Source organism: Marinifilum flexuosum (genome assembly GCF_003610555.1).
Lineage (GTDB): Bacteria > Bacteroidota > Bacteroidia > Bacteroidales > Marinifilaceae > Marinifilum > Marinifilum flexuosum.
Window position 1 is genome coordinate 173,015 of sequence record NZ_RAPQ01000008.1, and the last position, 115,343, is coordinate 288,357.

98 protein-coding genes and 2 tRNA genes (2 of these 100 running past the window's edge) are annotated in these 115,343 nt (G+C 36.1%); 53 read left to right on the top strand and 47 right to left on the bottom strand.

What is annotated here, in order from left to right; translation table 11 throughout:
• The 3 genes from BXY64_RS00800 to BXY64_RS00810 form a co-directional block, all read right to left on the bottom strand.
• Positions 1-722, bottom strand: the 5' portion of a protein-coding gene (locus tag BXY64_RS00800) for a sensor histidine kinase (protein ID WP_120238098.1). Its footprint begins 532 nt before the window's first position; only the first 722 of its 1,254 coding nucleotides appear in the window; it begins with the start codon at positions 720-722; the stop codon falls past the left edge of the window.
• Positions 723-724: 2 nt separating this feature from the next.
• Positions 725-1,408 carry a response regulator transcription factor gene (locus BXY64_RS00805; RefSeq protein WP_120238099.1) on the bottom strand — a complete coding sequence of 228 codons (684 nt, stop codon included), beginning with the start codon at positions 1,406-1,408 and terminating at the stop codon, positions 725-727.
• A gap of 66 nt (positions 1,409-1,474) precedes the next feature.
• Entirely contained in the window at positions 1,475-2,557 is a 1,083-nt protein-coding gene (locus tag BXY64_RS00810) for a serine hydrolase domain-containing protein (protein WP_120238100.1), read from the bottom strand.
• Positions 2,558-2,701: 144 nt separating this feature from the next.
• Between BXY64_RS00810 and BXY64_RS00815 the strand changes: the two genes are divergently transcribed.
• Both BXY64_RS00815 and BXY64_RS00820 read left to right on the top strand, forming a co-directional pair.
• Entirely contained in the window at positions 2,702-4,039 is a 1,338-nt protein-coding gene (locus BXY64_RS00815) for a YihY/virulence factor BrkB family protein (RefSeq protein WP_120238101.1), read from the top strand.
• 187 nt (positions 4,040-4,226) lie between these two features.
• The gene (locus BXY64_RS00820) at positions 4,227-4,460 is read left to right on the top strand and encodes a zinc-ribbon domain-containing protein (protein WP_120238102.1); all 234 of its coding nucleotides are present in this window, start codon (positions 4,227-4,229) and stop codon (positions 4,458-4,460) included.
• A 49-nt stretch (positions 4,461-4,509) separates the two neighbouring features.
• Here BXY64_RS00820 and BXY64_RS00825 read toward each other — a convergent pair whose 3' ends face one another.
• Complete coding sequence (locus tag BXY64_RS00825) at positions 4,510-5,223, bottom strand: hypothetical protein (RefSeq protein ID WP_120238103.1); 714 nt, start codon at positions 5,221-5,223, stop codon at positions 4,510-4,512.
• A gap of 153 nt (positions 5,224-5,376) precedes the next feature.
• Here BXY64_RS00825 and BXY64_RS00830 point away from each other — a divergent pair, with 153 nt between their 5' ends.
• The 3 genes from BXY64_RS00830 to BXY64_RS00840 all read left to right on the top strand — a co-directional run bounded on the left by BXY64_RS00830 (position 5,377) and on the right by BXY64_RS00840 (position 9,239).
• A complete protein-coding gene (locus tag BXY64_RS00830) occupies positions 5,377-6,729 on the top strand; it encodes a sensor histidine kinase (protein ID WP_120238104.1) in 1,353 nt (450 codons plus the stop codon).
• Positions 6,730-6,731: 2 nt separating this feature from the next.
• On the top strand, positions 6,732-7,412 hold the full coding sequence (locus tag BXY64_RS00835; RefSeq protein WP_120238105.1) for a response regulator transcription factor: 681 nt from the start codon (positions 6,732-6,734) through the stop codon (positions 7,410-7,412).
• A gap of 267 nt (positions 7,413-7,679) precedes the next feature.
• Positions 7,680-9,239, top strand: coding sequence for a M81 family metallopeptidase (locus tag BXY64_RS00840; RefSeq protein ID WP_120238106.1), 1,560 nt, complete (start codon positions 7,680-7,682; stop codon positions 9,237-9,239).
• Positions 9,240-9,391: 152 nt separating this feature from the next.
• Here the strand turns inward: BXY64_RS00840 and BXY64_RS00845 are convergent, their stop codons facing one another.
• Both BXY64_RS00845 and BXY64_RS00850 read right to left on the bottom strand, forming a co-directional pair.
• Positions 9,392-9,766, bottom strand: a complete 375-nt coding sequence (locus BXY64_RS00845) for a DUF7670 domain-containing protein (RefSeq protein WP_120238107.1) — start codon at positions 9,764-9,766, stop codon at positions 9,392-9,394.
• Between the two features lie 124 nt (positions 9,767-9,890).
• On the bottom strand, positions 9,891-10,319 hold the full coding sequence (locus BXY64_RS00850; RefSeq protein ID WP_170150542.1) for a DUF4440 domain-containing protein: 429 nt from the start codon (positions 10,317-10,319) through the stop codon (positions 9,891-9,893).
• A gap of 999 nt (positions 10,320-11,318) precedes the next feature.
• Between BXY64_RS00850 and BXY64_RS00855 the strand changes: the two genes are divergently transcribed.
• From BXY64_RS00855 to BXY64_RS00905, 11 genes are all read left to right on the top strand, one after another.
• Positions 11,319-12,227, top strand: coding sequence for a carboxypeptidase-like regulatory domain-containing protein (locus BXY64_RS00855; RefSeq protein ID WP_147375840.1), 909 nt, complete (start codon positions 11,319-11,321; stop codon positions 12,225-12,227).
• Positions 12,228-12,379: 152 nt separating this feature from the next.
• Entirely contained in the window at positions 12,380-13,474 is a 1,095-nt protein-coding gene (locus BXY64_RS00860; RefSeq protein WP_120238110.1) for a TraB/GumN family protein, read from the top strand.
• 303 nt (positions 13,475-13,777) lie between these two features.
• Entirely contained in the window at positions 13,778-14,623 is an 846-nt protein-coding gene (locus BXY64_RS00865; protein ID WP_120238111.1) for a DUF4349 domain-containing protein, read from the top strand.
• 203 nt (positions 14,624-14,826) lie between these two features.
• Positions 14,827-15,618 carry an alpha/beta hydrolase gene (locus BXY64_RS00870; protein WP_120238112.1) on the top strand — a complete coding sequence of 264 codons (792 nt, stop codon included), beginning with the start codon at positions 14,827-14,829 and terminating at the stop codon, positions 15,616-15,618.
• Positions 15,619-15,728: 110 nt separating this feature from the next.
• Complete coding sequence (locus BXY64_RS00875; RefSeq protein ID WP_120238113.1) at positions 15,729-16,838, top strand: helix-turn-helix domain-containing protein; 1,110 nt, start codon at positions 15,729-15,731, stop codon at positions 16,836-16,838.
• A gap of 1,068 nt (positions 16,839-17,906) precedes the next feature.
• Entirely contained in the window at positions 17,907-20,237 is a 2,331-nt protein-coding gene (locus tag BXY64_RS00880) for a TonB-dependent receptor (RefSeq protein WP_120238114.1), read from the top strand.
• 130 nt (positions 20,238-20,367) lie between these two features.
• On the top strand, positions 20,368-20,790 hold the full coding sequence (locus BXY64_RS00885; RefSeq protein ID WP_120238115.1) for a hypothetical protein: 423 nt from the start codon (positions 20,368-20,370) through the stop codon (positions 20,788-20,790).
• A 476-nt stretch (positions 20,791-21,266) separates the two neighbouring features.
• Positions 21,267-22,058: a helix-turn-helix domain-containing protein gene (locus tag BXY64_RS00890; protein WP_120238116.1), complete on the top strand. Its 792-nt coding sequence runs from the start codon at positions 21,267-21,269 to the stop codon at positions 22,056-22,058.
• An 81-nt stretch (positions 22,059-22,139) separates the two neighbouring features.
• Entirely contained in the window at positions 22,140-22,529 is a 390-nt protein-coding gene (locus BXY64_RS00895) for a VOC family protein (protein ID WP_120238117.1), read from the top strand.
• Positions 22,530-22,703: 174 nt separating this feature from the next.
• On the top strand, positions 22,704-23,459 hold the full coding sequence (locus BXY64_RS00900) for a formylglycine-generating enzyme family protein (RefSeq protein ID WP_147375841.1): 756 nt from the start codon (positions 22,704-22,706) through the stop codon (positions 23,457-23,459).
• Positions 23,460-23,630: 171 nt separating this feature from the next.
• Positions 23,631-24,128, top strand: coding sequence for a TlpA family protein disulfide reductase (locus BXY64_RS00905; protein WP_120238119.1), 498 nt, complete (start codon positions 23,631-23,633; stop codon positions 24,126-24,128).
• A gap of 157 nt (positions 24,129-24,285) precedes the next feature.
• Here the strand turns inward: BXY64_RS00905 and BXY64_RS00910 are convergent, their stop codons facing one another.
• Positions 24,286-25,563, bottom strand: a complete 1,278-nt coding sequence (locus tag BXY64_RS00910) for a KamA family radical SAM protein (protein WP_120238120.1) — start codon at positions 25,561-25,563, stop codon at positions 24,286-24,288.
• A gap of 485 nt (positions 25,564-26,048) precedes the next feature.
• Here BXY64_RS00910 and BXY64_RS00915 point away from each other — a divergent pair, with 485 nt between their 5' ends.
• The 4 genes from BXY64_RS00915 (at position 26,049) to BXY64_RS00930 (ending at position 29,886) form a co-directional block, all read left to right on the top strand.
• Entirely contained in the window at positions 26,049-27,305 is a 1,257-nt protein-coding gene (locus BXY64_RS00915; protein WP_120238121.1) for a peptidase U32 family protein, read from the top strand.
• Between the two features lie 154 nt (positions 27,306-27,459).
• The gene (locus BXY64_RS00920) at positions 27,460-27,963 is read left to right on the top strand and encodes a peroxiredoxin family protein (protein WP_120238122.1); all 504 of its coding nucleotides are present in this window, start codon (positions 27,460-27,462) and stop codon (positions 27,961-27,963) included.
• Positions 27,964-27,966: 3 nt separating this feature from the next.
• The gene (locus tag BXY64_RS00925; RefSeq protein WP_120238123.1) at positions 27,967-28,761 is read left to right on the top strand and encodes a DUF2797 domain-containing protein; all 795 of its coding nucleotides are present in this window, start codon (positions 27,967-27,969) and stop codon (positions 28,759-28,761) included.
• A 108-nt stretch (positions 28,762-28,869) separates the two neighbouring features.
• On the top strand, positions 28,870-29,886 hold the full coding sequence (locus BXY64_RS00930; protein ID WP_120238124.1) for a branched-chain amino acid aminotransferase: 1,017 nt from the start codon (positions 28,870-28,872) through the stop codon (positions 29,884-29,886).
• Between the two features lie 94 nt (positions 29,887-29,980).
• Here BXY64_RS00930 and ahpF read toward each other — a convergent pair whose 3' ends face one another.
• The 4 genes from ahpF to BXY64_RS00950 all read right to left on the bottom strand — a co-directional run bounded on the left by ahpF (position 29,981) and on the right by BXY64_RS00950 (position 35,359).
• Entirely contained in the window at positions 29,981-31,540 is a 1,560-nt protein-coding gene (ahpF, locus tag BXY64_RS00935) for an alkyl hydroperoxide reductase subunit F (RefSeq protein WP_120238125.1), read from the bottom strand.
• Between the two features lie 96 nt (positions 31,541-31,636).
• Complete coding sequence (gene ahpC / locus BXY64_RS00940; protein WP_120238126.1) at positions 31,637-32,200, bottom strand: alkyl hydroperoxide reductase subunit C; 564 nt, start codon at positions 32,198-32,200, stop codon at positions 31,637-31,639.
• 310 nt (positions 32,201-32,510) lie between these two features.
• Positions 32,511-33,734 carry an aminotransferase-like domain-containing protein gene (locus tag BXY64_RS00945; protein ID WP_120238127.1) on the bottom strand — a complete coding sequence of 408 codons (1,224 nt, stop codon included), beginning with the start codon at positions 33,732-33,734 and terminating at the stop codon, positions 32,511-32,513.
• Positions 33,735-33,898: 164 nt separating this feature from the next.
• Positions 33,899-35,359, bottom strand: coding sequence for an adenylate/guanylate cyclase domain-containing protein (locus BXY64_RS00950; protein ID WP_120238128.1), 1,461 nt, complete (start codon positions 35,357-35,359; stop codon positions 33,899-33,901).
• Positions 35,360-35,597: 238 nt separating this feature from the next.
• Here BXY64_RS00950 and BXY64_RS00955 point away from each other — a divergent pair, with 238 nt between their 5' ends.
• The 5 genes from BXY64_RS00955 to BXY64_RS00975 all read left to right on the top strand — a co-directional run bounded on the left by BXY64_RS00955 (position 35,598) and on the right by BXY64_RS00975 (position 40,229).
• Positions 35,598-36,425: a universal stress protein gene (locus tag BXY64_RS00955; RefSeq protein WP_120238129.1), complete on the top strand. Its 828-nt coding sequence runs from the start codon at positions 35,598-35,600 to the stop codon at positions 36,423-36,425.
• Between the two features lie 80 nt (positions 36,426-36,505).
• Entirely contained in the window at positions 36,506-37,087 is a 582-nt protein-coding gene (locus BXY64_RS00960; protein ID WP_120239718.1) for a non-canonical purine NTP diphosphatase, read from the top strand.
• Positions 37,088-37,096: 9 nt separating this feature from the next.
• Entirely contained in the window at positions 37,097-39,352 is a 2,256-nt protein-coding gene (gene porZ / locus BXY64_RS00965; protein WP_120238130.1) for a type IX secretion system anionic LPS delivery protein PorZ, read from the top strand.
• 6 nt (positions 39,353-39,358) lie between these two features.
• Entirely contained in the window at positions 39,359-40,090 is a 732-nt protein-coding gene (recO, locus tag BXY64_RS00970; protein WP_120238131.1) for a DNA repair protein RecO, read from the top strand.
• Positions 40,091-40,157: 67 nt separating this feature from the next.
• Positions 40,158-40,229, top strand: a tRNA-Arg gene (locus BXY64_RS00975).
• A 157-nt stretch (positions 40,230-40,386) separates the two neighbouring features.
• Here the strand turns inward: BXY64_RS00975 and BXY64_RS00980 are convergent.
• Positions 40,387-40,752: a winged helix-turn-helix transcriptional regulator gene (locus tag BXY64_RS00980; RefSeq protein ID WP_120238132.1), complete on the bottom strand. Its 366-nt coding sequence runs from the start codon at positions 40,750-40,752 to the stop codon at positions 40,387-40,389.
• Positions 40,753-40,928: 176 nt separating this feature from the next.
• On the opposite strand from BXY64_RS00980, the gene BXY64_RS00985 reads away from it, so the two are divergent.
• Complete coding sequence (locus BXY64_RS00985) at positions 40,929-41,492, top strand: (2Fe-2S)-binding protein (protein WP_120238133.1); 564 nt, start codon at positions 40,929-40,931, stop codon at positions 41,490-41,492.
• A gap of 233 nt (positions 41,493-41,725) precedes the next feature.
• Here the strand turns inward: BXY64_RS00985 and BXY64_RS00990 are convergent, their stop codons facing one another.
• The 3 genes from BXY64_RS00990 to BXY64_RS01000 all read right to left on the bottom strand — a co-directional run bounded on the left by BXY64_RS00990 (position 41,726) and on the right by BXY64_RS01000 (position 43,124).
• On the bottom strand, positions 41,726-42,031 hold the full coding sequence (locus tag BXY64_RS00990; RefSeq protein WP_120238134.1) for a monooxygenase: 306 nt from the start codon (positions 42,029-42,031) through the stop codon (positions 41,726-41,728).
• 36 nt (positions 42,032-42,067) lie between these two features.
• The gene (locus BXY64_RS00995) at positions 42,068-42,658 is read right to left on the bottom strand and encodes a nitroreductase family protein (protein WP_120238135.1); all 591 of its coding nucleotides are present in this window, start codon (positions 42,656-42,658) and stop codon (positions 42,068-42,070) included.
• 79 nt (positions 42,659-42,737) lie between these two features.
• The gene (locus BXY64_RS01000; RefSeq protein WP_211334383.1) at positions 42,738-43,124 is read right to left on the bottom strand and encodes a hypothetical protein; all 387 of its coding nucleotides are present in this window, start codon (positions 43,122-43,124) and stop codon (positions 42,738-42,740) included.
• A gap of 117 nt (positions 43,125-43,241) precedes the next feature.
• Between BXY64_RS01000 and BXY64_RS01005 the strand changes: the two genes are divergently transcribed.
• From BXY64_RS01005 to BXY64_RS01015, 3 genes are all read left to right on the top strand, one after another.
• The gene (locus BXY64_RS01005) at positions 43,242-43,598 is read left to right on the top strand and encodes a winged helix-turn-helix transcriptional regulator (protein ID WP_120239720.1); all 357 of its coding nucleotides are present in this window, start codon (positions 43,242-43,244) and stop codon (positions 43,596-43,598) included.
• Between the two features lie 25 nt (positions 43,599-43,623).
• Positions 43,624-44,814, top strand: coding sequence for a winged helix-turn-helix domain-containing protein (locus tag BXY64_RS01010; RefSeq protein ID WP_120238136.1), 1,191 nt, complete (start codon positions 43,624-43,626; stop codon positions 44,812-44,814).
• A 92-nt stretch (positions 44,815-44,906) separates the two neighbouring features.
• Positions 44,907-45,515, top strand: a complete 609-nt coding sequence (locus BXY64_RS01015) for a phosphoadenosine phosphosulfate reductase domain-containing protein (RefSeq protein ID WP_120238137.1) — start codon at positions 44,907-44,909, stop codon at positions 45,513-45,515.
• Positions 45,516-45,729: 214 nt separating this feature from the next.
• Here BXY64_RS01015 and BXY64_RS01020 read toward each other — a convergent pair whose 3' ends face one another.
• A complete protein-coding gene (locus tag BXY64_RS01020; RefSeq protein WP_120238138.1) occupies positions 45,730-46,953 on the bottom strand; it encodes a hypothetical protein in 1,224 nt (407 codons plus the stop codon).
• A 261-nt stretch (positions 46,954-47,214) separates the two neighbouring features.
• Between BXY64_RS01020 and BXY64_RS01025 the strand changes: the two genes are divergently transcribed.
• Positions 47,215-48,159: an NAD(P)-dependent oxidoreductase gene (locus BXY64_RS01025; RefSeq protein ID WP_120238139.1), complete on the top strand. Its 945-nt coding sequence runs from the start codon at positions 47,215-47,217 to the stop codon at positions 48,157-48,159.
• A 65-nt stretch (positions 48,160-48,224) separates the two neighbouring features.
• Here BXY64_RS01025 and BXY64_RS01030 read toward each other — a convergent pair whose 3' ends face one another.
• The gene (locus BXY64_RS01030; RefSeq protein ID WP_147375842.1) at positions 48,225-48,920 is read right to left on the bottom strand and encodes a TapB family protein; all 696 of its coding nucleotides are present in this window, start codon (positions 48,918-48,920) and stop codon (positions 48,225-48,227) included.
• 366 nt (positions 48,921-49,286) lie between these two features.
• On the opposite strand from BXY64_RS01030, the gene BXY64_RS01035 reads away from it, so the two are divergent.
• Positions 49,287-49,718 carry a globin domain-containing protein gene (locus BXY64_RS01035; protein WP_110362588.1) on the top strand — a complete coding sequence of 144 codons (432 nt, stop codon included), beginning with the start codon at positions 49,287-49,289 and terminating at the stop codon, positions 49,716-49,718.
• 43 nt (positions 49,719-49,761) lie between these two features.
• Here the strand turns inward: BXY64_RS01035 and BXY64_RS01040 are convergent, their stop codons facing one another.
• The 6 genes from BXY64_RS01040 to BXY64_RS01065 form a co-directional block, all read right to left on the bottom strand.
• Complete coding sequence (locus BXY64_RS01040) at positions 49,762-49,986, bottom strand: TM2 domain-containing protein (RefSeq protein ID WP_110362590.1); 225 nt, start codon at positions 49,984-49,986, stop codon at positions 49,762-49,764.
• A 127-nt stretch (positions 49,987-50,113) separates the two neighbouring features.
• Complete coding sequence (gene queA, locus BXY64_RS01045; RefSeq protein WP_120238141.1) at positions 50,114-51,163, bottom strand: tRNA preQ1(34) S-adenosylmethionine ribosyltransferase-isomerase QueA; 1,050 nt, start codon at positions 51,161-51,163, stop codon at positions 50,114-50,116.
• A gap of 81 nt (positions 51,164-51,244) precedes the next feature.
• Complete coding sequence (truB, locus tag BXY64_RS01050) at positions 51,245-51,949, bottom strand: tRNA pseudouridine(55) synthase TruB (protein WP_120238142.1); 705 nt, start codon at positions 51,947-51,949, stop codon at positions 51,245-51,247.
• A 25-nt stretch (positions 51,950-51,974) separates the two neighbouring features.
• Entirely contained in the window at positions 51,975-52,763 is a 789-nt protein-coding gene (locus BXY64_RS01055; RefSeq protein WP_120238143.1) for an undecaprenyl-diphosphate phosphatase, read from the bottom strand.
• 55 nt (positions 52,764-52,818) lie between these two features.
• Complete coding sequence (locus BXY64_RS01060) at positions 52,819-53,064, bottom strand: DUF3098 domain-containing protein (protein ID WP_110362598.1); 246 nt, start codon at positions 53,062-53,064, stop codon at positions 52,819-52,821.
• Between the two features lie 101 nt (positions 53,065-53,165).
• Positions 53,166-54,038 (bottom strand): cell division protein FtsX, encoded by an 873-nt coding sequence (locus tag BXY64_RS01065; RefSeq protein ID WP_120238144.1) that lies wholly within the window; start codon positions 54,036-54,038, stop codon positions 53,166-53,168.
• Between the two features lie 231 nt (positions 54,039-54,269).
• On the opposite strand from BXY64_RS01065, the gene BXY64_RS01070 reads away from it, so the two are divergent.
• Positions 54,270-55,742: an oligosaccharide flippase family protein gene (locus tag BXY64_RS01070; protein ID WP_170150543.1), complete on the top strand. Its 1,473-nt coding sequence runs from the start codon at positions 54,270-54,272 to the stop codon at positions 55,740-55,742.
• Here BXY64_RS01070 and BXY64_RS01075 read toward each other — a convergent pair.
• The gene (locus tag BXY64_RS01075) at positions 55,739-56,620 is read right to left on the bottom strand and encodes a lysophospholipid acyltransferase family protein (RefSeq protein WP_120238146.1); all 882 of its coding nucleotides are present in this window, start codon (positions 56,618-56,620) and stop codon (positions 55,739-55,741) included. The two genes, BXY64_RS01070 and BXY64_RS01075, sit on opposite strands and share 4 nt — an antisense overlap.
• Positions 56,621-56,789: 169 nt before the next feature.
• Between BXY64_RS01075 and BXY64_RS01080 the strand changes: the two genes are divergently transcribed.
• A complete protein-coding gene (locus BXY64_RS01080) occupies positions 56,790-58,370 on the top strand; it encodes a formylglycine-generating enzyme family protein (RefSeq protein ID WP_211334384.1) in 1,581 nt (526 codons plus the stop codon).
• A 49-nt stretch (positions 58,371-58,419) separates the two neighbouring features.
• Here the strand turns inward: BXY64_RS01080 and BXY64_RS01085 are convergent, their stop codons facing one another.
• The 14 genes from BXY64_RS01085 to BXY64_RS01150 form a co-directional block, all read right to left on the bottom strand.
• Positions 58,420-59,385: a polysaccharide pyruvyl transferase family protein gene (locus BXY64_RS01085; protein WP_120238147.1), complete on the bottom strand. Its 966-nt coding sequence runs from the start codon at positions 59,383-59,385 to the stop codon at positions 58,420-58,422.
• 24 nt (positions 59,386-59,409) lie between these two features.
• Complete coding sequence (locus BXY64_RS01090; RefSeq protein WP_120238148.1) at positions 59,410-60,789, bottom strand: bifunctional cytidylyltransferase/SDR family oxidoreductase; 1,380 nt, start codon at positions 60,787-60,789, stop codon at positions 59,410-59,412.
• 125 nt (positions 60,790-60,914) lie between these two features.
• Positions 60,915-62,135: a CDP-glycerol glycerophosphotransferase family protein gene (locus BXY64_RS01095; RefSeq protein ID WP_120238149.1), complete on the bottom strand. Its 1,221-nt coding sequence runs from the start codon at positions 62,133-62,135 to the stop codon at positions 60,915-60,917.
• The gene (locus BXY64_RS01100) at positions 62,136-63,356 is read right to left on the bottom strand and encodes a CDP-glycerol glycerophosphotransferase family protein (protein WP_120238150.1); all 1,221 of its coding nucleotides are present in this window, start codon (positions 63,354-63,356) and stop codon (positions 62,136-62,138) included. It lies immediately after the preceding gene.
• The gene (locus tag BXY64_RS01105) at positions 63,349-65,958 is read right to left on the bottom strand and encodes a YfhO family protein (protein ID WP_120238151.1); all 2,610 of its coding nucleotides are present in this window, start codon (positions 65,956-65,958) and stop codon (positions 63,349-63,351) included. The genes BXY64_RS01100 and BXY64_RS01105 overlap by 8 nt, the downstream gene beginning before the upstream one ends.
• A gap of 170 nt (positions 65,959-66,128) precedes the next feature.
• Positions 66,129-67,361, bottom strand: a complete 1,233-nt coding sequence (locus BXY64_RS01110) for a carcinine hydrolase/isopenicillin-N N-acyltransferase family protein (protein ID WP_120238152.1) — start codon at positions 67,359-67,361, stop codon at positions 66,129-66,131.
• A gap of 51 nt (positions 67,362-67,412) precedes the next feature.
• Positions 67,413-68,213: a carbon-nitrogen hydrolase family protein gene (locus tag BXY64_RS01115; RefSeq protein ID WP_120238153.1), complete on the bottom strand. Its 801-nt coding sequence runs from the start codon at positions 68,211-68,213 to the stop codon at positions 67,413-67,415.
• 273 nt (positions 68,214-68,486) lie between these two features.
• On the bottom strand, positions 68,487-70,040 hold the full coding sequence (locus tag BXY64_RS01120; RefSeq protein ID WP_120238154.1) for a glycine--tRNA ligase: 1,554 nt from the start codon (positions 70,038-70,040) through the stop codon (positions 68,487-68,489).
• Between the two features lie 164 nt (positions 70,041-70,204).
• Positions 70,205-70,450, bottom strand: coding sequence for a DUF4834 family protein (locus BXY64_RS01125; RefSeq protein ID WP_120238155.1), 246 nt, complete (start codon positions 70,448-70,450; stop codon positions 70,205-70,207).
• Positions 70,451-70,963: 513 nt separating this feature from the next.
• Positions 70,964-72,436, bottom strand: coding sequence for a DUF5723 family protein (locus tag BXY64_RS01130; protein ID WP_147375843.1), 1,473 nt, complete (start codon positions 72,434-72,436; stop codon positions 70,964-70,966).
• Between the two features lie 25 nt (positions 72,437-72,461).
• On the bottom strand, positions 72,462-74,111 hold the full coding sequence (locus BXY64_RS01135; RefSeq protein WP_147375844.1) for a hypothetical protein: 1,650 nt from the start codon (positions 74,109-74,111) through the stop codon (positions 72,462-72,464).
• 156 nt (positions 74,112-74,267) lie between these two features.
• Entirely contained in the window at positions 74,268-77,018 is a 2,751-nt protein-coding gene (locus tag BXY64_RS01140) for a DUF3352 domain-containing protein (RefSeq protein ID WP_120238158.1), read from the bottom strand.
• A gap of 200 nt (positions 77,019-77,218) precedes the next feature.
• Positions 77,219-78,778, bottom strand: a complete 1,560-nt coding sequence (gene amaB / locus BXY64_RS01145; protein WP_120238159.1) for an L-piperidine-6-carboxylate dehydrogenase — start codon at positions 78,776-78,778, stop codon at positions 77,219-77,221.
• A 290-nt stretch (positions 78,779-79,068) separates the two neighbouring features.
• Positions 79,069-80,064: a dihydroorotate dehydrogenase-like protein gene (locus tag BXY64_RS01150; RefSeq protein ID WP_120238160.1), complete on the bottom strand. Its 996-nt coding sequence runs from the start codon at positions 80,062-80,064 to the stop codon at positions 79,069-79,071.
• Positions 80,065-80,364: 300 nt separating this feature from the next.
• On the opposite strand from BXY64_RS01150, the gene BXY64_RS01155 reads away from it, so the two are divergent.
• On the top strand, positions 80,365-81,903 hold the full coding sequence (locus tag BXY64_RS01155) for an AbgT family transporter (protein WP_120238161.1): 1,539 nt from the start codon (positions 80,365-80,367) through the stop codon (positions 81,901-81,903).
• Between the two features lie 187 nt (positions 81,904-82,090).
• Positions 82,091-82,172 (top strand) — tRNA-Leu (locus tag BXY64_RS01160).
• A gap of 129 nt (positions 82,173-82,301) precedes the next feature.
• On the opposite strand, the gene BXY64_RS01165 is transcribed toward BXY64_RS01160, so the two are convergent.
• Positions 82,302-83,015: a hypothetical protein gene (locus BXY64_RS01165; protein ID WP_120238162.1), complete on the bottom strand. Its 714-nt coding sequence runs from the start codon at positions 83,013-83,015 to the stop codon at positions 82,302-82,304.
• Positions 83,016-83,196: 181 nt separating this feature from the next.
• Entirely contained in the window at positions 83,197-83,592 is a 396-nt protein-coding gene (locus BXY64_RS01170; RefSeq protein ID WP_120238163.1) for a hypothetical protein, read from the bottom strand.
• A 344-nt stretch (positions 83,593-83,936) separates the two neighbouring features.
• Here BXY64_RS01170 and BXY64_RS01175 point away from each other — a divergent pair, with 344 nt between their 5' ends.
• Together BXY64_RS01175 and BXY64_RS01180 are read left to right on the top strand one after the other, a co-directional pair.
• Positions 83,937-84,689: a hypothetical protein gene (locus BXY64_RS01175; protein WP_211334385.1), complete on the top strand. Its 753-nt coding sequence runs from the start codon at positions 83,937-83,939 to the stop codon at positions 84,687-84,689.
• Between the two features lie 503 nt (positions 84,690-85,192).
• Positions 85,193-85,639, top strand: a complete 447-nt coding sequence (locus BXY64_RS01180) for a hypothetical protein (RefSeq protein ID WP_120238164.1) — start codon at positions 85,193-85,195, stop codon at positions 85,637-85,639.
• A gap of 54 nt (positions 85,640-85,693) precedes the next feature.
• On the opposite strand, the gene BXY64_RS01185 is transcribed toward BXY64_RS01180, so the two are convergent.
• Together BXY64_RS01185 and BXY64_RS01190 are read right to left on the bottom strand one after the other, a co-directional pair.
• A complete protein-coding gene (locus BXY64_RS01185) occupies positions 85,694-87,280 on the bottom strand; it encodes a PorP/SprF family type IX secretion system membrane protein (RefSeq protein ID WP_120238165.1) in 1,587 nt (528 codons plus the stop codon).
• A 12-nt stretch (positions 87,281-87,292) separates the two neighbouring features.
• Positions 87,293-91,198, bottom strand: coding sequence for a gliding motility-associated C-terminal domain-containing protein (locus BXY64_RS01190; RefSeq protein WP_120238166.1), 3,906 nt, complete (start codon positions 91,196-91,198; stop codon positions 87,293-87,295).
• Between the two features lie 431 nt (positions 91,199-91,629).
• Between BXY64_RS01190 and BXY64_RS01195 the strand changes: the two genes are divergently transcribed.
• From BXY64_RS01195 to BXY64_RS01205, 3 genes are all read left to right on the top strand, one after another.
• Entirely contained in the window at positions 91,630-92,079 is a 450-nt protein-coding gene (locus BXY64_RS01195) for a dCMP deaminase family protein (RefSeq protein ID WP_245996567.1), read from the top strand.
• A 16-nt stretch (positions 92,080-92,095) separates the two neighbouring features.
• A complete protein-coding gene (locus tag BXY64_RS01200) occupies positions 92,096-93,697 on the top strand; it encodes a S41 family peptidase (protein WP_120238167.1) in 1,602 nt (533 codons plus the stop codon).
• Positions 93,698-94,200: 503 nt separating this feature from the next.
• The gene (locus BXY64_RS01205; RefSeq protein WP_120238168.1) at positions 94,201-95,061 is read left to right on the top strand and encodes a Spy/CpxP family protein refolding chaperone; all 861 of its coding nucleotides are present in this window, start codon (positions 94,201-94,203) and stop codon (positions 95,059-95,061) included.
• Between the two features lie 142 nt (positions 95,062-95,203).
• On the opposite strand, the gene hemN is transcribed toward BXY64_RS01205, so the two are convergent.
• On the bottom strand, positions 95,204-96,592 hold the full coding sequence (gene hemN / locus BXY64_RS01210; protein WP_245996569.1) for an oxygen-independent coproporphyrinogen III oxidase: 1,389 nt from the start codon (positions 96,590-96,592) through the stop codon (positions 95,204-95,206).
• Between the two features lie 107 nt (positions 96,593-96,699).
• Between hemN and BXY64_RS01215 the strand changes: the two genes are divergently transcribed.
• Genes BXY64_RS01215 through BXY64_RS01225 form a run of 3 tightly spaced genes read left to right on the top strand, consistent with a single transcriptional unit; the run spans position 96,700 to position 99,034 of the window.
• Positions 96,700-97,428, top strand: coding sequence for a DUF169 domain-containing protein (locus BXY64_RS01215; protein ID WP_120238169.1), 729 nt, complete (start codon positions 96,700-96,702; stop codon positions 97,426-97,428).
• Positions 97,429-97,438: 10 nt separating this feature from the next.
• Positions 97,439-98,512, top strand: a complete 1,074-nt coding sequence (gene buk / locus BXY64_RS01220) for a butyrate kinase (RefSeq protein WP_120238170.1) — start codon at positions 97,439-97,441, stop codon at positions 98,510-98,512.
• Between the two features lie 24 nt (positions 98,513-98,536).
• Positions 98,537-99,034, top strand: a complete 498-nt coding sequence (locus BXY64_RS01225) for a YqiA/YcfP family alpha/beta fold hydrolase (RefSeq protein WP_120238171.1) — start codon at positions 98,537-98,539, stop codon at positions 99,032-99,034.
• A 49-nt stretch (positions 99,035-99,083) separates the two neighbouring features.
• Here the strand turns inward: BXY64_RS01225 and trpS are convergent, their stop codons facing one another.
• Complete coding sequence (trpS, locus tag BXY64_RS01230) at positions 99,084-100,073, bottom strand: tryptophan--tRNA ligase (RefSeq protein WP_120238172.1); 990 nt, start codon at positions 100,071-100,073, stop codon at positions 99,084-99,086.
• 156 nt (positions 100,074-100,229) lie between these two features.
• Positions 100,230-100,673: a YqaA family protein gene (locus BXY64_RS01235; RefSeq protein WP_120238173.1), complete on the bottom strand. Its 444-nt coding sequence runs from the start codon at positions 100,671-100,673 to the stop codon at positions 100,230-100,232.
• 157 nt (positions 100,674-100,830) lie between these two features.
• On the opposite strand from BXY64_RS01235, the gene rbfA reads away from it, so the two are divergent.
• From rbfA to BXY64_RS01255, 4 genes are all read left to right on the top strand, one after another.
• Entirely contained in the window at positions 100,831-101,166 is a 336-nt protein-coding gene (gene rbfA, locus BXY64_RS01240) for a 30S ribosome-binding factor RbfA (RefSeq protein WP_054715409.1), read from the top strand.
• 15 nt (positions 101,167-101,181) lie between these two features.
• The gene (locus BXY64_RS01245) at positions 101,182-102,396 is read left to right on the top strand and encodes an ABC transporter permease (protein WP_211334386.1); all 1,215 of its coding nucleotides are present in this window, start codon (positions 101,182-101,184) and stop codon (positions 102,394-102,396) included.
• Between the two features lie 78 nt (positions 102,397-102,474).
• The gene (locus BXY64_RS01250) at positions 102,475-103,149 is read left to right on the top strand and encodes a hypothetical protein (protein WP_147375845.1); all 675 of its coding nucleotides are present in this window, start codon (positions 102,475-102,477) and stop codon (positions 103,147-103,149) included.
• Positions 103,149-103,802, top strand: a complete 654-nt coding sequence (locus tag BXY64_RS01255; RefSeq protein WP_120238176.1) for a hypothetical protein — start codon at positions 103,149-103,151, stop codon at positions 103,800-103,802. The genes BXY64_RS01250 and BXY64_RS01255 overlap by 1 nt, the downstream gene beginning before the upstream one ends.
• A 90-nt stretch (positions 103,803-103,892) precedes the next feature.
• Here the strand turns inward: BXY64_RS01255 and dusB are convergent, their stop codons facing one another.
• Positions 103,893-104,888: a tRNA dihydrouridine synthase DusB gene (gene dusB, locus BXY64_RS01260; protein WP_120238177.1), complete on the bottom strand. Its 996-nt coding sequence runs from the start codon at positions 104,886-104,888 to the stop codon at positions 103,893-103,895.
• Between the two features lie 187 nt (positions 104,889-105,075).
• Between dusB and BXY64_RS01265 the strand changes: the two genes are divergently transcribed.
• Complete coding sequence (locus BXY64_RS01265; protein WP_120238178.1) at positions 105,076-105,996, top strand: CPBP family intramembrane glutamic endopeptidase; 921 nt, start codon at positions 105,076-105,078, stop codon at positions 105,994-105,996.
• Here the strand turns inward: BXY64_RS01265 and BXY64_RS01270 are convergent.
• Positions 105,958-106,722, bottom strand: a complete 765-nt coding sequence (locus tag BXY64_RS01270; RefSeq protein WP_120238179.1) for a hypothetical protein — start codon at positions 106,720-106,722, stop codon at positions 105,958-105,960. The genes BXY64_RS01265 and BXY64_RS01270 overlap by 39 nt on opposite strands.
• 1,152 nt (positions 106,723-107,874) lie before the next feature.
• Between BXY64_RS01270 and BXY64_RS01275 the strand changes: the two genes are divergently transcribed.
• From BXY64_RS01275 to BXY64_RS01295, 5 genes are all read left to right on the top strand, one after another.
• Positions 107,875-108,828 (top strand): formyltransferase family protein, encoded by a 954-nt coding sequence (locus BXY64_RS01275; protein ID WP_120238180.1) that lies wholly within the window; start codon positions 107,875-107,877, stop codon positions 108,826-108,828.
• A gap of 11 nt (positions 108,829-108,839) precedes the next feature.
• The gene (locus BXY64_RS01280; protein ID WP_211334387.1) at positions 108,840-109,385 is read left to right on the top strand and encodes a phage tail protein; all 546 of its coding nucleotides are present in this window, start codon (positions 108,840-108,842) and stop codon (positions 109,383-109,385) included.
• 59 nt (positions 109,386-109,444) lie between these two features.
• The gene (locus BXY64_RS01285; RefSeq protein ID WP_120238182.1) at positions 109,445-109,990 is read left to right on the top strand and encodes a phage tail protein; all 546 of its coding nucleotides are present in this window, start codon (positions 109,445-109,447) and stop codon (positions 109,988-109,990) included.
• Between the two features lie 92 nt (positions 109,991-110,082).
• A complete protein-coding gene (locus tag BXY64_RS01290; RefSeq protein ID WP_120238183.1) occupies positions 110,083-110,628 on the top strand; it encodes a phage tail protein in 546 nt (181 codons plus the stop codon).
• A gap of 124 nt (positions 110,629-110,752) precedes the next feature.
• Positions 110,753-115,343, top strand: the 5' portion of a protein-coding gene (locus tag BXY64_RS01295) for a cadherin domain-containing protein (protein WP_120238184.1). It continues 3,221 nt past the right edge of the window; 4,591 of the gene's 7,812 nt are visible here — the first part of the coding sequence; it begins with the start codon at positions 110,753-110,755; its stop codon lies off the right edge, out of view.

Consider the following 115,343-nt stretch of genomic DNA (forward strand, 5'->3'; position numbering starts at 1 on the left):
TCATTTAAATCCTGATAAGAAAACAAATCCTCACACTTATTTCTAATTATAGAGAGAGGGGTTTGTAATTCATGTGCTGCATTGGCCGAAAACTCTTTGGATGCTAAGTAATCTTTTTCCAATCGATCAGACATTTTCTTGAGCACTTGATTTAAATCATCGAACTCATCAATACCAGTATTGTCTAACTTCAATTGATTATTGGAACTGAAGGAATGTTCTTTTAATAAATCAACATTTTTATTAAAAGTTCCCCAAAGGATGGTATTCATTTTTTGTGTAAAAAGAAGAACGAGCACAAAAATTAAACCCAGAACCGTAGAAATTAATGCCGTGTAAAGAGAAAAAATATCATCAAATTCCATTAGCATTTGGCGGGTGATAATTTGGTAATGCTTTCCGTTAATTGATTTGAAAGTGCTTAATTCCCTGTATGGAACAAGATCATCATGTTTTGAATCATATATTACTGTATCTTTTGTTGTTTCTTTGCTAATTTCAGAGTAGGAAATTTCTTCAACAATGTCAGTCGGGTAAACACTTAGAAAATTACCTTTCTGTTCAACGGTTTCGGCAATTAACTCAGCTTCTAGCAATAGTTGCTGATCTATCTCTTCCTTTAGAATGAAATTACTCATCAGAATAATTACCACATCTGCAATTAAAAATACAAGGATACCATACCTAAAATAGGTGCGGTTAATTTTGCTTAGAAGCTTCATGTTTAATGAATTTCAAGTTTATAGCCAAAGCCATGAACGGTTTTGATATAGTTCTCGCCAGTATGCTGTTTAAGTTTTTTCCTGAGACGGTTGATATGAGTATATATGAAATCAGAGTTGTCCATGAAAACAGAATTTTCTCCCCATACATGCTCAAACAAACTTTCCTTAGTCAAAACTCTGGTTTTGTTCTCAATAAAGTATAGCAAAAGATTATACTCTTTTTTACTAAAGCTCACCACCTGCCCAGATATTTTTACTTCGTTATTAAGGGGATTGATTTCAATATCTTCAAACTGAATAGAACAAGAGTTTGCATGAAAATTTCTCCTTAGAAGTGCATTGATACGAGCATATAATTCCGATAAATGAAATGGTTTTACCAAATAATCATCAGCCCCAAGGTTTAATCCATCCACACGATCTTCCAGTTTATCACGTGCCGAAATGATGATAACACCAGTTTCATTCCAAATGGACTTGATAAATGGAATACAATCCAAGCCATCGCCATCAGGCAAACCCAAATCGAGTAAAACGATAGGGTAAAACTTCTTATCGAAAAGTTGTTTTCCTTCTTTTATGCTTGTGGCACAAATACATTTAAAACCTGATGAGTTTAAAAAGTCAGCAACGGTCTTTTGCAGGCTTAAATCATCTTCAATCAGTAAAATATCTTTATTCATGGGGGCTGAAATTAAGAAATGGGGTCGTTATACTGCAAATAAACGTGAATTTGCTCGAAATCTTGCCTATTTCATAAACAGATTGGCAATTTCATGACTGAAGCTAAGGAACCTTACATTTGAAAGATTGGTTAAAACCACTACACAAACTTCTTCTTTAGGATAAATGATCATGTGTGTAGTTGCTCCAATCGATCCCCCTGAATGACCATAGTAATAATGCCCTTTATGATCTGTTCCGCTCGCCCAGCCAATTCCATACTCGGTTAGGTTTCCTTTTGTTGTTTTCTGGGAACGGGTCAACTCATCAATCTGCTTTTGACTTAGGTATCCTGTTTTGCAATGCGCTTTGGCAAATCGCATGATATCTTCCGATGTAGACAAAAAGCCTCCACCTGCCCATTTAATGCTATTGTCAACAAAAGGTCCATTTACGATTCGATTATCCCTGGTTCTTTGATAAAATCCTGTACGATTGACAATGATACTATCAGTATGATCGGCTATCGTATTGTTCATTTCCAATGGATTAAAAACATGCTTTTGCATGTAGGTAAGAAACTCTTCTCCCGAAGCTTTCTCAACAATTCGACTTAACAAGTTCCAGCCATAACTTGAATAGTGGAACTCTTTACCAGGATAAGAGATCAAAGAATCATTCTTGAAGATTTCAAGTGCATCATCAATATTGTTATAGTGTTTGGCACTTAAAAACTCATTTCCCTTGTAATGACGAATACCTGCCAAATGACCAGCTACCATTCTGCTGGTAATTTTAGCTTGTTTCTTTGGAAAGTCAGGCAAATAGTATTGAATGGATGAATCCAATTGTAGTTTGTTTTGATCCCACAATTGAATGAGAGCATCGGCACTAACAGGCTTTGAAATACTACCAATGCGAAACTTTGTTATAGCAGGATCAACTTTAGCCTGAGATTCCAGGTTTCCATACCCAAATCCTTTGGAAAGAACATTTTTACCTTTAACCGAAACGGTAATGGCTAAGCCAGGAATTTGATTCTTCGCGATAAAGTCATTGGTCAATTCAATGGCTTGCTCAATAGACTTATCATACTTTGATTTTTGACTCTGACATGATAATGATAAAAGAACAAAAAGACATGCCAGTAAAGATTTTGTGAAATTCATAAGTGTTGTTTTGATGGATGATGATTTAAAATTATAAAATAATTCAAATATGATTGTATTGATTAAGCCATGTTTAGCATTTGTCAAATCATATGCTTTTGATTAATTTGCGAACTATAAAATCTATTATAAAAAGCTTTGTTGATGAGTAAAATTCGCGAATATTTTGACCTGACAATGAACTTCCTGAGTAGAGGAGTATGGAACATGCGTTTGAAAGATTTATCGGGACACCGTTATTTCCTGATCAGGCAATTGCGAATTTACCTGTTGGCAGTGAAAGGATTTTATGAAGACAAATGCCAGTTGAGAGCTTCTGCGCTTACATTTTACTCATTGCTTTCGGTAGTTCCGGTTTTGGCAATGGGATTTGGTATTGCAAAAGGATTTAATCTGGAAGCGAAGCTTGAGGCAGAGCTAAAAGCCAATTTAGCTGGTCAGCAAGAAGTATTGACTTGGTTGATAGAATTTGCCAATAAAATGCTGGAAAATACCAAGGGATCATTAATTGCAGGATTGGGATTTGTGATCTTGTTTTGGTCGGTGGTAAAGGTTTTAAGCAATATCGAGGAATCGTTTAATGATGTTTGGCGCATTAAAAAGCCAAGAACCTGGGGACGAAAGTTTAGCGATTATACTGCTTTGATGATATTTGCCCCGATTCTTTTGATCGGATCCAGTGGAGTAACCGTGGTACTAAAAACCATGATTGAACAAATCACTCAAGGAAGCGGCCTAATGGAAACTGTAGGTCCATTTCTTACCTTCCTGATCAATTTGGCACCTTTCTTCCTGGTGTGGGTATTGTTTACGCTGCTTTATACATTCATGCCAAACACGCATGTGAAGTTTAAATCGGGATTGATTGCCGGTATTATAGCAGGAACCATCTATCAGTTGTTCCAGGTGTTGTACATCGAGTTTCAGGGAATGGTAACAACCTATAATGCAGTCTACGGTAGTTTTGCTGCCTTGCCTTTGTTCCTAATGTGGTTGCAACTAAGTTGGTTGGTGGTGTTGTTCGGAGCGGAAATTTCCTTTGCAGAGCAAAATGTGGAGAACTACGAGTATGAAGCTGAAACCACAGAGATATCTTACGATTACAAAAGACTATTGAGTTTGTATGTTTTGAATCTCATTGTTCAAAACTTTAAACAAGATAACAAGCCATTGTGTTCTCAGGAAATATCACATCAGCTGGAAATGCCAATAAGATTGGTACGGGAGATTCTTTTTAATTTGCTAAGTGCAGGACTTATTTCGGAGTTAACCACTGACAAGGACAAACAAATGGCTTATCAACCAGCCTTTGATATTAATGAGATGACGGTTAGTAAGGTGATTGATTTATTGGAAAAGTCTGGATCTGATAATATCCCGGTTTTGGAAACAGAAGTCTATGCCGACCTTAAACTCATTGTGGCAGAGTACAGGAAATCATTCTCGGTAGAGGGAAGGGAAATTCTACTGAAAGACATTTAGACAGTGAACAGTGAACAGTGAACAATGATCAATGAACAGTTATCAATTAACAATTAGGAGGTATGAGTTTCCAATTTATAATGAAGTAGATTTGTTGTTCTCTCCCTTTCAGGGGAGATCCCGACAGGGAGAGGGGTGTTGTGGAAAACAATTAACAATATTTGATATTTAAAATTCTAGCAAAAATATGATCTTCATCTTCGGAGCCAACGATAAAGTAGTTGAAAAACAACAGCAGTACGCACAAGAGCATTGCTACAATTGTAATAATACGTCTAATTGGATATTGGAAAAGAATGCCACTTATGCCAGTTTGTTCTTTATTTCGGTTTTTCCAATTAAAACCAGGTACATCTACTATTGTCCGATTTGCAGGAATGGAAGGCAGTTGGAGAAAGAGGAATATGAAAGAATGAGATAACAAATAAGCTTAAAGGTCGATTTTCAAAAAATCGACCTGCATGTAATTCCTATTTGAATATTCTGTATTCACCTTGCTTTAAGGGAGGCAGACCTATTTCTTTTCTGGCTTTATTGGTTTCTTTAATGTTTTCAATCATCGGAGGAAGAAGCATTTTGCTTTTAGGATCGAATTGCTGATTTGTACCATAAAGCTGAGGTTCTCTCAAGATTTTCGCTTGCATGTTGTCATAAAAGTTTGCGAAATCTTTAGCAGGCATACGACCTACCTTTATTTCATGTAAAAACAGCTTTGAATAAGTTTTTTGATACAATCTTACATCCCAATCTTTCGGAGGGTGAAGCAATAGTAGTACTTGTATATAGTGTTTTTCCTTTAATATTGATTTGGGTAAATAGCCATATGTATTAAGCATTCCACGCAGTAAAAGATGATTTTCGAAATCCAATTGATGTTGCAATTGCCATAACGAATCACTTACTTGCTTATCAAGTGATAAGTTTAGAGATGACCTGTAGGATAATCCTTCTTGCATTCCATGCTTGTCAAAAACGGAATCGATTTTAGCAATGATTTGATCATCCAATGTCTTATTCGCTATGTAGTTTCTGTACTTCTGATCGTTGCATGCTATTTTTTCAGAAAGCTCCTGAAGGTAGGCAATTTCATCATTGCTTAAATCTGTTTCTTTAATTAATGTTTGGCCTATAACCGAAAAACTTTGGATTACAAGTAGAATGACAATTAGATAAATTCGTTCCATAATGAGTTGATTTTGTTGTTATATCTCAAAGGAACAAAGAGTGTATAAACACTTTTGATATCGATATATTAAAGTGTTTAAACAAAAACTTAAATAACTTAATGAAAACTTAAGAAGGGATAAATAAGTCTTAAATATTTCTATTTTTGATAAATGATTCCTTCTAAAAAGTACTATTTGGTTCTAAGTTCAATTGCCTTGGCAATAATGATTCTTCTCATCGTTATTCAGGTAAATTGGTTTACTTCAACTGTTGATTATCAAAAGAAAGAAACGCATCAAAAGCTGAAGGAGTTGGCTCCCCTTGTAGCTATGGAGGTAAATGGTATTGATCACAATTTATTTCATGGACAGAATATTATTGTTGATGATTTACCCGGAGAGAAGATTACAAATAAAATCGATTCGATTTTAAAGCTTAATGGTTTTCATGGAGCAGTATACTTTGCGATATACCAAAATCAACCAGATGGGATATTTTTAAGCAATACCAATAAGTATAAGACAGAGCTCTTATCATCAGATATAAAATCATGTATAAGTGATATTGTTTCTTTTTCTGTAGTTAAAGATGGAACAAGCAAAGGGGAAGGAGAGTCTAAAGAAGAGTTTCAGTCAAGGATATATAGAGAGTCAAGTTTTCAATACTTTAGTCCTGTTAAAGGATTGAACCAATCAGATGAGAATGATTTATGGATTTCTTTATATCAGGAAGAAAAGTTATCTGATGTCATGATCACATTGATGTGGCAATTTAGTTTAAGTCTTGCTTTATTGATTATTCTGTTTGGGCTATTAATTTATTTATTAAGATCCTTAGCAAAGCACAAGAAAATGAGTCAAATAAAAACAGATTTTTTTAATAATCTGTCTCATGAATTTAAGGTGCCTATTGGATCAATACGTTTGGCTTCAAAGGTTTTAAGGCAATCAAATAATCCGGAGAAGAATAAATCTTACCACAAGATTATAGAGGACGAAAGTGAACTGTTAGAAAAGCAAGTAGATAAACTGCTTCGAATTTCGATGTTTGAAAGTGAGTTTTCACAAATTAAGTATCAAGAACTGGATCTTCATGAAATCATTGAAAGTATTCCTGAGAAACTGAAGATATTAATTGAGAGAAATGCAGCCAAGATTGAATTTAACTTAGGCTCTAATCAATCCTTAATTTATGGAGACAAAGATATGCTCACAAGTGGTTTTGTGAATATCGTGGAGAATAGTTTGAAGTATTCTCAAGAAGGGGTTTGCGTTCTTATTACAACAATGGATGATGGGCAACAAAGGACGATTAGAATTAAAGACGATGGTCCGGGAATAGATCCTAGATATGAAGACCAAATCTTCGATCGTTTTTTTAGGGCAAATCAAGGAAATCAATACAAGGGCAAAGGATTTGGCATTGGATTGAGTTATGTGAAAAGTATAGTTGAAGGACACAAAGGAAATATTGAACTGGTAAATCATTATCCAAATGGTTGTGAGTTTGTTATTAAGCTATAAGAATGAAAAGAATTTTACTATTAGAAGATGATCAAAGTTTTGGATACATACTATCTGAGTATCTAACAATGCAGGAATTTCATGTGGTATGGGTCAAGACAGCTGAAGAAGTATTGAACTTATTAGAGAATGAAAATTTTAATTTGGCACTTTTAGATATCATGCTTCCTGGTATTGATGGATTTGAATTGGCGAAAGTTATGATGAAAAAACATGATGACCTTCCATTCATATTTCTTAGTGCTAAATCGTTGAAGATCGATAAACTAAAAGGCTTTAAATTAGGAGCGATTGATTATATTACCAAACCGGTTGATGAAGAATTGTTGGTTGCTAAGATTAATGCAATTCTGAGCCAAAACAAAAATAGTGAAAGCGAAAATGATAGTATTGAAATAGGTACTTATGAATTTAAACCTAAACTATTCCAATTAAAATATCAGGATGAACTTATAAAGCTAACAAGCAGAGAGGCTGAATTGCTTTTCATGTTATGTGAGCATAAAAATAACTTGCTTTCAAGGAAGAAAGCCTTGAATGAGATTTGGGGACTAAATGATGAATTTAGCAGGAAGAGTATGGATGTTTTTATTTCAAAATTGAGAAAGTATTTGGCTAAAGATCCTAGCATAAGCATTGACAATATTCATGGAAAGGGATTTATTTTTACAATTAGCCATTAACAATGATCAATTAAAAGGTATCAGTTTCCAATAAACAAACCAGTAAATTTGTTGTTTTCTCCCTTTCAGAGCCTGTCCCGACAAAATCGGGAGGAGATCCCGACAGGGAGAGGGGTGTTTTAAGAATGAACCATGATCAATCAAGAAAGTGCACCTTAATAATTAACTGATTTCATCCATCGAATCGCATTAATCACTATTTTTACCAAAGTTTGCATTGACTAAGGTATCCCAAAAGCCAAATCTGAGTACCTAAATTTCAAATTAATGAACAACAAGTCTGTTATCGCGATCTTTGCATTGTGCATGCTTTTAATCTCATCATGTGCGAAGAAAGAGAAAAAAGATCTGCCTAAAATTGCCATTGCAGGATTCTGGATTGAGTCGAGTACCTTTTCGCCTGCCAAAAGCGATGTGAACTCCTTTAAGCAATTAAGAGGAGATGAGATATTCAATTACTATCCATTCTTTGGTGTGGATTCTACCTTAAGAAAGCAAGCCAAATGGGTTCCAACCCTAAGAGCTCGCGCCATTCCTGGTGGGGTAGTTACCAAGGAAACCTACGAAACTTTCGTAAGCGAAATATTGGAAAAACTAAAGGTAAACGGTCCTTTCGATGCCATGTTTTTAGATGTTCACGGAGCGAGTAGTGTGGAAGGAATGGATGATCCCGAAGGTGATTTAATCACACGCATTAGAAAAGTGGTTGGAACGGACTGTATGATTTCTACCAGCATGGATTTACACGGAAATGTAACTCCTGAATTGGTGAAGCATTCCGATTTAATTACCTGTTTCCGTTTGGCTCCACACGAGGATGCCATGGAGACTAGAAGAAGAGCCGTGAAGAACCTTTTGGATCGTTTAGAGAGCGGAAAAGGGAAACCAAAATACAAAGCATGGATTCCGGTTCCGGTTTTATTGCCGGGAGAGAAAACCAGTACCCGTATTGAGCCGGGAAAAAGCCTGTATGCTAAAATCGATCCTTTAACCAAGCAGGAAGGTGTAATTGATGCTGCCATTTGGGTAGGTTATGCATGGGGCGATGCACCAAGAAACACTGCTACGGTTACCGCTTATGGCGACAGCAAGGAAGAGGTTGCCAAAGCAGCCGAATACCTGGCAAAAAGTTTCTGGGATGTAAGAAAAGAATTCGAGTTTGTAGCACCGGTAGCCAGTTTGGATGAAAGTTTAAAGGCAGCCATTAAAAGCGATAAGAAACCTTTTATCATTAGTGATATGGGTGATAATCCAACTGCAGGTGGTGCGGGTGATGTAACCTGGACTTTGGCAGAGCTTTTAAAGAGACCAGAATTTAAAAAGGCAGGCGGACCATCTTTGATTTACGCATCGATTCCTGGACCGAAATTCGTTGAAAAGGCTGTGAAGTTAGGAGAGGGAGCCATGATTGAGGCAGAAGCCGGGGCAAATGTAGATTCACGCTACTCGGGACCTGTAAAACTGAAAGGAAAGATTGAAAAGATTAGACATGGCGACAAGCATGCCGAAACCGAAGTGGTAGTGAAGGTAGGAAGCATGCATGTAATTGTAACCAAAATCCGTAAACCATACCACCACGAGGCTGATTTTACCAATTTGGGATTGAATCCTAGAGAATCGGATATTGTGATGGTGAAGATAGGTTACCTGGTGCCTGAATTGTACAACATGCGTGGCGATTGGCTAATGGCTCTTACGCCAGGAGGAGTTGATCAGGATTTGATCCGTTTGGGACACAAACGCATTAAACGACCAATGTTCCCATTCGATGCCGATATGGAAAATCCAGATCTATCAGCTCGAATGATTCCTTTATCGAACGAATAAACACAATTAAAAAATATACAGTAGAGACGTACGGCCGTACGTCTCTTTTTTTTACCACGAACAGATCCCTACGTGATTTGGTTATGACCCAGATTGAAATGATGATTAGGATGAACCCAGATAGGGCATCACTGACAACGGATAACCAACAACTATTTCTTCTTTTTAAAATGGCTAATTACAAAAAGCACACCCACAAGAATAAAAGGAAAAGTGATCATTGCAATCACCGTTAAACTCATCACAACCGAGTGATTCATGTTATAGTTGTGCATAAATATGATGGGAGAAAAAACTATCCCAATCATTCCCAAAATAATTCCTCCAATCAATTCCCATTTCCAGGCTATGATCAAGAGTGCAGTTAACACAAATGAGGGAAGCATATGCATTAAAAAGTCAAGGATTTGCTTGCCAATGGGCAAAGCAGGATTGAATGCATCAAGAGCAAACAGGCTAATAAATAAGATTGCCAATATGCAGATTACTCTTGGAGTCCAGTGCAGAAGTTTTAACGAGCCAGTCATGGTTTCTTATATCATTAAAATTAAAAATGATTGAGATATAATGCCGATAGATATTTAAAGATCAATAACAAATAGCTTGTTCCGATTTTTTTCGGGGAAGTGATGTTATCGATCATTTTAAATACTAATCGGTATTAGGGATTGGTGTAGAATGACCCAAAATAAGCTTCCATTCTCCGTTTATCTTGTGAAAAATGAGACTTTCCCGCCAATGGATAGGAAAAGTTGTGTCGGAAGAACTTACCATGGCATTGTTTTCGTAATACATCCAGGCCATGGAGGCATTCACTTCGGTTTTAATCAGGTTAAACTTATAACGAACATCGAAATCAGCCCATTTGTTATCCATGGCGTGTATGAGACTGTCGTTGGTCCAGTGCAATCCATCTTCAACAAGAATGAAGTTACTGGTAGAACAACTTTTCAATAGGTCCCAATTCCTGGTTTCAAGTGCCGTAAAGAAATCTTGCATCACTTGGTGTACTGCTTCTTTTTCTTTGGCGATATCGGGTTTGTTCTCTTGAGGCTGGCAGGCACAAAGAGCCAGCAGCATTAAAAGTATTAGGCTTGTTGTTTTCATGGTGGATTGATGTTTAAGGGTATAAAGTTTTTTTATAGATAGAAGAGGATAGAAGCGCCGATAGATAGGATTAATACAAAGTTAGGGCATTGGCTTGTGAAAGGCCAGAAAACTTCTTGTAAACGGCTTATACCGATTATTAATTTGTATAAGCCATTAGTACGCTTCTCTACTAATGGCTAACAAATTATAGATCGGCATTATACCTAAGCTATTCGAGAGCTTAAAATAGCTCTCTATTTGTTTATCTATGGTATTAAAAGGCATTGCGAGGAGCTTTGTAATGTCTGCATATAACACAAAGCTTTGCCGGAATGGAATGAAAAGAATAGGAATGTAGCTTTGTAGGTTTAAGAATAGACCGCAAACAGGTTTGGGAGAAGCCATAAGCTTCTGGAAAATACTACTGCTTCGTTGTAGACTAAAGGAGAGAATTGAGAAACAAAGTCAAGGGATTAAGAGAAGAATCATGAGCCCAAAGAAATGCCTTTAGAGAAAAATGAAATTATTTATAAAGCATTAAAAAACTTATTGTTACCTTAGTAATTGCATGTAAGCAAAGAAAAAATGCCATTAGGCCTTTTGTTTTTCGATTTGGCCATGATGGAAATGATGGTTTCGAACTTAGAAATAATGTATGAAGAGAAATAAACAAGCTTAAGGCCTACAGAAATTAATCAGAAGAGAAACGAGAAGGCATAGCTTTAAAACGAGTAGGTAAAGGAGAATAACGCGGAGGTAAACTGTTGCAGTGCGAATGTCTTTGTGCATGGCGCGAAAGGATGGCTTTTAAAAGCAGGAGTCTATGATTTAAAAGCGAAATCCTATGTGTGCTGAGCGAATGTTGATGATTTGCTTGCGCAAGCAAGGTGTTGAAGAGTAAGGGGTGATGATTGGTGTGCTTGTGTAAGTGTGCGAAAAGAAGAAGCAATACATCAAGTCAAAATAAACCCAGATACTCAAATAAACACCATGGACAAAGCCCAATACCGAATATTCAAACAAGCTGTACTTTTGCAACATTTTGGAGCAGAAAGCTCAGTCTTACAAAACGATTCATTCTATCAGAAAGCTCACCAAAAACTCTTACATCTGGTAACTCAACTCGAAGAGCTAAATATAAATCAGGACCGAAGCAAGAGTAAAATAGCTTACAAGAAACAGGATAGCCGTGAACAATTGGAATCTCATTGTTTTCAGGTGGCCAGTTTATTGAAAAGCTATGGTAACTTTCATGAATTCATTCCTTTTGCTTCCTTAAAAGGCTTTGGCAAGAACCAGCTTTACAAATACTCAGGAATAAATTTATTAATAAATTCAGAGAAACTAAAGGGAATTCTTGATGAATATCCTGATGAAAGTATAAAGGCCAAAGTTGGGAGTGCATTGAAAGAAGCCTTGATGAACAGCATTGCCTTGTTCGATGATTTGTTGGAGGATCCGAAAAGGAACAAGAAAAAATTAAAGAATACTGGTAAGAAAATACAGGAAAGTCTAAAAGAATACCAAAACTTGCTGAATGATGTGATCATTCCCTATGTAAAGGGGAAGTATGCTGGTGAAAATCCCAAGTTGGTTTCTAGAATGGAAAGTGTATTGAAGTACAATAAGATTCCTAGGAGGAAGATTAGTCTGGCAGGAACAATAAAGGATGAGGAAGGCCGTCCAATACATCGGCCAAGACTTTCTGTAGACCAAAAAAAGCCAATGGTGAAACGAGGTACAAAGGGCAATTATTTCATCAAGAATCTAACGAGTGGACAGCATAGCCTGATCTTTACTTGCAAGAACTATAAAACGGTTAAAAAGGCAGTGATGATTACAAACGATTCTGTGTATAGGTTAGATGTAGTAATGATAGCGGTGAAGAGTGAACAATGATCAGTTATCAGGGAGGGGTTGTAAGGATAATGAAATATTATATTTTATAAATGAGTGATGAGTTGAATATAATTTTGTAGGTTTGGGATACTATAGAGTTTACAAAAACGGAGTTTAATCTGAATCATTAGTAGAAGACCAATAACAAAAAAATGAAGACATTATTAACCCTATCACTTGCTTTGTTATCAATTGCAATCAAAGCACAAAACCCATATGTAGATTTTTTGAAACAGAGTAGTTCGTCACCAATAGATTACCTGGAATCTTTGTTTCAAGAGAAAGATCTGGTAATGATTTGTGAAAGAGATCATCGTGAAATTACTCAGTATGATTTGTTGTATGATATTGTTTCTCAAGATTGGTTTTCTGAAGAAGTGGGAAATATCATTTTTGAAAGTCCATCGGTAAGTATTCAAAATGAATTGGATGATTTGCTGTTGGCAAATGATTTAACGGATGATCAAATTGAGGCAAAAACAAAGCATATCTATCAGAACTTAAGTTTCGATGTATTATGGGAAAAAACAAATCTCTATTCATTTATTATGAGAGTTGCTCAATTGAATGGAAATCGTAGCCTTGAAAAGAAAATTAGGATTATAGGTGCTAATATGAAGTTTTCGTGGAAGGATATTAAAACGAAGGATGATTATCAGAATTTTAAAGCAACATTAAATGATAGAGATCGGGTTATGGCTAAGAACATTAGCAATTGGTATCTATCACACAAAAATAGCAAGGCATTAATAATTATGAATTATAGACATGCCTACGGGAACATATACTGGAAGAAGAACAGGAAAACAGACAATGTAGGAAGGTATTTGAAAGAAGAGTTTCAAGATGAATTAACAAATGTATTTTTAAATAGTTATACCGAACGACGTTATACTGGCAAAGGTAAATTTCATGCACATAAAAAATGGGATCTGGCATTTGAAGCAAATGATGATAAACCTGTAGCCTTTTCATTGAAAGATTCGCCATTTGGAAATGATCGTTTTGATGATTATCCGTACATCAGAATCAAATTGAAATGGCATGAGGTTTTTGATCATTTTATTTTTTACAATCCTTTATCTGAACATATGATTTCATGGGGTATGGACAACATTATTGATTCGGAATTTCGAAAAGAATTGGAAAGAAGGTATCTGATTATTGGTAAGGAGTTGACGCAGGGACGTATCAACTCTATGAATAAAACAATAGTTTACCATGATAAAAATACTCCAAGTTTATAGTGATTTATGAAGTGAATTTCTTTTTCTGAATAAATCTAGTGAGGTTCGTAATTAATGCGAATCAAGGATTGAAAAGATAGATTAAAAATAATGGAAAGGTTTATTTAGGAATTCTTCCCTTCCAGGGAAGATGGCGAAAGCCAGAAGGGTGTATTTTTGATTATATTGTTCTTATTTCACCCTTTTCCCTGCCGGGATTTTCCCTAAGAGGGAAAAACTCAACTTGAAAAAGCGATGAGATTCATTCTTGTCTAATCAATACAGTTATTTTAACCATAATCAACCAATCAAAAACAAAACACAATGAAGAAATCGATATTCTTATTCTTGCTTTTTGCTTCGATGATTACTTCCTGTCATCAAGCTGATAAGTCAAATGGAATTTCAGCTTTTTCTGAAATGGCCGATGAGGAAATGATCCCTATCACACGACAGCAAGGTGGTGCACCGCTAATGCCTATAGACAACAAGGAAGTCGTAAAAAAGAAAATCATAAAAGATGGAAGAATCGGTCTAAAGGTTACAAATGTTGATGCTGCCAAGGCAAGAGTCGATTCTATTGTGAAATTATACGGTGCGTATTATTCCAATGAAAACTTGAATAATACAGATTGGGAAACCACTTATAGCTTAACAGTTAGAATTCCTTCTGTGCATTTTGAAAGTTTTATAAGTGCAATTGAACAGGGTAAGGGAGAGGTTTTGTATAAAGAAATTGATGCCAGAGATGTAACGGAACAGTTTATTGATTTGGAAACAAGACTTCAGAACAAACGAGCGTATGCGAAGAAATATAAGGACCTGTTAAAAAGGGCAAAAACTGTAAAGGAAATACTGGAAATAGAAGAGAAAATTCGTCGCATAGAAGAGGAAATTGAAAGCACATCGGGTCGATTGAAGTATTTAGGTGATTTGGTTGATTACAGTACACTTACCCTAAACATTCACAAGAAAAAAGACTTTAAATACAATCCAGCTAAACGTGACAAATTCTCAGAAAGAATCAAGCAATCCTTATCGAAAGGATGGTATGGATTTGTTGAGTTCCTATTAGACCTGGTAATGATTTGGCCATTCTGGATTATAGTTGTCTTGATTATCTATTTCTTTAAAAAACTGAGAAGAAAGAAAAAACAAAATAAAGAGTAGTTCAACAAGTTGCTAAGCATTTTCTAAATGCTTAGCAACGTCTTTATATTTACAAGAAATCAGCCCTAATCATAAAGCATCATAATGATCTGCGTCTAAATCATTCCTCATAACAGCTAATTGCCAATTCAAAATAAAATTCATTTTCAGATAGGGTATTCTTTCATTTAATCATCATACTAATACACACAAAACACAAAAAGATGAAGAGACTACCTATTATTCTGATCTTTCTGGGGGTATTTATGGTATCCTGTCAGCAAAAGACTACAAAAAATGATGCATCTCAAGTATCTGAAACTGAAAAGAAAGTTGAGTATCCGAAAGTAGTGAAATTTCCATCTTTGGATTCTTTGATGATTACAGCTCATTTGTATCAGATTGATAAAACATCACCTTTCATTCTGCTTTGTCACCAAGCCAGGTTCAACAAGTTCGAGTATTCGGGAATTGCTGAGAAGCTGAACGAAATGGGCTTTAATTGCATGGCAATTGATCAGCGTTCGGGTGGACCTATTGGTAAAACACAAAACGAAACCTATTTGCGTGCCCTTGCAAAAGACTTGGGCATTGATTATGTGGATGCAGAGCCGGATATCCGAGCAGCCATTAAATATGTGAGCCAGAATTATTCGGATAAGGTAATTCTTTGGGGATCTTCCTATTCTTCCACCTTAGCGCTTTATTTGGGTGTAGAACTAGATGAAGTATCAGCAGTGATCTCTTTTAGTCCGGGAAATTACATGGCGGATCACAAAGGATCTCTTATAGATAAGCTGGAAGGATTTGAAAAGCCAATGTTTATTACCAGTTCGAATTATGAAGCCAAATACATAAAAGAATTGTTGGAGAAGCATAAAATGGTAGAGAAGCAGGTGCATTTTATTCCAGAAGGTCCGGGGCATCATGGTTCGCGTGCGCTTTGGATCAATCAGCAAGGAGGAGAGGAGTATTGGACTGCAATTACCGCATTTTTAAGTGATATAAAGAATTAGTTAGGGTTAGTGGTTTATTAAACACAGACTTGATTGGGAATGGCATTATGCTGTTCCCTTTTTGTTTTCAATAGCAATAGTTTATCGATTAATAATTACATTTGTTTTTAATGGAACATGTACTAGCCCCACTTAATTCGTTCATTATTATTGTAATTGTAGGATCGATATTTTTGTTATCCTTTTTACTGTTAGGGAATCTTTTAAAGGTAAACCGAAAAGCCAATATTTTACTGGCTCTCTTTTTATTGATTTGGGCTAGCTTTTGGATGGATGAGTTATTGGGAATGATAGGAATAAAAACTTATTCACCTACTTTAATTGAAACTCTAGGCGTAATACAAACATTTGCAGCAATCTTGTTTTATTTCAGTGTTTTGTATTATACGAATCCATATCGGAAACTAAGAAAAAAAGATTCTCTCCATTTGATTATTCCGATACTTGTGGCTGTTGTTACCCTTTTCGATATTGAAATAGGTGAGCGATTTGATTCATATCGATGGTTTGTGCTGGTGTTGCTCATTCAGGCTGCTTTTTATATTCTGACTTCTTTACTGTTATTGCAAAAGCACGAAAAAAGAATTGAACTCTTTAATTCGAATCGTGAGTTGGTTGATTTGAAGTGGATCAAGCAAATTATCTTTTCGCTCATAGCAATCAGTATTTTTATCATTGTTTACAACCTGATTATTTCAGAAGGGAATTTAAACATATTCGGAAATGTATTTTCTCTGATCATTTTGCTGTTTTTGGCCTACAATACATTAAAGCAAAAAGAGATTTTTCTGATTAGTGAAGAGGAGTTGGAAAAGGTTTTAGAGGAGAAGAGCCTGGAACAGAAAGGCAAGCAAAAACTTTTGTCTGATGAGGAGATTATTGTTTTAAGGGATAAGCTTGAATCGCTAATGAAAGGGAAAAGACCATATTTGGAAGGGGATTTAAGTCTCTCGAAATTGGCAGAATTCATCGAAATAACACCGCATCATTTGTCTTATCTTTTAAATGAGGGTTTCAATAAGAACTTCTTTCAGTATGTAAATCATTATCGGGTAGAGGAAGCCAAAAAGCTTCTCCTGAGTGAAGAATACAAGCACATTTCAATCATTGGAATTGCGTATGATTCTGGATTTAACTCCAAGACGGCCTTTAATACGGTGTTTAAAAAAGAAACCGGGCTGACGCCTTCTTTGTTTAAGAAAAATTCGGGTAGTTTGTAATGGCAATTGGGTAAGGATATATCATTGTTTTAAAAATACTGCGCTGCTCTGCAGCTTGATTCCAATTGTTCGGATGTTGCTATAAATGCTGCGCCACTCTGTGGCTTGAGATTGGTGGAAAAGGAGTAAAGGTGCATAGCACCGAAGTCTTTATAGCAAATGATTGAGAACAAGTATTCAGGTACGTAGTACCGTGGTATCCGAATAAGGTATCATTGATTGTTGTTGTATTAGGTTAGAAATAATACCGCGCTGCTCTGCAGCTTATTCTAAATATATGGCATTGTGCTATAAATGCTACGCCACTCTGTGGCTTGGGATTGGTGGAAAGGAGCAAAGGTGTATCGCACCGAGGTTTCTATATCAAATGGTTGTGTACAAGCCTTAAAGTGCATGGTGCCGTGGTGTAAGAATGGGGTCTGCGATTAATGTATTATTTGTTTAGAAAAATACCGCGCTGCTCTGCAGCTTGATTCCAATTGTTCGGATGTTGCTATAAATGCTGCGCCACTCTGTGGCTTGAGATTGGTGGAAAAGGAGTAAAGGTGCATAGCACCGAAGTCTTTATAGCAAATGATTGAGAACAAGTATTCAGGTACGTAGTACCGTGGTATCCGAATAAGGTATCATTGATTGTTGTTGTATTAGGTTAGAAATAATACCGCGCTGCTCTGCAGCTTATTCTAAATATATGGCATTGTGCTATAAATGCTGCGCCACTCTGTGGCTTGGGATTGGTGGAAAGGAGCAAAGGTGCATAGCACCGAAGTCTTTATAGCAAAAGATTAAGCACGGACCTTAAGGTACATCGTACCGTGGGATATAACAGGTAATCAGATTCGAATAATTATTAAAAAATGTTCGCATTGATAAATGCGAACCTGTTTAGGCGTTCTACTTTATAAAAAACACCCGTTTAAATATGAAAGTATTGTTGGTTTGCAACAAAACGGCAATGCTTATGAACGTTCTAAAGTGTTTTCTACTTATCATGTTTTACCTGATAAGAATGCTTAGCCTCGTATTTCGAGTGTTGCTGTTTTGTTACAAACAAAAACGGTAATAGGTATGAAGATTTTAAAGACTTTCCTTTTGGTGTTGATTTGTGTAAATCTGCAAGCACAAGACCTAAGACAAACCATAAAGGGGAAAATCGTAAGTAAGGAAACAGAAGAACCCTTGGCTTTTGCCAATATTCATGTGAAGGATACGGATCCTATCATTGGTGCAACAAGTGATTTCGATGGAAATTTTGAGCTTAAAAATGTTCCTGTAGGGAGGGTAAACATAGAGGTTTCATATATTGGGTATGAATCCTTACAAATTCTGGATGTGCTCGTGAATTCAGCCAAAGAAGTGCAGCTAAATATTCGATTAAACCCTTCTTTTTCTACATTAGGAGAAGTTGTTGTGGCACCCAAAATTAACAAACAGGAACCTGTCAATACGATTACATCAGTAAGTGCCCGAATGCTTAGTATTGAGGAAGCCAGTAGGTATGCAGGAGGTTTTGATGATCCGGCCAGGCTGGCATCCTCATTTGCAGGTGTGGCAAGTAGTAATGGAGAGGATAATTCCATTATTGTTCGTGGTAATGCCCCTAAATTCTTGCAATGGAAGATTGAAGGGGTAGAGATTCCCAACCCGAATCACTTTGCCAACTTAAACAGCTTTGGAGGAGGTGGATTAACCGCATTAAGTTCTAATGTTCTGGCCAATTCCGATTTTATGACCGGAGCTTTTCCATCGGAGTACAACAATGCGCTGGCAGGGGTGTTTGATATTAAAATGAGAACAGGCAATACCAGCAATTACCAGCATAGTTTCGAAGCTGGATTAATTGGAATCGATTTTGCTTCGGAAGGTCCGCTGACAAAGAACAACGGATCGTACCTGGTAAATTACAGGTATTCAACCTTGGCACTAATTCCTTCCATGTTGCCAGAAGATGCTGATGGAACCAAGTACCAGGATTTATCCTTTAAGCTAAACTTTCCAAGTCAGAAGTTGGGTACATTTTCACTTTGGGGAATCGGTTTAATCGATGAATCGGATACCAGCCCAGAGAAAGATCCGAATGAGAGGGAGTATTATCAAGATATAGAAGATCAGGAAGTAAAACAATACATGGGAGCCATTGGTTTGAATCACAAATTACGATTTAAAAATTCGGCTTATTTGAATTCAACGCTGGCCTTTACTTCCGAAGGTATCGACATGCTAACCGATAGACTGGATGAAAATGAAGTGTTGCAAGCAGAAAATCTGGTAAAAAACACCAAGTACAACATTGAGTTTAAATCCTATTACAACAGAAGGTTCTCGGAGCGATTATCGAACAGAACAGGAGTTTCATTAAGAGGAATGGGCTATGATTTGGATATTCGTGAAGCAGATGAAAGCAAAACATTGCAGAATATAAGCAATGAGAATGGATTTAGTTTATTGGCATCGGCTTATACCAACTTTAGCATTACAGGGAAAAAGTTAAAGTTCAATTTTGGTTTGAACTCTCAAGTATTTACATTGAATAATAACTATACGATTGAACCTCGTTTGGGAATCAAGTTCCAACTTAATGACAGAAACAGTTTTAGTTTTGGTTACGGTTTGCACAGTAGGTTGGAGCCTTTGCAAATGTATTTTTCCAAACCAATCAACGATGATGGTAGCATAAGCAATAAAGACCTCGATTTTATTAAGGCGCATCATTTGGTATTGTCTTACGATTGGAATATCAGCGAGAAACTACATGTTAAAATAGAACCTTACTATCAGGAATTGTATGATGTGCCAATTGCGGATAACAGTAATGAATCACTATTGAATTTGCAAGGCGATTGGTTTGTAAACGATACCTATGCCAATACAGGTAAAGGTAGAAATTACGGTGTTGATTTAACTTTAGAGCAATACATGCACAAAGGATTTTACTATCTATTAACTGGATCTCTATTTAAATCGCAATACAAAACTTCTGATTCAGATTGGTTCAGTACCCGATACAATAAAAAATACCTGGTTAATGCTTTGTTTGGAAAAGAGTTTTTGCTTGGCGATAGAAAACAAAACTCCTTGGGATTGAACCTGAGACTATCGATACAGGGAGGTGAAAGATTCTCAAGAATAGATGAAAATGCTTCTGCATTAGCTCGAGATGTGGAGTACGACCAGACTGCTCCTTTCAATATGAAAACAAAAGCTTCAACGATAGTGCATACAACTATTAATTACACCTGGAATAAACAGAAAACGAGTCACAGATTGTCTCTTAAGATATTAAACCTAACGGGTTACGAAGGCTTTCACGGACATAAATACAATATAAAAACAGACAAAGTGGATGAGGATAGAGAGGCATTAATGATACCAAACTTGAGTTATAGAATTTCGTTTTAATTGGTTGTGTTGAATTATTTAGGGGTATGATATTGAGCTGTTCCGTATTCTTTGAAAAGCTTATCAGAATATTTGTATGGTTTATGATAAAGTATTACTTTCATGGAAATTAAATTAAATAAAAATGATAATGAAAAAGCTTTTACTAATCACATCACTTATTGGAATTTTCTTTGTAGGCACTGCTCAAACTAAAAATTGGACTGCAAGCTATTATCACAAAAATGAATTAGGGATTGCATTGTTTACGCAAGGACAATTTTATCCCGAGTTAAGAATTCAGGCTGAGAATGAACACTTTGATAATACAGAAGTATCATTGTTTATTCGTAATGATTTATCTGTTGAATTAGCTTCTGATGTAAACCTTTCTTGGGGAGTTGGTGCATCTGTAATAGATGGAGAATTTGGAAACTTTAGAGTACCCCTATACATTGTTAAAAAGGATGTTTTAGCAGAAAATATAAATCTAATGTTAGGATTGGAGTTGAATTCTGATTTTGAAGATAAAACCAAACTACTTCCTAAATTTGGAATTAGTTTAAACTTTTAATTTTAGGATATAGATTTCTATGTAATACTTATAGCTGTGATATTCATTATTTCGAAGCAAGGTAGTGAAGCTATAAGCTAAGATTAGTAATTTATATGATACAAAATTTATAGGGAATGGCACTGTGCTGTTCCCTTTTATTTTTAGCTACTTTTTAACGCAGATGTGAAATAACATTATTGAGATTCTTAATCGTTGAAACAACCACAAAGGTACACAGGGGAACACAGAGGATTATTATTTCTTTGTGTTCCCCTGTGTTTAGAATTGAATTAGACAATCTTAAATAAATTAAGAATGAAATTGCATCAGGACAAGTACATCTTTCTTAAGCGAAGAAGAGAATTTGTTTAATCTGAAAGACATGCACAGAGCCCATAGGGTCAAGTATGTCTAAATTCTCTGTGTTCCTCTGTGTACTCTGTGGTTTACCTAATTACAATTGTTTTGTGAAAATCAAGTTATATTTGTAAGCGATGTTGGATATCAGAACATATCAGCCCAAACAGTATTCCGATTTGATAGAACGAATTTGGGTACTTGAGTCTGGCAATGAAGCAACTGATGTGCTGATACCACCAAGTCAGTACATGCAATTACTGGTTCCATTGGAAGGCTGTGAATACAATTGGAATGGCAGGCCCAATGGTAAGAATGTGCTTGAAGGCATTAGTTTGCAGACCCATTGTGTGCATTATCCTGCAGGAACAAAACTTTTGGGCATTCGCTTTTATCCATTTGGAGCATTTCCTTTTCTGCAATGCGAAGGAAAGGATTTACTGAATCAAATGATGGAAGTAACTCTTCCGGGAAAACCGGGACTTGAAGCCGTGAATGATGAGGAACTGTTGAATGAAGTCTATCATATGCTACATGTGCTTTACGATGAGTTTTCCTATCAAAGAATTAAACCCCTAAAAGATTATTACCAGACTGTTCGATGGAGTGAGGACTCCATGTCGATTGAAGAATATTGCAAATTGAATGGTACGAACTACACGACCTTAAACCGGAAGTTTTCCATAATTACAGGCTTAAGTACCAAAAAGTTTGAACGTCTTGTAAAGTTTCGAAAATCGCTATGCAATTTAATTGACAGTAGTGACAAACTAACCGAGATAGGTGCTGATGCAGGTTATTTTGATCAGGCCCATTTTATACGTGAATTCAAATTGTTTCTTCATTGTACCCCGTCTACCTACCAATCCTTGATCCAATCGGCTGATAAGGATACACAAATCATCAATTACAACTTCAGATTATTTTAAGTGCTTAAAATATACAATTCTGCTTGCTGGAAGCAGTATAGCTTTGTCTTTTGAAGTTTAAATGGTGTAAAATCAAAAGACATGAGAATAGAACATTTGGCAATTTGGACACTTGATTTAGAATCTATGAGATCCTTCTATATGAAGTATTTTAAGATGATTAGCAGCAAAAAGTACCACAACGAAAAGAAAGGATTTACTTCTTATTTTTTATCCTTTGAAGGGGAAAAAAGCAGGATTGAGTTGATGTATAGGGATGATATTACTAAAGAAAGTAAGGATAGGGAAAGTTGTTTGGGATTTACTCATTTCGCGATTTCGGTGGGAGGTAAAGAAAAGGTTGATGAATTGACTGAACTTATGAGAGCAGATCAATGCAGAATAGTTGGAGAACCGAGAACAACAGGTGATGGCTACTATGAAAGTGTTGTGTTGGATTGTGAAGGAAATCGTGTGGAAATAACGGAATAATCAAAAAAATGATTTTATCCCGAACAAGACCTAATTGAGTTGTTGTTTAAATCTAAATTAATATATTTGAATTGTTCATAATTAGTCGATTGACATCTTTTGATTATAGTGAAATAAATATGTGTTTCAGAGAAATAATATGTGATAAAATATAAGTTGAAAACTGTAAGAAAAATGAAATTTAAAAATTTGATCTCAATATTACTTTTAAATATGGTGATAATGGGGTGTTCTAAAGATGAAGATACTTTGACAATTAGCAATGATTTTAAAGGTATAGATATGGTAGTTGTTAAAGGTGGAACATTTTTAATGGGAAGTAATGATGGTGATAGATATGAAAAGCCTGTTCACTCTGTAAGCTTAAGTAGTTTTGAGATTGGTAAATATGAAGTTATACAAGCTCAATGGGTAGCGATAATGGGAGACAACCCATCTTATTTTAAAGGAGATAGTTTACCAGTGGAGAATGTAAGTTGGAATGATATCCAAATATTTATTGCAAAATTGAATGAACAAACGAATAAGACATATCGCTTACCAACAGAAGCTGAATGGGAATATGCAGCTAGTGGTGGTTTAGAGGCTTTGCCAACAATTTATTCAGGAAGTAATAGTATTGTTGATGTTGCCTGGAGTGCTGAAGACAAAGAGTATACTACCCAAAAAATTGGGAGAAAACAAGCGAATGAACTTGGGCTTTATGACATGAGTGGAAATGTTTCGGAGTGGTGTAGTAATTGGTATGGGATTTATTATGAGGATTCTGTAACGAATCCAAAGGGACCATCCACTGGATCTAAACGTATCAGCCGTGGGGGAAGTTGGAGTAGCAATGATTTTTTTACTCGCATTACCATTCGAAACTTTAATGAACCAGAGCATAAGACCTATTTAAAGGGATTTCGACTTGCTCGCAGTTTGCAATAGTTTCTCTAAAAACTTCTTACCACATGTGTGTGGGAAGACAATTCATAATCAATTTTAGCAATCAAGCTGTAAGGTGTAGTTTGTAAAGTTGCTTAGCAACTAATCAATTCAAAAAAAACTTTCTAAAACTCAAACACAAATTGTAACTTAAAGTATCTTAATCGCAATAATATGAGGTGCTTATTTGTTGTTACATTACTTCTGCTTTTATTTTCCTGCAGCCATCCTGTTGATAAGAAAAGAATTATCGATTCAAAGAAGTTAGATGAGATTATCTCAAAAAAGGACAAAACACTGGTATACATTTGGACTACATGGTGTAGTGGCTGCAGGAAGAGTCTGGAGAAAACATTGCCTAAGTTGATACAAGACATCAATGAGGAAGAGTACCAATTGTTGCTGATTGCAGTAAGTAAAAACAGGGCAGAGGTGGACTCCTTGGTAGAGGCAAGTGGTTTAAACAACAATTCCTTTTTCCTGGACTTTATCGGACCTGATAAAGGCAAATTTCAATCCATTGGCATCAGGCAGTTTCTTAAATCCAATTTCCCCAACGAAAAGATCTACACGGGAGGAATTCCAGTATTTGTTCTTGTAAGCAGAGATAAGGAGGTTTTGGTTAAAAAGCTTCCTCATACTTATGATGGAGTTATGGAGATTCTGAAATAAAACTCCAAGCTTCAAATCTCTGGCAATAGCTTCAAATTTTGGATCAATTAGAACAAAGGGGTAATCGACTGCTTCGCTTTTCGACGATCAGACTTTCAACAACAAAAAAAGACCCATCAGAAAACTGACAGGTCTTGAAGTAAAATATCTTGATGGACTAAGCCTCTTCGTAGAAGAATTTATCAGCGAAAGCTGGTTTCAAATCATCCAACCAAAGTGCTTTAGGGTCATATTTTGCAAAGAAAGGGCGTCCAACCCAATCGGAATCTCTTCCCTGAATAAAGTTTAGAACGTAAACTTTTTCACCATTAACTTCGGTAACTCCAGCAACTTGAACTTTTCCAGGATTAGCCGACATGCTTGGTCCTCGAACCGTACGACAAACTCCGCTAACCTGAGCATAAGCCTTACGGAAGATATCCCAAGCTTCTTCAAGTGTAACAGCAAAATATTCTTGAGCACCAGTTTCACGAGCAATAAACATGTAGTAAGGAATCATTCCCCAGTCTACCTGCTTTCTCCACATGCGAGCCCACATATCAGCATCAAAGTTCAAATGCTTCATTAATGGCGATTGAGTGCGAATTACTGCACCTGTAGCGCGAATATTTTTTACAGCTTGTTCTACAGCTTCAGTGCTCATTTCATTAATGTGGTTGAAGTGAGCCATAATAGATAGGTTCAAACCACTATCTTGAATCTTTTTGAATACATCCAACAATTGTTGAGCATCATTATCTTTGGTGTAACGATATGGCCAGTAACCTAATGTTTTGGTTCCAATACGAATTGTCTTTAGGTTTGGAATCTCAGCAGCAATAATGGCATCGATATATTGTTCGAATACTTTCGATTTCATTACCATTGGATCACCACCTGTAAACAACAAGTCGGTAATTGATGGATTCTGACGCAAGTACTCAATGATTAGATCAACCTGCTTCATAGCAAATTTCAACTCATCGATACCTGTAAACTGAGGCCAACGGAAACAGAAAGTACAGTATGCATGGCATGTTTGTCCCTGCGATGGGAAAAACAACATTGTTTCGTCGTATTTGTGCTGAATACCAACCAATTTTTCACCGTTTAGCTCAGGAACATTGTGTACTTGTCCTGCCGGATTTGGATTCAGTTCCATTCTAATTTGGTTGGCTGCTTTGGTGATTTCAGGTCTTGAAGCACCACTTTTAATCAACTCAGCCATTCTGTCGTAATGCTTGGCTGAAAGCATATCTTTTTGAGGGAAAGTCAGGATAAAAATCGGATCATTTTCGAAATTGTCCCAATCGATCAACTCATCAACTACGTAATTATTTGCTTTAAAAGGAAGGACCTCTCCAACAACTTCAATATCAAAAATCTGCTCTTCACTCAGTTTACTAATCTGAGGAATATTCTTAAAGGTCTTCAGTGTGTAAGCTCTATACTTCATAGGCTAATATCTGGTTTTGATGTTTTAACAAGTAAGCGCGCGCGTAAACGCGATTACTCCCCCTGGTTGTAATTATTTACTCAAAATCAAGCTATTAGGATATGGTAGCGCAGATGTATGTGTGTAACTCATCAGAGTTATTGGCTACAAATGAGATTCCCCATTTTCAAGTTAGGGAAAAATTGGGACATTTTCCACATAAACTGTTCACTGTCAGCTGTAAAGGAAGACTAATATCCCAGCGTATCAAATAGCTGTGGCACAAATGTATAATATTTAAAAATTTTAAACAAGCTTGTTGGTGAGTTAAGTATTTGTATTAGTGATAGATTTAACTTTACTCACTCACTAATTTATATTGCAGGAATGAGTGATAAAGATTACTTTTGCTGAGGATCAGGAAGAAGGCATAATTAGGCTAAATAAATAATTTAACAGCTTACATATGCATTCTAAATAAGTATTTTTTGCATATCAGTAATTTAATGAAGAGAAGAGATATAGAATTAATGGCACCAGTAGGTTCATACGAATCTTTAATGGCTGCCATTCAAGGGGGAGCTAACTCGATATACTTTGGTATTGAGCAATTGAACATGCGTTCAAGGTCAGCAAATAACTTTGGATTTGAAGACCTAAAAAAAATTGCCAATATCTGTAAAGAGAACAATGTGAAATCTTACCTTACCGTTAACACGGTATTGTTCGATCATGATATTAAGTTGATGTATAAAATTGTTGATGCTGCCAAAGAAAGTGGTGTTACTGCAATTATTGCATCGGATGTTTCGGCAATTATGTACGCACGATCGGTTGATGTTGAGGTACATATATCTACTCAATGTAATATCACTAATATTGAGGCAGTAAAATTTTACGCTCAGTTTGCCGATGTTGTGGTTTTGGCTCGTGAGTTGGATTTGAACCAGGTAAAAGCCATTTACGATCAGATTGTTGAACAGGATATCAGAGGTCCTAAAGGTGAATTGGTGCAGATCGAGATGTTTGCGCATGGAGCTTTGTGTATGGCAGTTTCGGGTAAGTGTTACCTGAGTCTGCATGAGAAGAACTCATCTGCTAATCGTGGGGCATGCATGCAAACCTGCAGAAAAGCTTATACAGTAACGGAAAAAGAATCGGGTAACGAGTTGGAAATTGACAATGAATACATCATGTCGCCAAAAGACTTGTGTACCATTGGATTTTTAAATAAAATGATTGATGCAGGCGTTCGAGTTTTGAAATTCGAAGGTCGTGCACGTTCTCCGGAATATGTAAAAACTGTGGTTGGTTGTTACAACGAAGCAGTTGATTCTTACCTTGATGAATCTTACAATAAAGAAAAGATTGATGCTTGGATGGAGCGTTTGTCTACAGTATTCAACCGTGGATTTTGGAATGGATATTACCTGGGACAAAAACTGGGTGAGTGGAGCAATGAATACGGAAACCGTGCTACCAAGCGTAAAATGCTTGTTGGTAAAGGAACCAACTATTTTACCAAGATTAAGGTTGCGGAATTTTTGTTGGAATCCAACGAACTTACAGTTGGGGATAACATCTTGATTACAGGACCTACAACTGGAGTGGTTGAAACCACAATCAAAGAAATTAGGGTAGACCTTAAACCAGTAGAAAAAGCGGTGAAAGGAGATAGTTTCTCTATTGCTTTGGATACTATGATCCGTCGATCGGACAAATTGTATAAGATTGTTGAGGTAACCAATGATTTGATACAGTAGAAAAGTCTAGAAGTCTAAAAGTCAAAATGTCCAAAAGTCTCCCTTTTAGGGGAGTCCCGAAAGTTTTCGGGATAAAGGGGTGTTAAGAAAAGAATAAAAAAGCTGTCAGCTGAATGCTGATAGCTGTTTGCTTAAAAATTAAACCAAAATAAACATGAACAAGATCGTTCTAACATTTATTACTTTGTTCGCTGCGCTATCCCTTAATGCAAGCGACTTTAAAGGTTCATTATTAAAAAATGGAGATAAAGTACCAGAGTTTACTGTTACCACTTTAGATGGGAAAGAAGTTTCGATAAAGGATTTGAAAGGAAAAGTGGTTCTGATCAATTTTTTTGCTACATGGTGTGGACCTTGTATGAAAGAGTTGCCAGAAGTTCAAAAACAATTGTGGCCGAAATTTAAGGATGAAAATTTTGCAATGGTTTCAATTGGTCGTGAACATACAAAGGATGAGTTAACTAAGTGGAATCAGAAGAAAGGTTTTACCTTCCCAATTGCACCGGATCCGAAGCGTGAAGTTTATTCAAAATTTGCCAGTCAGTACATTCCTCGTAACTTTATTGTCGATAAAACAGGAAAGGTCATTTGGCAAGGGGTTGGATTCGATCAAAAAGAGTTGGATCAAATGATAAAAGCCATTCAGGAAAACTTATAATCCATGCAAGGAAATATCAGAAAAATGCGCACCGATTTAGGGGAGCAAGTACAGTATCAATTGCCAATTGGTGATGATTTAACTGAAATGAACTCACTAATTGGTAAGAAGATCAGTTTGAAATTTATGGATCAAATCAATTGCATCCATTGTGGAAAGAAAACCAAAACATCCTTTTCGCAAGGATATTGTTATTCATGCTTTACCACTTTGCCTCAAACCGATCCCAGCATTGTTCGTCCTGAGTTAGATTTATCTTATTTGGGGATTTCCCGTGATATGGAATGGGCAAAAGAAAATTCCCTTACACCGCATTACGTTTATTTGGCTTATTCTGGCAATTTAAAAGTTGGTGTTACCCGCGAATCGCAAGTTCCAACACGTTGGATCGATCAGGGAGCTAGTAAGGCAATAAAGCTTGCCAAAACTCCAAACAGACATATAGCTGGTGTTATGGAGGTGGCTTTAAAGGAGCATTTTTCTGATAAGACTAACTGGCGCGAAATGCTAAAACAGGATGGCACTATGGATATTGACCTATTAGAGGAGAAAAAGAAAGCTGCTGATAAGCTTCATCCAGAATTGAAACAATATTTAAGTGATGAGGATGAAATTTACAGCATTAATTATCCTGTAGATGAGTTGCCTAAAAAAATTACCAGCTTTGGTTTTGATAAAATAAAAGAGTTCGAAGGAGTTTTGAAAGGGATAAAAGGTCAATACTTGATTTTCGAAGAAGGAAAAGTTATAAATATTCGAAAACATAACGGATATCTTATCGAATTGAAAGTTATTTGATAAAAAAAGTAAGAAACTGTAGGTAAAAAGAACAAATTTCTTAATACATTTGTGTAGACTTGAAAAACTTAAAGAAACAAAACACTAATCGCTAAATTCATATCTGAAATGGAAAGCATTAACTGGAAAGAATTTGGTTTTGGTTATACTAAAACTGATTACAATGTTCGTTGTCACTATCGTGATGGAAAATGGGGAGAATTAGAAGTATCTTCTTCTGATCAAATCAATGTTCACATTGCATCAACTGGTTTGCACTACGGACAACAAGCATTCGAAGGCTTAAAAGCATTTAAAGGTCCTGATGGAAAAGTTAGAGTTTTCCGTATTGACGAAAATGGTAAACGTCTACAAAGCTCATCTCACGGTATTATGATGGCTGAAATGCCTTTGGATTTATTCCGTGAAGCTGTAATCAAAGCTATCAAATTGAATGAAAGATGGATTCCTCCTTATGAATCAGGAGCTTCTTTATACATTCGTCCGGTATTATTTGGTAATGGTGCTCAGGTTGGAGTGAAGGCTTCAGATGAATATACTTTCGCAGTATTTGTAATGCCTGTTGGACCATATTTTAAAGAAGGATTCAAGCCAACTGACTATGTGATCTATCGCGAGTATGATCGTGCTGCTCCTCAAGGAACAGGTATCTATAAAGTTGGTGGTAACTATGCAGCTTCGTTAAGAGGTGGAACAAGAGCTCACGATGAAGGTTTCTCTGCTGTATTATTCTTAGATGCTAAAGAGAAGAAATATATTGATGAGTGTGGTCCTGCTAACTTCTTCGGAATTAAAGATAACACCTACGTAACTCCAAAATCAAACACCATTCTTCCATCTATTACAAACAAAAGTTTGTGTCAAATTGCTGAAGATTTAGGTATGAATGTAGAGCGTCGTCCAATCACTGTTGAAGAATTGGCAGATTTCTCAGAAGCTGGAGCATGTGGTACAGCAGCTGTTATTTCTCCAATCCGTAAAATTGTTGATGCAGATAATAAGATTGACTATATGTATGGTGAAGAGGCAGGAGAGCGTAGCTTTAAGCTATACGAAACTCTTCGAGGCATTCAGTACGGAACTGTTGAAGACAAACACAACTGGAATACAATCATCGAGTTTTAATCGATAACTTTAATTCCTTTTAAAATATAAAGAGCATCGGGTTTTCCTGATGCTCTTTTTCGTTTGTTGTAAGTAATTTCGTAATTAATCCGGATTAATTTACCAGAAGCAATCCTTTTATTCGATCGTCAAAAGCCGAAAGTGCAGCTTTTGAACCTTCTCCCATGGCAATCACAATTTGTTTGTAAGGAACGATAGAAACGTCACCAGCAGCATAAATACCAGCTTGGTTGGTTCTACAGTGTGAATCAATTTCAATTTCGCCAACTTGGTTGGTTTTAACTGTATCGGCAAACACTTTGCTGTTGGCATTTAAACCAATCTGAACAAAAACGCCATCGGTTGTTAAAACTTCTTCCTTTTCGGATATTCGATCCTTATATTTTAAAGAGTGTACCTTATTGCCATCACCATCAATACTTAATGTTTGAGCATTGGTGGTAATGCTTACATTCGATAATTCTTTAATTTTATCTTGCAAAACCTGGTCGCCTTTTAATTCATCCATAAATTCTAGTACATGAACTTCTGAAGCGATTGAAGACAAGTCAATTGCAGCTTCTAGTCCAGAGTTTCCTCCACCGATTACAACCACTTTCTTGCCTTTGTAGAAAGGACCATCGCAGTGAGTACAGAAAGCCACTCCTGAACCAATATAATCGCTTTCTCCGGGAACATTTAATTTTTTCCAGCTAGCTCCAGTAGCAATGATAAGTGCAGGTGTAGTGATTGTTTCATTCAGTGAAGTGGTAATGGTTTTAATTCCATCAACAACATCCAGGTTTTCAATCACACGATTTTCCAGGATATCAATAGGATAATCATGAAGGTGTTTCATTAAGTTACCTGATAATTCAGCTCCACTTGTTTTGGGAACGGAAATCATATTCTCAATGGATACCGTTTCGGTTACCTGACCGCCTATTTTTTCGGCAACAATGGCTACCGAGAAACCTTTACGTGCTGAATATACTGCGGCAGAAACTCCAGCAGGGCCACCACCAGCTACAATAACATCATACTCTTTCTTTTGCTGCAATTCAGGTGTGTACTCAGTTCCCAATTGTTCTTCCAGCTTACTTAGCAATTCACCTAGTGATGAACGACCAACATGCAATTGTTTGTCATTTGCATAAACTGTTGGAACAGCTTGAATGTTTAAATTTTCTACTTCTTCCTGATTAATGGCTCCATCAATAATTTCGTGTGAAATATTTGGATTCAGAAAGGCAAAAATGTTTAATGCTTGAACAACATCAGGACAATTGGTACATGATAGGGAGATGAAGCTTTTGAGTTCAACTTTATCTGAAATCGCTTGAATTCTTTTTGTAAGCATTTCATCTGGCAAGTTTTTTCCAATTCCATCAAGGTTTAAAACTGCCAATAGCAAGGTTGTAAATTCATGACCATTAGGTACAGCTTTAAAAGTGACATTGGTTTCTGCTCCATTTTTTAGAATGGTAAATGCCAATCCATCTGCTTCTGATATTTCTAGGTTTACCTTATCGCTACATGATGCAACATCCTCTAAAAGAGAGATTAATTCTTGCTTGTTAGAGTGTGATGATGATACTTGTATTTGAAATGTATATTGGTTTTTAAGCGATGAAAATAAATCAATTACCTGATTTTTTATTGTTTGTTCCAGCATGTTTTTTTGATTTTGGGAAAATCTGCCTTAAGGTAGTTTAACTTTAATCGGATCTTTTTTAAAGATTACTTCAAGGCAGACTCGGGTATTTTTTTCTTAAATTTTGCCTACTAAGTCGATGCTAGGCTGTAAAGTTTCATTTCCTTCTTTCCATTTGGCAGGACAAACTTCTGATGGATTTTTAGCAACAAACTGTAATGCTTTTAATCTTCGTAGTAATTCATCGGCATTTCTACCTACATTACCTGCAACTACTTCGTATGCTACAATTTCTCCCTCTGGATTTACAATGAAAGTTCCACGTTCAGCCAAACCTACTTCTTCAATCATTACGTCAAAACCACGAGATAAAACTCCCGTTGGATCTGCTAACATTGGGTATTGAATCTTCTTAATGGTATCTGAAGTATCGTGCCAAGCTTTGTGTACGAAGTGTGTATCGGTTGATACAGAGTAAATTTCGCAATCTGTAGCTTTAAATTCAGGATATAGGTTTGCAAGATCTTCCAATTCAGTTGGACACACGAAGGTGAAATCGGCAGGATAGAAGAAAAAGACAGACCATTTACCCAATAAATCTGATTTTTTTACTGTTTTAAAATTGTTGTTTGCAAATGCTTGTACTTCAAAATCTACTACTTGTTTTCCAATTTGTGACATACTTTGTTTTTTTATGTGATTATTTTTATTCTTTTGTTTTTATCTGTTACAAATCTAATTCTAGATTCAATATAAATCAAATAGATAATAATTCTAAAAGTATAGATATAATCAATAATGTTGAGTCAAGGCATTTGTTATTAGTGGATTGTGTGATTGTAAGAGTGATGGAGTAATGGTAAAAAATAAACGAGCACAAACTGAATTGCACTCGTTTTTCTCATTGTAAGGTGAGATTTAGGATTTATAATCTATTAAATGTTTGGTTCAATTTGAACTCAAACGATGTTACTAAATTAATGAATTGCTTTTAAATTTCAACTCGATTGTTCATTAATGCTTTAATCGAATCTGCCAATCGCTGAACACCAATTCTGTTTTGTTCTTCATCCATGAACGAAAAATTAATTCTCATGGTGTTTTTACCACTTCCATCGCAGTGGAATACAGAACCAAGAACAAAAGCTACATTTTTTTCTATCGCAATCTTAAAAAGATCTTCTGCATCCATGTCTTCAGGCAGCCTTAAGAATAGGAATAATCCACCTTCAGGTTTTGTCCAACTTACACCTTCAGGCATAAAATCTTCAAAAGCTTTTAGCATTACATCTCTTTTTCGGTGATACATTTCGATAATTTTCTTCAAGTTCTTATCGAATAAACCTTCTTCAAGGTATTTAGCAGCAATCTTTTGAACAAAAGGAGCTGTGCATAAATCTGTTGATTGCTTCGCTTTAACAAACTTGTCAATAATTGCCTCGTGGGCAACGATCCATCCAATTCTAAAACCAGGCACAAAGATTTTGGAAAAAGTTCCCAGGCTCATTACTTGTCCAGTGTTGTCCAGTTCAAACATCATTTTTTGTGCTTCCCCTTCGAATCTTAATTCTCTGTAAGGGCTATCCTCAATGATTAAAATATTGTATTTTTTTGCTATTTCTATGATTTCTCGTCGGCGAAATTCTGGCATTGTGATTCCGGCAGGGTTCTGAAAGTCGGGAATAACATAGATGAACTTAGGCATTTCGTCTTGTTCCTGCATTTTTTCTAAAGTTTCTTCCAATAAGTCAGATCGCATTCCGTGCTCATCAAATTTAATTCCTATTGGAACACCACCATAACTTGAAAAGGCACCTAAACCGCCTAAGTAACTTGGTAATCCACAAATGTATTTATCGCCACGGTTTAAAAAAATCTTACCAGCCAAATCTAACCCTTGTTGCGATGATGTAAGGATTACTAGGTTGTCTGTCGTAATTTGCAAACCCTGATCTAGATAACGTTTGGTGAGGATTTCACGAAGTTTGCGATCACCTTCGGTCGCACCATACTGAAGGGCTGAACTTCCTTCCTGATCAAGAATCTTACAGGATATTTTCTTTAAATCATCAATAGGAAAAGAGCTTGGTGCAGGCAAGCCACCTGCAAACGAAATGATATCATCTCGCTGGGTTAATTTTAACAATTCTCTGATTACCGACCGCTTCATTCCTTTTGCACTGTCGGAAAGAATACTTTCTAAGTTAGTTATCATTTTGATCCCTTTTTTGATTAGTTTATGTTGTGATTTTTTGAAAATCAGGCATTTTGACTACTAATAAATTTACGTTTTTATAGTGGTAAAACCATAGAATCATAAACAAATGGGATTTCAGAATGACAATTTATAATAAATATGCATTCAAAACTTTAAAACAATCAAATCAGCTCTCTGAGCTTTTCAAGTTGTTTGTACTTGTTAACATTCCGCATACTTCTGGCGGTTTTTGTAAAATACTGATGATTCTCGATGAACCGGATTTGTAATCGGTTCCATTCATCAATACTTTTAATTTTGCCGTATTCTTTAAGCTCTCGGTATAAATTTCCCGAAACAGGAATGAAATCTGTTCTTCCAAGGTAATCCAAATCTGCATCGCACATGATCATTTCCAGTAAGGATTCTGGTTGTGGTGGATGCTTGGTGTGCATAATCAGATTGGAAACTTCATCAATTTGTTTTTCAGTGTATTTGTATTTGGGAAGGATATGTTTGGCAAGTTTTACGCCAAACTCTTCATGATCGTTATAAGAAAGAATAAAACCGGTATCGTGGAAAAGGGCTGCAGTTTTAATGATTAGCATTTCTGCTTCTGTAATTCCTTCTTTTCGGCCAATAATCTCCACTTCTGTAATTACATCTATGGTATGTTTCAGATTGTGATAATATAAGTTCTTGGGAAGTTCATTTTCCATTTTTGTAAGAATGGTCTCTTCCAAGTCATCGTAACGAAGCATTTGAAAGCTGGTTAGGAAATAATCGTTAGGAAGTAAACCTTTCAAATCTGCTGACATATTTGGTAAGAATCCTTTCACAAAGTACATGTCGATGTTTCCTTTGTATTTTACAGGCATTCTTCCGCGATATTCACAAATGAAAAAATCTTTTACCAGCATGTATGTCATTCCCGAGATGTTAATTTCTCCGACCGAACCGGAAGACTCCATTCGACTTGCTGTATTTACTGTATCGCCCCAAATGTCGTAACTGACTTTTTTTGTTCCTACTACACCAGCAATAACAGGTCCGGTATGAATTCCGATTCTCAATCCCCAAATGGCTTTTTTTCCATCTTTCGAATTGATTTTCATCTTATTCATGTATTGCTGAATTTCCAATGCCGCAAGAATCACCTCAATGGGGTTGGTTCTGTTTTTATTTGGGATACCACCGGCACACATATAAGCATCACCCACGGTTTTTATTTTTTCGATATTGTATTTCTCAACAACAGAATCGAAATGCATGAAGAATTTATCCAGTTCATCAATCAGATCTTCGGGATTCATTTGTTCTACAATTTTTGTAAACCCATGAATATCTGAAAATAGAACCGTGACCATTCTAAATCTTCGGGAACTCACTTTTCCTTTGGATTGTAATTCTTCAGCGGTTTGTTTGGGTAGAAGGTTAGCTAGCAGTTTTTCTGCTTTTTCTTTCTTAAAAATTAACTCTTGATTCTTATTGTAAAATTCTTTTTCTAACTCGCTTCTTTGTCGTCGAAGTTCAATTCTGAACCACAAAAAAAGAAACACAACAATAATTGGAAGAAGTAAGCCAAACAGGATGAGATTCTGCGAAAATAAACCAATTTCTACTTGCCCCAATATGTGCAACATCATATTAGATTTTACAAGAAGTATACAGAGAGTGTAATGAGTCATTTTAGATCTATTATTAATCAAAAATAAGCGATGAGACTAAAAATAGGTAAGAATTTTTAATTATTGGACTGAAACAGAAAATAATCAACAAACTTTAACTGGTGGAATAAATTTGTTGTTTTAACAAAAAATACCTAAATTGAATCCAGTTATGTTAATACATGTTTTTACTGTCTCCCTTTTAAACTAAACTATGGAAAGTACAAAAAGATCTTTACTTGTAGCATGGGATTTTTCAACCGTTGCTGAATATGCACTTGATCATGCAAGTATTTTTGCGGAAAATGTTGAAGCTGAGGTAATTTTGGTTCATATTGTTAAGAAAGAATCACAACTTGAGGAAGCCAAAGTTAAAATGGCGGAAGCTGTTGAGAAAATCTACAAGGAGAAGAACATTCGACCTGAATTCATTGTTCGTGATGGAAGTATTTTTACTACAATAAATGATGTTGCCAAAGAAATGAATGCTATGTTGGTTCTTATGGGGACTCATGGAATTAAAGGCATGCAGAAACTTACAGGAAGTTGGGCCCTTAAAGTAATTGTAGGATCCAGAGTGCCATTTGTTGTGGTTCAGGCTCCTCCGGTTCAGAAAAAATATTCTTCGGTTGTTTTACCAGTAGACTTTAAGAAAGAGAACAAGGAGAAATTGAGTTGGGCAGAATTTTTAGGGAAGTTCTTTAAAGCCAAAATGCGAATTATTACGCCTAAAATGCCTGAAGGACAGATGTTACAAAGAACAAAAGCCAATTTGGTTTTTGCTAAGAAATATCTGGAGAGCAGAGGGATTGATTATGAGATTGATACTGCTGATGGGGGCAATGATTTTGCGATGGAGACAGTTGAATTTGCAAAGAAGATTGATGCTGATATCATATTGATTATGACTACAAAGAACATCTCTTTCCAGGACTATATGCTTGGTGCACACGAGCAGTTTGTGATAGCCAATTCGGCTCATATACCGGTAATGTGTGTAAACCCAAGAACCGATTTATCTAAATACGGTAGTTTTTACTAAAGCTTATCTTATTAATATCTATATTTGAACAACGGTTTTTTAGCCGTTGTTTTTTGTTTGATGTAAATGGTAAAAGAAAGATGAAATTAATATTTGCAACCAATAACTTAAATAAATTAAAGGAGTTACAGCAGTTACTTGGTGAGAAAGTTGAGCTGTTAAGTTTGAAGGATATCAATTGTAATGATGAAATTCCGGAAGACTATGAAACCCTTGAAGAGAATGCAACTCAAAAGGCAGAATACATATACAAAAAGTACAATGTGAATTGTTTTGCCGATGATACAGGTTTGGAGATAAAATCTCTTAACAACGAGCCTGGTGTTTACTCTGCTCGTTATGCAGGAGTAGATAAGGATGCCAAAGCCAACATGAAAAAGGTATTGACGAAACTTGAAGGAATCGAAGATCGTTCAGCAAGATTTAGAACGGTAATTTCTTTGTTTTTAAATGATAAAGAGTATCAGTTTGAAGGAATAGTTGATGGTAATATTCTTGAATCTGAGAGAGGGAAAGATGGATTCGGTTATGATCCGATATTTGAACCTAAGGGCTACAAGGTATCATTTGCTGAAATGGAAATGAGCGAAAAAAATAAAATTAGCCACAGAGGTTTGGCTGTTCAGAAATTAGTCCAGTTTTTATTGGATTACAAAAATTAATAAGTTGCTATGAGAAAGATTGCTATCCTTTTTGTTTTGATTTTTTACATTTGCTCAATTCAAGCACAAAATTTTGTGGGATGGAGTGAGCATTTGCCATATCGTAAAGCCAAACAACTGGTAGCATCTTCTGATCATATTTTCTGTCTTACAGAATCGGGTGTGTTTTCTTATTCTTTAATTGATAATGAAATAAAGTCATTTGGTAAAACAAATACTTTATCAGATTCTGATGTGTCATCGATAGCCTGGTCCGAAGAAAATGAGACTCTTGTTTTGGGCTATGAAAATGGAAATGTTGATTTAGTAAGAAAGAGTGAGCTTGTAAATATCGCTGATATTAAGAATTTTGGAGGTTTTGCCGATAAACAAATCCGATCGATACATGTAAAAAATGATATTGCTTACTTGGGAACGAGTTTTGGAATTGTTGCTCTTAATTTAAGTAAACAAGAAGTTGCTGATACTTATTTGATCGGTGAAAATGGATCTCAAATTCAAGTAAATGATATAATTACTGATGAAACGAGTATTTGGGCAGCAACAGAAAATGGAATTTTTAAAGCCAATTTAAACTCAAGTAACTTAGTCGATTTTAACAATTGGGCACGAATTACTAATATTCCAAATCATACAAGAGAATGTGTTGATCTTAGTGTTCTAGATGGAAAAATGTATGTTCTGAGAAATTCAATAGGATTGGCTAGTGAGATATATCAATACAGTAATGAAAATTGGGATGAATTTTACTCAAGTGCAGAGTTAATTTATTCAATGTCAACTTTTGATGATGAGTTGTATGTTGTTTTAAATGAAGAAATAAAGAAATTTGATTCTTCTGGTAATGAAATGGCCAATATTTCAAGTGCTGAAGCAAGTAATTTTAGGGATATTTTAGTTGGGAATGATCGAGTTTTTATTGCTGACCATGAGAAATCACTTTTAGAACAAACTGGTGGTGAATTCATACAAATCAAGCCTGATGGGCCATTAAGATTGGATATAACATCGGTTTATTCTAGGGGAAAGCAAACATGGGCAAGTGCCGGCCTGACAAATAAGGATTTACCTGCAGAATTGTATTTGTTTACAGATTCGGAATGGAAGAACTTTACTGATAGCAATGTTGAGGAATTAAGGGATAAAAAGAATATCACAAGCATTGCTGGAAATCAGAAAAATGAAACGAGAATTTATGCTGGAACCAGCGGAGATGGCATATTTGAATTCGAAAATGAAGAATTAAAAAATTACTATCACTCTTCTAACTCGCCTCTGAGCAATAATGGAATTATTGCGATGGATTCTGATGATGAAGGTACATTATGGGTTTTAGATGCTAATTCAGGAAAGAGTATAAAAGCTTTAAGCTACAATAATGAATGGATTTCTTTGTCGTATAGCAGTATAGATAATCGTTCGGATTTACGAAAAATTATTGTCCTTCAGAATGGCGATAAATGGATTTTAAGAGGATTGGGAAGTTCATTGTTTGCATTTAATGTAAATGGTACAATTGCCAATAATGATGACGATGTGAAGAGCAATTTCTTTGTGCGGGATGAAAATAATTCCAATATCAGTACGCAAATTCATGATATTACAGAAGATCAAAAGGGGAGTGTTTGGGTTGGTACAGCAAGTGGAGTAGCTGTGTATTCAGACCCAGGAACTATTTTTAGAGAGGGAAGCTTTTTCGCATACCGTCCTGTGATTACAATTGATGGCTCAACTCAATATTTACTTTCTACCGAAAAGGTTCAGTGTATTGAAGTAAATGGGGCAAACCAAAAATGGCTTGGGACAGAAAATTCCGGAGCGTTTCTGGTTTCGGAAAATGGAGATAAACAATTGACTCATTTTAACACATTGAATAGTCCTTTACCATCAAATAACATTCAAAAGATATCTGTGAATCCGGGAACGGGAGAGGTTTTCTTCCTTACTGATAATGGAATGGTATCCTACAGAGGAAAAGTGACTGAAGGAACCGAAAATTACCAAGACTTGTACGTGTATCCAAACCCGGTTAGAGAGACTTACAAAGGAGATATCACGGTAAGTGGATTAATGAGCAATTCAACCGTTAAAATTACTAATGTAAGTGGAAATCTGGTTTGGGAAGGCAAATCGGAAGGAGGCCAATTTATTTGGAATGGCAAAAATTTTAATGGATCAAGGGCTCATACTGGTGTATATCTGATATTTTGTTCCAATGCTGATGGTTCAAAATCTAAGGTGATTAAGCTGTTATTCATTAACTAAGTCATTATGCTGCACCAAACAAAAGGCATAGTATTGAATCGGGTTCAGTATGGAGAAACCAGTCTGATTGTTCATGTTTATACCGAAAAGTTTGGTCGCCAAAGTTATATAGTGAAAGGTGGTCGCTCAAAAAAATCGAAAAACAAAAGCAATTTGTTCCGACCTTTCTTCTTACTTGATATGGAGGTGTACCATCGCGAGGGGAAAAGCATACAATCCTTAAAGGAAGTCAGACTTGCAGAAACCTTTAGCAGCCTGATTTTTGATGTATACAAAAGCTCAATTGCTCTTTTTTTAACTGAAGTGCTTTCCAAAGTGTTGCGCGAGGAAGAAGCCAACCATGAACTGTTTGTTTTCTTGTATAATAGCATTAGATACCTTGATCTAACAAATGAATCGGTAGAGTTGTTTCATCTCTATCTTTTAACCAAATTGACTCGCTTTTTAGGTTTCTATCCTCAACTAAATAGAAGTGAGATTGCCTCTTGTTTCGATATGGACAATGGACGATTTGTTTCTGAAATAAATTCACATGCTCATTGTTTAAATAAGGAAGAAAGTAAAGTGTTATTTGATTTGTTTAATGCTTCAATTGATAAGCTTAATGAGTTAAAAATAAACAAGAACACATCAAGAATTCTTCTTCGAGGGATTCTTAATTTTTATGCACTGCAAAGTCAAGGATTTTCTTCGCTTAAGTCACTCTCTGTGATTGAGGAGCTTTTAAATGGAGACTAATTATTAAATTTTTTTATGCTCTGTTTTGATCTTCCAAGCTGATTAAATACATTTGCAAGACCAAAATGGCCCCATAGTTCAAGGGATAGAATAGTTGTTTCCTAAACAATAGATCCAGGTTCGAGTCCTGGTGGGGCTACCCAATCGGAAAAGCTGACAGTTTTGTTGGCTTTTTTGTTTCTACTTTTCTCAAATCTACAGCTTTTTTATCCAATTCATAGAAAAGGATTTGTTATCATTAAAATCTACCTGAGGTTTTACCTATTATAAGTGATGTAGATGAACTCAGAACACAATTATGACTCAAACTTAGCTCTCGATTCCATTATATCTTCCATATTTTCTTCTGCCCAATCCACCAATTTGTTGATATGTACTAATAATGATTTTCCTCTTTCTGTGATTTCATATTCTACTCTTGGTGGGATTTCAGGAAATACAGTTCTTTTTATTAATCCATCAGCTTCCAGTGTTCGAAGAGTGACTGTAAGCATTTTTTGGGATATGTCACCTATGGTTTTGTGTAATTTATTAAAACGCATATTATCTACTTCTCCTAAAACCAGAAGGATCAATACTGACCATTTATCACCACACCTATTTAAAACTTTTCTTACGGGACATTCCTCAAAATGAGAAAATATTTCTAGTTTTTTTTCCATTTTATCATCTTGGTTTTCAACATTAGTTACTTGAAAGTAAGTATCTCACTTTGCTGTAAGTTCTTGGAATATAGATACTATGCAATTAGCTTTGACGCACTAAAAGTAAGTTAAAATACATTAGTTATCAAGAATTATCAGTTTGGTTTAAACCTAAATTATAGATATTAGTTATTATGGATTTAAGTACTATCGAAAAAGCTATCGAAACAAAAGTATACCATATTCATTCCGATATGAAAGTACCATATCATGAACATGCAGCTCAGGATGAAGTATTTTATTGTATAAAAGGAGAAGGTATTGGTATTGTAGACGGAAAAGAAGTAGAGTTAACCGTAGGAAGTGTTTTACTTGCTCCAGCTGGTTCGATGCATACTCTTAAAACTGACGGAGATTTATACGTAACAGCTTTACTAATTCCTGTAAATAGAATTATCTGCCACTGCAAACAAGTGACCTATGGTGATATTAGAATGGCTATGGTTAATGGAGCTCGTACCGTAGAAGAAATAAAAGAAATTACAGGAGCAGGTACCGGTTGTGGGAATTGTATTGATGATATAAAGAAAGTATTGGGCTTAGCTTGTGGTTGTAAGATGATTACTATGGAAGCGCTTGTTGATGCTTTTAATAATGGAGCCAATACAGTTGAAAAGCTTGGAGAAGTGACAGGAGCAGGCACCGATTGTGGAAAATGTAAACTTTTACTACAGAATGTAATTGATACAAGAAGGTAATAAACTTCGCAAGATTCGGATTTTTCAGACCTACCTGCTAGAAGCTTAAAGGCAGCATAACAGTTGAGAGAGGTGAAAATAGCTTGGTAAAAAAAATAAATACCTCTTTAATTATTTCAATTAAAGAGGTATTCATGTCACTTATGAATAATTTTTTGCCTTTTCTGTTTATTGAAAGTTGAATAAAGAGATGTTTTTTAAAAGAAATTGCCAGTATGATAAAATATTAAACGTTAGTTGAAAGGCCCATTGTTAATTTTTGAAAGTTCTTCATTTACTTCGAAGATTCGCCCTCTAATTTCTGAATATCCCCACTGGTTTAGTCTTTCGGTATGCATTGCCAAATATTTTTCTGCATTTGCTCTGTTGTCAAATACATAAACACCTCCGGCTGTTTTGTCAGATTCATTCTGAGTCCAGATTTTCCAAACTACACCTGGTTCATTATTAATACTATTTGCAAGATCTTTCATTTGTTTTGCCATTTCCTCGCCAAAAGGTCCTGAATGAGGAAAATCTACATACATAATTACTGCCATTTTACTTTATTTTAAATTGTTTATACTTATCGAATTTTAAAATCCCATCCACTTCACTTTTTCTTTTAAATCAGGACTTTGTCTTTGTGGAGCAATTGGCTCCATATCAGGATACCCAATTGGAATAATCCCAGCTATGAGCCTGTCTTCGGGCATAGCTAAAATTTCTTTTACCTTTTCAGAATGATTTAATCGGCTCCCAATCCAAACAGTACCCAGACCCATTGCCTTTGCTTGCAGAAGTATATTCTGAATAGCTGCACAACTGGCTTTCAAAGCCTCTTCTCTTTTGAAGTTGTCCTCTAGTTTTGGGTAGCTTACAATGATGTGGCAAGGAGCACCTCCAAAATTTTTTGAGTATTCCAGCATTCTTTGCTTTTCCTTTTCAGGGATATAAGGTGCTGATGGAATGTATTCTTTGGCAAACTTGTAGAACTCATTGGATATTTTTTTTGCAAATTCATCTCGTGCAACAACGAATTCCCAGGGTTGACTATTCCCAGCTGATGGTGCCCAATTGGCAGCTTGCAATAGCTTTTCTATTAAGACGGGTTCAAGTTCTTCATCCTTATATTTTCTAATGCTTCTCCGATTTTTAATTACATCTATTACATCTATTACATCCATTCTCTTTTTATTTTTCTACCAGCCCCATACATGTTAGCACTTTGATTGACTTTTCTTGATGGGCTTCATTGGTTTAGTGTTATTGATTGTCTTTTAGTTTTATAAAGCTTAAAATTGCCAGCAAGGCAAAAAATATTGGATCCGACCATCCAAATCCAACAAAGATTTTAGTAAAACCTGCATATAGTGTTATTAGTACTCCAAGAACATTTGTTAGCATCAAGCCTTTAAATAGTTTTTGTGCAGTAAGGCTTTTAGTTTCTGTATCCTTAAATAAAAAGCCTATAATTGCTATACCACCTAAGAAAATGCTATTGTGTTGAGATAAAAATGTTGAATATTGATCATTTAATTGTACACCATAATTAGGCCATATGAGCTTAGGGAAAAGGAATAATCCAATTGCGAAAATCGCATAAATGCTACTATGTACTTTTAGAAAAGTACTGTTACTTATTTTTTTCATCTCCATCTAATTTTATTTTCATGTACAAATAAAGAAATAGAATGCTGTATATTTACTATGTATTTCCTCAAGGAAACCAGTATCCTCGAGGTAACTAACTGGGAAATTCTGAAAAAAATGGAGAAGAAAGAAGATGTCATTTTGTCCAGGCAATGTGAATTGCAAATAAGAGCTATAAAAGATACCATGGAACTCTTATCGGGAAAATGGAAAATGCAGATAATTGGTACATTGTTACGGCATGGAACAATGCGATTTATGGAACTTAAAAGAACTTTAAATGGGATAGCTCCCAAAAAATTATCGAAGGATTTACATGAGCTGGAAATGAATAAATTAATAACGCGAACAGTTAAAAATACGAAACCGATTACGGTTGAGTATTCGATAACAGAACATGGAAGAACATTAGATGGTTTAATAGGGGAAATAATTGATTGGGGATTAACTCATCGCCAAACGATAATAGGATAATCTCTGCTCATATACAATAAAAACAATGTCTCGATTTACTGAAACTCTCTCCTCTGATCAAGCCAGAAAGTTGGTCTTGTTATCTCAACAAATCCCTCCGGTAAAACATAAGGGAACAGCCATTGATGCCAGCCTTTCGGCCATCGAGCATTTGGGCTACATTCAAATTGATACCATTTCGGTAGTTCAGCGAGCGCATCATCATACTTTATGGACTCGAAATCCAAAATATCAAGCTTCACATCTCGACCAGTTGCTTGCCGAAAAAAAAGTATTTGAATATTGGTCGCATGCAGCTGCATATCTGCCTATGCGCGATTTTCGTTTTAGCTTGATACGAAAGCATGCAATAGCAAGTGGAGCTCAAAATCACTGGTTCGAAAAAGATGAGAAATTAATGAATTCCATCATGAAGCGAATTGAGCTTGAAGGTCCTTTGATGGCAAAAGATTTTGAGAATACCGACAAAAAAAGAAGAGATTGGTCGAGTAAACCTGCCAAAAGAGCCTTGGAAAATCTGTTTATGCAAGGCGATTTGATGATTCCCCGCAGAAACAATTTCCATAAAGTTTACGATCTTACCGAAAGGGTAATTTCAAGTGATATTGATATTTCCATGCCAACGGAAGAGGAATACATTCGCTTTTTGATTGTTAGGTATTTGGAGGCAAATGGCTTGGGATTGGCATCTGAAATGGCCTACCTGCTGAAAAATACCAAACCCATAGTGGAAAGGTATCTAAAAGAAATGCACTTAAGCGGTGAGTTGTTGCAAATAAAAGTAGGAGAGGTAAATTACTACACTTTGCCAAGTGCTCTTGACCTATTGAATAAACTTTTGTCGCGCAGTAAACTCAAAATTCTTTCCCCCTTCGACAACTTGTTGATTCAGCGAAAGCGCATGCATTCCTTATTCAATTACGATTACCAAATTGAATGTTATGTGCCCGAGGCCAAACGCAAATTTGGATATTTTTGCTTGCCAGTTCTTTGGGATGGAAAGTTGGTGGCCAGGATGGACTGTAAGGCCGATAGAAAGACATCGGTATTACATGTAAATCATTTAGCATTAGAAGCAAACCTGAAGAAATTAGATGCTTTTTCCGAAGCCTTATCGAAAGAATTAAAAGCATTTATGATCTTTAATGATTGTAAACAGGTAAAAATTCACAGAACAACACCAGAGTCGTTTCATTTTGCAATGGATAAGTTTTAAAAGTACTTATTCTTTGTTTTAACATTTTGAAGCAGATTTTTTTATAATTTCGTCCGTACAAATCAGAAAATAAACGATTAATATAGATAAAAATGGATATTAAAGCACTTAATGAGGAATTGAGAGGTAAAACTCCAAAAGAGATTATTGAATGGGCAGTTGCATATGGAAAAAAATCAGTGGTTACCACAAACTTTAGACCTTACGAAGCTGTAATTTTGCATGCTTGTGCCGAAGTGAAGAAAGATATTCCGGTAATTTGGTGTGATTCAGGATACAATACTTCCAATACCTATCGTCATGCTGAAGAGACAATAAAACAATTGGACTTAAATGTAAAATTGTATGTTCCTAAGCAAACTGCTGCACATCGCGATGTGGTTATGGGTATTCCTGATATCAACGATCCAAAACACAAAGAATTTACCGAACAGGTAAAAATGGAGCCTTTCCGCAGAGCAATGGAAGAGCACAAACCAGATGTTTGGTTCACAAACTTGAGAAAAGGTCAAACTGCTTTCCGCGATTCTATTGATATTCTTTCTCTATCAGCTGATGGAATGCTAAAAGTAAGCCCGTTTTACAACTGGAGCGACGAAGAAATGGACAAATATCTTGCTGAGAATAATTTAGGAATTGAAACCAAGTATTTCGATCCAACAAAAGTTCTTGGCAACCGCGAGTGTGGATTACACGGATAAAGAATTTCAGTAGACTTGCCTAAAGTTTACTGCAAAGAATTGAAAGACGCTTTCGTACCTGTGTGGATGAAGGCGTTTTTTTATTTGCGATGCCATAAAACCATTCGCAAAAGCAAATTTACGTAGAGACCATTCGAAGAGCTAAACCATCGATTTTACCGACTGATTTGCCAATTCTAAGCAAGATTTATCAATCCAAGCATTGAATTAAGCTTTAAACTGCATAAAAACCTTCCTTTTTAAACTCTTCCAACTTCTTTTCAAAAAGTAGCGAGAAATTGTTCAGTTCGGCTTTGTGTTTATTTACGAATGAAAAACGGAAAGGAGAGTGACGTTCACATTGTTGGATAAATTCAGGACTAAAATCTTTAGGGTTGCTAACAACCGATGATCCGAACAACAATCCAAAACTACGCTTAATCAATCCCTGGAATGCAATTTCGTTTGGATAAACTTTCTTTACTGTTGCCAAAACTTCTTTTCCCAAATGATAGGTTTTGCATAACATTCTATCGAGATATTGTGAATGCAGGTTTTTAGAGAAACAGGTGAAAACTCCTTCATACAAATCATCTCTGGCATCTTGTAAATCGTCTAATATTTGCAAATATGCGCCATACTCGTAAAGAAAATGAAGTTGATCGTAGCTCAATTCGCCAGCAATTAAATATCCATCGGCAATAACCGATGTTGCACCTTTGGTAACGGCAATCTCGAAACATTCTATATCGCTCATGAGCGTTTTTTTAGTCAATGCAATGCTTCTGGTTTGTGCATGGTGAATATCCAATAAACTTTCGTGCACTTTGGGATAATTGCCTCGGTCATAATCATCTTCTATCATTCCAACCAATTGATAGATTTTTTCTTCGGCTTCGCTTTTTGCAATTATCTCTTCGCCTTTTAGTCGCAATTCAAAACGTTCAGAAAATTCAATTTTATCTTGATGAGAGATTCTTCGCGAATCAATGAAATTATCGGTATACGGATAAAGGAGGCTATACGCCAGGGTAGATGAAGTGGTTTGAACAGGATATCCAAACAAGGATTGAAGACCAAAAACAATCCACTGGTTTCTTAATGCCTGAAAAAGTTCCTCGTTACCCAAGTTCGAATCAAACTGAAGGGCTTTTCGGATAAAATCCTTGGTGGCATGAATCATATCATCAGAAAAAATCAATTGCAATTGATCATTGGAGTATGACAACTCCTCTTTAAAGAAGGACTTACACTTTTTAAAAAGCAATTCATTTTCGAGAATTTCTTTTTCGCTGTTCGATTTTACAAAGCTGAGAAATCGTTCGCATTTTAACTCCCAGATGTATTTCTCAATAAAAGAGAACTTTGGCTTATTGACAGGAAATTCTTCCGAGCAATTTAGCCATTTGTTGATGAATTGATTTAGAAATTTGTTGTATGTTTTTGTGTGGTCAATCATTTGGTAATTTGTTCATTTACTGATACAAATTCAGAAAAATATCCGAAGCATGAAATTTAAATCGTTCAAAGCCAATAATTACCTGCTGAATGCTTTTTTTGCACAGCTATGGCAGGATATCAGTCCCTAATTCATTGATTCTGAAAAATGAAATCTTTACTTTAGCAGTCTGATGATCGTGAAACGTCTGAATAATCTTGAAATGTATAATAATTAATAGTAACAGTTCTCAACTAACTGTTTACTGATAATTGTAAAAATATGAAATTCACAATACTTGAACCAATAGGAATGACCGCCTGTAAATATGGTCAACTTAAAAAAGAATTTGAAGAGTTGGGACACGAGTTGGTGTTCTTTGGAGATCGAAATGAGGACGAGCAAGAACTCATCAAACGAGCAGAAGGAGCCGATGCGATTGTAGTCAGCAATATTCCAATCACTAAAAATTTTATTGATGCCTGTCCAAATCTTTCCATGATTTCGGTGGCATTTACAGGTGTAGACCACATTGATATGCAAGCTTGCAACGAGCGAAACATTTTAGTTTCCAATGCGGCCGGGTTTTCTAATGAATCGGTTGCCGAACTTGCCATTGGCATGATTTTGTCGGTATACCGCAAGATAGTTGGTGGAGATGCAATGACTCGTTTTGGAGGTGATCGTGGAGGATTTTTAGGAACTGAGCTAAATGGAAAAACATTAGGTATTATCGGAGCTGGCGAAATAGGCCTTAGAGTGGCCGAAATAGCCAAGGTTTTTAATTGTAATGTTCTTGCCTATAGTCGAAGCGAAAAGAGCGTAGAAGGCGTTAAATTCGTCGATAAAGAAACTTTATTGAAGGAGTCGGACATTGTTTCATTGCACGTGCCATTAACATCGGAAACAAAAGGCTTAATGGGAAAGGATGAATTCAAACTAATGAAACCAGAAGCAATTCTGATTAATACAGCTCGCGGACCTGTTGTAGATAGTGATGCATTGTGTTGGGCCCTTGATGAACACGAAATTGCAGGTGCAGCTGTTGATGTTTACGAAAAAGAGCCACCATTGGACAAAGAGCACATCTTGTTTACTGCTCCAAATCTAATTATGCTTCCGCACATTGCTTATGCTACCAACGAATCATTCGAAAAACGAATCGATATCGTGATGGATAACATCAAATTGTGGCTGCAAGGCAAACCTAGAAATATAATGAATTAATTAAGGATGAATTAAAAAAAGGAGAAAGTAGTAACAGACACTTTCTCCTTTATATTTTGAACTTTTTACTTTATAATCTTCACCAACTGTGTAATTCCGGTTAACTTTCCTTTCTTGTTGTAGGATTCACTTCGAATGGTTCCTATATCTTTCGAAATCCACATTACATTACGGATGGTAACATTTACAAAGCCAGTTTTACTCTGAACCTCCTCAGAAAGTTTGTAGCACTTAAAATTACCTGCTGGGGTATCCATATTTTCTAAAGCTTCAACTTTTCGATTCACGATATTGGTGGTCATATTCATGTTCATTACTCCACCTTCAATCGAAATGGTAATTGAACCATCTTTTAGTGATTGTCCAGGCTTTAAATTTGGGGGATACATCAAATCATCCGTGGTAATTTTGACCTCCATATTCTGGAAAGCCTCCATTTGTTTTTGGTTTAGGTACTGATCCATATCAATGTAAAATTCATTGCCTTTACAGCGGAATGTAATGGTGTCCGACAGAATAACTTTGTCTTTTGAATTTTTATCCATCGTGTTTTGCAACATGGAGTAAATGGTTTCACCACCTTTATTTTTAATCGATAGTAGTTTTTGGGTATACGAGCCTAGTACTTTTCCTTTTTGATTAGTCATTTCATAATGCAACTCGGTTCCTACTGTGTTGGGAATGTAAATGCTGCATTCCTGGGCAAGTACAAGCTTAGAGCTCAAGAATAGCATAAGAATCAGATAAAATATCTTTTTCATGATCATTAAATTGTGGCTAAAAGCCGCGGTTTAAAGTGAATTGGTAGCAAGTTGCCAAATGGCAACCAAAAGAGTATGTGGGACCTTTTAATTGATTATCTAATTTATCAAATTATGGCTTGTAAGAAAAATAAATTTTAGGAGATTTTAGAAATTTAAGAGTGATTGGTCTTTTTTTTAATAAAGCAGTAGCGATTTAGAAAATCTTTGATACTTTTAAGTTTAAATCAAGTAATAATACCGATTATAAATTGTATTCGCCATCTGTTCATAAAACTTCAAATGTCGAACCAATTATATATCGGCATTTCAATTTAATATTTCATAGCTTCTCTATAGCTTACTCTGAAATTTAAATGGTATAATATGAAACTGGAAATTAAAGAATATCAATTTGGTGAACGTCCACAGGTAACCAGACCAAATAGAGAAATATTAACGATTTTGGGTGAAGAAGGAATCAGAAAATTAGTAGACGATCATTACAGTCTTTTGCGTGAAAGCGAGATAGGTGCTATGTTTCCTCCCGATGATAAAGAATTTGAAGCAGCCAAGTTGCGCTCATCAGATTTTTTTATTCAAATTTTAGGAGGACCACAATATTTCAATCAGAACAGGGGAGAACCAATGTTGGTGCGTCGCCACAAGCCATTTAAAATTACGGCCGAAGGAAGAAAAATCTGGCTTGAATGTTATCAGAAATTGTTACCAGAGCTTGGTCTTTCAGATGAGCTTTTAATGTCTTATTGGAATTATCTGAATGTATTTTCAACATGGATGATAAATAACGAAGAATAAAAAAAGAGATCTGTGTAACAGATCTCTTTTTTAGTTTTACTATCTAGTTTTTAATATAGCGCCCTTCTTTATCTTTAAAGCTTCCTACTGCAATGATGATTAAATCAATTAGAGTCCAGATTCCTAATCCACCTAATGTTAATAACATTAATACTCCAGTTCCAATTTTACCTGCATAAAAACGGTGAACTCCCAGATTTCCTAGGAATAGACACAATAGTATCATCGCAACAAAATTCTTGTCGCTTCTTTCTACAACAACTTCCATAGTTAAATTTTAATTTGTTAAACGGATGTGTAAAATAGTAAAAATTATCACTACTCATGTTAAGACTACATAAAAAAAGCTGATGATTAATCAATCACCAGCTTTGCAAATTATTTTATAGATTGTTTTAGATGATCAACATTGCATCACCGTAAGTTCCAAATCTGTATTTTTCTTTAATTGCCTCTTCGTAAGCAGCCATTACATTGTCGTAACCTCCAAATGCACAAACCATCATCATTAAAGTAGAAAGTGGTAGGTGGAAATTGGTAATCATTCTGTTTGGCACATGGAATTCGTAAGGTGGGAAAATAAATTTATTTGTCCATCCTTCGAAAGGTTTAAGCGTTCCCATGGTTGATACAGAACTTTCAAGCGTTCTCATAACAGTAGTACCAACTGCACAAACATTTTTCTTCTTCTTTTTAGCCAAGTTTACTTTCTCAACAGCTTCATCCTCGATAAAGATCTGCTCAGAATCCATTTTGTGTTTGGTCAAATCTTCAACATCAACAGTGCGGAAATTACCCAAACCAACATGTAGAGTTACCTCTGCAAAATCGATACCTTTAATTTCCAAACGCTTCATTAGCTCACGGCTAAAGTGCATACCAGCTGTTGGAGCAGCAACTGCACCCTCATGCTTTGCAAAAATAGTTTGGTAGCGCTCTGCATCTTCAGGTTCTACCGAACGATCAATGAATTTTGGAAGTGGAGTTTCTCCTAATCCGAAAAGAGTTTTCTTGAATTCATCATATGGTCCATCGTACAAGAAACGAAGTGTTCTACCTCTCGATGTAGTATTGTCAATTACTTCGGCAACCAACAAATCGTCATCGCCAAAGTATAATTTATTACCAATTCTGATTTTACGAGCCGGATCAACCAAAACATCCCATAGTCTTTGTTCGCGATTTAATTCGCGTAACAAGAATACTTCAATTTCGGCACCTGTTTTCTCTTTGTTACCATACAAACGAGCAGGAAATACTTTGGTATTATTGAACACCATTACATCTTCATCATCGAAATATTCAATTAAATCTTTAAAGATTTTGTGCTCAACTTTACCTGTATCTTTGTGAAGTACCATTAAACGAGATTCATCTCTGTTATAGGCTGGATGTAAAGCAATAAGTTCTGTAGGTAATTTATACTTAAACTTAGATAACTTCATAAGGCTGACTGACTTTTAAATATATTTTTTTGTTACTGCAAAAAGCGAAGCTTTCCTTTTTACGAAAAAGTTGCAAGATAGTTATAAATTTTCTAAGAATTTTATAAAATCTTCAATTTCAATAGCATCGTCGATTTTGAAATCGCCGATTTGAGTACGTTGCAGAGCTGTTAAGTGAGCACCGCTATTTAAAGCTTGACCAATGTCTCGTGCTAAAGCTCTGATATAGGTTCCTTTACTGCAAACCACTCTAATATTTAGAACATTTTCTTCAAATTCAAGAACTTCGATTTCATCGATCACCAAAGTTTTCTTCTTGATTTCAACCTCCTGACCTTTTCGAGCATATTCATAAGCACGTTTACCGTTAACCTTAACTGCCGAATAATCTGGTGGTCGTTGTTCAATACTTCCAATAAAACCTTTTAATGTTTTATCAACCAGTTCACGAGTAATGTGTTCTGTTGGATATTCCTGATCGATTTCTGTTTCCAAATCGAAGGAAGGAGTGGTTGCTCCCAATTGCAAAGTGGCAATGTATTCTTTCACCTGTGATTGATAAGTATCAATCTTTTTGGTGTATTTTCCAACGCATACTATCATCAATCCGGTAGCCAAAGGATCCAATGTTCCTGCATGACCAACCTTAATTTTTTTCACACGAAGCATGTGTTTGACTTTGAACTTTACCTTGTTCACCAAATCAAACGAAGTCCATTTGTATGGCTTATTCAGCAGAATAAAAGCCCCTTGTTGAAAGTCATTATCGGTTTCGAATCGAATCATTAGAAGTGATTTGCCATTTTTACAATTAGGCTGCAAAAATAGCAATTACTCCGATAATCAGGCAATAAATGGCAAAATAGATTAGTTTTCCTTTCTTAACCAGCTTAATCATCCAGCTGCAAGCCAGTAATCCAGAGATAAAAGCTGCAAAGAAACCAACAATTAAAGGTGTAACTTCAATGTTGCCTTGAGAGGTAAATTCGCCATTAGCCAGACATAGAATATTTTCTCCAATAATTGGAACCAAAACCATTAGGAAAGAGAATTTTGCAATGTCTGCTTTTCTGTTGCCAAGCAGTAATCCTGTTGCAATGGTAGCTCCAGAACGCGAAATACCAGGTAGAATGGCAAATGTTTGTGCCAAACCAATGATTAAAGCATCTTTGAAGGATATTTCTTTTTCTTTTTGTTTTGCATAGTAGGTAAATCCCAGTAAAGTTGCTGTTACCAATAGCATACAACCTACCAAAAGCAGGATGCCATTGTTATCGAAAAGTGCTGATACTTCATCCTTAAAGAAAACACCAACAATTCCGATTGGAATCATCGATATGGCAATTTTAAAAAGGTATTGGGTAGATTCATTCCATTGGAAATGAAAAACATCCTTAAACAGTGATAGAATATCTTTTCTGAAAACAATAATGGTACTAAGTACTGTTGCTCCATGAACAATTACAGTAAATGCAAGATTATTTTCAGCGTCCACACCTAAAAGAGCTTTTCCAAGTTCAAGGTGTCCGCTACTACTAACAGGCAAAAATTCAGTAAGTCCCTGGAGCAATCCAAGAATTAAGGCTTCAATCCAATTCATAAAAATAAGTAGTGTGTTATTCCGATATTTAGCTCGGAATCAGATAGGTATTACGCTATTTGTCTTCTTTTGGTTTCTTCATAATGGCATAAATTTCGAAAGCAAATCCGAACAATACCACCAATGGAGCAAGCGTAATTCTTCTGAAACTGAAAATGCTTTCGTCGAATACATTAGGATCATCAGATCCTCCACCCATCATAAGCAAAAATCCAATAATGATAATTACAAAACCAATCAGAAGAAGTTTGTAGTTCTCTTTGCCAAGAGCGAAGCCTGGTTTGTTATCTTGTTTGTTCATGTTTTCAAAATTTATCCGTGTTCGGAAATCAATGCCAAATTTACAATAAATTTTACTGAATTAGCATTTAAAATGTCTTAAGTTTTGTTAACTCCTAATCTTTAGTACAATGATCTTGACTCTAATCGCAAATACTTATTCACCGCAAATAAGGTAGAAATCCAGGTGATGAATAAACCTGTTAAAATAATCAGTAAAAATAAAACTCCTACCAGTTCGGTATTGTTAAAAGTAATTACTTGTCTGAGTTCTTGCTGTGAAAGGTATATAACACCAGAAAGCATTGCATTGGCAATTAATGCGCCTAAAAATCCGTGAAGAAGTCCTTTGCCTATAAATGGTTTACGAATAAAACCTCTTGTGGCACCAACCAATTGCATGGTGTTTATAATTAAGCGCTGTGAGTAGATTGACAATCGTATTGTGTTGTTGATTAGTGTAAACGAAATAATAAATAAAATGGCACTAAAGCCCAAAAGGATTAAACTGATTCTTTTTACGTTATCGTTTACCAAATGAACCAATGATTTTTGATAGTAAACCTCTTGTACTTGCGAGTATCTGGTGAAATCTTTTTCGATTACAGCAATGCTATCAGGGTTGGCATACTCGGCATAAAGTTTTACGTCTATTGTAGCTTGCAGTGGATTGTAGCCCAAAAAAGAAATAAAATCTTCACCTAATTCTTTCTGTAGCTCTTTTGCTGCAGTTTCTTTGTCAACAAACTCGGTTGCTTTTACAAATTCTGTGGCATCAAGATTTTTTTGTAAACGTCTTATTTCTACTTCCTTCACATTGTCTTTTAGAATGATGGAGACTCCAATATTTTCTTTCACATAGTTTGAAAGCTGATTTGCATTTAAAATTAGCAAACCCGTTAGTCCCAGCATGAAAAGAACCAGAGAAATACTGATAACTGAAGTGATATAAGAGGAGCGCAAGCGGCGCTTTGAGCCATTTTCTTTTTGTGCCATATGTTAGCTTGTTTTAAACCGATTAGGATCAATCATTAATTGGTCACTTGCGAAAATACAATTTTTTGATGAAAAGCTTCATGTTACCAGTTACAAGTTTCAAGAGCAAAAAGTGGTTTTGGTAATTGGATGTTTAAGCTTACTCATTCACAAAATTACACATTCACTCATTCACTCATTCCTTTTTTGTTAAATTTGTGATTGTATCACTACCAAATATACAATTGCACATTGGGAATTATTCGACAACAAACCATTAAGGGAAGTTTCGTTTCGTATATCGGAGCGATTTTGGGATTTATAAATACAGGTATATTGTATCCCAGTTTTTTTGCAACCGATCAAATTGGATTAATTGCCTGGTTGGGTGCGATTACTACAGTTGCAGCACAATTTTCAACTCTTGGCTTTAACAATGTAACAGCCCGTTTGTTTCCTTACTTCCGTAACGAGAATGTAAATCACAACGGCTATTTGTTTATTCTGTTTTGGGCTGGTATGGCTGGTTTTGCAATGTCGCTTATTGCTTATTTTATTTTGCAACCTATTGCAATCGAAACCTATCAAGATGAATCACCAATGTATTTGAACTACTTGATTTATCTGATTCCATTGGTGTTTTTTACCCTTTTCTATAATTTGTTTGAAGGGTACAACAGGGTAATGTACGATGCAGTTTCAGGTACATTTTTCAGAGATATTGTTTTTAAAGTACTAAACCTTATTTTCTTGATCCTCTTCACGGTAAAAGTGATCGATTTTTCTCAGTTTATTTTACTATACGTTCTGGCATATTGCTCTCCAACAGTGTTTTTATTCATTTTACTTTGGGTACGTGGACAAATTTCTTTTGCATCCAATTTAAAGTTTGTTACGCCAGAACTGCGTAAATCAATGGCAAGTGTTTCCTTATTTGGGATATTGAATGGTTTAAGTGATAAGTTAGCCAATCAAATTGACAGAATCATGATTGAAGGGTTTATTGGCTTGGGGCCAACGGGGATTTTTGCAACCATGACCAATTTTGGAACATTGGTTTCCATGCCTTCAAGAAGTTTGAAAAAAATAGCAAGTACTGTAATTGCTGAAGCCTGGAAAAAGAATGATTTGAAAACCATAGCTCAGATATACTCACAAAGCGGATTACATCAGTTTATGGTAGGATGCCTGTTGTTTATTGGCATATGGATCAATATCGATAATGTTTTTGAAATTGTATCTCATCGATTTATTGATGGAAAATATGTTGTATTTTTTATTGGTATCGGGCATGTAATACAGATGGCATCAGGAGTGAGTGGAGTGGTTATTCAATCGTCGCCTTACTATAAAATGCAAGCTGTATTCATGACTCTATATGGTCTTCTGGTAATTATTACCAATCTTATCATGATTCCCATATGGGGGATTACAGGAGCAGCAATAGCCTCTGTAACAGCAACTTTGTTTTTTAACTTATCCAAATATCTGTTTTTACTGAATAAGTATAAATTTCAACCATTTAATTACCGATATTTAATGGTGATATTGGTTGCTGCCACAGCTTACTATGCCGGAACACTTTTACCAAAAATGGACTGGTTTGTATTCGATATTGCAATCAGATCATCAATAGTTGGCGGAGTATATCTTTTATTATCTTTTGCCTTTAAAATATCAGCTGATTTCAACCAGTTTGTTAAAAAGTACATAAAGCTTGGTTAATGACAAATTTCATGATCTTGCTTTTGTAACTTCCATCTTTTGTGACTCCATAGCCAGTATTGGGGATTTTGTATGATTTGATCTTCGAGTAATTTGCTATGTTGCTTTGTAATGCTTCCATATTTAGCTTGTTGCGGATTTTCTTCGATGATTTTTAATTCTACTTCGTAATATCCGCGTTTAACTCTCTCAATATTTAGGAAAACAACTGCATAATCAAAATCAACAGCATATTTTTCTGTACCAAACATTACAGCGGTATCCTGATTTAGGAATTTAGTCCAGAATAAGTTTGTCTTGTTGCGTTTGGGACATTGATCACTACCAAATCCTACTAAATAGGTTTTGTCTTTTTTATCTTCTAAAAATCTTTTTGTCTCTTGCTTAGGAATCAGTTGAAGTCCCGATTTACCTCTGGTTTCTCTAAATTTCCTGTCAAAAAATTTGTTTGATAATGGTTTGTAAATTGCACTGGTTTTGTGTTTTAACGATCCGCCAAGTGCAGTAGCAACCATTTCCCAGTTGTTGTAATGCCCAAATGCAAGCACAATACTTTTCTTTTGTCTATACAATTCATCAATAGCTTCCAGATTTTTTATTCTGCATCGTTTTTGAGCTTCTTCAGCACTTATGCTAAAGCATCTGATACTTTCCACTATAAAATCACAAAAGAAACGATTAAAATCTCGGGCAATACTTTTGTGTTCCTCATCGCTTTTTTCAGGAAATGAGTTTCGAATGTTATTCAAAATCAGATTTTTTCGATATCGAATGACATAATGGTTTAAAACAAAAAGTAGATCCGATATCAGGTACGAAAAACGAAGTGGAAGTAGAGATATTGGCTTTAGAAATAGGTAATACAATAGTGGTGTCATGCTTAATATATTGGTGGTTCGGCCACAAATATAGAAGCATTCTTCAAATAAGTAGTGTTTTATTCAATCTTCTCAATCTTACTCTGATTTGTTATCAAACAATATAATTATTTTCGTTTATTAATGATAAATCACTATTTTTATGCAATAAACCTAACTATCTTTTTATATGAAATTTCTAAACTTTTTTGGCATTTTGCTACTTACAGCCATTATTGGCTTAAGCTCTTGTAGTGAAGATGATTCTGAATCTACCGAAGGATTTGGTTCAATTGAATTTGCCGTAGATTTGTCTGAAGCAAGTACTTTAAAATCAGTTGAAGATATCAATGGATTAGTAATATCCATTGTAGATGTAGACAACAATATTATTTATGGCAAAGAGGAACTTGAAGTATTCCACTTTAATGGTTCTTATATTGCTGGTCCCATAAGCTTGCGTGAAGGCAATTATAGCCTGACGGAATTTTTCCTGGTTGATAAAAATAATAACATTATTTATGCATCTCCTAAAGATGGTTCAGAATTGGATTATCTAGTGGAAAAACCTTTGAATATAGAATTTGAGGTAAAAACCGACGAGGTATTGAAACTATCTCCTGAGGTTTTATCAACAGAAAGTTTTGATGCGGCAGACTTTGGATATACTTCCTTTGGTTTTATAGTAAAAGAGTTTTTTGACTTTTCCTTAAGTACCTTTACGTATAACAAGAATGTCATGAATTTTGAATTGGCACAATCCAGTATCAAAATTACTTCTGATGATTCTTTGCTTTATTCCGGCGACTTAAAAGCCGAAACGAATACAATTCGCATTAGTGATGAATTCGAAAATTATAATATTCAAATTACCAAAGAAGGATTTAATACGTTTCATTATTCTTATTCTGCAGATTCGTTGCATTATTACAATACTGAAAGAAATAATGCTCCATTAAAAATTATTTTGGTTGAAGAAACTGATGGTGTAATTCCTGAGATCGAGTTTGTAAGTGTTAATGGAGGTACTTTTCAAATGGGAGACGAGCTATATATTGGGCAGTCGGATGAACTACCAGTACATTCTGTTACGGTGAGTGATTTCCAAATAAGCAAATATGAAATTACACAATCTCAATTCATCGAATTTCTGAATAGTATTTCTTGCAATAGCGATGGAACTTATATGGATGAAGAATTTGGAGTGGTTAGCTATATTGTGAATCTTGATGAAGATTATTGTCCTGTTGGTTACTCTGATGATGAGGGTTTTTATTTTAAAGGTTCTTATTGTGTACCTGGCATTGATTGTCCTGCTACCTGTGTTTCATGGTTTGGAGCCAATGCTTTTTGTAAGTGGGCAGGCGGAAGGTTGCCTTACGAAGCTGAATGGGAATTTGCTGCAAGAGGGGGAAATCTTAGTGAAGGATATAAATACAGCGGTAGTAATTATTATGATGAGGTAGCTTGGAATAGCTATACTTCTTACGATATCGCCCAGCCTGTTGGACAGAAAAAACCAAATGAACTTGGAATATACGATATGAGTGGTAATGCTTGGGAATGGTGTTTTGATTGGTATGGTGAATACAGCAGTGATCCACAAACCAATCCTACCGGACCTGAAACGGGAGATGACAGAGTTGGGCGTGGAGCAAGCTATTTGAGCAATGATTTATCTTGTAGAGTTGCCAATCGTCACGATAATAATCCAGATAATTTAATTACTCTGAGAGGACATGGAATTCGCATGGTTAAATCTGCAAATTAATCAAGAATGATATAGAAACAGCTATTTTCATATGTGCTATTATCACCGGTTAAGCTTCAATAAATTCATTCACACGTTTTATTAGATCGCTTCTGTATTTTTGATGAACTGTGGGATTTCCTTTGGCGTACTCATTTACCAAAATTTGTAATTCTTCCGATGATTTATTTTGAATATCATGCATATTAATTGTATTTAGCATGGAATCGGTATAGCTACTTAATCTGCTGGTGTCAAATTTTCTACCCAGTTTTCCATCAATGAAAATAACGGGTGTACCAAAAGCCAAACAGGGTAAAGCAGTATGCAAACGAGAAGTGACCACCAGCTTGGCATTCGCCAATTTCTTTAAGAAATCAGTAGCGATATTAAATCGCTCTTCATGAGAATACTTTCGTAAGCTTTTTTCCTGAATGATGTATTTGGCTTTACTTAAGATAGGTTCAGGAAATATCTTTTGAATTAGTTTCCTTTTTTTCCACTCTTGATAGATTACCTTTGGAGTTCTTAAAATACTTCTTGTTAGTGAAATAATACTAATTCTTGGATTAAATCTAGCCATATTATACAATACATCACTAAAAATGATTTCATCTGTATTATTTTCATCCAGATAAAGATCTCTGTTAAGAGCTAGCGTTAAACAACCCGAAAAATAGGCATCTACACCTTTGTTTTTAAGTAGATTGACTGTGTCATGATCTCGACAACCAATTGGTTGATGAATTTTATAATATTCAATAGCCTTATCTGAAAGTAACAGATCTTTTGCTTTTGGTGATATATGAAACGAAATAAAAAGCGGCTTAATATGATTTGCAGGTGGCCAATTTTGAGGATAATGCATAAACCAACCATTTAAAATAAGTTTATGCACATCGCCAGAAAAATCAGAAAGAGTTTCTTTATTTAGATAATTGTCAACAGTAGGTAGAAAAGGCAAAGCTGCCAGACTTTGAATGTATTCGCCAATATTTCTAACCTTATTCCAATATACCAATAGGGCAAACTTCATATTTATGGCTTGTTTTAAGGATTGTTATTTTTTAACATAAACCACTTGTCCGGTCAATTCAGAAAGAAGTGTTTGAACTGAGATTTGAGCTACATCCTCAGATTTTAGCAGGCTATCCACAGGTTCATTGCCAAAATTCTTAACACGCATTGGCGTTTTGGTTCTTTCCGGGTTGATACAGTTCACCCTAATACCAAAATGTCTCCACTCCTCTGATATTGCCTGGGTAAAATTAACTGCTGCAGCTTTGGTTGAAGAGTATAAGCTATATGATGCTCTTCCTCTTGTGTAGGAACTAGAGGTGAACAAAAGCAAATGACCTTTGGTTTCCTTTAAATATTGAAAACTCTCTTTTGCAACATTAACCATTCCCAAATAATTAACGGCAATAATTTCTTCAACGGTTTCCTGATCAACATTAATCAAAGCTTCTTTGTTTAAAATGGCAGCAGTGTTGATGATGTAATCAATTTTTCCAGCTTCAGCATATACTTTCTCCAGGCTAGTTCTTACGTCTTCAATGTTTTTAACATTCACACCATTTTCCGATCTGCTAAAAGAATATACTTTAGCTCCAGCTTCCTGGCAAATGGTAGCTATATCTTTACCGATACCATAGCTACCACCGAAAACAACAATACACTTATCATTAATTTGATCGATATTTTCAGAGCTAAATTTAGAGGTTTTAAACTCCTGATTTTTAAGCTGGAATAGTTTGTCGGCAATGAACATGTCCAAATCATAGGTGATTTTGATGTTATCGGCCGCACCTTCAACAACAGTAATGGTTTCTTCAGGTAAATATTTTAATACAACACCACAATCATCCGTGGTTTTAAACTTAGGATCAGATAATGCCTTCTCGTAAGCTTCTTTGATGGTTTTTAGTCTAAATGCCTGTGGTGTTTGCCCCTGTCGAAGCTGATCCCGGTTGGGTACGTTTACAATCTGGTTTTTATCGCAAACTTCAATAATGGTATCGGTTGCTTTAATGGCAACATCCACCGCATTGCAATGGTTAAGGCTGTCGATTACCTCATTAATAATGGTGCGATTGATAAAAGGACGAACAGCATCATGAAAAATCAGCTTGATTTCATCAGCATTTTCCTCGTTTTGATATGCTTTTATGGCAGCTAAACTTGAATCGCTTCTTTCCTTACCGCCAATTAAAATTTTTTTAACCTTGTTGTATTGATTGTTACTGACAATCGTTTCTATTTCGCTTGTGAAATTTGGATTGATAACAATGGCAACTTCATCTATACTACTGCATTTCTGAAATACATCTAAAGTGTGTTCAATAATGGTTTTGCCTGCTACTTTTATAAATTGTTTTGGCAGATTACCACCAAATCTTGATCCATTCCCACCAGCTAAAATTACTCCAATATTTCTCATATTGCCTTTATTTATTATAGATGAAAAGTTTAATTCATATAAAATACGAATGCGAATTTACTATTAATTTAGGTAGTTGAGAAACAAGCAAGAGTATTATACCATTTTTGATGTTAGTTTATGCTTTAATTGTTTAGGATATTATCAATTTCAGAAGCGATTCGTTCCGATGATCTCTCATCTTTAAATTTGAAAGCAACATCGCAAATTTCTGCTCTCTTTTGTTTTTGATCATCTTTCCCTTCAATGATGGAATAGCTGATCTGCTTTAAAAGCTCTTCTTCCGATTTACAGATGGTTCCTGCAGTAATCCATTCATAGTCAAACTGAATTGCACGATCTTTGGCAATGTACTTTTCGTAGTCGTATGGATAATACAAAATCGGTCTGTCCAAAAGAAGGTAATCCATGTAGATGGAAGAATAATCGGTAATAAGAAGATCGATTAATTTGAGTGTTGGATATACATCCAATTCATTATCAAACCAGACAATATTGGATAAGTTTTCCTGAGTGTTTGTAAGATTGGTATAGGTGTGAAATTTGAATACAAACAGTAGTTTATTTGCTTTTGCAAATTCATTTAGAACAGACATATGAATTGCTCCACTCGAAATGGGATCACCTCCTGTTTCTCGGTAAGTTGGAGCATACAAGATGGTTTTATACCCTTCTTTCTTAAATTCTTGTATGGTATGGTGTGCTTCGACATCACAACGAATAAAATCATCTTCAACTATTTCTCTGAAAAAGATATCATTTCTAGGATATCCTGTTTCTATGATTTTATCCGATTTAAAAGCCCTTGAAAAAAGTTGCTCTGTATAAAACTTTGATGTTGAGACAAGAACATCATATTTTGGATATAAAGCATACAAAGCAGCCTCTAAACGATGGAAAAACTTTTTACGGTTTTCGATATAGGCAGGACTATCCAGCTGAATTCGTTTAAAACCCACGCCATGCCACAGTTGAACGATTGTTGAGCGGCGCAGAAGAAAGTATCTAAAATCCTTAATCCATTCATAGATATCAACCACAGCTATTTTAGAGCGCAATAAAATGTAAATGGACTGAGCACTTGGATACAAAACAACCTTATTATAGAACTTTTTGATTTCAAGATATTCTTCTTTGCTATACGTCAAAAAGTATAGGCTCTCATGAGTTTTATGAAGGTATTGATACAAGTACTTGATATTGCCTTGAAAAAGACCATCTTTTCTTCCTCCGATAAAAACAATTAAATCATTCTTTTTTGGGAATAAATAACTTAGCGGAAGTAGAATACACCAGCCAATAAAGGCGTAAATTATAATGCTGACTCTACGTATAATGATACTCATTTAATTAATGCTTAGAATTTTCTTGTAAATACGATGACAATGATTTTCATCTGTATAGTAGTGATAAGTCTCTCGAACAGCTTGGCGCCATTCTTGGTCGATGTTTGGATTGGCGATATAATCATTCAGACCTTCTATCAAGTCCTGCATGCTCGCAAATTTCTTACCTGGAGTATTTCTCTCATAATCCAGTATCAAACCCTGATATTTGCTGTATTCCTCAATATCGTATGGGATAAAGCAGATTGGTCTGTCCAATAGCAGGTAATCTACCAAAATTGATGAATAATCGGTTATTAAAATATCCACAAAAGGCAATAGTTCGGTTACATCAGGAAAATGATCCTGCTCTGCTTTTTTAACTCTTTTCAGTTTGAATAAAGATTCATCCTTCAAAATACTTTTTCGCTTAACGGATTCTTTGTGCCCGCGAATAAGCAGGTAGGTATCATGCTCTTCTAAAAAGCGTTCCAATAATTCAGCTTTGTAATCCTCGAAAGGGAAAAACTCTGTTAGCTTCCCATCCCTCCATGTTGGAGCATAAAGAATCACCTTCTTATCCAGGTAAGGATGTTGCTGAATCAGTTCAGCATCCTGATTATTTTCAGATAGCAAATAGTCATAGCGTGGCATTCCGGTCAACCACACCTGATTCAAATTCACTCTGAAACCAGAAGCCAACATCAAACATTCGATATCAGAACAGGCGGTTAGGTAAGAATAGGATTGAAGTTGGTATGATTTACCAAATTTGTTCCAAACTGGAGTCTGGTAACCAATTTGCTTTACTGGTGTTCCATGTCCTAAATAGATGATTTTTTTGCGCTTTTCATGTAGGTAATACGGGAAGAAAACCGCAGCACTGGTCCCATAGGATATGATTACATTTTTAGTGTGTAAAAATACTTTTAATGCAGTAAAGGAATTTGCGTAAACGACCTCATTGGGGAATTTCTGCTTGAGTTCGGCATACAGCTTTTTGTTTGCCGTAAAAAGCAGGCACTTGAAAGCTTCCTGTTTTCGCAAATACTCAAAAAGAAATTTCGAATTGTCGTAGTAAAACTGCTCTGTCAGAAAGAACAGAGCAATTTTCTTGTTCTTTCTGAATAGTTTCTCGACAATGAAATAAAGGTTTCGCAGACAAAATATAAGCAGATGCAGAAAAACGATTTTCTGCATGAAGTTTGCAAATTGTTGTGGTTTAGTGTATCCGCTAGACATTTTCCTTTTTAAAGTTTTTGATTCCAAAAACAATTGCTCCCAATGCTACCACAAAGAAAAGAATCATACTGGTCAATGAAATTTTCTCACCCACAAAGTATCCCTTAGGTTCAAATTTGAACTCAACTTTGTGTTTTCCTGCAGGTAGTTTCATGCCACGAAGAACATAGTTTGCTCTAAAGTGTTTTGCTGGTTTTCCATCGATATATGCATTCCAACCAGGCTGATAATAAACCTCAGAGAAAACAGCCAGTTGTTCTGTTTTTGCCTGATATTGGTAGCCAATCTGATTTGGCGAATATTTTGTCATTTGAATGTTGGCTGTTGAATCTGCAATAATGCTTAAGCCATTCAACTGATTTTTAAAACGCTGATCAACAATTGCCTCTTTAGCCGGATCGAAGCCATTTAAAAGCATGATTTCTTCATTGGCATCTTTAACCAATTTGTAAGAGTCAACAAACCATGCATTTCCAAGTGCATTAGGATTAATACTTAGCTGAGCTCCCTTTTCTCCCTGGCTGATAATGTATTTCGCATTCAACATATCCAAAGCTTTCATGTTGCCTTTGTCGATATGATATTCGTACAATTCCTGAATACGACGCAATTTTGCTCCATGATAACCCCCAATGGACTTGTGGAAGTAGGATGGACGTGCATTCTGGAAAGGACCGCCGATTTGTTCAAACACCCTGTAATTGGTGTTGTAGGTAACGGCCCAAAGTTGTGCTGCTACTTTTTCGTAATCGCTGGCTTTTCTGTTCTTTCTGGTGTAGTTTTTTACTGCCTGATCGGCAATTGCCTTTAATTCAGGATTGTTTTTTAACTCGTTCTGCAGAATTTGAAAATCTGCCATATTAGGCATGTATGCCAGGTTCAATTCTTTCTTTTCTACAAATGCATCATTGGTAGTAAAGCGTTTATTAACCGGGTACAAATCGACTAAAATCAAAACAACCACCGCCGGGATAAAGAATTTTGCTTTCAGATAATCTTTAGAATATGCCCAAACCAAAGCTGCACCTACTAAAATGAACAGGAAGCTTCTTAAAGCATCAGCTCTAAACATATCGATACGAGCATTGATCAAATCGTTCTGAATTTGAGCGATGAAAGAAACTGCATTCGGATTGGAAGCACTAATCTGGGTAAAATAGTTTTGTTCCACATCGCTTAAGAAATCCAATCCAAAAGTTGGGATAAGATAAAGAAGAAGGGCGATACCACCTGTTAATGCAAATGGCAGAACCAATACATTTAGGTTTAGAGAAGCAAACTTCACTTTTTTCTTCAGTATCTCAGGTTCATCAATTAGCTTTTTAAGCGCTAAAATGGCCAATAGAGGAATACACAGCTCAACTATAATTAGGATGGATGATACTGCTCTAAACTTGTTATAAAGTGGTACGTAATCGAAAAACAGATTTGTAAGGGCAGGGAAGTTATGTCCCCAGGATAGCATGATTGCCAAAATAGTAGCTGTTAGCAATCCCCATTTTAGGCGACCTGCCACAATAAATAAGCCTAAAAAGAACAGAAACAAGATAAAGGCTCCTACATAAACAGGACCAACGGTAAATAACTGATTGCCCCAGTAATGGTGGTTTTTCACCTGTTCCATATTGTAATAATCAGCAACCGATTTAACCTGACCGCCATTTACATAGTTCAAAACCTGAATGCCCTCTTGTGGAGATCCACCGCCACCTTTTGCATTGGGAATCAATAAGCTTAAAGTTTCCTGGATTCCATAACTCCACATGGTTCCGTAATCTTTATCTACTCCAGTGGTTTGGTTGTCCTTATTACCCAAACTCAATTCCGATTTACCTCGAATTGTTGATTTACTGTATTCGTATGAGCTATATAAGTTCGTGAAGTTAACGCCCAAAGCAATAATCGAAGCTATGGCAAGCACTCCTATGGCTTTAAAGAAATGTTTCAGATTCTTTTCTTTAAACTGGTGGTAGAATTCGTAGATTAGAATACAAATAACCGTTAACATGAAGTAATAAGTCATTTGTATGTGGTTGGAATACAATTCCATGATCAGGAAGAATGTGGCTATAATTCCACCCCAAAGATATCGTCCTCTTAATACCATTAATATTCCACCAAGGGCGGGAGGGATGAAAGCCAATGCATTTACCTTCCACAAATGTCCTGCTCCAATGATAATGATGAAATAAGTGGAAAATGCATATGCAACGGAACCCGCGATGGAGAGCCATGGATTAACTCGTAAACTAATGAGAAGGATATAAAAACCAAGCATGTACAGAATGAGGTACTTCACAGGATCTGGAGTATAAAGCTCCATCATCTTCTTAAAAGTGTACATGTCTTTTGCCTGGTAATCAACATTAATTTGGTAAGATGGCATTCCTCCAAACATCGAGTTGGTCCACAAGGCATCTTCGCCTGTCTTTTCTCGAAAATCAATAATTTCTTTTTTAGCACCCCAAGCGTGAATTGAGTCACCCTTTTTGTACTGTTTTCCCTCCATAGCAGGCTGGAAATACATGAATGCTACAATTAAAAATACCAGGATGGATACCAGGTGAGGCAATGCGGACTTAAATATCGACTTAAAACTCATATTGAATTATGAATTAGGATCCCGATAGTTATCGGGGATGAATTATGAGTGAATCAATTCATAATTCATCATTGATAATTGATAATTTTAAATTCAGGCTCTAAAATACAAAAAGCACAGAACAATATTGCCCTGTGCTTCACTTAATGTTTTTCCGATTGTTTATTTCCTTACAAACTTTGGTACTTTTGGGTATCAAGCATGCCCTTATAAGTTTTGTAAGTGTAATCATCCAACCATTGGTAGAATTCTTCAATCTCTTTTTTATTCACTTTAGCTGAACGCCATTTCTTTTGGTGCTCCTCTGTGTTTTTGAAAAGTTCTTCTTCAGCTTTTTCAAGTTTTTGAATAATACCAGTCTTCTCAGCATTAATCAATTCTGATACTTTTAAGTATTTGTATCCAGCCGAACGAGAAATTGGATAGCAGCGGTCTTTCAATTCCATAGCCATAGCATTTAGTGGACAGTTTTCTTTTCCATCAGCCAATAATACTTTAGGCAAATTCTTACCTCCTTTTACCCAAACAGGTAATGCAATTGAGGTATTTGGGAATCCTACTTGAGTCCAGATGGTAGCCATATCTTTGTCTTCACCTTCTTTCACACCTTCAATCAAAATCATTGATGATGAGCCGTGGCGAGTAATCAAATCACCTGAATTCACAAAGTTTTCGTCGTATGGAATGGTTTCGTATTCTTTTCTATAATCCTTTTTCAGTACAGGATGTTTTAAACATCTTGAGAAATCTTGAATAACAGTTTGGGAATTGATATTTCCATATGCATCTGCCTGATAGAATATATCCTGAGCGGTTTGGAAACGAATAAACCCGTAACCAATATCTTTTTTACCAGTAAAGGAGTAGTTGGTTCTAAGAATGTAGCCATTTGGAGCTTGTGCAGGATCGTTAGCATCAAATTTGGTAAAAGTATGATTATTTACCTCATAAAAAGCTACATTTCCATCAGCATCCAGTACACCAAAGTGAGCAGCTAAGCCCATTGGTTTAGGTGTGTCTTTCAGCAATTGCTCAAACTCTTCAAGATTAGAACACTGTTGCAAGGCCAATTTCATAAAGCGTCCTTCCTGATCTTTCAATGAAGTTGTATCCTGCATGTTTACATTAAAGGATGCAGAGTTCATGATTGCAAAACCCATAGCGTTAGATCCACCCCAAACTTGTTCCCCTTTTTCGTCGTTGGAATTGATCATGCCGATGTATGGATATTTGCCATCGGTGAAATACATCATTTTGTTTTCAAAACTTTCTGTGTCGCGCAGTTTCCAAATCATAGGACGACCATCTTTGGTGTACTTGCCGGAAATTACGGCAGTTGTGCAGGCTCCAGCCTGCCATACGCTTACTACAACAAGTAGCAGTAGGCTTAATAAATTTTTCATTTGTTAGTTAGTGGTTTAGTTGTGTTATCCTTTATGAAGCCTCTAAATTAATTAATAATTCTTTTTTCTGTCATTTCTAAATTGATATTCGTCACGAACTGTATCAATAACATTTGTATCTACTTCCCCAATCATTGCCTCTTCCTGTTCTTTAAGAATGCTTGGAGAGGTGTTGTAATCCATCCAGGGAGGACAGAAAATAGAATTGCCATATTCTTCTCCAGCTCGGTTCAAACTCAACATGTAAATTTGATTTTCCAGTGCTCGGGTAATCACAAAATGATGCCAGCTTGGAAAACTGTTGTCCTTGTAAAAAGCCACCGGATGTATCAGAAAATCAATTTCATGATCTAAGGCCAATGTTCTTGTTAATTCAGGAAATCGCATATCGTAACAAATGATAATGCCAATTTTTACACCATTGATATTGAAACTGATAGTATCCTCACCTTTTAGGAAATACTCCTTTTCCATAGAGTTTCCGAATTGAGCCATGTGTTGCTTGCTGTAAATGGCTTCCAGTTCACCTTTAGGATTGACAAGGGCTTGTGAGATAAAGAAACCATCTTCTCTTTTCCGGGGAAATCCGTAACAGATGTAGCAGTTTCTCTTTTGGGCGATATCCGAAAAGAATTGGAAACTTTTGCCATTTACATCTTCGGCTAATTCGCCTAATTGCTCGAATGTTTTCCGGGAATATCCACTTGTGAAAAGCTCTGGCAGAACAATTAGATCAACCGCTTCTAATTCATCAATTATTTTTTGAGCATGAAGCAGGTTGGCATCTCGTTCCTCGATGGACTTTGTATCACAATTGCTGATTTGTATGGCAGCAAATTTAATCTTGGGCATAAGTGTAGGGATTAAAAGATAAGATTAAAGATAGTGAAATTGAAATTACCTCATCAAAGGTGATTTTTTATGCTCTGACTTTAAGTAATCCGTAAATGTAAGAGGTAGATTATGTGGGGTTTATTTTACTGTGAGCCTTACTTAGGGGGAGCCCCTCAAACTGCTAAATTATTTTTTTGCAGTTCTTTTTCCTCAATTAGAAGGTTAGGATGAGGTGAAAACAAAAAAAGCCATCCTCAAATGAGAATGGCTTTCCAATATTTTGAATTTCGCTTATTTCAATTTCTTGAATAAAGATTTCATGCTAACATGTGAATCTAAGATTTCAGCTAGTTTAGAAATCTCGATACGCTCTTGTTCCATGCTATCGCGATGACGAATGGTAACTGCGTTGTCTTCCAGTGATTGGTGATCAACAGTTACACAGAATGGAGTACCAATAGCATCCTGACGACGGTAACGCTTACCAATAGAGTCTTTCTCATCGTACTGACAGTTGAAATCGAATTTCAAGTTGTTGATGATTTCACGAGCTTTTTCAGGAAGACCATCTTTCTTTGTTAATGGCATAACTGCCAATTTGATTGGAGCCAAAGCAGCTGGTAGTCTTAAAACAACACGTTCGTCGGTTTTTCCATCTTCTTTCTCTATTTTCTCTTCGGCATAAGCTTCCGACATAATTTGAAGGAACATACGGTCAACACCAATCGATGTTTCCACTACGTAAGGAACGTAGCTTTTGTTCAGTTCAGGATCGAAGTACTGAATTTTCTTTCCTGAAAATTCCTGGTGCTGGCTTAAATCGAAATCGGTACGAGAGTGAATCCCTTCCACTTCTTTAAATCCGAATGGGAATTTAAATTCTACATCGGTTGCAGCGTTAGCGTAGTGAGCCAACTTATCGTGATCGTGGAAACGATATTTATCATCATCGAAACCTAGAGCTTTGTGCCAGCTCATACGCGTTTCTTTCCACTTGTCGAACCATTTCATTTCTTCTCCCGGACGAACAAAGAACTGAAGTTCCATTTGTTCGAACTCACGCATACGGAAGATAAACTGACGAGCAACAATCTCGTTACGGAATGCTTTACCAATTTGAGCAATCCCGAAAGGAATCTTCATACGACCTGTTTTCTGAACATTTAGGTAGTTTACGAAAATACCCTGTGCAGTTTCCGGACGAAGGAAAATTTTGCTACTACCATCAGCAGTAGAGCCCATTTCAGTTGAGAACATCAAATTGAACTGACGAACATCGGTCCAGTTTTTAGTTCCCGAAATAGGACAAGCAATCTCGTTATCGATAATGATTTGCTTTAATTCGTCCAAATCGTTCTTATCCAAAGCATCAACAAAACGCTTGTGGACAGCATCCATTTTCTCTTTGTTTGCCTTAACACGAGGATTGGTTGCTCTAAATTGTTCTTCGTCGAAAGATTCACCAAATTTTTTCTTTGCTTTGGCAACTTCCTTATCCATTTTGGCTTCATATTTAGCCATCAAATCCTCGATTAAAACATCAGCACGGTAACGTTTCTTCGAATCTTTGTTATCGATCAAAGGATCATTAAAAGCATCAACGTGGCCCGATGCCTTCCAAATGGTTGGGTGCATAAAAATAGCAGAGTCAATCCCTACTACATTTTCGTGCAACTTTACCATTGAATCCCACCAATACTTTTTGATGTTGTTTTTCAATTCAACACCCAATTGTGCGTAATCGTAAACAGCACTTAGTCCATCGTAAATCTCCGACGACTGAAATACAAAACCGTATTCCTTACAATGGGCAACCAGTTTCTTGAAAACATCTTCCTGAGCCATAAATCTTATATTTTGAGTTTATTATTTTAATTTGAACGAAACACAAAAATACAAAAAAAGCCATTCGATGGCTTTTCCATATCATTAATTTCTAGTGTTTTTGATAATTTATTTGCTGGATAGTGTAATACTATCGTTTGCGTAGCAGAAGATTAAAAAATTAATTAATCCACATCTTCGAAATCCACATAATCACCTACATCCTTTTTGTTAGGATTAGATTTGGTATTTGAATTTTTATCGATGGTAACTTCACCTTCTCGCTTTTCTTGTTCTTGTTGCTGTCTGTTGGCCTCTTTTTGCATTTTATCAAAAGTTTTCTGCACCAAAAAAGGGAACATTGCACGAATGATCAATTTTAGCAGGTAATAAATACCGACAGCAATAATGATAAACTTTATAAATGCCATATTCTTATAATTTGATTGACAAAGATAACAGAATTATAACGAATGAGTAAATGGGAGCTGAGGAATTGGTATGTTATAGTTATTGAGACTGATATTGATTTAAACCAAAGAAAAATCCCGAACTCGCAAGTTCGGGATTTTCTTCTAACCACTATTTACTAACCTAAATCTAATTCTATGAAAAAACTTCTCTGTTTTGTACATTACAAATGTAGGTTATAAATGTGCTAAATGGTTTAAACAAAAGTTAATGAAACTTAAAAGTGTATTGCACCTCTTCGTCCATTAGCACTTCCCCCTAACAGGGGAAGACTTAAATTTAATGAATGGTGCATGATTTAGAATATAGTTAATTATAGTGTGTTTTTCTTTTAGGGAAACTGTAGAAAGACTAAAGGGTGAAAGAATAAAACAATATCTTAATATCAAAAAAAAGGACTACCCACAAAAGGTAGCCCGGAATTTAAATTGATGTAAACACTCTGTTTACACAGAGCAATATAAAGTTACAACTTATTTGTATAATGGTTTCTTTTTATTTCCTATAGGTTCAAACCATGAGCATTCATCTTTCTTTTTGTTTTTATCCTTACAGCCAAACAATAGGTTGAAGCCAAAGCGTACGTTGGCAACTTGAGCACTGTTAGGGCGAATTGCTGCCAATATATTATCGGTAATGGTATAAAATTGAACAGGACCAAGTTTAGCAGCTACTCCAAATCCAATATTATTGTAAGAATTGTTTACAGCAGTATAGCTTAAGCTTGTACTAAGGTTTCTAAAAAATCGTGCATTTGCCGATAAGGTAAGTGATGATTGAATTTTGCCATTAAAAATTTCTGTTCGACTTAAAGCTCCTAAATTTATTCTATTATGAATTTGGTGTGTACCTCCCAAATAAATTTTGGTTGGTAAGCCTACAGAGTAGGAACCAGTTAAATCTGATACTCTAAATTCATCTTGGATGTCATCCACCAAATCATCAAATACATCTTCTATTTCTCTGTAGTTTGGGTCGTTTGAATTTCCCGATTGTGACCAGTCTGCACCATTGTAAGTGAATGATCCATCCTGAACAAACTCATAACCGTTCGATTTCCAGGTAATGCCTCCAATATCAAGTATACTTGCGTAAAGTGTGGTTTTCTCATCCATTTTGTATGTCATACCCAAATCTACAGCAAAACCTTTGTTATCGGTATTCAAGAAGAAATCTTCATCAAAATCATCACTGTTAAAATTGATATCATCAACAAAGCCATTGGCATCGTAAGTAATTTGGTTGATTGGAACAGATGCTCTTAATCGATGTTTGGAGTTCAGTATCACTTGGGCGCCGGTTAAGGATGTAAAAACAGACATGTCTGATTCCTCCATATGAAGATTGGCAATACCAAAAAGAACTTTCCCTTTTACACCTACAGTCCATTTGTCGTTGATTTTCTTTGAAACTCCCAAGGCAATTTCATGATACGCATTGGCATCAATGCCCAATCCACCCCAATTGGCGGTTCTTCCTCTATAATCGTAATTACCATTCTTTAAAAATGTAATCATTTCCTTATCGAAACTAAAGCGCGAGTCTTCTTTTTCGATCACATCAAGAGTGAAATAGAAGTCCTTCGCTTTAATTCCCAATGCAAAAAGTGTCAATTCAAATTGCTGAGAAAGAAAGTTGGTGGTTTTTAATGCATCGTGAAAACTATTTACATCTACAACCAACGAATCGCTTCTAATGCCTGTTCCATCAGTAATCACATCCTTGTAAGCAAAACTACTATTGCTGTAATTAAAATAGATGGAACTAAGAGCCGGAAGGCCAACAAAGACTTTACAATCTGGCTGTATGGCTGGATTTACCTGGTTTGATTGAGGTACATTCTGCATCAAATACAAGGTGTTGTTTAGTTTTTGAGCTGTACCGTTCATAGTCAGGAGTACAAAAAGTAATCCTGTTAGAGATATCTTGGTTAAAATTCGTGTCATTATAGGATGTTTTAAAGTGCTGGTTTTAGTTGCTTAGGTCAAGTTGTGCTTGTACCGATATGGTGAACTTTAATTCGTAATCGCCTTTTAGCTTCACCGGGATTCCTCCATTTTGGGTACTTACAACCGCATTTATAATGATGTTTTCGGTTTTGTTAAGATTTGCAATTTGAGTCTGCGTTAATTTTATTTCGTGGGAAACTTCCTTAATCGAATTTGGATCAACTACACCAATATTTGCTCCCGAAGTATAAACCGAAGCAGCATCAATTACTTCATTGTCTTTAATTTCATCAATTACATTGTAGCTTGCATCGGTAAGCTGAATGTTTTCAACGGTAACATCAAGTGGATAACCATTTTGGGCTGTAATTACTACCGCGGCATTCATTACTTTATCGGCATCATCAATGTCAACACCATCAATTGTATCCTTAAGCGTTAGGTTTGTTGCGGTAAACTCCAAAGGAATTTCAATTTCGATATCTGCATCAATTCTAGAAGTATTACTTATAATGTTTGGCTGAGTAGCAATATCTACGGTGTTGGGATTTAAGTCTACATTACCAAAATAATCCAACCTGTCTGATGGAGGCAATGCCATTAAATCAACAATGTCAGAGTTGTTTTTATCGTAAGTAATGGTTTCTTCATTAGGTGTATCTAAAACATCAGTAATGGTTTTAGGATAATTAGTAGGTTGTAATACATCCGGATTTAAATTTTGAGTCGATCCACTTGAGCTGTAACCAGTGATGTTTGCGTTTATTGCAAAAGGAACACCAACCGAGTTGCGCAAGTGAACATGAATTTTAGGATCTGCAAAACGGTATTCACCATCTACATCATCCCAAAAATCAACACCCAAGTCAATACTGCCTGTTCCAATGTTAATTGTTTGCTTGCCAAAATCACCTGATGCAGTAATAAAGTCGATGTTTTGAACTGTAAGATTGACTCCTACATCTCCGCTTCCGCTGATAGTAGTTCCATTATCACGTATGTAAACAGAGAAATCAATGTTAACTTCGTTACTGGTAGTGTACGGAGTTTTGAAATTGACTATAGCATTGCTAAGTGAAATGCTTTCTGGATGATTGATTGCATTAGCCCCTACACGAAAAGTTCGAGTCACCACGCTTCCACCTTCTGTTATTCCAGGAAATGTAACCGTTAAATCAATTTCGGTATCCAAAGGGTTGGTTAAGCTTAAATCGATAGTTGCGTTTAGCTGCAAATTAGAAAGAATGATATCAGGATCTCCGGCATCAACAGAGAATGTTTCTGAAAAAGGTATTGGATTTGTAGGGATCGAAGCATGCGGAATCCCTGCGAAAGTACCAATTGTGATGCCAAGGTTTTGACTCACTTGGTTTGGAAAATCTAATACATCATCTACAGCATAAGTAAATATATCATTTTCGCGATGTCTTATCACCAGGTTGTTTCCTTCCAAAAATATGGTTTGATCGTTTGGATTCAACTCGTGTTCGTTTAGAAGATACCAGAGTGTATAGGTTCCATATCCAACAGGAGCAATCATGTTCGGAGTCCATTCAACTTTATCCGATAAGCGATCCATATCGTAATCGTCAGAATCGAAGCATGATTGTGTTGTAATGGCCAATAGTCCACATAGAATGAGTGGAATCAGAAATCGTGATTTAGATATCATAGTAATGTAATTAAATAGACAATATTAGTTTTGAACCGAATTCAACTCATAAAACCCTAGCTTTAATGTTAAATTATATTCAGATCAGAAAAGCAATAATATCATGTAAGAAAATAGATCTTATACATGAATTAGTTGTTATTATTGACAAACGGCCTAGTGTACGGAATAGTTTAACAAGAAGTTGCGATTATCACCTACATAAAGATTAAACGATTTGTTGCCGGCTTTGGCAAAGCCAATTGAAAACTCGGTATTGCCTTTTAAAGGGAAGCCAGAATGATTATTTCCTTTCAAATCAATCAAATAGATTTTGTTTTCGTTTTCGGTACAGATGCCAATTTCTATTTTTCTTCTCGAGAACTTATAAACATTGGGTCTGTAGCTAATTCCTGAATCGAATTTCTTCTCTAGCTTTTGATCTCCAGATGCATCGAAAATTTTAAGGAAATTGTAATCAGCAAATAAATATTCGTTCTTTCCATCGGAGTTTAAATCGGCAGCGGTAAAATAATGCGCTTCCGACAGCTGAGTGAAAGATTTTGATTCTACTTTACCATTAAAATAGATGTAATGAATGTTTCCATTGGTATCACTAGTCACCAATCGATTACTTTGTTTCTCAAGGTAAAAAGGATTGCTCTCCGATTTAGAGAATTGTTTTTTCAGTTTCACCCTTTCAACACCACGACGGTTTAGGATGTAAACCCTAAATTTATCAGCATATACGATGTAGTCTTTACCACCAATTCTAAAATGTTGTATTTCACAGGTAATTGGATTCTCGGCCTTGGCAGGACTCCAACCTTTTATAATCTTACCTTCTTTAGAATAAGCATATACGCGCTGATCCTTACAAGGAATAAAAATGCGGTAGTTTTTGTTCTTGTCGTAATCGAAAATGGCAATGCCACGAGTAGCTTCCGCTTTTAGTCGCACCGGATAATTTTTCACGTAGTTTCCGTTTCTGTCGATTAAGTGCAAATGATTTTTGGTTGCAAAAAGGTATTGTAGCTTGTTATTTTTAAATAGATCAATCTGTTCCACCTTACCAATTATCTGAGAATCCAAAGGCTTTGTCCATAGAATTCTTCCTGCTGGATTTACCAGGTAAATTTGGTTCTGAATATCTTGTACAAAGATTTCATTCTCTTTGGTATAATGATTTTTAACCAGGTAAGGCTTGTGGCGGAAACAAGTGTCAATTCTCGATTCCCAATCGGTTTGCGGTGCCGATTCCAGAACCGGATCGTATTCAATAAACAGGTTGTTGTAAATTAGGTTTCTGTTAGAGCTCAACTGTAAGCCAACTGCCTGAAACTTATTTACACTTTCCTTATGGTTTTGTATTTCAGATTGAAGTTCCTCGTTTAGAAAACTGGTGATAAAACGGTTCGCCTTCGGCGTTGAAGTATAAAAGAAGAAATTTGCTTTATTCGATAGATACTCTTTGTTTTCCTGGTAGTTTTGGTTGCTATCCAAAGTTTTACCCAGAACAGATTCCTGGATAAATTCTGATAGGGCGCTAATGCTTGGCCCCATTACCAAATAGTTATCGATAAAGGTAAAGTAAGCCGATGAGGCATCACTAAAGAAACTACCAAATAACTTTTCTGGTAGTCGATCTTCTGGTAATCGGTAAATGTCAAAAGAAGTTTCAGAATCGAGCTTGTAAGTTCTTTTGTAGTAGGATAGGGTTCGTTCTTGTTTTTTAGCAAAACCAAGAATTGGTTTTAACATCTTCTCTTTTGCAATACTGGCACTCTTTGTGCGGATTACAGTAAACTTTTTATCCGCATTTCCTTCTGCAAAGGCCAATCCTATTTCTTTATAGATGATCGAGAAAATGATCTCTTCAAAATCTTCACCCGTTTTCTTTTTCAGATCATTAATGGCTTTCTGGTAATCGGAAAGTTTTCCCATTTGATCTAAAAACTTGCGATATTTTCCTTTGTGAAGCAGTGGATCATCAATGCCCAACACAGCCAAAACACCAGTTGTAGCTGGCAGAATGGATTCCATTTCCATCTTTACAGGTTCTTGCTGTAAAAACAAGTTCATTAGGTTTCCTTGACTTGGATCGCTATAGGTAAATCCATTCAACAGGATGATTCTGTTTCTGAAACTTAAATCCAGCTCGGTCCAGTTTCCGATGTTGGTATAATTGCGAATAAACTTGCTGTGTTCCTTGTTCAACGAGAAGGAAATTTGTTTTGGAAAAGTCTTTAAATTCAGGAAGATATTCGCATCAACATTTTTGCCAATGGTTCTTCTGATTTGTTCAAATCCTTTGGTTTTAGATATGGAATTATCAGTGCTTAATTGTCGAACCGAGTTTTCCAATAGTAGCATCGATCTGCTGGCCAGGAACAAACCTTTTGAGAAGGTAAAGTGCAATTCTTTTTCCTTTTTACTTGTTGCAGGAATACTGTATATGCTTGTGTTTTGATAATTTCTTTCACGCAAAACCAAGTCTGGTCCAATCCAATTCGAAACAGCAGTTTGTAGTTTCTTTTCCTCCAGATAATCCAGTATTGGCAGAATGTAAAGGTATTCAATGTCATTTTTTCCTTGCAGATGACTGGCTATGGTAAACGATCGGTCGAGTGTAAATTGATGATCCGAATCAATCTTACTAGCCAAACTATCTATGAACTGAAGGTTTTCATTGATTTTTGCAATCTTATCGAAATTTCCTAACTCTTTCCATGCACCGGTATTGTTCTCCAATTTTGTGATTAGATGCTCTAAACTTTCAAACTGAACGATTAATTCGGAGTTCACCGGAATTGCTGAAAAAGGGTCGACGCCTTTGTATTCCTTTTGTTTTTGAAGATATAGGTAGCCTAAAACGATGATTGCCAAAAGCAAAACAATAAAGAAAGAGGTAAGAATTTTTCTCAGCATAGTAAACAGATTGCAAGGTATAGTGTTGCTTCAAAAATAAGAATTTATGCAGTGTTTAAAAAATTATGTGAAAGGCTTTTGTGTCAATGTCTGCTTATTTCGTGAATTAAGAGTTTTGCTAGGTGAAAGCGTGAGTTTTTGATGCAAAAAAGCCCCGACATAGGTCGAGGCTAAATGTTGAAAATTTAGTCTTGGTTGAATTATAAATCAAATTTGATTCCCTGAGCCAATGGCAAGTCAGTTCCAAAGTTTAGGGTATTGGTTTGTCTTCTCATGTAGGTCTTCCAAGAATCGGATCCCGACTCACGACCACCACCAGTTTCTTTCTCACCACCAAAGGCACCACCAATTTCGGCACCCGATGTTCCGATGTTTACATTGGCAATGCCACAATCGCTACCTACAGCAGAAATAAAGGTTTGTGCTTCTCTCATGTTCAGGGTAAATATCGATGAGGATAAACCTTGTGGAACGTTATTGTGCAGCTCAATAGCCTCATCAAGTGTACTGTATTTCATGATGTACAGAACAGGAACAAAAGATTCGTCCTGAACAATTTGCCAATGGTTTTCTACCTCGCAGAATGTTGGTAATACATAGTTTCCTTCCAGTACTTTGTCGCCAAATACAATAGTACCACCCGCTTTCTTCACCTCTGCAATGGCATTTTGGTAAACCTCAACTGCTCCTTCATCAATTACTGGCCCTACCAAAGTGTTTTCGTCAAGCGGATTTCCAATTTTGCTTTTGACTTGCTTGTAGGCACTCAATAAACGGTTCTTCACATCATCATAAATACTTTCATGAATAATCAAACGGCGGGTTGAAGTACAGCGCTGACCTGCTGTTCCAACCGATCCAAACACAATACCCGGAATGGCAATATCCAAATCGGCAGTAGGAGCAACAATAATGGCATTGTTTCCACCCAACTCGGCAATGGTTCTTCCCAAACGAGCACCTACTTTTTCGGCAACTCTCTTACCTATGGCAGTCGATCCGGTAACCGAAATCAACGGCACACGCTTGTCTTCTATAAAATTATCTCCCATTACCGATGATTTTGCAACTACCAGGCTGAAAACACCTTCGGGAACGTTATTTTCTTTTAATACGTTTTGAATGATTTTATGACAGGCAATGGCACAAAGTGGCACTTTCGAACTAGGCTTCCAAATTACAACATCACCACAAACTGCCGCAATCATGGCATTCCAAGCCCAAACGGCAACGGGGAAATTAAATGCAGAAATTACACCAACCAATCCCAATGGGTGATACTGATCCATCATTTTGTGATCTGGTCTTTCCGAATGCATGGTAAATCCGTATAGCATTCTTGACTGACCCACTGCAAAGTCGCAAATGTCAATCATTTCCTGAACTTCGCCCAAACCTTCCTGGTAAATTTTACCCATTTCGAGGGTAACCAGTTTGCCCAAATCCTCTTTGGCATCGCGTAGTGCATTTCCAATTTGTCTAACGATTTCGCCACGTTTTGGTGCTGGCATTTTTCTCCAAACCTTAAATGCTTCCTGAGCTTTTACCAGAACTTTTTCATAATCATCCTTATCGGCATTTTTAACTTTTGCAATAAGCGATCCGTCAATAGGAGAGTAGGATTCAGTGATATCTCCCTTGCAATCGAACCATTCAGTTCCAGTTGATACTCCGGCATTTACATCTGAAATACCTAGTCGATTTAGTGTTTCTTGTACTCCAAAATTCTTTTTGAGCTCTTGTGAAGTTGTAATTTCCATCTGATTATGAATTTATTGTGGTATTAAGGGTTAAACTTGAGAAGAATACAATTTAATAAAACTAAATCTAAATAGTAATGATTTTTATCAGTTTATTTCAAAGACTTTGATTCTAAGTTCGCGAATTTCAAATGGTGTGTCTTTTGCAATCACTGAAAAGCGAAAAAGCTACAGGTTTTAATCCTTAATGCAGGAAATTGATAAGGTTTTTAGGAATATAATTCACTAAAAAAGCCCGAACCAATAAATTGATTCGGGCATGCTGTATTTTAAAATGAAAATAAAAGATTCTAGTGCATAATGAAGTTTCTAAAATGCTTCATGAACTGTACTCTTTGGTAGGCTGCAGGATCATTAGCATTCGACTGACACATCTTTCCTTTAAAGTCACGAATGTTTTCAAATCCCTGATCTTCCATCCAAGAGTAAACTTCTTTCAATAAAATATCAATGTATTCTGGTCCGTTTTTGTAAATAACAGAAGCCAACTGAACGGCATCTGCACCAACCAAAATGTGCTTGATAATGCTTTCTGAAGTATGAATACCAGTAGTTCCTGCCAATGAACACTTCACTCTATCCGACATGATTCCAATCCATCTTAATGAATTTTTGTAATCATCAGAATGAGAAAGAACCTGTCCGTTGGTAATACCCAGGTTATGAATATCGATATCAGGACTGTAAAAACGGTTGAACATTACAATTCCATCAGCATCCATATCATCCAGTTTTTTCACCATATTGGCCAGGTTCGAATGGTAAGGACTAATTTTTAATGAAACAGGAATGGCAACCTGATCTTTAACGGTTTTCAAAACATCGAAATAAATTTTCTCGTTTTCTTCGCCTGATCTGTTCATATCAGTTGGCAAAACAAACAAGTTGATCTCCATTGCATCGGCACCTGCTTTTTCAATTTCTCTCGAGAAATAGGTCCACTTTTCAGCACTAACACAGTTGATACTTGCAATTACAGGAATCGATAAGGCAGCTTTGGCCTCTTCAATCAATCTTAAGTACTTGCGAAGAATATCCTCATGTGGCTCTTCCTGCATGTAGTCAAAAGTCTCCGGATAAATGTAAGGACGACTTGTCATGGCATGCATTTGTTCTTCCATTTCCATGATGATTTCTTCTTCGAAAAGAGATTTTAGAACAACGGCACCTGCACCATTTTCTTCTAATTCCACTAATTTTTCTACCGAATCAGTTAAACCAGAGCTGGCAACAATAATTGGATTTTTTAAATCTAGTCCTAGGTAGTTTGTAGTTAAGTTAGGCATATCAGTTAAAGTTTTGTTTGTGTGATTTTCTATCAAATTTAATTGGGGAAACAGTTTATTACAAATCAATAATCTTTATACTAAGATAGAAAATCCTGATGTCAATGTTCTGCCTGTGGCTGTTTAAATTAAGTTTTGCACTAAAAATCAGAAGATAAGGCCAAAATCAACAATAAAGGAAATAGATATAGGAATGGAAATGTTAAGCTTACAATTCTTCTTGCAGTATAATTCTTTTTTCACTTTTTTTGTGGCTTCACATGAATTGACAACAAATAAAACCAACCTTAACTGATTAAAATGGAGAAGAGTGTAGAGAAAAAGAGAAGTTGGACCGATAGGTTTCTGAATGTAACGGAGAAATTCGGAAATGCCTTACCGCATCCGGCTACCTTATTTGCAATTTTTGCTGTAATGGCAATTTTATTATCGGGATTGGCATCCCTATTCGGATGGCAGGCAGTTCATCCAGGTACAAAAGAAACCATCGAGGTGGTAAATCTATTGTCCATTGAAGGATTGCATCGCATTCTGGTAGAAATGGTAGATAACTTTACCGGATTTGCTCCATTAGGAATTGTAATGGTTGCTATGTTGGGGATTGGTATTGCTGAGAGTAGCGGTTTAATAGGAACGCTAATTCGCAAACTGGTACTGTCGGCTCCTAAAAAGATGCTAACTTTTGTATTGGTATTAGCTGGTATCTTATCGAATACAGCTTCGGATGTAGGATATGTACTTTTAATTCCTTTGGCAGGGATCATTTTCGTAGCGGTTGATCGACATCCAATTGCTGGTATGGCAGCTGCTTTTGCTGGTGTGTCTGGTGGATTCTCGGCCAACTTAATCCTGGGAACCATCGATCCTTTGATTGCGGGTCTTTCGCAAGAGGCTGCTCGCATTGTTGATCCTACGGTTACGGTAAATCCAACCGCCAACTATTACTTTATGGTGGCTTCTACCTTTGTAATTGCCATTGTGGGTACTTTGGTTACCGATAAATTAATTGAACCTCGATTGGGTGTATATAAAGATGCAGATTTACACAAGGAAGAAATTCATGACATTACCGATTTAGAGCGCAGAGGCTTACGTTGGGCTTTATATGTAGTGATTTTCCTGACTGCCATTACCCTTTGGGGATTGATTCCGGAAGACGGATTCTTTAGAGGTGCAGATGGTGGATTCTTAACTTCTCCTTTAATTAAAGGGGTAGTAGCCTTGCTATTTTTAGGAGCAGGAGGATGTGGTATTGCTTACGGATTTGGAGCCAAAGTTTTCAAAAACGATGCAGATATCATGAAGGGAATGGCAAAATCGATGCAATCCCTTGCCGGATACTATGTACTTGTATTTTTTGCAGCGCAATTTGTTGCCTATTTCAAATGGTCGAATTTAGGGGTAATTATGGCCATTAAAGGGGCAGGAGCGCTTATGGCTGCCGAAATCGGTATGATTCCATTAATGATTCTTTTCGTGCTTCTATCGGCACTTATTAATATGCTTATGGGATCGGCATCGGCAAAATGGGCCATCATGGCACCAATTTTCATCCCGATGTTTATGCTGATGGGTTATTCTCCGGAATTGTCGCAAGTAGTATACCGAATAGGGGATAGTGTTACCAATGTAATTTCTCCGATGATGAGTTTCTTCGCTCTAATCATTGCTTATTTCCAGAAATACGAAAAGAATGCAGGTATCGGAACCATTATTGCCACCATGTTGCCATATTCGGTTGCATTTTTCGTGGTTTGGGTGATTGTTTTGATGGTTTGGATTCTTCTAGGATTGCCATTGGGACCAGGAGCAGGCCTTGAATACAGTATGCCGCAATAAAATTTCAAAAAAAAATGCTGCTCAAATGAAAGATTTATTTTGAGTGTAAAAATATGAATCTCAGTACTTGTGGGGCTTTCCGCCTCATGTGCTGGGATTTTTTTATCACTTTTTTTTCAAAAAAATGCAGTTTTTGTTTTGCGAGAATCAAACAAAGGTCTATATTTGCATCGCATTCAAAAGCAATGCCCAGGTGGCGGAATTGGTAGACGCGCTGGTCTCAAACACCAGTGGGGCAACCCGTGCCGGTTCGATCCCGGCCCTGGGTACTAAAAAAATCCTTTCGATGATATTCGGAAGGATTTTTTTTATGCCATTTTCAATGTAAATGATCTTGGTCTAAAAATATGCGAATGGCAACCGCTTGTATATTTAAATTGGCTTGTAAGACGAAACTATTATTCCCCGGTACTTGTTTCCTCCACTACACTTTCTGTTTCTTCTTCTTCGTTATGCGATGTTGATTTGCTTGAACCAAACAAAACATAGTCATTATAGAATGCTTCGTTCTTGTGTTCCCATATTCTTTTTCCTACATCACAAAGTTCCGAAATCATCTTATAAAGTTCGCTACCCTTATTTAGGCGTTCTACGCTTTTTTGTTCGCGAATCGCTATGGCATCGGCCTGAGCATCTATGGCATCATCCAGTGCCTTGGTAGCGGTTTCGGCAGCGGTAAAATCCTCAATGGTTAAATTCCGCTTCGCCAATTCATCAGGCATTAACCTGGCGGTTTTAATTACATGCGATGCATAAGGAATTAACTCTTTATCGTTAAGTTTCTTTAAGCCAGTAAATCGAAACATTTTGTATTCTTTCGTATGCTCACCCAAAGCCAATTTCGATTTAAATGCAAACTCACCAAGAATTTCTACCAATTTGCCTTTGCAATTCTCTTTTTTGTTGGTGGCCAATACCTTTTGTCCTTCCCAAAACATATCCGATTCTACCTCTTTAAAGGCAAGACATTTTGCGGCAACCTCTTCGTGAACATTTTCGGCATAGCCATACTTTTGAAATTCTGTGATATCGCGCTGTACAACCATAGCAACTCTATCGGCACGTTGTATTAATTCAGGATAGCTTAAATTAATTGACTTATTTTCTTTCATAGTTTTAATTTTCAATTGTAATAGTATTGATTTTTTGAAAGTATTAAGTTATTAATAAAAACCAAATTAAACAATTATGTAACGATTGTATGATTGATTAAGTTTTTGTGTCATTAAAACTTTGTGAAAATATTATAAAACTTAAAAGTGAAAAACTATCCTTTTGTAATGGTTTAATATGCTAGGGTTTAGTTTGAGTAAGAGTTTTGGTGTATTGAGTGGTTTTAATTGTTTGAATGTAGTTTTTAATGCGTTTTTGGTACATGCTAAGGCATAATTTAGTAGTTGTTTTGTATGTAATTATGAATATCAAATAAAACCCCTTAGAAGTTGCCAATCCCGCCTTACGACCTGCCAACCCCGCCTTAGAAGTTGCCAATCCCGCCTTACGATCTGCCAACCCCGCCATAGAAGTTGCCAATCCCACCTTACGATCTGCCAACCCCGCCTTAGAAGTTGCCAATCCCACCTTACGATCTGCCAACCCCGCCTTAGGAGTTACCAAACTCGCCTTACGACCTGCCAACCTCGCCATAGATGTTGTTAAACCCGCCATACGAACTGCCAATCCCGCCATAGAAGTTAATAAACCCGACGGGAATGGCAACAAATAATACGGGATTGACAGAAAATAGGGCGGGGCCAGAAGTAAGTAAGTTGGCATTGGCAGTATCTAAGCCAAAAGTGTAAGAAAATAACCCAAGAAGAGCAGAAAATACATAGGCGAGTTTAATTGGTAGGCCAAAAAGAACAATACCTAAGCCAAGGCTAGCAAAAAATAGTGCGGGAATATCAAGAAATAGGCTTGCAATGGCAGACAATAATGGAAAATTACTGAATGCAATATAACCTGTCAGTTTTTTTTAACCTGACAGGTATTGTAAATTTATGAATTCTTCCTTCCATATAAATTCTTTGGAAATGAATGGATCAAGTATATTTGCACTCATTAAAACACACAACACTAATACTAACAATAAACAATTGATGAGAGAGATGAGCATAGATCTTATATTCATGCTAACCAGGGATGATAAAACAGTACAAGATGCCAGACAGTATGTGAAGGAAATTGTGGCAGAGGGCGTAAAACATATCGGTTTTAAGGATGTGGGTTTGCCTTTTGAAGATCTGAAAGAATTAACACAGGATTTGAGGCAGGCAGGAGTAACGGTTTATTTGGAAGTGGTAAGTTTAGATTCGGAGAGCGAAATTAACTCAGCAAAGGTGGCAATGGATTTAAATGTAGATTACCTGTTGGGAGGCACAAGACCAGAGTTAATTGCACCTTTGGTGAAAGATCATTCATTAAAATATTATCCTTTTGTAGGTCGCGTTGAAGATCACCCAAGTATTTTGAAGGGAAGTATTACTGAAATAGCTACACAAGCCGAAGAAATAACCAGTCTTGATGGTGTAGATGGTTTGGATTTATTGGCTTACCGCCACGTAGAGGAAGATATTCCAAGCTTAATTAAAGAAGTATGTAAACTATCAAAAAAGCCGATAATTGTAGCTGGCAGTATTGATAGTGTATCGAGGATAGAAGCAGTTAAAGCTACCAAGGCTGCTGCCTTTACAGTTGGAACGGCAGCCTTTGAACGATCATTCCCTGCCAACAGATCAGGGGTTGGAGGACAGGTTGAATGTATTCTAAAAACTTGTGCAAGTTAAACTCGAAAAAATCCAACAATCAGTAAAGTTTTCACATTCTTTAACACTTCTTCTCATTTGTTAACGCAAATGTTAAATACATTTGTTACAGACAAAAGAGATAGATTAGGTTTTTTCATAGAATAATAGATTAGGAGTTTAAATAGATTACCCGGCTTACCAGCCGGGTTTTTTATTTTGTATACATTTCTAGAAAACGGAGCTTAAGTTTCTTTAACTTCCTTTGAGACCATTTAACGATTAAATGAGATACTTTTACAATAGAGAAAACAAACAAGTAGTTTCTCTTAGATTTAGGTTAGTAAATAGTGGTTAGTAAAGAAAGCTTAGGGTGGTGCCTAAGCTTTTTTCGTTTGTAGCAAGTACTTGTATACTGCACCATGTGCAAGGAATTTTGGCTGGGACGAAATTTAATTTAAACAAAATATAGAATTAAGTGAACATATTTTGTAGATTTGTATATCAATTAACAGTTTAATCTTTATTAATATAAAATCCCAACCATGAAAAAATCAATAGTTATATTATTTGTGCTGATTGGATTTTCATTAAGTGCACAGAATACGAAACTTGAAGTATTGAAAGAATTTGTTGCAGGTTCAATAAGTTTTAATGATGAATTTGCAGATTTAGGACAGCCGATTGTTACCATCAATAAATTAGCAGAAAAGCAAGCTGATAAAACAATTGACTTGACTAAAGACAATATCAAAGAAACATTGGAGCTTGCTAAAACCTACAAAACATGTATTATTACTGTTGGTGTACATACCATTGTAAAAATTACCGATTTTGAGAATTGCAGTCCAAGTGGTGCTTGGGGAGCAAGTATGCCAATGGCAAAAGGATATGTTCAGAAAGCTGGAGTTTTGAACGAGAAGAATGACTATATCAAAAACATTATTGGTCGTCCAGGATCTCAGGAAAGAAAAGTTTTTCTTTTTAAATAAAGAAATCAAAATAATTAAAAAGCCCGATATGAATTCATATCGGGCTTTTTGTTCTTATTGGTAGTCGTAAATTTCGAAAGTAACACGTCTGTTGTTGGCCCTGCTTTGATTGTCGGTATTAGCTACAACCGGATTGCTTTCTCCGTGCGGAATAATGATAATTCGATTGTCTGGAACACCATTTAAAATTAAATAGTTTTTAACCGTTGTAAGGCGTTTATAGGCCAATTCGATATTCGAATCATCGGAGCCAATATCATCAGTATGACCATGCATTTTAAGAATGTAAGAATTGTTTTCTACCATCATTTTGATAACGGTAACCAGTTTCCTGCGAGAATATTCGGTTAATTCATATTTACCGAAGGCAAAATAGATATTTTCCAATCGCTCTTCCATTTCGATTCTTTCCTCCTTTTGTTCAGGACAGCCATTGTTTGCTGCAATACCAGGAATCTCAGGACAGTAATCTTCACTATCTACCACGCCATCCTGATCAGAATCAACAGGACAACCATTTTCATCAACAATATAGAAAGGTGGAGTTCCGGGACAATCGTCTTTTTCATCAGGTACACCATCCCGATCTTCATCGCTCATTTTCTCTTCTTTCTCCATTTGTTCCAGTTCGTGGCGCAAGCGGTCAATCTTTTTGTATTTCTCAGCCAATAACGATTTTAATGTGCTTACATCATTGTCTAGAATCCTTTCCGGTTCTCTTTTCTTTTTTGATTTTAATCGATATCCGATGAGGAATTCATGATTATTGGATGAATACCTTCCTGTTTTTTGGATGCCAATATCGTATGAATATCCAATTACAAAGTTTTTTAATACATTCACACCGACATTTAATCCAACCGAAAAATCGTCTCTGTAATTCACTGCGAACCAACCTTTGTCTGCAAGCTTGGCAATTACATTTACATCGAACTGAACAGGAGAGCTATCTGCATATCTCATCATAAGGTATGGAGTAACACTCAAATCTCTAATGCGCGGAATTTTAAACTCGTAACCTCCGCTTAGCATGGCATGACGAACCAGGTTGTATGATGATTCAGATCCATCCCTGCTTTCACTTACCGAATTGTTTAAAAGTTGTGGAATGGTTAAACCCACCACCACATTTTTATAGGTGTAATACAAACCCATATTTGCCATGAGTTCGGTATTTTTAAAATCTGTATTAATCAGGTAAGGATCGTCAGGGTTTGCTCTTAAATCGTTCATGTTTACCCTAAAATCGGATATTCCGGCAGATAGACCAAACCTTAAAAAGTGATCGGTAGCAATTTCAAGCCTGTAAGAATAGCTTGCCAGGGCTTGTGTATTGTCAAAAATTCCAACATTGTCGTTTACCAAACTAAAACCAAGTCCGTATTTTGCTTCTTTCAAAGCTGCATCGGCAGTAAAAACATGTGTAACCTGACCGCCATCAAAATCAGCAAATTTCTGATTCCTTAACAGGTATGCATTAAACAAGTTGTTCGCTCCTGCAGCAGCAGGATTGTACACTGTTGGATTGATATAGTATTGGTCGAGCAAGGGAACCTGCTGCGCCTTTAGCTTATTTTCGCAGAAACAAACCAGAATAAAAATGAATATCGGAATATATTTAGTAACGTAAAATTGTTTCATTGTTGAGTGGTTTTAATTTCCCAGAATTGATAAGCTTCCTTTTACAGGTTTAATTTCTCCTGATTCAAATTCAATTAGATAATAGTATGCACCATTAGGCAGAATTGAACCATTAAAGCTTCCTTTCCAATCGTTTTGATATGATTTGGAGTGGTAAACTTCCTGACCGTAGATATTAAAAACATATACTTCCGGGTTTCCCAGACTCGGGTCGTAATGAATTTTCCAGGTATCATTTATTCCATCTCCATTAGGAGTTAAAGCGTTGTTAACAATGATTTTCTGATCTTCATCCAGTTTTATTTCAACCAATTGTCCGGCATCAGAAGAGCGACAGGCATTTCCATCAACTACCAAAACCTGGTAGGTGCCAGATTCAAGATTGGTAAGTTCATAAACCGGATTATCGCTTGTTGTAGTTTCTCCCGGATTAATGATGTAAGTATAAGGAGCAACTCCATCCGAAACCGAAATTACCAGGTTACCATCGTATCCCGTGTGCACATCGGTGCTAACAATCTGCAATTTTGGATTGCTTTGTAATGTGTAGTTAGGTTTTGCTGCAATTAGCTTATCACTACAATTTCCAATGCTTACAAACAAGTTAGAGTTGATGTTTGGAACAATATCTTCAAATACTATTGGACCTCCATCTCCAATAATTTCCGAGAGGATGTTATCACCATCCTGAAGAATGTATTCAATGCCAGAAATTGTATTGGTTAATTCAATATCAATGGCTTCCCCTTCGCAAAACTCTTCAGGAGTAGCAAAGTTTTCAACGGAATTGGTACTGATATCAGGAACTGTAATCAATTTGGTATTGTCAAGAGCAAGCGGATTAGTACAAACCATTTCGTGAGCGTACACCGTGTATGTACTGCTAGTGCTCGGATATTGTTCTGGAAATTGAATGGTGCCACCATTTCCAACTACATTGGGTTCGATTAACTTGCTGCCATCATGCAATTGATAAAAAATATCAGCTTGACTGTTTTCTACCGAAATAACTACCTCTTCGCCAGCACAAATGGTATCGCGATTGCTTAAAATGGTTTTGCTGATTTCAGGAGAATGGTGAACATCAACATCAACCGTATATCGAATGTCAACCGGAGCCAAACATCTTTCTCCTAATGCTTCAATTCTATAGGTGGTTGAATTGGCAGGAGCTGTTGGTTCAAAGTTGACTGTTTCGTTGTTACCTGTTATAGGAGATCCAATGGCTGTGTTTCCTTCCCAAAGCTGATATTGAACTCTTGTGTCGGTTGGAGTTAGTGAAACAACAACTTGCTCGCCTTCACAAATGGTATGTTTGTCGATTGTAGGATGCAGGTGAATTTCAGGTTGTAAACCCACATTAACTCTTATGCTTTCATCTAGGTATTGCTGAGTTCCACAGGCTTCGTTTGTAGCAATTACCTGGTAGGTTACCGAACGGAAAGGTGAGAACTCGGGAAATGATAAGGCTGATCCTGTTCCATCAACAGGATCTCCTTCCAAATAGGTACCATCAAAAAGTTGATATTTTACGCCTACCTCACTTGAATCAATGGAGATAATGGTGTTTTCTCCAACACAAATTTCAGGTTCTGAAATGCTAACATCCATTGTTGTAACTGGCAATGGAACCACAGTTAAATCATATGTGTTTTGTAAGTCAAGTCTGTCATTACATCCAGTCATGGTAGTTTCCACAATGTAGCTTGTGCTTGTTGTTGGCGAAACCGAGGTGAAGTTAAGTGTTCCACTATTTCCGGTTGCCATGTCCAAAACAGATCCAGTTTGATCCTTTAACCAATAAGATAATCCTGATTCAGAATTTTCAACTGAAATTACCACAGGAGTATTTAAACTTTCACAAATCTGATTGTGATCTGCTGTAACTGCTAAGTCGAGTTTTGGTCCTGTGTTTACAGTAATGTTACTGGTGTTTGGATAAACAACAGGAGAGGTGCACAGTAAGTTTTGTGCTTGAATACTTAGTGTTTGAGATTGCTTAGGCTTAATAAAGATACTTATGTCAGTGCCATTGCCTTCAACTTCTCCTAACTTGCCTTCAATACTACCAATCACTTCATACTTGATTGTATTTTCGCTTCCGGTAATGGTGACTGCAATAATTTCACCTTCGCAAATTTCAGCAGGATCAACAGCATAACTAATTGTTCCTGCTGGTTGTGGATATACGGTAACTGTGACTTGATTGGTGAATTCGTATACGGTTGAACAGGTAGATTTTATGGCATCTACCAGGTAATTGGTAGTGCTAAGCGGACTAACTGCTGGAAAATCGATTTGACTGCCATTGCCAGCAATAGGAGTGCCAATGTTTCCAGATGCATCCTTCAACTGATATTGTACATCGTTTTCAGTGTTTTCAATACTGAAAATTGTTGATTCACCTTCACAAATTTCAGCAGGAATCGCCTTTACAACAAGATCCAAATCAGGTTTAGGATTTACAGTAATCGTTGATTTCTGATTTAAAGTATTTACAGTGCTACAATTGTTTTTGATTGCTTGAACTTCGTAAGTTTTCGAAGAATTTGGCGAAAGATTAAACTCAATACTTCCTCCGTTTCCAGTTATGCTTGGTCCTATTGTTGAGATTCCATCAAACAATTGATAATTTACATCATTTTCACTTCCATCAACGAATATTGAAATGTTCTCACCTTCACAAATGTCAGCAAAATTTGGAGTTACATTAAGCGTGATATCGGCTTGGGGATTTACTTTAATCTCAATGGTGTTATCCAGGTTTTTAGTTTCAGAACACTCTGTTGAGTTAATTTCAACATGATATGTGGTAGTTGCATTAGGGCTTACTTCTGCAAAAGAAATAGAATTTCCATCGCCTGTTACTGGAGTTCCTACCGGGTTTGTTCCATCAGTAAGTTGATATTCGACTCCATTTTCCGATTCCTCTAAACGAATCACAGCAGTTTCGCCAAGACAAAGCTCGGTATCATCAGCATTTAAATTGATATCTGTTCTTGGGGTTGTTCCGACTGTTACCAATATTTTTTGATCCAGGTTGTAATAGTTCAGACAACTAGGGCCAAAAGCTCTAAGGGTATATAGCTCTGTACTGGTTGGCGTTAATGTAAATACCAGGTTGCTGCCATTCCCCGTTAATGGTCCCGCAATATATGTACTACCATCAAATATTTGGTAGTCAATTCCAATCTCTGAATTTTCTATGGTAATGTTTACCGATTCTCTTATACAGATTTGATTGTTATCTGCGTAGGCAACCAAGTCAATTTTTGGAGCAGCTGCCACATTAATTGAGGTAGTATTGTTTAGCATGATTTGATCGTAACAAGAACCACCAGCTACAAATATCTGGTAAGTCGTGTTGCTGGCCGGAAAAACTTGTGGAAATTGGATTGTTCCTCCATTCCCAGCTATTGCTGGAGGAAAGTCATCAGGTCCATTATTTAAAAGGTAAGTGTAGCCAGATTCAGTGTTGTCAACCGAAATGATTACGCCTTCGCCTTTACAGATCTGTGTTTCCGATGCTGACACTAACAAATTTAAATTAGGTCCAGAGCTAACAGTTACAGTAATGGTTTCTGTCAGATTAACGCTTTCGCTGGTATTTGTATTGGTAGCCGTAATGCTATATGTTGTTGTTACACTTGGTTTTGAGTTAAACGATATTTGAGAGCCTGTCCCGTTAATTGGAGCACCCTCATTTACACCATCGGCTTTAAGTTGGTATTCAACACCAACTTCGCTACTTGCTAAAAAAATACTTATTACTTCTCCTTCGCAAATTGCTGATTTATCAATGCTTATGTCAATCGAATTATCAGGTGGTACCTGAGCTGCAATTGCAATAAATTGGTTGGAAAATAGCAAGTAAACAAATAAAAGAGTAGTATGTAGATAGGGGTAGAAATGCTTCATTCAATAGATTTAGGTTATAGTGGATTTATTAAGCTTATAATTAATTGTTTTCTGAAAAAATAGTTGAATGAGAAATGAATTCAATATATCTTCTTTAATATTTTGATTTTTTTAAGATTTTAAACAATTTATTAATACGATTAATAAGTAGATTTGTTTGTTTAATCTTTCTGGTATTTAGTTTGTTAGGGATTTGAAGGGTAAATACACAAATTAAAAGCTAAAACATGCAACTCTACCTATCCAGTTGTGATTGACACATTGCACTAAAAATAGATAAAAAATTGACAAATAGACAATAATTGAAGACAAATGTATTTTATTTTGCTGTCAATCAATTATGGTAAGTTGCAAGGATTCCTAAAATATCAGAATGAACTACCAATATATTTTTATACATTTGTTAGAATTACATAATATGGATTGAAAATATGATGAATAAAGAATCGGTGAGTGTACGAAGTAAGCAAGATAAGTTAGACAGAAGATATTTGAGAATGGCTTTGGTGTGGGCTGAAAATTCATATTGTAAAAGAAGACAGGTGGGAGCTTTAATCGTAAAAGATAAGATGATCATCTCTGACGGTTACAATGGAACACCTTCTGGCTTTGAAAATGTATGTGAGGATGACAACTTTAAGACCAAACCTTACGTACTACATGCAGAAGCCAATGCTATTACCAAAGTTGCAAAATCAGGTAACAGTAGTGAAAATGCTACTTTATATGTTACCGCTTCCCCTTGTATTGAGTGTGCAAAGTTGATTATTCAAGCCGGAATTGTTCGAGTTATCTATTCTGAAGAGTATCATAGTACTGACGGAATTGATTTATTAATGAGAGCTGGTATTGAAACAAAGTATATCAATCTGAACGAATAGAATTAAAACAAAATACATGAGTTACAACAATAAAAGAAGTGCAATATTCCTACCAATTCTAATCACCTTAGCCATTGTAGTTGGTATGTTTATTAACTCCCTGTTTCAAGGAAACAGTAAAGGAGAATCAACAATTTTCCAGTTGCCTAAGGCAGGAAGTAAGTTGGAGGTGGTGTTGGATATGGTTGAATCGGATTATGTAGATACAATTAGTTCGGCAGATTTGGTAGAGCAGGCAATTCCTGCACTACTGAAAGATCTCGATCCACATACCGTATACATTCCAGCTAAGGATTTACAACGGGTGAATGAAGATTTAAAAGGAAATTTTGGTGGAATTGGTGTTCAGTTTATTCGTTACCAGGATACTGTAGCAATTGTACGAGTTATACCAGGCGGACCATCAGAATTGGCAGGCATTAAGGCTGGTGACAGATTGGTTACCGTTAATGATACTTCCATTGTTGGTAAAGAACTTAAAGATAATGACATCATAAGTAGGTTAAAAGGACCAAAAGGTACTCCGGTAAAAGTTGGTGTTTATCGCAGAAGTAGCAATGAAACTTTAGAAATGGAATTGTTGAGAGGATCAATACCAGTTCCAAGTGTTGATGTTGCCTACATGATTAATGATGAAGTTGGATACATTAAAGTGAGCCGTTTTGCAGCAACAACTTATTTCGAGTTTTCTGAAGGATTAGAGAGGTTAAAGTCTGAAGGAGTGAAGAAGCTGATTGTGGATCTTCGAGGAAATACTGGAGGTTATTTGTCTGAGGCTACCAACATGATTAACGAATTCCTTTCCGAAAATAAAATGATGGTTTATACCGAAGGTAAATCACAACCAAGAACCGATTACAAATCAAATGGAAATGGTAGATTTCAGGACTTGCCGGTTATCGTGTTGATTGATGAGGTTTCGGCTTCGGCAAGTGAAATTTTTGCAGGTGCAATACAGGATAACGACAGGGGTAAAATTGTAGGACGCCGTTCGTTTGGTAAAGGTTTGGTACAAGAGCAAAGACGATTGCCTGATGGTTCGGCATTGCGTTTAACAGTTGCTCGTTACTACACGCCAACAGGCCGATGTATTCAGAAACCATACAACAATGGCAAAGAAGAGTATTACAATGATTTGAACCTTAGATTTATTCATGGAGAGTTTGAGAAAAAAGATTCCATCCATTTTAATGATTCATTAAAATTTACAACTCCAGGCGGAAATACCGTTTACGGAGGTGGTGGTATCATGCCAGATGTTTTCATTCCTGTTGATACTTCGGGCTACTCAAATTATTTCCGTGATTTGAGAAGAAAAGGCATCATCTACCAATACGCATTCTCTTTTGTAGATCAGTACAGAGAGCAAATGCAAGGTTTAAAAACTCACAAGGATGTATTAAATTTTGTGAAGGACAAAGCCATTATTAAGAACTTGGTAGCTTACGCTGATAAAAAGGGAGTAAAACCAGATTCGAAAGGATTAAGACAATCACGTAAAGTGATAGAAACGCAATTGAAAGCTTATATTGCTCGCGATTTAATTGATGATATTGGATTTTATCCAATCATTAGGGAACTGGATAAAACCTTAATAGAAGCCGAAACTCAATTTTAGAATAAGGTTTTCATACAAAATAGAAGAAGAGACTTGCTGCATGGTGAGTCTCTTTTTTTGTTGTCATTAAAGTATTTCTAAAACAGATAACGGTACGCTGTACCTTTGTTTTTTATATTGAAATTACCTATAAATATTATGGTGCTCCGCACCTTAGTGATGATCTACTTTTATTTGTGAGAAAAGCAGCAGAGCTGCGTAAGATTTATAGGCTTATCATTTGAGTTTCTTTAGTAGGTGCAGCGCACCGTAACCTTTATTACAGGTGGTATTTTCATATGCTTAAATTTTCATATTTAAGCCACATGATAATTTTAATCATCTCCCTGTGTGAGAATTTAGACGATTAAATTTACATGCTCGTTTCATCTAATCAAGAAATTTTCCATTTCAAAAAAAATTAAAGCCAATTAAACCTTCCAACTTTTCAAAAGTCAAAGAACCGAATTCGATTTTAAAAAGCGCTGAAATTTAGTAAATGAGAACATTAAAATTTTAGATATATGAAACGATCAGTTATAGTTGGAATGATTTGCATGTTTGTGGTGGCTGGAATGTCGAACCTATATGCACAACAAAATAGAGGAGAACGCGGACAAAGAAACGTACAATGCCAAAAAGGTGAGCGTTGTAATCTTAGCGATGCACAAAAAGAACAAATGAAAGAGGCGCGTACCAAGTACGCAAAGCAAACTCTTGATATCAAGAATGAATTAAACGAGTTACAGGCAAAGCAGCAAACTTTGGTTTCGGCTGAAAAACCAAATCAATCGCAAGTTTATGCCAATATCGATAAAATGACTGCATTAAAGAAGGAGTTGCACCTTCAGAAATTAGATATGCGAATGGAAATGCGTTCGTTTTTAACTGAGGAGCAATTGTTGCGTGCCGATGCCCGACCAAATCACCGAAAGGGAATGAAACAAGGCCGTGGAGGAAAGAAAGGAATGGCACAGGGCAGAATGCATGGGAAACGTGGACATGGACAAATGCAAGGCAAAAGAGGCATGGGAGCACAAAAAGGCATGCAAGCTGGCAAAGGAAAACGAAACATGTTGGACTTGAGCGATGATCAGCAGGCAAAAATGAAAGAATTGCGTTTGGCTCAAATGAAGGATACCAAATCTTTACGCGATGAGGCCGAAGAGCTAAGATTGAAGCAAAGAAACTTAATGACGGATGAAAATCCGGATAAAAAAGTATTGGTTGCCAATGTAAATCGCTTGGCGGATATTCAAAACACTTTGGCAAAAAAGAAATTCGACCATAAAATGGAAGTTCGCCAAATTCTTGATGAAGATCAGTTGGTAATATTTATGAGTAGAGCAGGCAAAGGTTTTCATAGAGGCCACGGCAGGTGGTAACACTGGATATAATTAGGTTAGGAGAGGTTCTAAAAAAGAACCTCTTTTTTTATGAAAGCCTTGAAATTAGGTTATAAAAAAGTCCAACTACATAGATGTAATTGGACTGATTAATTATTTTGTATCTGTGAGAGTTAACCCTTTAAATCGCTTTCGAAAACATTTTATCGCCACCTTTTTGCGAGTAGCGCAGTTTGTTGTCGAATGGTTTGGCAATGTTTCTCAGGAAAATCATGCCTAAATCGGTAACGATTAGTTTTTCTTCGTCCAGTTCAATAATTCCTTCTTCTTTCATTACTTTTAGTTCTTCGGTAATGTTTTCAGGTAGGTATTTTTTTAATTCATCGGTAAAGAACAACTCACGACGACAAGTAATGTCTAAAATGGCACGTTTTACGGTCAAATCTTCATCCGTAAGGAAATAACCTTTCACCAAATCCAATTCTCCTTTTTCGCAGGCTGCTTGGTACAAATGAATTTCTTTTGGGTTTTGCGCATAAGCATACTTGGCATCAGAAATAGATGATGCACCCAAACCAATCAGTAATTCGGTGTGGGAAGTATTGTATCCCATAAAGTTTCGGTGCAGGCGCTTTTCTTCCCTGGCCACAAACAATTCGTCGTGCGGCAATGAGAAGTGATCCATACCTATATCGCTGTAGTTGAGTTCAGCCAATTTTTCTTTTCCCAAATCGTATAAAGCACGCTTGGCTGCACTATCGGGAATATCGGCATCGGTAAACATGCGCTGGCCTTTGGTTTTCCATGGTACATGAGCATACGAATAGTAGGCAATTCTATCTGGTTTCAGTTCCGAAACTTTCTCAAAAGTATCGCGAACCGATGAAATTTGTTGTTTTGGCAATCCGTAAATCAAATCGAAATTCACCGATTGGTAGCCAATTTCTCTGGCAGCTTCGGTAACTTCTTTTACAATTTCGAAACTTTGTTTGCGGTTAATGACACGCTGTACTTCAGGGTCGAAATCTTGAACTCCAAAGCTTACTCTTCTGAAACCAACATCATACAAAGCTTTCAAATGCTCTCTTGTAGTATTGTTTGGATGCCCTTCGAAACTGAATTCATAATTCTCATGCAAAATGGCATTTTCCTTAATGCCGTTGATCAGTTTCTTAAGGTTTTCCGGACTGAAGAAAGTGGGGGTACCACCACCCAGGTGCAATTCCCGAAGAATTGGCTTTTCGCCAAAAGTATTAAGGTATATTTTCCACTCCTGAAGCAGAGCATCAATATATTTGTCTTCAACTCCATGATCTCGAGTAATCACTTTTGTGCAAGCACAATAAGTACACAAGCGTTCGCAATAGGGCAAATGCACATAAATACTAATTCCTTTTGTTGAATTCGATTCATCAAAAGTGCGTTTAACTACTTTTAACCAGTCTTTTGTGTCTGGTTTATCATCACCCCAAAATGGTACTGTTGGATAACTGGTGTATCGTGGTACGGGAACGTTGTACTTTTCGATTAAGAGCTCTTTGTTCATGAAAAATTCTTTTGCCTTATTCATACAAAGATATCTTTTTTTACCAATTTATTTTATTGGAATTAATTGTTCTTGCGTGATGAACTTGAGATCAAAATTGATATTTTTATAAGAGCCTAAAATCAACTGCAATGAATATCAATGTAAAAGAAAGTTTTATTGAAAAGTTTGGGAAGTATTTTGGGGAAGAAACCGATCTTCCCATTGCCTTTTGGTATGGTAATGATCTCTTGCAGGAGGAAGAGATACGACCGAAAAACTGGATGTGTATTATTGGGCAGTTAAACAGGATAAGAAAAGGGGAGAGTTTAAGCTTCTCTGCTGATTCGGTAAGCTGTGGGGGAGGTAAAACCTATTGTGGTTTTTCAGAATTTATGCCAGGTTTGGCTGATTTTCTCTCTATCGGAAAGGAAAGATATCTTCAGAATCCTGAAATTGCCCAAAAAGTGATCAATCAGTTTCCTGTGTATAATGCTCCTGCCAAATACATCAGTTTTAAAAGGTGGGATCAATTATTGGAAGAGGATGAGCCCGAAGTGATAATCTTTTTTGCCAAACCGGATGTTTTGTCGGGTTTGTTTACTTTATCGAACTATGATCAAAGTGAATTGCAGAGTACAATTGTACCTTTTTCTTCAGGTTGTGGCTCAATTATTACTTTCCCGTACCAAGAGAGCCAAAAAGAAAATCCAAAAGCCATCCTTGGAATGTTTGATGTTTCTGCACGTCCTTATGTGCCTGCCAATACTTTGAGTTTGGCGATTCCAATGAAAAAAATGCTTGATATGATTGCCAATATGGACGAGAGTTTTTTGGCAACTGATGAGTGGACCAAAGTGAAAAACAGAATAAGCAGATAATTATAGAATTATGAATTCAAATGAAATAGTGGTTGTGATTAACCCGGGATCAACTTCAACCAAAATAGCACTTTACAACCGGGTAGGATTGGTAGAAGATTTTGTAGCGAGACATTTACAAAAAGATCTGGATCGGTATAATCGTGTCACCGATCAGTTCGAATACCGATTTGAAATGTTAAAAGACTGTTTGAATGGTATGCTGAATGGCAAGGGCTATTCGGTTGTTGGTATTGTTGGTAGAGGTGGAATTGTAAAGCCATTGGAAGGGGGAACTTATCGAATTAGTAATGAGTTTTTAGAAGATGCACGAACTGGAAAATATGGAGATCATGCATCGAATTTGGGAAGTTTGTTGGCAAATAAATTGGCCAAACATCATGGATTAGATGAAAGTTATACGGTTGATCCGGTTTCGGCTGGAAATATTATTGATAAGGCGCAAATTTCGGGTGTTCCAGGCATTGAAAGAAATCGTAGAGGACATCCCTTAAATATGAAAATGACCGCCAGAAAAATTGCCGATCGGCAAGGCATTGCCTACGAAGATGCCAAGTATGTAATTGCACACCTTGGAGGAGGAATATCCATAGCTTCGGTTGAAGGAGGAAAAATTACCGACGTAAATGATGCTTTGATGGGAATGGGGCCATTTTCTCCGAACCGTGCAGGTGCAATTCCTACACGTGGTATTATGGATTTGTGCTACTCAAAACCACGAAAAGAAGTGGAAACACTATTAAGTAAAAACAGTGGATTAAAAGCATATTTGGGTGTTGATGATTTGCGTGATGTTTTTAAATTGATTGAAGCAGGAAATGAAAAAGCTCGCTTGGTTTATGATGCTTTTGTGTACCAGATTGCCAAGGAAATTGGGGCTTACCATACTGCTATGAAATGTAAAGCCAATGGAATTATTATTACTGGCGGAATTGCCTATTCCGACCGTTTTATTGCAGATTTAAAGGATTATGTTGGTTGTTTAACGGAATTCTTTGTATATCCTGGTGAAAATGAAATGGAAGCACTGGCTGAAGGGGCATTCCGTGTAATTGATGGCAAAGAACTGGCATTGGAATATTAGAAAAACTTAAAGTAGAAGCTTAAAATGAAAGTTGTTTTTTCACATGGTAAAGAAAGTGGCCCTTGGGGAACGAAAATAAAGAGATTAAGCGAAATAGCTAAACGAAAAGGATTCGAGGTGGATAGTTTGGATTATCGTGCCTATTCAAATCCCGATGATCGGGTAAATCAACTCTTAAACTATTTAAAAGGTGAGGAGAAGGATTTTATATTGGTTGGCTCAAGTATGGGCGGATATGTTTCTTTGGTAGCTTCGGAGAAAATTAATTCGAAAGCCATATTTCTGATGGCTCCAGCTTTATATTTAGAAGGATATGCAAAACAGGAATACTCACTTAATGGCAAGCATATTCATATTGTTCACGGAAAATCGGATGAAATTATACCTTACGAACATTCGGTTCGATATGCCAAAGAGTCGAAATGTACGTTGCATTTAATAGAAGGTGATCATAGACTGAATTCATCTTTGGAGAAAGTAGAAAGTATTTTTGAAAATTTTCTGGAAAAAGTTTTAGAATAAAAAATGCCAGCTTATTGTAAGCTGGCATTTTCTTTTAAATATATTGAGTTTAGAATTTTCTAAAACCAATTAATCTGCGAACTTCTTCAAGAGTTTTAGATGCACTTTCGCGTGCTTTTTCCGCTCCCAATTTGGTTACTTTGTGCAAGTATGCATCGTCTTGCATGATATCCAAAATGCGTTCGCGAATTGGGCTTGTAAAGTTGATAATATCTTCAGCCAACTGCTTTTTCATATCGCCATAGCGAATTTCACAATTGTTGTACTTGTCGTTAAAGAAATCGTAAGTATCCTTTTCAGAAACGATATCCATTAATGTAAACAAGTTCTGGATTGGTTCAGGTTTTTCCTGGTTCATTTCTGTTGGACCACTATCTGAAACCGCTTTCATTACTTTTTTACGGATATCTTTTGGATCATCAACCAAGCAGATTGCATTACCTTCCGACTTACCCATTTTACCTGATCCATCTAATCCCGGAACTTTAATAAACTCACCTGTGTACGAATAAGCTTGAGGAATTGGGAAGGTTTCTTCACCATAAATGTTGTTGAATCGGCGTGCAAATTTACGAGCCATCTCCAGGTTTTGCTCCTGATCTTTTCCTACGGGAACCTGATTTGCCTTGTGGATAATAATATCCGTAGCCATCAAAACAGGGTAGGTTAGCAAACCAGCATTTACATTTTCTGGTTGCTTACGAGCTTTATCTTTAAAAGAAGTTGTTCTTTCCAACTCTCCCAAGTATGCATTCATGTTCATCAACAAATACAATTCAGGAATTTCCGGCACATCACTTTGTACGTAAACCGTTGCTTTTTCAGGATCAATTCCACAAGCCAGGTATTCTGCCAATACGCGTTTTACGTTGATGTGAAGATCTGCAGGAGTTGGGTGTGTAGTCAGGGAATGCCAATCAGCAATAAAGAAAAAGCAATTGTTATCGTTTTGCATTTGCACAAAGTTCTTCACTGCTCCGAAGTAATTTCCCAGGTGTAAGTTACCTGTAGATCGAATTCCACTTACTACTGTCTTCATCATTCAATTCATTAATCGCTCAAATATGAGCTGTTTATACTTAAAAATTTTAGTTCGACAAAATTATGAAACCTATCCGATAAATAAAATAGTATTAGATAATTCTATTGTTATTGAGTATTTAAATTTGATTTCTGAGATTTGATGTTTGGGATTTCATGACAAAGCTTGTAATGTTAGCCAAGCCCAAACTACATATCTACAAACTTTTCCAGCCGCCATAAACAGGGCCATCCAGTACGGATTTGTTCGTAATAATCCCAATCCAATAGGAATTAAATCACCTATAAATGGTAGAAAAGCAAAAAAAGCGAATGCATTTCCTTTGCTTCTGAGAAACTCTTTGGATTTAATCGCCTTGTCAGGTTTAATTTTCAACCATTTTTCAATTCTCTCCAATTTGCCCAAATATCCCAGGTAATACCCTGTTAATCCGCCCAACCAATTGCCTAAGCTTGCAATAGCTACAGTCAAGCTGATATCAAAACCAGAATAAACACAAAGACTAAGAATTGCCTCTGAGCTAAAGGGGAGAATGGTTGCAGCCAAAAAACTTGCCAGGAACAATCCCCAATATCCATATTCTATCCATTCAGCCATGCTGCAAATGTATAAAAAGCAAATGCTTTCCTATCGAACTCAGCTTTTAACTTTTCAATTCTTGGACTTTTGTACTTTTTTAACCTTTCGACTTTTCGACTCTTCAAAACTTTTCAAGACTTTATTATATCTTTGTATAAAATTTAGAAAAATACATATGGAGACCACAAGACAAAGCAAAGTTTCAAGATTATTACAAAAGGATTTAGGATTGATTTTTCAGCAGGAAGGACGAAATCTATTTGGAGGAAAAATGATATCGGTTACTACTGTAAGAATTAGCCCTGATTTGGGACTTGCAAAGGTGTACCTTAGTATTTTTCCATCAGACAAGTCGGAAGAAACACTTGAGGTGGTTAGAATGAACACCAAGAACATCCGTAGAATTCTAGGAACTAAAGTTGGTAAACAATTAAGAGTAGTTCCTGAATTGGCTTTTTACATTGATGATTCTTTGGATTATATCGAGAATATCGACAACTTATTGTCATAAACTCTTCCGCTGAATTTGAATTTACCTTTTCACATAGCCAGGCGATACCTGTTTTCAAAGAAAAAACAGAATGTTATCAATATCATTTCACTAATTTCAGTAGTTGGTGTTATGGTTGGTACCATGGCTTTGGTAATTGTGTTGTCGGCCTTTAATGGCTTAAATCAATTTATCGATCAGCAGTTTAGTTGTTTCGATCCCGATTTAAAAATACTTCCTGCAAAAGGCAAAACATTTGTTCCCGATTCAATTTTTGGAGAAATTAAAAACATGGAGCAGGTAGTATTCTTTTCCGAAGTTTTGGAAGAAAATGCGCTTCTCAAATATGGCAATCGTCAACGTCCTGCAATTGTAAAAGGAGTTGATGAAAACTTTAGCCTGATGACTGGCATTGATACCATGATGACAGATGGGAACTTTGTGTTGGATACAAATAAGTATCAGTTTGCCGTGTTGGGATATGGAGTTGCATTTGATTTGGGTGTAGGCTTAACTTTTGTAGATCCCATTAAGTTTTATGTGCCTAAGCGCAATGCTAAAGTTGGACACAATCCTATGAATGCCTTTAATACTGAGATTATATGGCCATCGGGATTTTTTCAGGTTCAACCCGATTTTGACACTCAATATACCTTGGTTCCATTAAGTTTTGCACGTAAACTATTCAGTTATCAAAACGAAGTAAGTGCCATAGAACTAGGAATAAATGATTCTGCAGATATTGATGAGGTGAAATCTGAAATACAGGAAATGCTTGGTGATGATTTCCAGGTAAAGAATCGTTACGAATTGCATGATGTCATTTATAAAATGATGAAGACAGAAAAGGCCGCAGTTTTCTTCATTTTAGCATTTATCTTGGTAATTGCCTCCTTTAATATCATCGGTTCATTAACCATGTTGATATTGGATAAAAAAGAGGATGTTAGCACATTAAGAAGTTTGGGTGCAAATGAGCAGACCATTAGACAATTGTTTCTAATCGAAGGTTGTTTGATTTCTTTCTCAGGTGCGCTATTAGGTGTAGTTCTGGGCATCATAGTTTGTTATTTGCAAATTAAATTTGGATTCGTAAAGTTGGCTGCCGGAAGTTTCTTTATGAACTCTTATCCGGTAAATGTGCATCTTTCTGATATTTTTATCATCTTTATAACGGTTGTATTAATTGGGTACTTCGCATCGCGTTTTCCTGTACAATACATTACCAAAAGATACTTGCAGTTTAACTGATAAGTATTTCCCACTACCGATTAATGAATAGAAATCAAGTTGATTTCTAATAGCGATAACTTATTAAAAATTACAGAAATGAAGAAGATTTTCGTATTCTGCATGCTGGCATTTGGAATTTCAATCATAGCAAGTGCGCAGCAAACAGCTTTAACTTCCGATGGAAAAGTGGTTATTCTCTATGACAATGGAACCTGGACTTATGCTGATGTGAAACTTCCAAATACAAAGGAGGTTCAAAAGAAAGCTGGCGAAGTTAGCGTGCCAACAAATGTACCTGTTGTAGATAATTCTCCTGTTAGTTTGAAAGATGGTGTTGTTGAAAAAATGGCATTTATTGAAGGTCCGAGTAAAAAACTTTCGAAATATTTTAAGCATAAAAATATTGTTCGTTGCAATTTTACCTTAACATCGAAAGATGGAAAAGCCATATTGAAAACAGAATGGAAAGTCATGAATGGTGAAGCCTATTCCTATTTTGGCTTCATTAATGATGAAAGTATGATTAGCCTGGAATTAATAGGAGGCAAAAAAATAGATTTGCTTTATACTAAAGATTTCGAGCCTAAAGAATATGAAAAATATGGTTTTTCTACTTACACTGCAGAATTGGAATTAAGTAAGGAACAAATACGTTTGCTAAGAAACTCTATCGTGTATAAAGCATATATGACCTGGAGCAGAAGAACAGAAGAATACAAGGTTATTGCGCCTTCATATTTTATAAAATCATTACCTCAAATCATTGAATAATGAAGAACTTATTGCTTGTTTTAACACTTCTTTTTTGTGGTATGAACTTGGTTGAGGCACAAATTAGAATGAAAACTCCTGAAGGGAAGTATGTTCTGCTATTTAATAATGGTACATGGAAATATGAGGAAAAGATAAAACTGGAAGAGATAAAAGATATTGTGTCACTTCAAGCTGAAGAAATAGTGACAAAAGAAATTAATTTGAAGGATACTCTTCTTGAAGAACATGTTGTAATTAAGGGGGAAAGTGTTAAAATCGCCAAGTTTAAAGATGACTTGAATACTGTAAAATGTGATTTTCAAATCCTATCAAAGGACAATAAGGTGGTATTAAAAACCAGTTGGAAGTTAATGGATGAAGAAGGTTTTCGATTTTTTGGTTTTATTACAAAGAAATCATTTCTCTCTTTTGAATTATCCAACGGTGAGATTGTAATTTTACCGTACAATGGCTCTTTTGAACCCAAAGAGTATATCAAATACGGATTCACAACCTATTCTGCAGAATTAGAATTAAATCATGATCAAATTAGAAAATTACAGAAGGGATATATTCTGAACTCAAGTATGAAGTGGACAAGGAGAACAGAAACGTACAATGTTATAAATCCGGACTACTTTATTAAAGAGCTGCCTAAAATATTAAAATAAATGTTTGCTTAAGAGGGCAAAAGAATAACGAAAAAACGCAAAGATGAGATGTCTTTGCGTTTTTTGTATCTATTTCGGATATCATATTCTTTAATCTTCTTCAATCTGTAATTCTCCCCATTCAGAAGCAATTTTATTCAGAATAAGCATCAAATCATCGTAATGATCCGCACGAAGCATATCGATACGAGTTTGCTTAAAATTGTACAAACTTTTAAACATGCCGGCCATATGTCTACGCATGTGTAAGATTCCTCTTCTTTCATCAATCCAGTCAATAGCAGCATCGATTTGCTCTTTTAGCATATCAACCTGTTGAGCCACGGTTGCAGGAGGAAGCAATTCTCCGGTTTTCAGATAGTGTTTCACATCTCTAAAAATCCATGGTTTTCCAACGGCAGCACGTCCAATCATAATGGCATCAACCCCATATTTTTCGAATGCTTCTTTGGCTTTTACAGGATTTGTAATGTCACCATTCCCAATAATTGGAATATGCATTCTTGGATTATTTTTTACCTCGCCAATTAAAGTCCAATCGGCTTCACCTTTATACATCTGGCAACGAGTTCTTCCGTGAATGGTAAGGCCTGCAATTCCAACATCCTGAAGTTGCTCTGCAAGCTCAACAATAATTTTTGAATCAGCATCCCAACCCAACCTGGTTTTAACCGTTACCGGAATATCTACCGCTTTTACAACTTCTTCGGTAATTTTTAAGAGTTGTGGGACGTTTCGAAGCATTCCTGATCCTGCACCTTTACCAGCAACCTTTCTTACCGGACAACCAAAGTTCAAGTCAAGAAAATCAGGTTTGGCTTCCTCAACAATTTTGGCAGCTTCAACCATTGGATCAACCTCTTTTCCGTAAATCTGAATGGCTACAGGACGCTCTTCTTCCAGTATGGTAAGCTTTTTCATGGTTCTGTTTACCGAGCGAATCAATGCATCGGATGAGATAAACTCCGTATACATTAAATCGGCACCATAACGCTTACACAACACTCTAAATGGAGGATTGGTAACATCTTCCATTGGAGCCAATAAAACTGGCTGTTTTCCTAAGTCCAAATTTCCTATCTTCACTTCAGCTTCTTTTATATTCGGTAAAAATCAGTGCACAAAGATATAATAAAGTCTTGAACAGTCTAATAGTCGAATAGTCAAACAGTATTATGCATGATTTGAATTTTATGTACGAACTGATTTTAGATTTTAAATTTGATAATTGCCTTTTGTTGCTATTTTTGTGTTTCAACCTAAAAAAAGAATCATGTTAAAAGGATCTTTGAGTCATCATAGCCCATTTACCCATTTGATAGTTAGTTTGCTTGCAGTAGTTGTATCATTCCTGTTAGCTATGTTTGTAGGTACTGTATTGGCACTGGTGTTTTTCGATATTAACATCTTTACAGATTTACAAGCCATTGATATTAACAGTGATTCGGTAAACCTTTCGGTTTTAAAGTTTTATCAATCGGTTTATTCAATTGGGATGTTTATAATTCCTCCTTTTATTGTTGCTTTTTTGGTTAGTAAGAAGGTTCGTGAATACTTGTATTTAGCAGAAGGTACCAATATTTCAAAAGTACTGTTGGCAACATTTATTATCATTTTTTCATTGCCCATGATTAATCTTTTGGCACAGCTGAATTCCCATTTAAGTTTACCAGAATTCATGTCGGGTATTGAAACCTGGATGAAAAATAGTGAGGAACAAGCAAAAATTGTAACCGAGAAGTTTTTGGTTATGAATTCGACTTCTGACTTACTTGTAAATCTTGTGGTTATTGCATTAATTCCTGCAATTGGAGAAGAGCTTTTATTTCGTGGGGTTTTACAGGGAATTTTTGGAAAACTTACCAATAATATTCATTGGGGAATTATCATTACAGCATTCTTATTTGCAGCACTCCATATGCAATTTTACGGATTATTACCACGGATGGCAATGGGAATACTTTTTGGATATTTATTAATTTGGTCAAGAAGTTTATGGGTGCCAATAATCGCACACCTGGTAAACAATGGAATGGCTGTTATTACCAAATATTATATCGGTAAAGGAAATATTCCTGAAGAAATTGAGACCATAGGAGCCAACGAAAATTATTGGTTTACAGGTCTAGTTTCTGTGGCAATTGTTCTACTGTTGTTACGAGTTTTCAGAAGCATCTGTAAAAGGAAGGCTTAGAGAAGCTTTCTTGGCCTGTTTAACTTGTTCTAACTTTTCACGTTCACCTTTTCGCCAAACATATACAACACCGTATTCTGAACATTTTGCACGTTTCTCTTCATCCGTTAGCGATCCAAACTTTTTCTCTACCTGATTCCAAAGATCAAGAATTAATTTATCAGCATCTTCTCTAAATTCGGAAACTTTTTCGGAGAAGCGATGGGTGTTATTCTGAAGTGTTTTTTGGTAATTGAATGCTTGTTTAAAGTTTTCGCAATTCACACGTACCAAAGCAATGGAAGGACTGTAAATTGGGTTTCCACCCATTCTTGTTCTTTCCTGCTCACCTTTAACCAATTTTTCTCCCCACTCAATTACTTTCGAATCTTTTAATAGGGATGGAGTGGCTTTCGAATTTTTGCGAATGCTGTAAAATTCACGTACCTCAGGTTTCATTTCACCTCGAATGATGCAAAAGTTTAAAACTTGTATAAAATGAGATACATACAAGCGAGCTTTTCTTAATTTCTCGTTGTACTCTTTGCTTTTACTCGATTGTTGACTTAGTGCTTGTCTGTGATTTCTTATTGCAAGCTCATAATGAGGTAAAAAGGTTTCAATTCTTTGGTATAATGAGTATGAAAAAGCCAGGTCAAAACGATTGACTCTCATACTAATACTTAAGGCAGCTTTAAGGGCACGTACTCGTGCCGAGTCGGTATTTGGTAATCGGCGGTAAGGCATTAATTAAATTGGTTTAAGCAATATTGGTATTGTGATTTGCGAATATACAAAAAATATATGTTTCTATTTTACCGTTCGCAGTTCAAATTATAATTCTATGTTAATTTTATCGTAATTAATCCTAAAGAGTGGTAGTCGAAAGATTAAATGTAGAGGTGACATTTTGGATTTTATAAGTTAGTTTTCACTTTGACTTGTTTTGGCAGCTTCTTTTTACAAAAAATACTTTACTTATTTTAATCACTCTTGGAAGTAACAGTTAGTAATTGTTGAAAGTAAATATCTAAAAATGCTTCTTCTGTCATCTTGTTGTTAAAATGACATAGGTTTCAGAAATGATCATGTATTGATGACCATTTTGCCTGCCTTTTGAGCTATATCACTTTAATTCAAAAGTGGTTTTTATAGAATAGTACTCCTTATTTAGATTGTGAATAAATTAATATGAAATTGAATTGACGATTTGTAAAATAAATTTATGTTATAAGTATAGGATTTTTGATGTTAGTCCAATGTAATGCAAGAAAATATTCTGAAAATTTATCTGAGTTAAATTTCAAAATACAAATCGTTAAAGCCTTGTGTAATCTAAGATAAAGCATGTAAAAGTCTTTTAAATCATGATTAATAATTTAAAAATCATGATAAAATGGAAAAACTATTTTCTGAAAAAAGACGTATAAAAATTTTATTGATTTTAAATGTAACGATATCTTATTATTTCTCATACTATATAAAATGCTACATAAAAAATATACAAGAGATGAAATAAAGTATTAAATTGATGTGTAAGAAGGAAAATTAAGTAAGTAAAAATTGATTATATACTAAGGAGTGTTTTTTTTAAACTTAACAGGATAAAGTATAGTGAATGAGTTTTAGAACCTAATTGAAGAATCTAATTGAAAGGAAATAAGAAACCAAATTTTTTAAAAATTATACTTGATTTAAATTTAATATTGGAAGTAATATTTTCATTCTATAAGTATGCCGAATGATTCATCGTGAATTTACACCATATGTTCATTTTATGAGTTTAGCTTATTAAAAGCTAAGTTGACTATTCGGAAAAACAGATGAAGTGAGAGAGATTAGACTTATTCGATAGTGAGATAAGAAGAAGAATTTCGATTACTATTAATTTGTATACTGATGAAAATATTAGTCTGCTGTAATTCTGATATCTTAGCCATACCCATACTGCAGCAATTAACTCAATGGGAAATTTTAGAGGGTATTTGTATTCCTGAAAGTAGTAAAGACTATCTTGTTCCAATTTTTAAACATCTAAAGTTAGATGTAGATATTTTTATTCTACAAAAGAATGATTGGGAAACACAACTAGAACAAATCATCATTGATAGACGAATTGAGTCAGTCTGGGTATTAACTTTTCCGTATATTTTTTCGAAAGCAATTATAGATGCTTATCCTAATAAATTTATCAATTTCCATTTTGGACTCTTACCCCAATACCCAGGTAGTGACCCTATTTTTTGGCAAATTAAAAATAAAGAATCTTATGGGGGCATAACGGTTCATTATATCAATGAACAGATTGATGGGGGACCTGTAATTCTGCAAAAGAAACTACCTATATTCCCAGGAGAAACCCATGGAATGCATTGCCAACGTATAGGGCAACTCGGTACCAGAATCATTAATTGTGTTATTGAAAAGTTAGCTGACAAAGATTTCTGTCCTTTGTCGTTGCAGACATCTGAGATTGTTAATTGTAAAAAACCAGATTCAAAAATACTTGAGGTCAATTGGGGGCATCATACTTCAGAAGATATTGAATTTTTAGTAAATGCTTCAAACCCCAAGTATGGTGGGGTAAAAACACGGATAAATAATATCGATTTGTTTCTTCTGGAAGTAAGTCCTGTTGAATTAAATCAAAATCTAGAAGCAACTCCTGGACAAATTATACATGCTGATACTTTGTATGGATTAATTGTTTTTTGTGCAGATCATAAATGCATACGAATCAACATTGTTAAAACGATTGAAGGATTCCTGTCTGGGATGAAACTTTTTAGCATGGGCATAAAAAATGGACAAGTATTTGAAAACCCTTTTAGCTTATTACAAACTAGTAACTAAAACAATAAATTATGGAAGGAACAATAGGAGAAGTAATTCTTTTTGCAGGAAATTTTGCGCCAAGAGGCTGGGCATTTTGTAATGGACAACTGTTGCCTGTAAGTACAAATCAGGCTCTGTTTAGTATATTAGGAACAACCTACGGTGGAGATGGCAGAACGACTTTTGCTCTTCCCGATTTGAGAGGTAGAGTAGCGATTAGTGAGGGAACAGGTCTCGGATTAACTTCCCGTAGACTCGGAAGTAAAGGGGGGACAGAAACAGTTACACTAAATCATTTAGAGATACCTTCTCACAATCATGCCGCTCAAGCAACAATAAAAACTCCATGCTATGCAGGAGATGGAAACAAAGATACTCCTACAGGGAACTATTTGGCGAATGACGCTGGTAGACCTAAAGAGTTTAATGCTACCGCAGGTTCTTATATGGCACCATTTAACAATGCTGTCAGTATAGGCAATACTGGAGGAAGTCAACCTCATTACAACATGCCACCATATTTAACTATGAATTATATTATATGCTTACAAGGAGTTTTCCCTTCAAGGAGCTAGTTATCAGTTATAAATATTAATGAAACACCTTAATTATTAAATTTAAAAATTATTCAATTATGAATGGCGTAATAGGACAAGTAAAGCTTTTTGCAGGGAATTTTGCTCCACGTAGCTGGGCATTTTGCAATGGGCAATTATTAGCAATATCTTCAAACAATGCTCTTTTCAGTATTATAGGTACAGCTTATGGTGGTGATGGAAGAACAACATTTGCTTTACCGGATTTAAGAGGTAGAGTAGCGATTAGTGAGGGAACAGGTCCCGGATTAACTTCCCGTAGACTTGGAAGTAAAGGGGGGACAGAAACAGTTACACTAAATCATTTAGAGATTCCTTCGCATAATCATGCCGCAGCAGCAATCATTAAGACTCCCTGTTTTGCAGAAAAAGGTTCTGAAGATACTCCTGTAGAGAACTATCTGGCGAATGACGCTGGTAGACCCAATGAATTTAACGATACTGCTGACTCATATATGGCTCCATTCAACAACCATGTTTTACTAGAAAACACAGGTGGTAGTCAAGCGCACTCAAATATGCCTCCCTACCTTACTATGCATTACATTATATGTTTACAGGGAATATACCCTAGCAGATCGTAAAGAAAGGCTAAAAACACATTAAACATGGTCTGTTAATACATAGCAGGCCTATACAAAACCACTCTAATCCAAATAATTTAAACATCAGATAAATGGAAGGAACAATAGGTGAAGTAATTCTTTTCGCAGGTAATTTTGCTCCGAGAAACTGGGCATTTTGTAACGGACAACTATTAGCAATAGCATCAAACACTGCTCTTTTCAGTATTATAGGTACAGCTTATGGTGGAGATGGAAGAACAACTTATGCTCTTCCGGATTTAAGAGGAAGAGTTCCGGTAAGCTCAGGTACAGGTCCTGGGTTATTAACTCATTGGCTAGGGAGCAGAAGCGGAACAGAAACTGTTACCCTTACTCATTTACAAATACCTTCGCATACTCATTCTGCTCAGTCTATAATAGAAACTCCATGTTATGCTGGTGATGGAAACGAAGATACTCCTGCAGGTAACTATCTGGCGAATGATGCAGGAAGGCCAAAAGAGTTTAACGCAACGGCAGATTCATATATGGCTCCATTCAAAAACTTTGTAACTATAGGTTATACTGGAGGTAGTCAGCCTCATACAAATATGTCACCATATTTAACCTTGAACTATATTATATGCTTGCAAGGAGTTTTCCCTTCAAGAAGTTAATTTCTGAACTACATTGATTTATGATAATATCTATAAATTTATTTGAAATAATATACCCTTATTGATCTTTTTTTTTGAATAATATATAGTTAAATAAAATTTATAAATGAAAACCTGAATATATATGAAAAAGGAATTTTACTATAGAGCAAAATATAAACATCTTAGGAAATTGTTGTTTTTATGCTTGGTAATATTGTTGTGTTTTGGCACTAGCAATACATTCGCACAAATAACAACTATTGATTTTGAGAATATGGGACTTAGCGAAGGAGCTAAACCAGCCCATCCATGGACATACGATGGATTTATTTTCGATTTGGGAGCTGGAGATGTAGGTACCTCTGGTTTCACATTTTATGCAGGAAATGGAGAAGGTGGAACAAACAGTATGACTGTGGAATACGGAAATAAAACAGTAACAGAACTTATAATAACAAAATCAGGAGGAGGAGAGTTTGCATTTCATGGAATATGGTTAAAGAAATATTTTGGAAGTGATACGGTCAATATACAAGGTTGGCTTGGTGATAGTAGAATTGGAAATCAATTAAATTTTAACATTGCTACAGGCAATACATTTACAGCAAGTCCGGCTTGGAATGTTGATAAAATTGTAATAAGAGGTAATATTGATTTGGATTTTGATAATTTTCAATACGGTGATCCAATATCACCTAATACTACCCCTACAATTTCAATCAATGACAATACGCTGTTTTACACCGAAAACAATGCTGCAACATTAATTGATGCAACAGCATCGGTAAATGATTCGGATGGAGATGCCGATTGGGATGGAGGAGGTTTGACTGTTCAGGTAACGGCAAACTCTGAGAGTGCAGACGAAATTAGTATTAGTGATACCGATGGAGATGGTACGGCAATTACCATAAGTGGAACCAATTTACTAGCCAATGGAACTGACATAGGTGATTTAACTGCCAGTGGTGGAGTTGTAACAGGTGGTACAATGTTATCGATTGTCTTTGATTCCGATGCTACCAATGCAAATGTTCAGGAGGTACTTCAATCGCTTCGATACAGAAATACATCTGATGACCCCGGAACTGCTAATAAAACCATTACAATAAATGCCACCGATAAAAATGCTGCGAATTCTTCGGATACCAGAACTATAAGCATAATAGCTGTAAACGATGAACCTGTTCTAATTAGTACAGGTCTAAATCCAACCTTCACCGAAGGAGAAAGCGCAGTAAGTCTATTCCAAAGTACCTCAGCATCTACAGTTGAGAGCGGACAAACATTCTCTGATTTAACGATAACCGTAAGCAATGTAAATAATGGATCAAATGAAAGATTAAATGTAGATGGAACTACTATTGTACTTACTAATGGCACATCCGGCACAACTGCTGGCAATTCACTTGGTTACAATGTGTCTGTATCAGGAACTATCACAACAGTAAATTTTAGTGGTGGTACATTAAGTACTTTATCATTACAAACACTTATAGATGCAATAAGCTATCAAAACAATAGCAATAGTCCAAATACAGCAAATCGTACAGTTATTATTACAAGCATAAAAGATAGTGGTGGAACTGCAAACAGTGGAGATGATACTGCTGCACTTTCAGTTAATTCTACTGTTACAGTCGTGGCAGTTAATGATAAGCCAACTGGTGCCAATTTTACTGCCAACTCTATTTACAAAGGAACATCCTATGTTTTTTCGACTTCAGATTTTGGCTTTACGGACATTGATGGCGATATTATGACCAAGATTGCAGTAAATCTGGTTCCTCATGAGGGTATTTTGTATGTTGATGCAGACAATGACGATGATTATGACGCTGGAGAAGAGTTAGCGAACGCAGACAATGTTACCAAGGCTGATTTGGACAACGGGAACCTGCAATATTACAATGATACAGGAATCAATAGTTACTTTGAATTTGCTGTGTACGATGGTACAGCCTACAGCGCTTCCACCTACACTGCAACACTAAATATTATAGCTTTTCCAACCGTAACAACCCAGGCCGTTTCTTCCATTACCGCAACAACAGCAACCGGAAATGGAAACATTAATGATCTTGGGATTCCTAATCCTACAGCTCATGGTGTATGTTGGAGTACTTCGGAAAATCCTACAACTGCAGACAGTAAGGATGATAAGGGGGCGGCTTCAGCAACGGGTGCTTATACAGCCTCAATTACAGGCTTAACAGCTGGAACCACCTACTATGCCAGGGCCTTTGCCACAAACAATGCAGGTACGGTATATGGTAGCCAGGTTAGTTTTACAACCAATACTCCTCCAACCGTTAAAAATCGTACCTTCACTGATATTCACAAGGGTAATATTTATCCTAATATAGGTAATATTGCCATTGATTATGAGGATGATGGTGGCAATAACTTACAAAACATTCGTATATTATCTTTACCTGGAAATGGAACCTTGTTTTTGGACCCGGATAATAATAATAAAATCGATGATGGAGAAGCAGTTGTGGTTAATCAACTGGTTTCCCGGGATCATCTAAATTGGGCGTACCTGAAGTATCTGAATACGGATGGAGTTAGTTCCAGTTTTACCTATGAAGCGAGTGATGGAACAGATTACAGTAATACTGCTACCGTTACCTTAAATGTAAAGGCTACCCCAAGGGTTACGTTTACAAACATTGCCCAAACCATTAGTGAGGCAACCGAAACGATAACAATCACCGTTCAATTGTCAGAGGTAATTAATTATGCAGAGGTAACCGTACCATTCTCTGTGGATGGTAGCAGTTCGGCAACTAGTGGTGGTGTGGATTATTCCATTACAGGAAGTCCGATTAAAATTATTGCAGGGAGTACATCCAATACTATCACGATAACAGTAAGCAATGATGATTTGGATGAACCGGATGAAACGGTGATTGTGAATATGGGAGAGCCTACCAATGCAATTCAAGGTGCAACCTCTACTTTTACAGCAAATATAATTGATAATGATCTTGCCCCAACTGTTAGCTTTAACACTGAAAATTCAGAAAGATCAGAATCAATTAGCAGTACCGATCTACAAGTTAATCTTTCTGCAGCAAGTGGTTATCCTGTTAGCGTAGATTATGTGGTTCAGGGGACAAGTACAGCTACAGGATCTGGTACTGATTATACTTTAGCCAATGGAACATTAAGTTTTGCAGAAGGCGAAACCAGTAAAAATATTAGTATCTCAGATATCATTGATGATACATTAGACGAGGAAGATGAAACGATTGAAGTTATCTTAACCAATCCAAATAATGCAAGTTTAGGAACAAAACAAACGCATACATACACTATTTTAGATAATGATGATCCCCCAACGGTAAGTTTTACTACTGAATCACAGGTAAGCTCAAATGAATCAGGAACCATGCAAATTACCGCAGAATTATCCGAAATAAGTGGAAGAGATGTAAGTGTAGATTTTTCAGTAAATGAAACAAGTACAGCATCTAGAGGAGGGATAGATTATAGCATTGAAAATAGCCCTCTAAATTTTGCAGCAGGAAGCACATCGGCTGATATTACGATTGCAATATCAATGGATATGCTGGATGAATCAGATGAAACTGTGATAGTAGATATGGTGAATTTAACGAATGCAACCCAGGGAACAATTCAATCTCACACAGTAAGTATTAAGGACGATGATCATACACCGATAATTACCGCAAATCAAACTTTCGATATTGATGAAAATAAAGATAATAATGTAGTTATTGGAACAGTTTTGGCTTCTGATGAAGATGCTGGAACTTCTTTTTCACAATGGTTAATTGTTGGTGGCAATGATGATGGCATTTTTACGATTAATACGACATCTGGAGTAATTAGTATTGCAGACAACACGAATCTTGATTTTGAGCGAACGGAATCATATGCACTTTCTATAACAGTAAGTGATGGCGTAAATACTAGTTTGCCAGAAAATGTTAGGATCGATATCAATGATTTGAATGACAATATTCCAGTTGTTACTGCAAGTCAAACTTTCGATGTTGATGAAAACAAAGATAACAATGCAGTTGTTGGAACAGTTTTGGCTTCCGATTTAGATGCTGGAACTTCTTTTTCGCAATGGTTAATTGTTAGTGGTAATGATGATGGCATTTTTGCGATTAATACAACATCCGGAGAAATCAGTATTGCAGACAACACGAATCTTGATTTTGAACAAACGGAATCTTATACTCTTTCTATAACAGTAAGTGATGGTTCGAATACCAGTCTGGCTGAGAATGTCAGGATCGATATCAATGATTTGAATGACAATATTCCAGTTGTTACTGCAAATCAAACTTTCAATGTAGATGAAAACAAAGCTAATAATACAATTATTGGAACAGTAATAGCAACAGATAATGACGCCGGTACAAGTTTCTCTGCATGGAAAATTACAGCTGGAAACACAGATGGTATATTTGAGCTTAATGCTTCTTCCGGAGAAATCAGTATTGCTGACAATACGAATCTGGATTATGAAACCACAACCAGTTATACATTAAGCTTAACGGTAAGCGATGGAACAAATATTAGTGCCTCAGAAACCATAAATATTGATGTGAATCCAATCAATGATATTACACCAGTAATAACATGTTGTCAAGGCTTTAATTTAGTTGAAAATGTTGATAATGGTACCAAAGTGGGTACGGTTTCAGTTTCTGATGCCGATACTGGTGATGATGAATTCTATACTGATTGGA

Coding starts and splice junctions, on each gene's coding strand:
- BXY64_RS00865 (WP_120238111.1), top strand. CDS start 13,778: ATGAAGAAATCGATATTCTTATTCTTGCTTTTTGCTTCGATGATTACT.
- BXY64_RS01165 (WP_120238162.1), bottom strand. CDS start 83,015: ATGAAAGAAAATAAGTCAATTAATTTAAGCTATCCTGAATTAATACAA.
- trpS (WP_120238172.1), bottom strand. CDS start 100,073: ATGAAGACAGTAGTAAGTGGAATTCGATCTACAGGTAACTTACACCTG.
- BXY64_RS00830 (WP_120238104.1), top strand. CDS start 5,377: ATGATTCCTTCTAAAAAGTACTATTTGGTTCTAAGTTCAATTGCCTTG.
- BXY64_RS01100 (WP_120238150.1), bottom strand. CDS start 63,356: ATGTCTAGCGGATACACTAAACCACAACAATTTGCAAACTTCATGCAG.
- BXY64_RS01105 (WP_120238151.1), bottom strand. CDS start 65,958: ATGAGTTTTAAGTCGATATTTAAGTCCGCATTGCCTCACCTGGTATCC.
- BXY64_RS00885 (WP_120238115.1), top strand. CDS start 20,368: ATGAAAAAGCTTTTACTAATCACATCACTTATTGGAATTTTCTTTGTA.
- BXY64_RS00955 (WP_120238129.1), top strand. CDS start 35,598: ATGGAAAGTACAAAAAGATCTTTACTTGTAGCATGGGATTTTTCAACC.
- BXY64_RS00995 (WP_120238135.1), bottom strand. CDS start 42,658: ATGGATGTAATAGATGTAATAGATGTAATTAAAAATCGGAGAAGCATT.
- BXY64_RS00960 (WP_120239718.1), top strand. CDS start 36,506: ATGAAATTAATATTTGCAACCAATAACTTAAATAAATTAAAGGAGTTA.
- BXY64_RS01005 (WP_120239720.1), top strand. CDS start 43,242: ATGGAGAAGAAAGAAGATGTCATTTTGTCCAGGCAATGTGAATTGCAA.
- BXY64_RS00825 (WP_120238103.1), bottom strand. CDS start 5,223: ATGGAACGAATTTATCTAATTGTCATTCTACTTGTAATCCAAAGTTTT.
- BXY64_RS00840 (WP_120238106.1), top strand. CDS start 7,680: ATGAACAACAAGTCTGTTATCGCGATCTTTGCATTGTGCATGCTTTTA.
- BXY64_RS00845 (WP_120238107.1), bottom strand. CDS start 9,766: ATGACTGGCTCGTTAAAACTTCTGCACTGGACTCCAAGAGTAATCTGC.
- BXY64_RS00860 (WP_120238110.1), top strand. CDS start 12,380: ATGAAGACATTATTAACCCTATCACTTGCTTTGTTATCAATTGCAATC.
- BXY64_RS01250 (WP_147375845.1), top strand. CDS start 102,475: ATGAAGAAGATTTTCGTATTCTGCATGCTGGCATTTGGAATTTCAATC.
- BXY64_RS01090 (WP_120238148.1), bottom strand. CDS start 60,789: ATGAGAAATATTGGAGTAATTTTAGCTGGTGGGAATGGATCAAGATTT.
- BXY64_RS01125 (WP_120238155.1), bottom strand. CDS start 70,450: ATGGCATTTATAAAGTTTATCATTATTGCTGTCGGTATTTATTACCTG.
- ahpC (WP_120238126.1), bottom strand. CDS start 32,200: ATGTCACAAATTGGAAAACAAGTAGTAGATTTTGAAGTACAAGCATTT.
- BXY64_RS01130 (WP_147375843.1), bottom strand. CDS start 72,436: ATGACACGAATTTTAACCAAGATATCTCTAACAGGATTACTTTTTGTA.
- BXY64_RS01110 (WP_120238152.1), bottom strand. CDS start 67,361: ATGAAAAATTTATTAAGCCTACTGCTACTTGTTGTAGTAAGCGTATGG.
- BXY64_RS00835 (WP_120238105.1), top strand. CDS start 6,732: ATGAAAAGAATTTTACTATTAGAAGATGATCAAAGTTTTGGATACATA.
- BXY64_RS01195 (WP_245996567.1), top strand. CDS start 91,630: ATGATGAATAAAGAATCGGTGAGTGTACGAAGTAAGCAAGATAAGTTA.
- BXY64_RS01180 (WP_120238164.1), top strand. CDS start 85,193: ATGAAAAAATCAATAGTTATATTATTTGTGCTGATTGGATTTTCATTA.
- BXY64_RS01020 (WP_120238138.1), bottom strand. CDS start 46,953: ATGATTGACCACACAAAAACATACAACAAATTTCTAAATCAATTCATC.
- BXY64_RS01075 (WP_120238146.1), bottom strand. CDS start 56,620: ATGACACCACTATTGTATTACCTATTTCTAAAGCCAATATCTCTACTT.
- BXY64_RS01095 (WP_120238149.1), bottom strand. CDS start 62,135: ATGAGTATCATTATACGTAGAGTCAGCATTATAATTTACGCCTTTATT.
- BXY64_RS00980 (WP_120238132.1), bottom strand. CDS start 40,752: ATGGAAAAAAAACTAGAAATATTTTCTCATTTTGAGGAATGTCCCGTA.
- BXY64_RS00920 (WP_120238122.1), top strand. CDS start 27,460: ATGAACAAGATCGTTCTAACATTTATTACTTTGTTCGCTGCGCTATCC.
- BXY64_RS00805 (WP_120238099.1), bottom strand. CDS start 1,408: ATGAATAAAGATATTTTACTGATTGAAGATGATTTAAGCCTGCAAAAG.
- BXY64_RS01055 (WP_120238143.1), bottom strand. CDS start 52,763: ATGAATTGGATTGAAGCCTTAATTCTTGGATTGCTCCAGGGACTTACT.
- hemN (WP_245996569.1), bottom strand. CDS start 96,592: ATGAATAAGGCAAAAGAATTTTTCATGAACAAAGAGCTCTTAATCGAA.
- BXY64_RS00870 (WP_120238112.1), top strand. CDS start 14,827: ATGAAGAGACTACCTATTATTCTGATCTTTCTGGGGGTATTTATGGTA.
- BXY64_RS01060 (WP_110362598.1), bottom strand. CDS start 53,064: ATGAACAAACAAGATAACAAACCAGGCTTCGCTCTTGGCAAAGAGAAC.
- BXY64_RS01265 (WP_120238178.1), top strand. CDS start 105,076: ATGTTAAAAGGATCTTTGAGTCATCATAGCCCATTTACCCATTTGATA.
- BXY64_RS00880 (WP_120238114.1), top strand. CDS start 17,907: ATGAAGATTTTAAAGACTTTCCTTTTGGTGTTGATTTGTGTAAATCTG.
- BXY64_RS01185 (WP_120238165.1), bottom strand. CDS start 87,280: ATGAAACAATTTTACGTTACTAAATATATTCCGATATTCATTTTTATT.
- BXY64_RS00915 (WP_120238121.1), top strand. CDS start 26,049: ATGAAGAGAAGAGATATAGAATTAATGGCACCAGTAGGTTCATACGAA.
- BXY64_RS01010 (WP_120238136.1), top strand. CDS start 43,624: ATGTCTCGATTTACTGAAACTCTCTCCTCTGATCAAGCCAGAAAGTTG.
- BXY64_RS01085 (WP_120238147.1), bottom strand. CDS start 59,385: ATGAAGTTTGCCCTATTGGTATATTGGAATAAGGTTAGAAATATTGGC.
- BXY64_RS01030 (WP_147375842.1), bottom strand. CDS start 48,920: ATGAAAAAGATATTTTATCTGATTCTTATGCTATTCTTGAGCTCTAAG.
- BXY64_RS01215 (WP_120238169.1), top strand. CDS start 96,700: ATGAATATCAATGTAAAAGAAAGTTTTATTGAAAAGTTTGGGAAGTAT.
- BXY64_RS00875 (WP_120238113.1), top strand. CDS start 15,729: ATGGAACATGTACTAGCCCCACTTAATTCGTTCATTATTATTGTAATT.
- BXY64_RS01080 (WP_211334384.1), top strand. CDS start 56,790: ATGAAATTTCTAAACTTTTTTGGCATTTTGCTACTTACAGCCATTATT.
- BXY64_RS01190 (WP_120238166.1), bottom strand. CDS start 91,198: ATGAAGCATTTCTACCCCTATCTACATACTACTCTTTTATTTGTTTAC.
- BXY64_RS01255 (WP_120238176.1), top strand. CDS start 103,149: ATGAAGAACTTATTGCTTGTTTTAACACTTCTTTTTTGTGGTATGAAC.
- BXY64_RS01040 (WP_110362590.1), bottom strand. CDS start 49,986: ATGGAAGTTGTTGTAGAAAGAAGCGACAAGAATTTTGTTGCGATGATA.
- BXY64_RS00910 (WP_120238120.1), bottom strand. CDS start 25,563: ATGAAGTATAGAGCTTACACACTGAAGACCTTTAAGAATATTCCTCAG.
- BXY64_RS01135 (WP_147375844.1), bottom strand. CDS start 74,111: ATGATATCTAAATCACGATTTCTGATTCCACTCATTCTATGTGGACTA.
- BXY64_RS01225 (WP_120238171.1), top strand. CDS start 98,537: ATGAAAGTTGTTTTTTCACATGGTAAAGAAAGTGGCCCTTGGGGAACG.
- BXY64_RS01035 (WP_110362588.1), top strand. CDS start 49,287: ATGAAACTGGAAATTAAAGAATATCAATTTGGTGAACGTCCACAGGTA.
- BXY64_RS01270 (WP_120238179.1), bottom strand. CDS start 106,722: ATGCCTTACCGCCGATTACCAAATACCGACTCGGCACGAGTACGTGCC.
- BXY64_RS01000 (WP_211334383.1), bottom strand. CDS start 43,124: ATGAAAAAAATAAGTAACAGTACTTTTCTAAAAGTACATAGTAGCATT.
- rbfA (WP_054715409.1), top strand. CDS start 100,831: ATGGAGACCACAAGACAAAGCAAAGTTTCAAGATTATTACAAAAGGAT.
- BXY64_RS01280 (WP_211334387.1), top strand. CDS start 108,840: ATGGAAGGAACAATAGGAGAAGTAATTCTTTTTGCAGGAAATTTTGCG.
- BXY64_RS01140 (WP_120238158.1), bottom strand. CDS start 77,018: ATGCTGAGAAAAATTCTTACCTCTTTCTTTATTGTTTTGCTTTTGGCA.
- BXY64_RS00810 (WP_120238100.1), bottom strand. CDS start 2,557: ATGAATTTCACAAAATCTTTACTGGCATGTCTTTTTGTTCTTTTATCA.
- amaB (WP_120238159.1), bottom strand. CDS start 78,778: ATGGAAATTACAACTTCACAAGAGCTCAAAAAGAATTTTGGAGTACAA.
- BXY64_RS00930 (WP_120238124.1), top strand. CDS start 28,870: ATGGAAAGCATTAACTGGAAAGAATTTGGTTTTGGTTATACTAAAACT.
- BXY64_RS00905 (WP_120238119.1), top strand. CDS start 23,631: ATGAGGTGCTTATTTGTTGTTACATTACTTCTGCTTTTATTTTCCTGC.
- BXY64_RS00850 (WP_170150542.1), bottom strand. CDS start 10,319: ATGCTGCTGGCTCTTTGTGCCTGCCAGCCTCAAGAGAACAAACCCGAT.
- BXY64_RS00985 (WP_120238133.1), top strand. CDS start 40,929: ATGGATTTAAGTACTATCGAAAAAGCTATCGAAACAAAAGTATACCAT.
- BXY64_RS01290 (WP_120238183.1), top strand. CDS start 110,083: ATGGAAGGAACAATAGGTGAAGTAATTCTTTTCGCAGGTAATTTTGCT.
- BXY64_RS01275 (WP_120238180.1), top strand. CDS start 107,875: ATGAAAATATTAGTCTGCTGTAATTCTGATATCTTAGCCATACCCATA.
- BXY64_RS01150 (WP_120238160.1), bottom strand. CDS start 80,064: ATGCCTAACTTAACTACAAACTACCTAGGACTAGATTTAAAAAATCCA.
- BXY64_RS00890 (WP_120238116.1), top strand. CDS start 21,267: ATGTTGGATATCAGAACATATCAGCCCAAACAGTATTCCGATTTGATA.
- porZ (WP_120238130.1), top strand. CDS start 37,097: ATGAGAAAGATTGCTATCCTTTTTGTTTTGATTTTTTACATTTGCTCA.
- recO (WP_120238131.1), top strand. CDS start 39,359: ATGCTGCACCAAACAAAAGGCATAGTATTGAATCGGGTTCAGTATGGA.
- BXY64_RS01235 (WP_120238173.1), bottom strand. CDS start 100,673: ATGGCTGAATGGATAGAATATGGATATTGGGGATTGTTCCTGGCAAGT.
- BXY64_RS01120 (WP_120238154.1), bottom strand. CDS start 70,040: ATGGCTCAGGAAGATGTTTTCAAGAAACTGGTTGCCCATTGTAAGGAA.
- BXY64_RS01155 (WP_120238161.1), top strand. CDS start 80,365: ATGGAGAAGAGTGTAGAGAAAAAGAGAAGTTGGACCGATAGGTTTCTG.
- BXY64_RS01200 (WP_120238167.1), top strand. CDS start 92,096: ATGAGTTACAACAATAAAAGAAGTGCAATATTCCTACCAATTCTAATC.
- ahpF (WP_120238125.1), bottom strand. CDS start 31,540: ATGCTGGAACAAACAATAAAAAATCAGGTAATTGATTTATTTTCATCG.
- buk (WP_120238170.1), top strand. CDS start 97,439: ATGAATTCAAATGAAATAGTGGTTGTGATTAACCCGGGATCAACTTCA.
- BXY64_RS00820 (WP_120238102.1), top strand. CDS start 4,227: ATGATCTTCATCTTCGGAGCCAACGATAAAGTAGTTGAAAAACAACAG.
- BXY64_RS00895 (WP_120238117.1), top strand. CDS start 22,140: ATGAGAATAGAACATTTGGCAATTTGGACACTTGATTTAGAATCTATG.
- BXY64_RS00950 (WP_120238128.1), bottom strand. CDS start 35,359: ATGTTGCACATATTGGGGCAAGTAGAAATTGGTTTATTTTCGCAGAAT.
- BXY64_RS01175 (WP_211334385.1), top strand. CDS start 83,937: ATGAATGGATCAAGTATATTTGCACTCATTAAAACACACAACACTAAT.
- BXY64_RS00925 (WP_120238123.1), top strand. CDS start 27,967: ATGCAAGGAAATATCAGAAAAATGCGCACCGATTTAGGGGAGCAAGTA.
- BXY64_RS00900 (WP_147375841.1), top strand. CDS start 22,704: ATGAAATTTAAAAATTTGATCTCAATATTACTTTTAAATATGGTGATA.
- queA (WP_120238141.1), bottom strand. CDS start 51,163: ATGAAGTTATCTAAGTTTAAGTATAAATTACCTACAGAACTTATTGCT.
- BXY64_RS00945 (WP_120238127.1), bottom strand. CDS start 33,734: ATGATAACTAACTTAGAAAGTATTCTTTCCGACAGTGCAAAAGGAATG.
- BXY64_RS01285 (WP_120238182.1), top strand. CDS start 109,445: ATGAATGGCGTAATAGGACAAGTAAAGCTTTTTGCAGGGAATTTTGCT.
- BXY64_RS00990 (WP_120238134.1), bottom strand. CDS start 42,031: ATGGCAGTAATTATGTATGTAGATTTTCCTCATTCAGGACCTTTTGGC.
- BXY64_RS00855 (WP_147375840.1), top strand. CDS start 11,319: ATGGACAAAGCCCAATACCGAATATTCAAACAAGCTGTACTTTTGCAA.
- BXY64_RS01170 (WP_120238163.1), bottom strand. CDS start 83,592: ATGGCGGGATTGGCAGTTCGTATGGCGGGTTTAACAACATCTATGGCG.
- BXY64_RS01065 (WP_120238144.1), bottom strand. CDS start 54,038: ATGGCACAAAAAGAAAATGGCTCAAAGCGCCGCTTGCGCTCCTCTTAT.
- BXY64_RS01025 (WP_120238139.1), top strand. CDS start 47,215: ATGAAATTCACAATACTTGAACCAATAGGAATGACCGCCTGTAAATAT.
- truB (WP_120238142.1), bottom strand. CDS start 51,949: ATGATTCGATTCGAAACCGATAATGACTTTCAACAAGGGGCTTTTATT.
- BXY64_RS01115 (WP_120238153.1), bottom strand. CDS start 68,213: ATGCCCAAGATTAAATTTGCTGCCATACAAATCAGCAATTGTGATACA.
- BXY64_RS00815 (WP_120238101.1), top strand. CDS start 2,702: ATGAGTAAAATTCGCGAATATTTTGACCTGACAATGAACTTCCTGAGT.
- BXY64_RS01205 (WP_120238168.1), top strand. CDS start 94,201: ATGAAACGATCAGTTATAGTTGGAATGATTTGCATGTTTGTGGTGGCT.
- BXY64_RS01015 (WP_120238137.1), top strand. CDS start 44,907: ATGGATATTAAAGCACTTAATGAGGAATTGAGAGGTAAAACTCCAAAA.